We start from the raw sequence: 114,875 nt of genomic DNA, 5'->3' as shown, positions 1-114,875 counted from the left end.
CCAGCGCCGCTACGATCCGACCTTTGCCGCTGTCAAGCGCCGCATCGAGGCCGGCGAAATCGGCACGCCGGAAATGCTGGTCGTCACCAGCCGCGACCCGGGTCCACCGCCCGTCAGCTACATCAAGGTATCGGGCGGCATCTTCAAGGATATGCTGATACACGATTTCGATATCTTCCGCTGGATACTCGACGATGAAGCCGTCAGCGTGCACGCCACCGGCAGTTGCCTGGTGGACCCGGCGATTGCCGAAGCGGGCGACTTGGACAGCACGGTGGTGACCATCCGCACGGCCAAGGGCCGCTTGTGCCAGATCAATACCACCCGCCGCGCCGCCTATGGCTACGACCAGCGCTTCGAAGTGCTGGGCAGCAAAGGCATGCTGCAAGCGGGCAACCACAAGCCGACCGAAGTGACCGCCTACGGCGTCGAGAACGTCAGCGTGGACAAGCCGGAAGATTTTTTCCTGGAACGCTACCGTGTCGCCTACGCGCAGGAAATGGCGCACTTTTTCGATGCCCTGACGAATGGCACGCCACTGCGCACCACCGTGCACGATGGCTTGAAAGCGCTGGAACTGGCGGAAGCGGCCACGATTTCATGGCGTGAACAACGCGTAGTGAATCTGTAAAAACACAATAAAAAATACTGGAGACACACCATGTCATCACCGAAATTACGCGTGGGCATCGCCGGCCTGGGCCGGCTGGGCCAGCGCCATGCCATCAACCTGGTACAGCGCGTGCCGAACGCCGAAGTGGTCGCCGCCTGCAGCCCCGTACCCGCTGAACTGGACTGGGCCGCCAGCACCCTGGGCATCGCCAGTGGCTATGCCGATTACACCACCCTGCTGGCCCACCCGGGCCTGGACGCCGTCTTCCTCGTCACGCCCACTTCCCTGCATGCGGAGCAAATCATCGCCGCCTTGCGCGCCGGCAAGCATGTATTTTGCGAAAAGCCATTGTCACTGGACCTGGCCGACTGCCTGAAGGTGGAAGCGGAAGCGGCGCGCCACCCGCAGCTGGCCACCATGATCGGTTTCGTGCGCCGCTTTGACGCCAGCTACCACGATGCGCAGCAAAAAATTACCCAGGGGCTGATCGGCAAACCGTATCTGGTGCGTTCGCAAACCTGCGACCAGAACGACCCCAGCGGCGCCTTCATGCGTTTTGCGCCTACCAGCGGCGGCATTTTCCTCGATTGCAGCGTGCACGATATCGACCTGGCGCGCTGGCTGCTGGGCAATCCCGTGCCGAGCCGCATCTATGCCAGCGGCACGAATGCCATCCACACGGGCTTGCAAGCTTTTGGCGACGTGGACAATGGCCTGGCCACGGTGGAGTTTAGCGATGGCAGCATGGCCACCTTCATGGCCTCGCGCACCATGGCGCATGGCCATGAAACCTTGACGGAAGTATTCGGCACGGCAGGACGCTTGACAGTCGGCAGCAATCCACGCCTGAACCGGGTAGACATTTCAGATGCGCATGGCGTGCGTAATGAGTGCACGCCCGACTTCTACGCCCGCTTCGCCGACGCCTTTTTAATCGAGGCGCAGGAATTCACGGACGCGGCCCTGGGCAAGCGCCAGCTATCGCTGACCTTGCACGACGCCACGCAAGCGACACGCATCGGCCTGGCCATGACGCAGGCCATGCGCGAGCGGCGTGTCATTGAGTTTTGATCGAGTTTTAAGCCACTGAAGCCGCCTGGGTGTGCGCTGGCTGCACGGCCAGGCGCAGCCCCATGGCGCGCAGGACTGCCGTGATGGTGCTCAAGGAGGGATTGCCCTCGCTCGATAAGGTGCGGTAGAGCTGGGTGGAATTGAGCCCGGCTGCTTCCGCCACCGCTTGCACACCGCCAAAGGCGGTGGTGAGCTGGCGCAGCACGATCAGCAGTTCGGCGTGTTCGCCATCCATCAGGATGTTGTTGATCAGTTCGACGGCGAATGTAGGATCGTCGTGATACAGCTCAGCCATCGCCTCGTCATGCCCTCTGTCTCTCATGTTCTCTCTCCTTCCAGTCCCGCCAGTACAGGCAAGCCTGATCAATATCGTGTGATTGCGTACGCTTGTCGCCAGCGCACAGCAGTAAAATCAGGTGTGGACCGGACAAGGCGTAATACACGCGATAACCGGGCCCCACATCGATGCGCAATTCCCAGACGCCATCGCGGCAAAACTGATGATCCCCCAGGTTGCCCGTTGCCACCCGCAATACGCGGCGGATAACGGCCAGTCGGGCAGTGTTGTCGCGTTGCCGCCGCAGCCAGTCCGTGTACATGTCCTTGCCGCTGTGATTCAGATAATGACGGAGCTGATACACAATATTCGTCCATAAACGAGAAAACATCAAGGAAAAAATATAGAAATCAGATGCAGTCCCCATCTTGCAGCCAAATAGCTCGCCACGGCAGAGAAGACGGCGCACAGCTGATCCATATCAAGGTGCTTTGGCACAATATCTGCATGGCAAGCACAGTCCGGTTCCACAGTGTTCTATACTGTCTGCGCCAACAGCGCCAGCATGGCCCTGGCTACCTCAAAGGACACCGCATTGAACGCAATCGCTGATATAGCCGACGTAGCCGAACGCTACGTCAAACTGGTACTGGCCATGGGCCAGCATGACGCTTCCTATGTCGACGCCTATTACGGCCCGCCCGACTGGCAAGCCGAGGCCACAGCGCAGCAACTGACTCTGGCAGACCTCGCCACCAAGGCGCAGGCAGCGCTGGCATATCTACCATCACGTGACGGCTTGCCACAGGAACTGGCCCTGCGTGCCTTGAACCTTTCCAAGCAATTGCTTGCGCTGCTGGCCCGGGTAGAAATGCTTCAAGGTAATCAACTGGGTTTTGACGAGGAGAGCGCGCGCCTGTACGACGCCGTCTCTCCCCACCACGAGCGCGCCTACTATGCAGACCTGGTGACCGAGATCGACGCCCTGCTGCCGGGCGCAGGCACTGTCAGCGAGCGTGTCAACACTTTCCGCGCCCAGCTCATCATTCCTGCAGACAAGCTGCGCGCCGTGATGGACGCCGCCATCCGCGCCGGACGCGAACGCAGCTTGCAGCATATCGCCTTGCCGGAAGAAGAAGATTTTGTGCTGGAATTCGTCAGCGACAAGCCATGGAGCGGCTATAACTGGTACAAGGGCAACTATCAAAGCGTGATCCAGATCAACACGGATCTGCCCGTGTACATCGACCGTGCCGTCGACCTGGGCTGCCACGAAGCTTATCCCGGCCACCACGTCTACAATGTGCTGCTGGAACGCGATCTGGTGCGCGGCAAGGGCTGGGTAGAATATTGCATCTATCCTCTGTATTCGCCGCAATCGCTGATCGCCGAAGGCACGGCCAATTACGGTATCGAACTGAGTTTTACGGATGAGGAAAGACTGGCTTTCGAGCAGCAGGTGCTGTATCCGCTGGCCGGCCTGGAGCCGGCGCTGGCGCCCCGCTACGCGCAACTGAACCGCTTGCTGGCCAAACTCAGTTATGCGGACAACGATATCGCACGCCAGTATCTGCAAGGCACACTGACTCGTGAAGAGGCGCTGGAATGGCTGGTCAACGTGCGTTTGTATCCAGCCGAAAAATCGGCCCAGCGCTTGCAGTTCTACGATGCAATGGGCGCCTACGTCATCAATTACAATCTGGGGCAAGACATGGCAAAAGCCTATGTCGAGCGCCAGGGCAATACGCGTGCAGCACATTGGGCGGCCTTTCGCGACCTGATGTCCTCGCCGCGCGTACCCAGCGATCTCTTGACCTGATCACCTGATAAAGGGGCACCGCATGAGCATGTACCAGCGAGCAAGCCTTACCCTGCTGTTCACCCTGGCATGCCAGGCGGCCTTGCTGGCGCCGGCAGCCGCCCGCGACGATACGCCGCTGAGCGCGCGCCAGCAGGCGCTGATGGCCACCGTGGTCGGCAACGCGGCCCATCCGCGCATCCTGCAAGTGAGCCTGGCTGAACTGCACCCCACGCAGCCAGCCATCGGCTACGACCAGGTGTATTACAAGCTGGGCCGTTATGCGACCGAAGAAAAACACATCGCCGACATCGAAAAACCCAAGAAATTTTCCGACCTGTGCGTAGCCAATGGCCAGGGCGATGTGTTGCCCGGCACGGCCAACGTGGCGGGCGCCACCCTGAGCGCGCCACCGCCCGGCTACCGCTGCAAGGCAGCGGTCGGCAGCCGTCCCAAGGATATGAAAACCGTCGTCATCGGCCCGCAGGGCAAACTCTATCTGACCGATGGCCACCACACGCTGTCGACCTTCTGGGATGCGGACAATGGCCGCAACCACCAACTGAAGGTATGGGTCAAGGTCAGCGACAATTACAGCCAGCTCAGCGAGCCGGCCTTCTGGTCCCGCATGGAGCAGGAAAACAAGGTCTGGCTGAAAGATGGCAAGAACCGCCCCATCACGCCACAGCAATTACCAGCCAGCATAGGCCTGGGCTCACTGGGTGACGATCCCTACCGCGCCCTCGTGTATTTCACGCGCGAGATCGGCTACGAGCCGCCGTCGCAAGCGGCGGAATTCCTCGAATTTTACTGGGCCGACTGGCTGCGCAAGGTGGTGAGCCTGAGCGACTATCAGTTGAACGATGGCGCCAGCTATAGCGCGGCCATCCTTGCGGCCGCGCAGGCGATGGTAGCGCTCGACAAGAACGCCATCGTCAGCAATGGCAAGAGCGCCGCCACCCTGGGTGCCATGGACAAGGTCGACCACGAAGAACTCGATGAGCTGACGGGCAAGAAAGGCAAGTTGAACTACGCCATCGCCTGGCGCCGTGGACTGGCACGCTGAAGGCCGGCGCTGATTGCAGGCCTGACTGCCCCGTCAAACAATAGCGGCGGCGTCCAGCGCGCTGGCAATAAAGGCCACGCTGCTCTGTAGCGCCGCCTGCGATTCGGGCTGATGCGCGGCCAGGAAATGCCAGGCGTGGAACATGCCTGGCCAGGATTCCAGGGTCACCCGCACGCCGCTTTCGGCCAGGTGGGTCGCCAGGCGCAAGGCGTCGCTGAGCATGACTTCCGATTCGCCGATCTGTATCATGATGGGCGGCAGCCCTGTTACATCGGCAAACACGGGCGAGGCCAGCGGTGCATCGGCCGCCGCGCCAGCCAGGAAAAAGCCCGCCATGATAGCTAGCCCCGCTTTTGACACGGTTGGATCGACGCCATCGCGCGTCACCATCGATGCCCCCGTATGCTGCAAATTGGCCCACGGCGAAATCGCCACGCCAGCAGCCGGCAGCGGCAAGCCTTGCTGCCTGGCCGCCACCATGGCCGTCACCGTCAGCGCGCCACCGGCCGACTCGCCAATCAGCACGATTTTATGCGCAGCGATACCGGACTCCAGCAAGCCCGCATAAAACTGCAGCGTGTCATCTATCGCGGCAGGAAAAGGATGTTCGGGCGCCAGCCGGTACGCCGGCAAATACACCCTGGTCCCCAGCGCCTTGGCATAGTTGCCGCCTATGCCCAGATACGACGACGGGTCACCCACCAGGTACGCACCGCCATGAATGTAGACGGCCACCGCGTCGCTGGTGATGTGTTCCGGTACTATCAGCAGACCCGGCACGCCGCCGAGCGTGACCGCTTCCACCGTGACACCCTCTGGCGGCAGGTTTTGCGCCAGCACCGCGTTATACGCCGCGCGCACCGCCGCCATGGCGCCGGCATCCGCCGGGTTCACCAGGGCCATTCCCACCTGATTGGAAATGGCGTTCCATTGATCGATAAATTGCCGGGTTTGTATTGTCAACATACTGTATTCCATTCATTTCAAAGTGTCCGACGCCTGATTGGCGGCCAGGAACATCGTAGCGAAATGAATGGGGAATCGGCTTCTGCACTGAGGCGACGAGCTGTATCCGTATCGCGATGGGATGGCCCAAGAACCGAGCCTATCCCAGGTAGACATCGCTCTTGAAACGCCAGGCATGACTCTGGCTCACTTTCAGCTGCTCCGGGTGTCCGCGCAACTGGATCGTGAGATTACCCAGCTCGTCCCGCTGTGCGTCGGCGATGGCGCGCACGGCCACCAGCGTGCTGCGGTGGATTTTCCAGAACAGGGCCGGATCCAGGCCTTGCTGCAACTGTTTGAGCGTGGTGCGTACCAGGCCTTCATCGCTGGCGCTGACGACCCGCGTGTAGCGGCTGTCGCAATCAAAAAACAGCACTTCTTCAATCGGGAAAATCTTGATGGTGCTGCCGGCATTGGTGCTGATCCAGCGTATGCGCTCGGCTTGCGCACCCGCGCGCAAGTGCCGGTCCACCTCGCTCATCATGCGCAGCAAATCGGGCATCGAGGCGCCGCTCGCCAGTTGTCCGCGCAGGCGCTCCACGGTCTGGGCCAGGCGCTGTGGCGTGATGGGTTTGAGCAGATAGTCGAGCGCGCCCAAGTCGAAGGCTTCGATCGCATGCACGTCGTAGGCCGTGGTAAACACCACGCGGCAGCGCCCTGCACTGGCGCGCGCCACATCGAGACCGCTCAGTTCGGGCATGCGGATATCGAGAAAGGCAATATCCGGCCGGTGTTCGGCGATGGCGGCCAGCGCATCGCTGCCATCCTCACACTCGGCGATAACCGTCAGTTCGGGCCAGGCTTGCGCCAGCAGGCGGCGCAAGTCGCCACGCTGCAGGTCTTCATCGTCGGCGATGATAGCGGTCGGCATCTAATGATCCTTTCCTGGCAAGGCTTGCAGCGGCAAGACGATACCGGCTTGCAGTCCGCCACCGTCGCGGGTAGTCAAGCTAAGACTGGCCTGGCCGCCATACAAATGCTGTAGCCGCTCGCGGATATTACTGAGACCTATGCCACTGCCGCTGGTATTGCCGCCCGTGCTGCCACCAAAGCCGACACCATCGTCGGCCACCGTCAGCAGCAATTGCTGCTGCCCTTCGGACTGGCGCCGGGCCACGTTCACGACTATCTCCACCGCCCCCTTCTTCGGTTCGATGCCGTGGGTGACAGCGTTTTCCACCAGCGAGATCAGCATCAGCGGTGGTATCGCGCAGTGCCGCAAGTCGTCGGCGCAGTCGACGCGAAAAGCCAGGCGCGGCAAGCGGCTATGGATCACGCCCAGGTAGGCGCGCACGCCATACAGTGTATTGAACAGGAAGTGCGGCTCCACCTGGCTGGCCAGCAGCGACAGCCGCATCGCCACCTGGTTGCGCTCATATCACGCCGGCGATAATCAGCACAATTACCGTGAAGATGGCCATCGGCCACAGGAAGGAGCGTACCCGGCAGCTAAACCAGCTGCGGCTGAATACCGGGTATTGCTGCGCCTTCAGCGACCATCCCGCCAGTTGTCCGGCCAGGCTGGCTGGCAGTACCTGGTCTTTTGCCGCATGCTGCGGCGGCATCTTGTTCATGCGCATACTAATGAACCTGGCCGCTTATCCAGTCGCCGATCAAGGCCAGTGCCGATGGCGCCAGCGTTTCCTCGATCTGCGCGTATTCAAGCGCCGCGCCCGTGGTGGCGGTCTGGAACAAATGGTTCAGTTTCGGCAGTTCCTTGATCACCGCGTGCGGGTTGCTGGCCAATGCCGTGCGGATCGCGTCCAGATCAAGCCTGGACGGCACCTGGCGATCGAGCTCGCCATTAAGCACAAGCACCGGCTGGTCCAGGGCCCGCAAGGCCGCGCCAGGTTCGAGCGTGAAGAAAGTACGGAACCATGGACTGGTGAACTGTTTCACCATCGGCGCCGCCACGCCGGAGGGCATCACGGCATCGCGTTCTCCCTGTTCCAGGATAGCCGTCGCCTTGCGCCTGGCCTGCTCTGCATCAGGTTCGGCAACGATGGCGGCAAACAGCGCCTGGTACAGCTTGCGCTGCCTGGCGACCCTGTCTGCAGCGATGCCCGCCGATTCGGCACTCAGGGCCATCTGCTCGACCATCAATAATTCGCCGCGCACGCCAGGGCCGGCCATCATCACGACAAAGCCAAGCTGCGGATCGCGCGCCGCCACCATAGGCGCGATCAGGCCGCCTTCGGAATGGCCCACCATGCCGATACGGCGGGTCTTGATCTCGGGCCGGGTGCGCAGAAAAGCCACGGCCGCTTGCGCGTCGTCTGCAAAATCGAGCGTCGTGGCCGAGGCATAATCACCGGTGGAGGCCCCCACGCCGCGCTTGTCATAGCGCAGCACGGCGATGCCGCGCTTCGTCAAGTAATCGGCCAGTATCAGGAATATCTTGTGTCCAAAGACGTCCTGGTCGCGCGTATTGGGCCCGGAGCCATGCACCAGCACCACCGCCGGCCATGGGCCTGGCCCCTTTGGCAGCGTCAGGCTGCCTGCCAAGGTGGCGCCAGCGCTGACAAAGCGGACTTCCCGGCTGTCATACGGCGGCGCTGTTGCTGCTATCGACTCTTCCTGCGGCCGCCGCGGCTGCAGCCTGGCCACGCTAGCGGTGGTAGCACGCTGTAAATTGAGCGGTGCTGTGCGGCCCTGGGTCCAGCTGCCGGTCCAGGCCTTGGCCTGTTCATCCCAGGTCGCCTTGTAACTGGCATTTAGCCTGGCGATGGAAAAACTGAGATGCGCGGCGTCCGAGGCAAACTGCTCCACCTTGGTCGAGAAACCCTGGCTGGGACTGGCCAAAGTCGCTTGCCAACTACCGTTATCCACCTTGCTCACGTTCAGAACCACGTTCAATTCGCCGCCTATCGCGCCGCTCCACTGCCCTTGCGCATCCTCGGCGCAGACGGGTACGGCCGTACTGATTGCCATCATGGCTAGCAGGCCGCCTGCATGTTTTTTCAACTTCAATTTCATCGTCAAACACTTTCTGAAAGGAGGAAGGCTCAACGTTAGCCTGGCGCATCCCGACGCGCAGCAACAAGCAGCGAAAGGTGTTCCAGCTGTCATGAACGGCTTATTTGGGGTCATGAGTACTGGCCACGTGCTGCAGTTTTGCCAGGCATTGTAAACGCCAGTTGCAATCCAAACAATACAGCAGATGTCATCAAGCCGACATATTTCCCCGTTAGCATACCGGCACTTTTATGCCGACACCAACGGGAGAACCATGTTTCAGCCTCACAGCGCCTTGCGCCGCACGACCTTATCGATTTCTCTGGCCCTGGCGCTGGGTGCAGGACTGATGGCTTGCGGTGGCAACAATACGCCAGGCACCACAGCTGATCCCGTCGCATCGGCACGCATCGTCAGCATCGTGGCCGCCACCGGCAAGCCGCTGGCCGGCAGTGTCGTCAATGTGTACGACGCCACTCAGACCAAGGTCGGCTTCAGCGCAACCGACGTCAATGGCAAGATCAACGTGGCCATCAGCGCGACGGCGAAAGCGCCCTTCCTGATCACCGGCACCACGCCCGCCGGCGCCACCTTGTACTCGGTGTCGCTCACGGAAAAAAACATCAACCTGACACCGCTGACCTCCGTGATCGCCATGCAATTGCTGGGCGCCACGCCAACGAGCGCACCGGCCGCCACCCTGGCCGCCATCGATGCAGGCAAGCTGCAAACAGCGCAAACCCAGCTGGCCACGGCACTGGCTGCGCCGCTGCAAACCCTGGGCATGGCGGCCAACTATGACTTCGTCAACGGTCCTTTGACGCCAGGCAGCAAAGATCCGGCCGACGTTTTGCTCGACAATCTACAAGTCAAGCAAAATGGCAGCGACATCGACATCCTTAATGCCAGCGGCAGCATCGTGGCGCAGATCGTCGGCGGCGGCGCACCGATCGCCACCGGCAAGAGCGTGCTGGAAACGCCGCCCGTGCTCAACACGCGCCAGCAAACCCTGGCCGCCACGGCTGCCGGCACCGATGCCGCGCCCGTCTTCCTGCAAGTGTCGCTCGATGAATTGCACCCGACGCAGCCCGCCATCGGCTACGACCAGATTTACTACAAGCTGGGCCGCTACGGCGCGGAAGACCTGGTCATGGCCAAGACCAACAAGCCGAAAAAATTCGCCGACCTGTGCGAAGCGAACGGCCAGAGCGACGTGCTGACCAAAACGGCCAACGTGGCCGGCGCCACCCTGTCCAATCCACCGGCCAGCTTCCAGTGCAAATCGGCTGTGGGCAGCAGCCCCGCCGACATGAAGACGGTCGTCATCGGCCCGAACGGCACTCTTTACCTGACCGATGGCCACCACACCTTCACCAGCTTCTGGGATGCGGACAATGGCCAGAACCACCAGCTGAAAGTATGGGTCAAGGTGACGGATAACTTCAGCAAGCTCAATGAATACGATTTCTGGGCGCAGATGAAGAAGGCCAACAAGGTCTGGCTGAAAGATGGCAGTAACAAGGCCATCGCCACCAGCCAGCTGCCGGCCGCCATCGGTTTGAAATCGCTGGGCAACGATGCCTACCGTTCGCTGGTGTATTTCACGCGTGACGCCGGTTACATCGTGCCGACGCCATCGACGGAATTTTTGGAGTTCTACTGGGGCGGCTGGCTGCGCAACAAGCCCGTGGTCGATATGTCGAAAGTCGACACCAGCGACGTGAACAGCTATATGGCCGCCATTACGACGGCGTCGAAAGCCATGGTGGCGCTGCAAAGCACGGACATCGTCAGCGGCGGCATGACAGCGGCCAGCCTGGGCTGGAGCGGCGTGTTCAACCAGGCCGCGCTGGACGACCTGGTCACGCCGACAGGCAAGCTGACTTACGCGATCGCGTATAAAAAATCGCTGGCGAAGTAAAAACCAGGAACTTCAGTACAAACAAAAACGGCCCGCTTATCTTCTCGATAAGCGGGCCGTTCTCATTGCATCAAAAACATCAGGCGATACGTTCGCCAGTGGCCGGATCAAACATGGCCGCTTTCGACAGGTTGAACGACAGCTGCATGGACTGGCCAGGCTTGACGGCTTCGCGCGGGTGCGTGCGGCAGGTCACGGCAGCGCCGTTCAAGCGCGTCGTCAGCAAGGTATCCGGGCCGGTCGGCTCGACCAGGTCGACCAGGCAGTTCAGTTCCTGGCCCACGTCGCCATGCGCGCTGCTGGTGTCGGTGATCTGTTCCGGACGCACGCCCAGGACCACGTCGCGGCCCACATAGGCACGCAGCTTCTCGGCTTCGAACGGCAGTTTCAAGCGCAGGTTCTGGCCCGCGTTCTCGATGCCGACAAACACCTCGCTGCCTTCGATCACGGGCTTGACGGTGATGAAATTCATCGATGGCGAGCCAATGAAGCCTGCCACAAAGAGATTGGCCGGATTGTCGTAGATTTCCTGCGGCGTGCCCAGTTGCTGCACGATGCCATCCTTCATGACCGCAATCAGGTCGCCCATGGTCATCGCTTCGATCTGGTCATGCGTGACGTAGACGATGGTGGCCTTCAGGCGCTGATGCAGCCGCTTGATCTCGGCGCGCATTTCCACGCGCAGCTTGGCGTCCAGGTTCGACAGCGGTTCATCGAACAGGAACAGCGAAGGCTTGCGCGAAATGGCGCGGCCCATGGCCACGCGCTGACGCTGGCCGCCCGACAATTGCGCCGGACGGCGGTCCAGCAAATGCGTGATCTGCAGCGTTTCGGCGACGCGGGCGACGATCTCTTCCTGCTCGTGCTTGGGCACCTTTTTCACGTTCAGGCCGAAGGCGATATTCTCGCGCACCGTCATCGATGGATACAGGGCGTAGGACTGGAACACCATGGCGATGTCGCGGTCCTTCGGTGGCAAGTCATTGACGACTTTGCCGTCGATCAGGATCTCGCCCGAAGTGACGCTTTCCAGACCTGCCACCATATTGAGCAGGGTCGATTTGCCGGAGCCGGAGCCGCCGACGAGGATCAGAAACTGGCCATCCTTGATCTCGATGTCGATGCCTTTCAAGACTTCGACGCCATTGGTGTACACCTTGCGGATGCTGCGTATCGATAAACTGGACATGTAGTATTTCCTTAACCTTTGACTGCGCCCGCGGTCAGGCCGCGCACAAAATAACGGCCTGCGACCAGATAGACCAGCAGGGTAGGCAGCGCGGCAATCACCGCGGCCGCCATGTTGACGTTGTATTCCTTCACGCCCGTGGACGTGTTGACCAGGTTGTTCAAGCCCACCGTGATCGGCTGCGAATCGCCGCTGGCGAACACGATACCGAACAGGAAGTCATTCCAGATCTGCGTGAACTGCCAGATGATGCAGACGACGAAAATCGGGCCCGAGATCGGCAGCACGATCTTGCGGAAGATCAGGAAGAAGCCGGCGCCGTCGATGCGGGCCGCCTTGATCAGTTCTTCAGGCACGCCGATATAGTAGTTACGGAAAAACAGCGTGGTGAACGCCGTACCGTACACCACGTGCACGAATACCAGGCCGGTGGTGGTATTGGCCAGGCCGAACTCGCCCAGCAACTGGGCCATCGGCAGGATCACCACCTGGAAGGGAATGAAGCAGCCCACCAGCAAGCCGGCGAACAGCACTTCGGAGCCGCGAAAACGCCAGTGCGCAAACACATAGCCGTTGAAGGCGCCCAGGAAGGTCGAGATCAGCACGGCGGGGATCACCATCTTGATCGAGTTCCAGAAGAAGGGCTGCATGCCGTTGCAGGTCACGCCGGTGCAAGCCGAATCCCAGGCCTTGGCCCAGGAGTCAAATTGCCACACTTGCGGCAGGGCCAGCAGGTTGCCGCTGCGGATTTCGTCGAGCGACTTGAACGACGTCGATAACGTTACGTACAGGGGCACGATGTAGTACACAGCGAACAAAATCAGCAGCAGGTATAAAACCACCCGTCCCAGGGTGAGTCGGTTGTTGGTACGTGTAGGTGTCATCTCATTGCCTTTGCGCTGCGCGTTTCCAGATACATCAGCGGCACCAGCACGGCCACGATGGTGGCCAGCATCATCATTGCCGATGCCGAGCCCAGGCCCAGCTGGCCACGGGTGAAGGAAAACTGGTACATGAAAATGGCGGGGACGGAAGACGAGTTGCCAGGTCCGCCGGCCGTCAGTGCGATGACCAGGTCAAAACTCTTGATGGCGATATGCGCCAGGATCAGCAGCACGCTGAAGAACACGGGCCGCATGGCCGGGATCACGATGCGCCAGTAGATGGTCGGCAAAGATGCGCCATCGACTTGCGCCGCCTTGATGATTTCGTCATCGATACCGCGCAGGCCAGCCAGGAACAGCGCCATGACGAAGCCTGACGATTGCCATACGCCGGCGATCACCACCGTGTAGATGGCCATGTCGGAGTTGACCAGCCAGTCAAAGGTAAACGAAGTCCAGCCCCAGTCATGCATGACTTTTTCCAGCCCCAGGCTGGGGTTCAGCATCCACTTCCAGGCAGTACCGGTGACGATGAAGGAAAGCGCCATCGGATATAGATAGATGGCGCGCAGCGCGCCTTCGGCGCGGATTTTCTGGTCCAGCAAGATGGCCAGGAACAGGCCGATCACAATGCTGCAACCGATGAACAGGAAACCGAAGATGCCCAGGTTCTTGAGCGAGGTCCACCAGCGCTCATTGCCGAACAGTTCGTAGTATTGCACCAGGCCGGCGAACTCGTAGTTCGGCAACAGCCGCGATTCGGTCAGCGACAGCCAACCGGTCAAAATAATAAAACCATAGACGAATATCAGGCTGGCGATGAGCGTCGGGCCCAGCACCATCTGTGGTATCCATCGGTCAAAATGCTTGCGTAGGGACATAAGACAGCCGTAGAAGTAGAACTGCGTGTGGCTATCGCGCTGGCAGGCGCCGGGCGATAGCCTGCGGTGATGCAGAAAGCGCCGGCGGTCAGGCCGGCGCCGTCGTGATTACTTCACTTTTGCCGCTTTGGCCAGTTCGGCAACCGCGTCTTTCGAGCTCATGTTGGTATTCATGAACTTGGCGATCACGTCAAAGATCGCGCCCTGGGTAGCCGATGGCAGAGCCATGCCGTGGGCGAACGATGGCACCAGCGCGCCAGTCTTGTTGGTCGCGTCCATGTCGTCCATCGACTTGATGGCGCAAGCATCGAACTTGTCACGCGACACACCCGAACGCACAGGGATGGAACCCTTGTTCAAGTTGAAGATCGACTGGAACTTCGGATTCATGATGGCGTTGGCCAGGGCGATCTGCCCTTTCTTCGCATCCGCATCCTTTTGCGTGAACATGGCAAACGAATCGATGTTGAAGGTGTAGGCTTTATCGGTACCTGGCGCAGCGACGCACTGGTAATCCTTGCCTGGTACTTTGCCCGCGGCGGTGAACTCGCCCTTGGCCCAGTCACCCATGAACTGGAAGGCTGCCTTGTTGTTGATGACCATGGCGGTGGCCAGGTTCCAGTCGCGGCCTGGCGCATCCTTGTCGATGTAGGTCTTGACTTTGCCCAGGGTGTCGAACACCTTGATCATGGTCGGGCTGGTCAGCTCTTTCTGATCCAGCTTGAGAATGGCTTTTTTGTAGAATTCGGTGCCGCCCACGCCCAGCGCGACCGATTCAAACACGGTCGCGTCCTGCCAAGGCTGGCCGCCGTGGGCAATCGCGATGGCGCCCGACTTCTTGACCTTGTCAGCCGCTTCGAAGAAGGCTGGCCAGGTGGTCGGGATGGTGGTCACGCCAGCTTTTTTCAATACTTCCGGATTGACCCACATCCAGTTCACGCGGTGAACGTTGACCGGTGCAGCGACGTAATGGCCTTTGTATTTCATGATGTCGGCGACTACTTTCGGCAGCACGGCATCCCATTTGCCTGGAATGGCGGCGTCGTCGATATTGGCCAGCACGCCTTCAGCGCCCCATTCCTGGATCGACGGGCCCTTGATCTGGGCGGCGGTCGGAGGATTGCCGGAAATGACGCGGGTTTTCAGTGCGGTCGCGGCGTTTTCGCCAGCGCCGCCAGCCACGGCGAAGTCTTTCCAGCCGAAGCCGCTTTCCTTGACCATCTGTTGCAACTGGCCGACGGACTTGGCTTCGCCGCCCGAGGTCCAGTAGTGCAGCACTTCGACGTCGGTCGCGAACGCGTTACCGGCGAATGCCAGGGTGGTCAGTGCTGCCAGTTGGGTGATCTTGAATTTCAGTTTCATCTCCACATTCCTTTTTTGATCAAGCTTTTAGGGGCTTCGGCACAGCAGGCCGAACAAGGTGAAAAATGCGCCTGTATCGGCGCTCTTGCGCACCTGCCCGTACGCAAACGGGCAGGCGCATCAGTCGTAAGCTGGCACCGCAATCCATGACAGAGTTGCATAATAATTCATATCATGGGGCGACGCCAAAAAGCGCATCCATCAGGATGCGCCCAGGTACTTAGAACCAGGTTTCGACCTGGAAGCCGTACGAGGTACCGCTGGTATTGTTGTTGTACACCGGGCCCGAATTGTTGTTGGCGTTGACCGAGGCGGTCGCTGCATCGTTCCATTTGCCGTAGGTGACAAAGGCGCGCAATTCAGGACGCGACCACAGGCCAGGACCGGCCGAGATGGTCGGTGCAAAGGTGATTTTGGTCAGGCGTTTGGCCGGGCCATTCTCTTGCGTGACACGGTCCGTACCCAGTTCGGCAACCAGCTTGAAGTTGTTGGTCAGCGCGTACACTGGGCGCACACCGACCGTGGTCCAGACCGACGAACCAGTGGCGTTCGACTGGTCTTTTTGCCACAGGGCCACGAATTCCATGCCGAAATGGTCCAGCGGCTGGATCGCCATATCATTGAACACGCGGGTACGTTTCACGTCCGAACCGAACAAGGTGCTGCCCGATGCGCCAAACTGGCCGTTGCTGGCGCCACCGATGCCAGGACCGACGCCGTATTGCACGCCGAAGGTGTTGCCGCCGCCCCAGACTTTCGATTGACGGTGGAAGGCCGACAATTGCCAGCCATTGTGGCGCTCGCCCAGACCATCGTTGTTTTTACCCTGACCGCTGATGAAGGTGCCGGCGATGTCCAGCGTACCATTCACGTTGACAGGAATTTCACCGTAGATCAAGTTCTGGCGCACGGCGGACTGGGTACTGACGGTGGTCTTGCCCGTGACCGGGTCGGTGAAGGTATTGGTGACGTCGTTGTCCTTGAAGAAGGCGTACGACAGCTTGCCGGGACCGAAGTTGCCGATACGGTCCAGACCAGCACCGGTACCGTTCATGTTGATGTACTGCGTATCGAGCATATGGATGTCAGGACGGTAGTAGAAACGCTTGCCGACCCAGGCCGTGCCGCCAGCCAGGAAGTCCAGGCCTTGTGCTTCGACGTAAGCCTTGACGATGCCGACCTTGCGGTCGCCGAAGTCGGAAGTCGGCGCAAAAGCGTTGACCCACAGAGTGGCCATATAAGTGACGTCGCCGGACTTGGCGATGGCCTTGGTGTAACCGAATTCCGTGTAGGCATCGCACTCATTGCCGAGGCGATATTTCGTGGTGTTGCCGCCCAGGCCGTAGCAGCTTTGTGGGCCGCCGCCGTCAGCGGTCGTGCTGCCGGCGCCAGCGCGCAGGTAGCCGTGGAAACCTTCGGTGTCACTTGGGAACATAGGGTCGGCAGCAACGGTACCGCTGGCGATGGCTAAAACGATGGCAGCAGGCAGCGATTTCAACGCGGCCTTTAACATGGTGCGATGCAGCATGGTAAGTCTCCTCAGTAATTTATTTTTTATCTAGTAATTCGTGGCCGAATTGACTGGCCAGAATTCTTTCCAGCAGGGACATAGTAACTATACTACGAACAAATATCAACATATTATGTTGTAATCCTACGACTACTCTGCGACACTTTATTTGTGCCTTGATTTCTCCTTTTTTCAGCCCTGCCGTTCTTCGCAGACAAGCAGGCAGCACGTTTGAAACAGGGGGCAATTTTTGGCACGCCCGCCGTATTCGCATTAGAATCCTTGGTTTTCGCCGATAACGACAGTTGCGCCGCAACGACAGCGCACGCATACGAGACAAAAGCAACGCCATGAGAATTGATGAAAAAATAGAGGTAGGCGGCAGCGACCCGTCAGAACGCTTCAGTGATGGACCGCGCCTGCTGGCCGACATAGGCGGCACCAATGCCCGCTTCGTGCTTGAAACGCGGCAAGGCCACCTGGAAGCAGTCGCCGTGCTGCCCTGCGATGACTACGCTTCGCTGCGGGACGCCATCAACGCTTATATGATGAGCGCCGAAGCGCGCGCCGCCGGCTCGGCGCGCGTGCGCCACGCGGCCATCGCCATCGCCAATCCGATCGACGACGACACCATCCGCATGATGAACCACCACTGGTTCTTCTCGATCGAAGCGATGCGCTCCGCGCTGGGCCTCGACACGTTGCTGGTAGTGAACGACTTCACGGCGCTGGCCATGGCCCTGCCCTATCTGCGCGCCGACCAGCGCCTGCAGATCGGCGGCGGCATGGCCCGCGCCGACAGCGTGATCGGCTTGCTCGGTTCGGGCACGGGCCTGGGCGTGTCGGGCATGATCCCCGCCGAAGACCGCTGGATCGCACTGGGCAGCGAAGGCGGCCATGTCAGCTTCGCGCCTTGTGACCAGCGCGAGATGGATGTGCTGTCGTATGCCTGGCGCGAACTGCCGCACGTTTCGGCCGAACGCCTCGCATCGGGCCGGGGCCTGGAACTGATTTACCGCGCCCTGTCCGAACGGGCCGGCCTGCAAGACGTGCAGCCGCTGCCGGCCGCTGAAATCACCAGCCGCGCCCTGGGCAATGAGGACGATATCTGCCTCGAAGCGGTGGACTGTTTTTGCGCGATTCTCGGCTCCATCGCCGGCAACGTGGCCATGACTCTGGGTGCGCTGGGCGGCATCTATATCGGCGGCGGCATCGTGCCGCGCCTGGGCCCCTTGTTCGAGCAGTCGCAGTTCCGCGCGCGCTTCGAACAAAAAGGCCGGCTGAATGAATACCTGGCGCAGATCCCCACCTTTTTGATCACGGCCGAGCTGCCCACTTTCCTGGGCATTGCCGCCATCCTGGCGCAAAAACTCAAGCGCGCCAACTCCGGTTCGCCCGTGCTGGAATCGGTACGCCAGGCGCGCGGCCGCATGAGCCCATCGGAGTGCAAGGTGGCTGACTGGGTGCTGAAGGAACCGAACGCCATGCTGACCTTGCCGATCGCTGAAATCGCCCAGCGCGTGGGCGTGAGCCAGCCGACCGTGATGCGTTTTTGCCGCTCGATCGGCGTGCAGGGCCTAGCCGACTTCAAGCTCAAGCTGGCGTCAGGATTGACGGGCGGCGCCATCACGGTATCGCACTGCCACGTGGAAATCTCGGATTCCGACGCTGAACTGGCGCGCAAGGTGCTGGGCAATAACGCCTCGGCCGCGCTGGGCTTGCGCGACATGCTCGACGTGAAGGCGCTGACCACCGCCATCGACTTGCTGCGCAGCGCGCAGCGCGTGGAATTGCTGGCCGTGGGCAGTGCCCGCGTGGTGGCCGACGACATGCAGCAAAAGCTGCTCAACCTGGGCATCATCAGCAATTTCTTTGCCGATCAGCAGGCGCAGGAAATGAGCGCCGCCATGCTCAAGCCGGGCGACGTGGCGCTGGTCATTTCACGCTCGGGCGCCCTGCCCGACCTGCTGCGCACGGTGAAAGTGGCGCAAGGCTGCGGCGCCAGCGTGCTGGCGATCACGGCCAGCGGTTCGCCACTGGCCAAGCTGGCCGACGTGCTGCTGACCCTGAACCACCCCGAGGGAAATCTGAACTTCGTGCCGATGATCGTGCGCCTGCTGCAATTGATGGTGCTCGATATACTGTCGGTGGGCCTGGCGCGGCGCGATACGGCGCAACGCACCAGCGCCACCCAGCTGGAAGAAGGCCAGCTGCACGGCATGCGCATCAGCGGCAAGCTGAAATTCGGCGGCCACCTCGAATAAGATGAGCGCCACCACTCCCCCACGCCTCGATACCGCCAGTGACGCCACCGTGCATGACGTGGCGCGCATGGCTGGCGTGTCAGCCATGACGGTATCGCGCGTGATCAATGGGCGCGCCAGCGTCAGCGCCGTCACGCGCGACAAGGTCGAAGCGGCGATCACCGCACTGCGCTACCAGCCCAACCTGGCGGCTCGGGCGGCCCGCACGGGCACCTTGCGCATCGGCCTTTTATACAGCAATCCCAGCGCCGCCTTTCTCAGCGAATTTTTGGTCGGCGCCATGGACCAGTGCCGCCAGGGCGGCGGCCAGCTGCTGCTCGAGCGCTGCGACGACCTGGCCAGCCAGCGCAGCGCCATCGCCTGCCTGGTGGAAGCGGGCGTGGACGGCATCCTGGTGCCGCCGCCGCTGTGCGATTCAACCGAAGTACTGGCGCAATTGAACCAGATGGGCGTGCCGGCCATCGCCGTGGCCACCGCCCGCCCCGCTCCCGGCGTGTCGGCCGTGCGCATCGACGATTACCAGGGCGCGCTGGCCATGACACAGTATCTGATCGCCCAGGGCCACCGCGACATCGGCTTTATCGAAGGCGATCCGGCCCACACGCCGGCCCTGCTGCGCCGCCAGGCCTTCGAAGACGCCATGCGCGACGCCGGGCTGAAAGTAGACGCCCAGCGCGTGGCGCAAGGCTATTTCACCTACCGTTCAGGACTCGACGCGGCGCGAGAATTGCTCAGCGCGGACACCCTGCCGACTGCCATCTTCGCCAGCAATGACGACATGGCCGCCGCCACCCTGGCCGTTGCGCACGGCATGGGCTTGCAAGTTCCGCAACAGTTAAGCGTCTGCGGCTTCGACAACACGCCCGTGGCCACCACCGTCTGGCCCGAACTGACCACCATCCACCAGCCCATCGCCGACATGGCGCGCGCCGCCGTACAGCTGGTGATCGATGAAATACGCCAGCGCCGCGCTGGTGAAACAACCGCCGCCACGCATCAGCTGATGGAATTTACGCTGATGGTGCGGGCCTCGTCAGGCGTGGCACGCTAGCTTTGCTGCGCTTATCAAGGCCTGTGCGTGCGCTCGCGCACAGACCGCCATGGCCACAGGGCGCATGGTGATTTCTTCAGCCAGCTGCGGAGATACACGCCATGCAATTTGCAATGATAGGTCTGGGGCGCATGGGCGCCAATATGCTGCGCCGCCTGTGCGCTGGCGGCCACGAATGTGTGGCGTACGACACGCATGAACAAGCGCGGGCTGCCATCGCCGGGCCTGGCGTCAGCACGGCGGCCACACCGGAAGAATTGATCGGCATGCTGGTGCAGCCGCGCGTGCTATGGCTGATGGTGCCAGCAGGCGCGGTCGATGCGGCGCTGGCGTCCTTGACACCGCTGCTGGCACCCGGCGATATCATCATCGATGGCGGCAATTCCTACTACCGCGACGACATCCGCCGCGCCGCAGAATTACGCTCGCGCCAGCTGCGCCACGTCGACGTTGGCACCAGCGGCGGCGTGGCCGGCTTCGAGCGGGGCTATTGCTTGATGATCGGTGGCGAAGCGGAGGTAGTCGAGCACCTGAAGCCCCTGTTCGCCACCCTGGCGCCCGATAGCGCCTCGGCCCCGCGCACGCCGGGCCGGCGCGAAGCCAGTCCGGGAGGCGCCGAACAGGGCTTCCTGCATTGCGGCCCGCACGGGGCCGGCCACTTCGTCAAGATGGTCCATAACGGCATCGAATACGGCATCATGGGCGCCTTTGCCGAAGGCTTCAATATCCTGCGCCACGCCGACGCGGGCATACACCACGACAGTGCCCACGCCGATGCCGAGACGGCGCCGCTCGAACATCCCGAGTTTTACCAATACACGCTGGACTTGCCCGAGATCGCGGAACTGTGGCGGCGCGGCAGCGTCGTCAGCTCGTGGCTGCTGGACCTGGCCGCCGCCGCCCTGCTGCGCGATCCCGCGCTGGATGCTTATGCGGGGCGCGTGGCCGATTCCGGCGAAGGGCGCTGGACCCTCAACGCCGCCATCGATGAAGCAGTCCCTGCCCCGATCTTGAGCGCGGCGCTGTTTGCGCGCTTCGGCTCGCGCGGCCAGGCCGACTATGCCGACAAACTGCTGTCGGCCATGCGCCAGGGTTTCGGCGGCCACCTGGAACAGGGCGCCGCGCCGCCCAAAGCAAATACCTAAACAGCGGGGACGCGCACGCGGCCCCACCAACAGGAGTACATCACCATGAACGCAGCGATCAATTTGCATGAACTGGGCCAGAGCCTGTGGCTGGACAACATCACACGCGGCCTGCTCGACGACGGCACGCTGGCGCGCTACCGGCGCGAACTGGCCATCACCGGCCTGACCTCGAATCCCACGATTTACCAGCATGCGCTGGCCGATACGGCCTTCTACGATGCGGCCATCGCCAGCAACAAGGCCGAATCTGGCGAAGCGCTGTTCTTCGACCTGGCGCTGGATGACTTGCGCCGCGCCGCCGACCTGTTCCGGCCCGACTTCGATGCCAGCGATGGCGCCGATGGCTGGGTCTCGCTGGAAGTATCGCCACTGCTGGTGCACGACGCGCAAGCCACCATACGCATCGCCGCCGAACTCCATGCGCGGGCAGATCGCCCCAATCTGTTCATCAAGATTCCCGGCACGCCGGCCGGCCTGCTGGCGATTGAAGAATCGATCTTCGCCGGCGTGCCCGTCAATGTGACCCTGCTGTTTTCTTGCGCGCAATACCAGGCGGCCGCCGAAGCGTATCTGCGTGGGATCGAGCGCCGCCTCGAAGCGGGGCTCGATCCCGCCATCGCTTCCGTGGCCTCGCTATTCGTCAGCCGCTGGGATGCGGCGGTGGCCGAAAAAGTGCCGGCAGCGTTGCGCAACCATCTAGGCATCGCCGTTGCGCGGCAAACCTACCGCGCCTACCGCGAATTGCTGGCCTCACGGCGCTGGCGCCATCTGGCCGAAACCGGTGCGCGGCCACAGCGTTTGCTATGGGCCTCGACCGGCACCAAGGATAAAAACGCCTCCGACGTGCTTTACTTGCAGGCGCTGGCCGCCCCCAACACCATCACCACCATCCCGGAAAAAACCCTGCTGGCCTTTGCCGACCATGGCGTCGTCAGCGGCAGCATGCCGGCCGACGGCGGCGATGCCGAGCAGACCCTGGCAGCCTACAAAACCGCCGGCATCGACCTCGATGCACTGGCACAGCAACTGCAGCACGAGGGCGCCGAAGCGTTCGCCACTTCCTGGCGCGCCTTACTGCAAGTGCTAGACAGCAAACGCAGCAAGCCAGGCAAATAACTGCATCAGCCGCCCAGCAATGCCTGGGCGCGCTGGCAGACATTCTCCACCGTGTAGCCATAGTGCTGCATCAGCACATCACCAGGGGCCGAGGCGCCGAAGGTGTCGATAGCCATCACATCACCGTGGTCGCCGACATAGCGGTGCCAACCCTGCGAGACACCCGCCTCGATTGCCAGACGCGCCGTCAACGCTGGCGGCAGCACTGTGTCGCGATAGTCCTGCGACTGCGCATCGAACAATTCCCAGCTCGGCATCGACACCACGCTGGCGAACACCTTGCGCAGCGCCAGCGCCTCTTGCACGGCCAGCGCCAGGGTTACTTCAGAGCCGCTGGCGATCAACAGCAGCTGTGCCTCGCCGCCCGCCGCCGCAGACAGCAGATAAGCACCGCGCAGCAAGCCATCAGCTGGCGCATATTTGCTGCGGTCCAGGGTCGGCAAATGCTGGCGCGTCAGGGCCAGCGCCACCGGCTGCTCGCGTGACTGCAGCGCCACCCGCCAGGCATACGCCGTTTCATTGGCGTCGGCTGGCCGTAGCACGATCAGACGCGGAATCGCGCGCAAGCTGGCCAGTTGCTCCACCGGCTGGTGCGTCGGACCATCTTCGCCCAGGGCGATGCTGTCGTGCGTAAAGACGAACACCACGCGCAAATCCATCAGTGCGGCCAGCCGTATCGACGGGCGCATGTAATCGGAAAAAATCAAAAAGGTGGCGCAGAACGGGATCGCGCCACCATGCGCAGCGATGCCGTTCGAGATCGCCGCCATCGCATGTTCGCGCACGCCGAAGTGCAGGTTGCGGCCCGCATAACTCCAGTCGCCGCCGTTCGATCCCTGGCGGTCGGGTGCAAGCAGGGCCGGCGGCTGGAAGTCGCCCGTATCTTTCAGCGCCGTATAAGTGGACGGATCGAGGTCGGCCGAGCCGCCTATCAGCGCCGGCAAATGTGCGGCGATGGCATTCATCACCAGGCCGGAAGCGCTGCGCGTGGCCATGCCCTTGGCATCGGCGGGAAACGCGGGTATGCCGGCATCCCAGCCTTCGGGCAAGGCGCAGCCGCCAGGCTGCATCAGCTGCCGCAATTCCAGCGCCAGTGCGGGATAGGCACGCTCGTAATCGTCCAGTCGTTGTTGCCATGCAGCATGTTCACGCCGGCCACCCTGGCCCAGCGCAAGAAAATGCTCGCGCGCGGCGTCTGGCACATAAAACGGCGGCGCTTCCGGCCAGCCCAGCTTGCGCTTGGTAAGTCTCACGTTTTCCTCGCCCAGCGGCGAGCCGTGGGCCTCGAAACTGTCCTGCTTGGGCGATCCGTATCCCAGATGGGTACGCACCAGTATCAGCGATGGGCGCGAGGTTTCGGCGCGCGCGGCGCGCAGCGCCTGCTCCAGCGCTGCCAGGTCATTGCCATCGTCCACGGTCTGCGTGTGCCAGCCATAGGCAGCGAAACGGGCGGCGCGGTCTTCGCTGAAGGTCATGTCGGTGCCGGCCGACAAAGTGACATTGTTGTCGTCGTAGAGATAAATCAGCTTGCCGAGCTGCAAGTGACCGGCCAGCGACGCAGCTTCCGCCGCCACGCCCTCCATCAAGTCGCCATCGCTGACCAGGCCATAGGTGCAATGATCGATCACCGTGTGGCCATCGCGGTTGAAGCGTGCCGCCAGATGGGCTTCAACCATCGCCATGCCGACGCCGTTGGCGAAACCCTGGCCCAGCGGCCCGGTGGTGAGTTCAACGCCGGGCGTCAAGCCCCGTTCGGGGTGGCCGGGCGTGATGCTGCCCCATTGGCGAAACTGGCGCATCTGCGCCATGGGCAGCGCGTAGCCAGTCAGGTGCAGCAGGCTGTATAACAAGGCCGAGCCGTGGCCGGCCGACAGCACGAAGCGGTCACGGTCGAACCATTGCGGGTCGTCCGGATCATGCTTGAGCAAGCGGGTCCACAAAGTGTAGGCCATCGGTGCGGCATCGAGCGGCAAGCCCGGATGGCCGCTATTTGCTTGCTGGACGGTATCGATCGCCAGAAAACGCAGGGCGTCGACACAGAGTTGATCAAGCGCTGAAGCGGAAAGCGGTGCATTCATCTGGTACTCCCGGGTGGCGCCGCCATGCGTTGCCGACGACAAGGCATGGCTGGCAAGCTACCCAGTGTAGCCGCGGCCAGCGCCGAACTCCGTGCGCTGATCCACATAAGACCATTGCGTACAAGACTCAGGCCTGCATCTCCGGCAAGGTGATTTCTGCTTTGCGCGCCGCGATCTGCTGCCCCAGGGCAGGCAAATCGAGTTGTGCGGCCCGCGCTTTGGGGAACATGTCTTGCTCTTCTTCCTGCACGTGATGCTCAATCTGTTCGGAGAGCACCTTGACCTTGGCGTCATACAAGTCCTCGCCAGGCTGCATAGCGACGATTTGTGCGATCAACTCCTTGGCGGACGCGTGTTCGACGACGGCTTCATCGATCAGATCTTGATTATTTTTGTTCGCCTCGCGCACGGCAGGGTAAAAAATCTCTTCTTCCGCCGTTGCGTGCTTGCTCAATTCCAGGCAGATTTTCAGGGCCAGCTTGCGCTTGCTGGCGAGCGACCGGTCGCTCAGCGCCTCGTACTGTTCGAACAGCTCCTTGACGTTTTGATGGTCTTGCGTGAGCAGCTCGATTGCATCCATCTCGGGCATGCCGGTGATTTTTCGGGAAACGGGAGCTGCCTGATGTGATTGGGTGGCCATTTCGTGTCTCCATGTGGTGTGAAGGGACGATACCGCTGGCGGGTATCGGAACTCACATTGTAGACACGACGACGACAAGGCCATGTAGGACATTCACTTATGACAAGGTAGGCAAACTGAGCCTGCTCAGGTTCTTATTGCAGGGAAACCAATCCGCCCCATGATGGCGGCGGACTGGAATAATTTCTTATAAACAATCAAGCCAGCACGGTGCGGGCTACCAGCTTTTCTACCAGCTCCACCGATGGCGGCGAACCGCCGGCGGCCAGGCAGGCGCCTGCGCCAGCCGCGACGGCAAAGCGCAGATGCTGGCCGCCATCGACATCGGGGCGGTACATCAGGCTGTACAGCAAGCCGCCTATGCTGGCGTCGCCCGCCCCCACCGAATCGACCACCTCGATCACCGGGGGCGCGGCCCGCCATGATGCGTCGCCCTGGTACAGGGCTGCGCCTTGCGCGCCGCGCGTGTACAGATAGGTGGCGTGCGGATTCCAGCTGCGCAGGGTGGCAAACGCGGCGTCGATATCGGCGTGGCGGAACAAGCCTTCCAGGTCTTCATCGGACACTTTGACGACATCGGCCAGTTCGGTCATGCGGCGCAAGGTGGCGTCGTAGCGTTCATCCATCATCACGCGGAAATTCGGGTCATAGCTGATCTTCACGCCGGCCGCCTTCAATTCGGCCGCCAGCGCCACCAGCTTGCTGCCCAGCGGTTCGCGCGCCAGGCTGATGCCGCCGAAATGCACCCACTGGACCTGCTGCTGCCAGGTCGGCGGCAGCTGCGCCGCATCGAAATGCAGGTCGGCGCTGTCGTCGCCGATAAAGTAATAGGTGGGCGGGTGCAGTTCATGCACGATGGCCAGCAACGGTGATTTGGCATAACGCTGCAAAAAGCGCATGTCCAGGCCAGCGACTTCGGTCGCTTGCGCCAGCGCATCGCCAAACACGTCGCGGCTGACGGCACCCGCGAACGCGCTGGGCACGCCCAGGCGCGCCATCACGCGCGCCACGTTCCAGGTCGAGCCGCCGACCTGGCTGCTCCACTGGTCTGGGCCCGTGCGCAGCATGTCGGTCAGGGCCTCGCCAGCCGAAACAAAACGGGGAAACTGGGCGCTCATGCTGCACCGCCGATCACGTTCAGCACTTCATAGCAAGCGCCCATAGTGTGGTAATCGACCTTGCCGGCCGGGCTTTTTTCGGCGCTGATTTTTTGATTATCGGGCGTCAGGATGCGGTACCAGGCGCCGTGGTCATGGTCGACAAAATGCTGCCAGCTGTAGTCCCAGATCTTGTCGTAGCTTTTCCAGTAGCCTTCTTCACCGGTGCGCACGGCCAGCACGGCGGCGGCGGCAAAACTCTCGGCCTGCACCCAGAAGTATTTGTCGCCATCGCAGATTTCATCTTGCGGACCGAAGCCGTAATGGATGCCGCCATGCTGGCCATCCCAGGCCTTGGTCAGCGCCGTATCGAACAACGCGCGCGCGCGCGGCAGCAGCCAGTCGGACGGGCCGGCCATGAATTTGGCGTGGCGCTCCATGATCAGCAGCAGCTTGGCCCATTCGGTAAAATGGCCGGGCTGGTAGCCCCAGGGGCGGAAGATATTGCTCTTGTCATGCAAGTTGTAGTCCCAGTCGATGGACCAGTCAGGGCGGTAGTGTTCCCAGATCATGCCATCGGCCAGCGCCGCCTGGCGTACGGTGACATTGTGCGCCAGCGTTTCGGCGCGATGCAGATAGCGCGCCTCGCCGGTCGCTTCAAACGCGGCCAGCATCGCTTCGCAGGCATGCATATTGGCGTTCTGGCCACGATAGCCATCGAGGGTGGCCCAGTCGGCGCTGGCCACGTCTGCATACAGGCCGTGTTCAGGCAGCCAGAAACGCTGCTCCATCAATTCAAAGGTTTCGTCCAGGTAGGCGCGTGCTTCCTGCATGCCGGCGGCAAGCGCATGCGCATAGGCCAGCAGCACGAAGGCCAGGCCGTAGCAGTGGTTGGCGCCATCTTCCACCGTCTTGACGCCATCTTTCCAGTTCAGTTGCCAGGCATAGCCGCCCGTGGCGGGATCGCGGTGCACCTCGCGCAAAAAGGCCACGCCATGGCGCAGCGCGGCCTGGTAATCGTCGTCGCCAAACTGGCGATAGGCCATGGCGTAATTGAAGATAAAGCGCGTGCTGCTGACCAGGTGGCGCGTCTGGCTATCGTAGATGCTGCCGTCGTCGAGGAAGAAATGATAGAAGCCACCGGTCGGGTCGATGGCGCGCGGGTGATAAAAACGCATGGTGTGGGCGATATGCTCGACGAGCATGCGCTTGGAGCGAAAATCTGGGGTCATGGTGGCGACTGTCTCATTAATTTGTTATCGATAACAAATATCATAGCATGCCGCATAAAGGCCGTCTCGCCAAATAAAGGCGCAGGAGTCTGGGCCAGCAGCGCACGGGCACACTGCACAGCAGGCATTTGACAGCCCAAGGGGCGCAGCTTACATTGCACTTTTCTACATAGCCCCGGGACTACCATGAAGCACTTATCGAAAACTGCCCTGATCCTGTTGCTCGCCGTCGGCGCCAGCAGCAGCGCTTACGCCGACGCACCGCTCGCGGGCTGCGCCGCCAAGCGCGACAGCATCAGCACCGAACTGCGGCTGGCCAGGGAAAAAGGCTATGCCGACAAGGTCACGGGCTTGCAGCGTGCGCTCGATGAAGTCAACGCCCACTGCCGCGACGATGCGCTGAGCGAGCGACGCAAGCAAAAGCTGATCCAGGCGCAGGCCAAAGTAAGCCAGACGGAGCGTTCGCTGCGCCTGGCCCAGGAAGCCAACAAGGAACCGAAGAAAATCGCCAAGCTGCAAGGCCGGCTGCAAAAAGCCCAGTCCGACTTGGCCGCACTGCAAGCCAAGCAGCCTTGATCACGCGACGTTAGCTATTACAGGCTGCGCGCTTCCTCCAGGCGCGCCAGCCACAGCGCTGCCTGCTGTGCATCGGGCGCCTGTCCCAGGCCGCCATCCATATAGATGGTCCGCATGCGCTCCAATGCTGACAGTTCATACTGTTGCGCGGCCAGGCGATACCAGTTCAGCGCGGCCGCAGCATCGACGGTTTGCCCTACGCCATGTTCAGCCATGCCTGCCAGGGCAGCCATCGCTGTAGCGTCGTTTTCCGACGCCGCCAGTTCGTACCACAGGCGCGCGCGCTGTATATCCTGCACCCAGCCCTTGCCCACCATGAAGCAGTGCGCCAGCCTGGCCTGCGCTGGCGCATACCCGCGTTCAGCCGCCCGGCGATACAAGCTGCACGCATCGCCAATTTCTGTCGCGGCGCTGGCGGATGACATGCGCTGATCACCACGCATCATGGCCGCACGCGGGTCCCTGGCCTTGAAGGCTTCCTCCAACCACTTTTCCGATAACTCCAGATTAGCAACCACGCCCACGCCACCAGTATACAAGGCTGACAAAGCCGACATGGCGCGTGGGTCGCCATCATCCGCCGCTACCTTGTACAACGCCGCCGCCTGCTCAGGGTCACGCTGCGCCTTGGGCAAGTCCAACAGCATACGGGCCAAGGCTATCCGGGCATCGGGGTCCTTGCCTTCCTGCGCCTGGCGATACAGGCTACGCGCCTGGATCAGGTCGCGCTCGGGATTATCCGAGCGCTCATACCAGCGGGCCAATTGATTGCGCGCGCCAGGATTACCCTTGTCGGCCGCCAGCCGCAGCCAGCGCAGACCCTCTACCTTATCCAGCGGCAGAGTGATACCAAACAGATAGTGATAAGCAAGCCAGGCCTGTGCACGCGCATCGCCTGCTTCTGCAGCCTTGAAATACAAGGCCTTCGCAACATCGACATCCGAGTTCTTCCCCGTACCCTGGCCTCTCTCCGTCATTTCCGCCACGCGGAACATGGCTCCGGCATTGCCCTTGGCCGCCTGTCGTTTGAAATTCCAATAGGCGCTGACATAACGTTCAGCAAACATATAGCGCTCATCAAGCCAGACCTGACTGATCATCCTCCATCCCTCACCTGCAACGAGCTGAGCTGCTGGAAACTTGCAAGTCTTCCTCCAGGCGAGTGTTGCGTCTTCCACTACCGCATGGTTGGCCGAATTGACGATGGCAATATCCTGGACCAGGCCTTGTTGATTCAGGTGTATCAACATCACCACCTTGCCACTGCTCTGCGCAGGAGTTAATCTTTCCGGATAAAACGGTTTATCACAAACGACACCATCAGCCCCTCCCTGATCTTCGGAAAAATTGGCGTGGCTGCTGCCACTCGCGCAGCTAGCTGCAAAGAAAAACACCATCGCACACACATCCAGAGTTCGCATTATTCATCCCATAAAAATATGCACAAATACTAACATGGTGAATTTTACAATGCAAAATAAGACATGTTTTAATGAAAATTTCATGGCGTGTGCGCTGGCGAATGCCACTGCAGACCAGCGTGGTAATCATCCTCGCCCTCGTCTACTTCATGGCGATAGTCGTGTTCACGCCGCTGCCGCCATCGTCCGGCGCGAACCAGCGGGCCGTAACGGTCTTGGTCTGCGTCCAGAAGTACAGCGCCTGCTTGCCGTTCGGGCCCAGGTCGCCCAGTTTTGAAGCGCGCGAACCCGTAAAACTGAAATAGGCGACGGGCACGGGGATGGCCACGTTGATGCCGACCTGGCCCACATCGATCTCGTTCTGGAATTTGCGCCCTGCCCAGCCCGACGAAGTAAAAATCGAGGTGCCATTGCCGTTCGGGTTGGCGTTGATGAAGGCAATCGCTTCATCGAGCGTGTCGGCTTCCACCACGCACATGGCGGGGCCGAAGATCTCTTGTGTGTAGATCGAATGCGTGGCCTCGACGCCGGAAAAGATCGTCGGCCCCATGAAGTTGCCGCCTTCGTAGCCAGCCACCTGGTGGCCACGGCCATCGAGCAGCAATTGCGCGCCTTCGTCGACACCAGCCTGTATCAGCTTTTCTGCGCGCTGCAAGGCGGCTTTCGAGACCATCGGCCCCAGGTCCGCATCGCGGTCGCTGCCCGGCCCCACCTTCAGTTTTTTGGAACGGGCGACGATTTCCGGCAGCCAGGCACGCGCAGCACCCACCAGCACCACCACGGAATTGGCCATGCAGCGCTGACCGGCCGCGCCAAACGCGGCGCCGATCAGGTTATTGATGGCTTGTTCCTTGTTCGCATCGGCCAGCACCACGCAATGGTTTTTTGCGCCCATCATGGCTTGCGCGCGCTTGCCGGCTTCACTGGCGCGGCGGTACACATGCGTGCCCACATGGGTCGAACCAATGAAGGAGACAGCCTTGATGTCGGGATGGTCGCACAGCAGGTTGACGACATCGGCGCCGCCATGCACCACATTGAGCACACCGGCCGGCAAGCCCGCCTGGTATAGCAGTTCGACCAGGTACATCGACGACGATGGGTCTTGCTCGGACGGTTTCAGCACGAAGGTATTACCGCAAGCAATCGCGATCGGGAACATGAAACACGGCAGCATGACGGGAAAATTAAACGCCGTGATGCCGGCGCCCACGCCCAGCGGCTGGTAGATATTGTAGACATCGACGCCAGTGGCTGCGTTTTCCGCAATCTCGCCCAGCTGCAGGGTGGCGATCGAGCACGCGTGTTCCACCACTTCCAGGCCCCGCATCACTTCCCCTTCCGCGTCGGGCAAGGTCTTGCCATGTTCACGCGTGATCAGTTCGGCCAGCGCGCCGATATTGTCGCGCATCAGTTGCTGGTACTTGAGCATGATGCGCATGCGCGCCGCCAGCGGCGTATTGCGCCAGGTCTTGAACGCTTCTTTGGCGGTGGCGACGGCCAGTTCGACTTCCTCGCGCGTGGAAAACGGCACCCTGGCGACGATCTCCTGCGTGGCCGGATTGATCACCTCGCGCCAGTCGGTGCTGGAGGATGCATGCGGCTTGCCGCCGATATGCAGGGGGATGGCGGGGACTGGTTTCATGGTCTGCTCCTTATTTTTTCACCAGATTGCAGGCCGCCGCATCCATGGGCTTGAATGCCTGCTCGGCCGGGATGGTGGACAGCACTTTCAGGTAGTCCCACGGGCCTTTCGATTCGGCCGGGGTTTTGACCTGCACCAGATACATATCGTGGATCACCCGGCCGTCGGGGCGTATCGAGGCGTTGTGCATGACGGCGTCCTGGATAGGCAGCTGGCGCATTTTTTCGGCGACGATTTTCGAGTCGTCGCTCTTCGCAGCCGCCACCGATTTCAGGTAGTGGTAAACGCTGGAATACACGCCAGCCTGCACCATGGTCGGCTTGGCGCCCTTGTTCAGCGCCTCGAAGCGCTTGGCAAACGCGCGGCTGCGGTCGTCATAATCCCAGTAAAAGCCATCGGCATACACCAGGCCCTGGGCCGTTTCCAGTCCCAGCGCGTGCACGTCGGACAGGAATACCAGCAAGGCGGCCAGGCGCTGGTCCTTGCCGCTGCCGATACGGAATTCGCGCGCCTGCTTGATGGCCGATACCGTGTCGGCGCCGCCATTGGCCAGGCCGATTACCTGCGCCTTGGACGCTTGCGCCTGTACCAGGAATGATGAAAAGTCGGAGGCGTTGAGCGGATGGCGCACGGCGCCCAGCACCGTGCCGCCATTGCGCTTGACGACGTCGCTGGCGTCTTTTTCCAGCGAATGGCCGAAGGCATAATCGACGGTGACGAAGTACCACGATTTCTGTCCCAGTCTGGTCAATGCCGCCGCCGTGCCGGCCGCCTGCGAATAGGTGTCGAACATCCAGTGGAAGCCGTTCGGCGAGCAGTCTTCATTGGTCAGCCGTCCCGTGGCCGGGCCGCTGAACATGGCGATGCCGCCCTTCTCTTTCATCAGCTTTTGCACGGCCAGCGCCACCGAAGAATTGGTCAGGTCGACGATGGCGTCCACCTTGTCGCGGTCCAGCCATTCGCGCGCCTTGGAGGCGGCGACATCGGCCTTGTTCAAATGGTCGGCCGAGACGATCTCGATCTTCATGCCCTTGCATTCGGCCTTCAGGCAATCCTCGACCGCCATCTGGCTGGCGACGACCGAGCCGCGCCCGCCCATGGCCGAATACGGCCCGGACATATCGGTCAGCACGCCGATCTTGACGATACCGTCAGAAATCTGCGCCTGCGCGCCATTGAAAGATACAGCCAGCGCCAGCGCGCCCATGGCCAGGATGGTTTTTTTCATGCAGGTCTCCTTATGTCATTCTCTTATAGGTATGAACGTATTTTGCATGTGTAAAAATATCTGTTCAATCAGAATTAGCGCATAAGTCCTTTGCAAAAATGCACAAGAAAGCCATTTCCCCCCTTCAGCGCCATTGCCTTAAAAAAAATAGTTTCTTATGTCGCATATTGTGCGCCGGACGCTGTAAATTCTGGTTATGATTCCATTCGCAACATTTCCGTACGGCAATATGAAAACAGTGACGCAGGGCAGCGCTGAACAGCTGCGTGGTAGCCGTCGCCACCACAAATCAATCTGAAAACATGACCATGAATCTACAGACATCAAGTTACAGGCCAGGCCTGGCCGCTGTGGCCAGTTCGGCCATACTCGCTACCCTGTTGGGCGGCTGCGGCAGCGGCGGCGGCGCCGATACGCCAGCGCAAAGCACCAGCTTGAGGGCCGACGTCACGGCCAGCACCGTGACGCCGGGCCACTATACGGTGAAGAGCGTATCCAGCGGCCTGTGCCTGGCCCTTGCCGGCGATAGCACGGCGGACGGTGCGGCGCTGCAGCAAGCCACTTGCAACGGCGCGAAGGCGCAGCAGTTCGACGTGCAGCTGACGGACAACGGCAGCTACAGCATCATTAACCTGAACAGCGGCAAGAGCCTGGACGTGGCCGGCATTTCCCTGCTGAACGGTGCGCTGCTCCAGCAATGGAGTTACGGCGGCGGCCCCAACCAGCGTTTTAACATCGTCCCGAAAAACCAGGCCTACACCATCAGCGCTCAAAACAGCGGCAAGTGCCTGGACGTGCAAAACTTCAGCACTGCGCCGGGCGGCGTCATCCAGCAATGGGAATGCGGCAACAACAGCAACCAGCAATGGACGTTCACCTCGACCGACCCGGTGCTGCCCGCCGACCCCACGCCAAGCGGCCCGGTGGTCGATTCCAGCACGCTCGATAACAAGCTGATCTTCGGCTACCAGGGCTGGTTTGCCTGCGCAGGCGACGGTTCGCCTATCGACGTGGCCGGCAATGGCTGGCGTCACTGGGCGCCAGGCGCCACGCCCGTGGCCAGCAATGTCACGGTCGACATGTGGCCGGACATGCGCGACGTGCCCGCCGCCGAACAATGCAAGACGGGCTTCACCATGCCGGACGGCTCGCCTGCCGTGGTCTACAGCTCGTGGAACCGCGCCACCGTCAACCGCCATTTCGAATGGATGCAAAACTATGGCATCGATGGCGTGCTGCTGCAGGAATTCGTCACCGAGCTCGCGCCAGGTTCCGTCAACCGCCGTTTCCGCGATGGCGTGACGGCCAACGTGCGCGCGGGCGCGTCGGCTAATGGCCGTACCTGGGCCGTCGAATATGACACCAGCAACGCGCAGGACGCCGATATCGTCAAGAACGTCAAGGATCACTGGGCCGCGCTGGCCGCCAACGGTTCACTGTCGGCGCCATCGTATCTGCACCAGAATGGCTTGCCGGTGGTGGAACTGTGGGGACTGGGTTTTAACGGCCAGCCCGCCACGCCTGCTGCGGCCAACGCCTTGCTGGACTGGTTCTTGCGCGATGCGCCTGCCAACCAGCGCGCTTATGTGATCGGCGGCGTGCCGTCGCAATGGCGTACCCAGGGCTCCGATTCGTCGCAAGACCCGGCCTGGGCGGCCGTGTACCGCCGTTTCGATGCGCTCAATCCATGGCTGGTGGGCCGTTTCGGCGACCAGCAGGGCGTGCGCAACTTCCGCCAGAACGTGATGGCGGCCGATATCGCCGAAACCACGCGCCTGGGCAAGCGCTATATGCCGATGCTGTTCCCTGGCGGCCATAACGAACACCGCATCGGCGGGCGTTTCTGGTGGACCCAGTTCTACGAAGCCCGCTCGGCTGGCGCGACTACCTTCTTTGGCGCCATGTTCGATGAAGTCGATGAAGCGACCGCGATGTACAAGGTGGCGCCTAGCAAAGCCTTCCTGCCGGTGGAAATTCCCACCAGCCCCAGCCCGTATGAACCGGGCAAGCCGCGCGGCCCCTTCGTCACCCTGGACGCCGATGGCGAAAACCTGAGCAGCGACTTTTATCTGCGCCTGGCAGGCGAAGCGAGCAAGGTATTGCAAGGCAAGAGCACCCTGGGGCCGGATCGTCCGATCAGCCAGTGATGTCCTAGCAAGCAGTGTAAACATACCCGTGCCGTCAAAAGCCATGCATAATCCTTGGCAAAAATGCACAAGGATACAAGCATGCTCGATTGGGACAATGTACGGGTATTTCTGGAACTGACGCGTAGCCAGGGCCTGGTCGATGCCGCAAAGAAGCTGGGCATCGACCATTCCACCGTCTCGCGGCGCATGCGCAAGTTTGAAGAGCAGGTGGGCACGCAGCTGTTCGACCGCAATTACGTGGGTTACCAGCTGACACCGGAAGGCCATCGCCTGATGGAATACGCGGAAACCATGGAAAGCACGGTGTACGCGGCCACCGAGGAACTGGGCGAACATAACCGGCTGCTGTCCGGCCAGGTACGCCTGGGCGCCACGGAAGGTTTTGGCGCCGTGGTGCTGGCGCCCCACCTGGCGCACTTTTGCGGCCGCAACCCGCACATCAGCGTGGACCTGATCGCCGTGCCGCGCTTTGTCAGCCTGTCCAAGCGCGAAGCGGACGTGGCGATTTCCATCGAACGGCCCCAGTCCGGCCCCTACGTCGTCACCAAGCTATCCGACTACCGTTTGAAACTCTATGCTACGCCCGCCTACCTGGCGCGCCATGCGACTATCAGCAGCGTGGCCGAACTGGCCCGCCACCCCATCATCGGCTACGTGGACGACCTGGTGTTCAGCGCCGAGCTGCGCTATATGGACCACGTGGCGCCCGATTCCCTGCGCGCCTTTCGCAGCACCAGCGTGCTGGCCCAGTACCATGCAGCACGCGCGGGCCAGGCACTGGCCATCCTGCCCTGCTTCGTGGCTCAGCAATCAAACGAACTGGTGCCCGTGCTCGACGATCAGATCGATTTGCTGCGCGCCTTCTGGATGGTCTCGCCCAGCGAACGGCGCAATATCGCCCGCGTCAGCGCGCTGTGGAATTATTTGCGTGTAGTGATCGATCTCAACCATGGCTACCTGATGGGCGAAGAGAGCACGCCCCGCTGGCTGCCTTGACACGCTAACGGAGACAAACATGCTGATGGATGCCAAACAAGCAGTACTCGTGATCGTCGATTTGCAGGGCCGTTTGATGCCGGCCATCCACGATGCCGACAACGTACTGGTCCAGAACCTGCGCCTGGCGCGCATCGCGCAGCTGCTGGAGATTCCCGTGCTGGGCACGGAACAGAACCGCCAGGGCCTGGGGCCGAACCTGGAAGAAATCGCCGCCCTATGCCAGCAGACTTTGCACAAGACGCATTTCGGCGCCTGCTTTGACGGCTTGCAAGCGATCTTGCCGCCAGGACGCAAGCAGATCGTCGTCACTGGCTGCGAAGCCCATGTGTGCATGCTGCAGACAGCGATCGGTTTGCTGGAACTCGGTTACGACGTCATCATCGCCATCGACGCGGTCGGCTCGCGCCAGCCGGCCAGCCGCGAGGCAGCCTTGCAGCGGCTGGACAAGCTGGGCGCACAATTGCTGACGGTGGAAATGCTGGCCTTCGAATGGTTGCGCGATTGCAAGCACCCGCGCTTCCGCGAAGTACTGGCATTGATTAAATAGCTAAATTAAATAGACTGCAGCGTTTAATCCAGATCAAGTCCATCGCCGTCCCATTTGCTAGCTTGATAACAGCGCCGCCATCCGAGCGGCGCACATTCACAACAGCAAGGGGACTATCATGGCCTACATCTTACGCGGCAAGCTGTGCGGCTTGATCTGTGCCGAATGTCCCGAACCGCTGTCGCACCTCATCGTGCGCCTGTACCGCACGCGCGACACGCAAAACGTGACCGCCCTGGCCGTGGCCAGCGCCAAGGAAACCTTCGCCATCCTCGGCAATGAAGAGCTACAAGCCAAGGGGCCGTTCCTGCTGGCCGAGGCACGCACGGATGCCGACGGCAACTACAGTTTTAGCCTGGGCGAAAACGACGACTACCAGGGCGAGGCGGTCGAAGTGGACGTGTTCTGCCCCAGCGTGCCCCATTTGAAGCCGGGCGGCAAGGAGCCGGTGCCGCTGCAGTTTTCCATCACCACCATCCAGCCCCGCTGGCGCCAGGCCGGCGACGATTTCCTCGCCGTCTGGGATTATTGCCTGCCGCAGCGTTTCTGGTGCCTGGTGCGCGCCCGCTTCGGCGCCTGGACTATCTGCGGCCGTTTGCGCACCTGCGTGGCGCCACAAACGCCTATCGCCGGCGCCACCGTGCACGCCTTCGATGCCGACTGGCTGCAGGACGATGCACTGGGCGACGCCGTGACCGATGCGACGGGCCGCTTCCGCATCGATTATCTGACCTCCGACTTCACGCTCACACCCTTTTCTCCCTTCATCAACGTGGAATTTGCCAGCGGACCCGACGTGTATTTCACGGCGCAGCTGGGCAGCGCAAGCATCCTGTCGGAAACCCAGGCGAATGGCCGCCAGCCGGGCCGCGAAAACGTGGGCCATTGCTTTTGCGTGGAACTGTGTTCAAGCGCCGTCCTGCCGCCCGACGTGGAAGGTGTGCCGCACTGGCAGCAGGTGGAAATCTTCGATATCCACCCCTTCCCTTCCGCAGCTGGCTTTTCACCAGAAGGGTATGCAGGTGGCCCGGCCGCGTCCTGCGTCTTCGCGGGCGGCGTCACGCTGAAAGGCAATTGCCCCTTGCGCAATAGCGCAATTCCCGCCAACTCGCTCGAATACCGCTTTTTGATCGGTGAATGGCGCTGGAGCGGCGCCGCCGACGATCCCAGCACACTGCCCACGGTGGCGCCCGCCAGCCTGGCGCCGCTCACGCAAATCCTCGGCACCCTGGTCGGTTATGTGTTTTATACGAATGGACTGGGTTTGCCCGACTCGGCCCAAGTCATCATCGACACGGGCGATGTGTTGGCGGGCGGCTGGATACGGATCGACAACAAGGCCCTCACCGTCGACATGCGCAATGGCGGCATGGCCGTCGTCAACGTCAGCAGCAGCAATTTCCTGCGCACTTTCGACTTGTTCACCGTCAATACGCCAGCCATCACCAGCCTGCATCCGGCCAAGCTGCCGGGCGGCTTGCCGATACTCGATGCCGGCCGCAGCCTGACGACAGCGGAAAGCGAACCGGTGCGCCGCTACCGCCTGGGTTTCGAGGTGCGCGACGGCACAACCTTGGCCCTGGTAGCCACCGACGGCCTCGATTCCATCGTCTTCGACAACTCGCCCGTCATCGTCGCGCTGGACCTGGAAGAATTGCGCAGCAATGCCTGCAACCCCATCGCGGGCGGCGTGGTGCACATCCTGTACACGCTAGACCATCCGCATCTGCGCTTTTTCAATCTGACGATATCGAACAACAATGGCATCACCCACCCGCCGCCGCCGCTGCCGGCAGCCAGCTTCACGCCACCGCCGCCGCCCGCCAACTATTTGTTCCGCGGCGGCGCAGGTGGGCCTCATTTATCAAGCAACAATGGCGGTTTTCCCGTCAATGTAGCGCTCGACCCGCCCTGCGCCTACCGGGTGGCCATCAGTTGGCAAACGCGGCATTACCTGGCCTCGTCGCATAGCATCGACCGGCTGTATTGCAAGTGAATCCGCTCAACCCTGTTCCTGGAACAGCTGCGCCAGGAAGTCCACGAACACTTGCACCTTGGCCGCGCGCAGCTGGCGCGGGTGGAACAGGGCCCATACGTCGGGGCCGGCCGTACGGTAGGGTTGCAGCAGCGGCAGCAGGCTGCCTTCACGCAAGGGTTGCATGACGGACACTGACAGCGCCTGCACGATGCCGCAGCCGGCTTGCGCGGCGGCGATCATCGATTCGATATGGTCGAACGATAACTTGCTTGCCGGCGTGTGCGCATACGGCTCGGTGCCTTGCCCATCCTGGAATAGCCAGGGCCGCACCTGGCGCGATTTCGGGTACAGGAAATTGAGGCAGGCAAACTGCTCGAGTTCTTGCGGTGTTTGCGGCTGGCCGTGCCGGGCCAGAAACTCGGGCGAGGCACAGCACAGATACTCCATCTTGAACAGGCTGCGCGCCACGAGAAAGCAATCCTGCGGCTCGCCTATGCGCAGCATCACGTCGATACCTTCTTCCACCATGTCGACCAAACGGTCGCTGACGGTCATGCGCAAGTCGATCTCGGGATAGGCGGCGATAAAACGCGGCAAGGCCGGCGCCACTATGTTACGGCTGATGCTGCTCGGCATGTCGGCGCGCAAGCTGCCCGACGGACGCTGACCGGCCTGCTGCAAGCTCGCTTCCAGTACGGCCATGTCAGCCAGCAACTGGCGCGCCTGCGCATGGCAGTGCAAACCTTCGGCCGTCAGCGACATGCTGCGCGTGGTGCGCTGCAAGAGCCGCACGCCGAAATGCTTTTCCAGCGCCGCCACCTGGTTCGTCACGGACGAGGTAGAAATGCCCAGGCGCTGCGCGGCCTTGCTGAAGCCGCCCGCCTCGACCACCGCGCAAAACACTTGCATCGATTCCAGCCTGTCCATGGATACTCCTTTTTTGGGCGATTATCCACGATTCTGAAATAGTGCATCGTGCCGCGCCCTGTTTTTCTTTCCGCCCTGCCCGCCTAGACTGGCCATATCAACTTTCTGGAGCACACCATGCAAGCCCTCCTACTGAATACCTTTGCCGTTCCCATGACCCTGACCGAGCTGCCCGTGCCGCAAGCAGGGCCGGGACAAGTCCTCGTGCGTATCGCCGCCAGCGGCGTCAATCCGCTCGATACCAAAATCGCCGCCGGCCAGGCGCCACATGCACAGCCGCGCCTGCCCGCCATCCTCGGCATTGACATGGCCGGCACGGTGGCCGCCGTGGGTGATGGTGTGACCACCTTTGCCGTCGGCGACCGGGTGTATGGCATGGCGGGCGGCATTGCCGGCATCCCCGGTTCGCTGGCTGAATATGGGGTATTCGAGACCGCCCTGCTGGCGCCCGTACCGGAAAAGCTGAGCCTGCGCGAAGCTGCCGCCCTGCCCCTGGTCTTCATCACGGCCTGGGAAGGCCTGGTCGACCGCGCCCAGATCAAGGCGGGCGATAGCGTACTGGTGCATGGCGGCGCAGGCGGCGTGGGCCATATGGTCGTGCAGATCGCCGTGTCCATGGGCGCCACCGTCTACGCGACCGGCAGCGCGGCCAGCCGCGAGACCATCGAAGCGCTGGGCGCGCGCTTTATCGATTACCGGACCAGCACGGTGGATGACTATGTGGCCGAACACACGGCGGGAGCGGGGTTTGATATCGTCTATGACACGGTGGGCGGGTCCACCCTGGACGCCAGTTTCAAGGCAGCAAGAATCTATGGCGGCCATGTCGTCAGCTGCCTGGGCTGGGGCACGTTTGCGCTGACGCCCTTGACGGCGCGCGCAGCCAGCTATTCAGGCGTGTTCACCCTGCTGCCCTTATTGAGCGGCAAGGATCATGCGCGCCACGGCGCCATTTTGCGCCAGGCCAACCGTTTGATCGCGGCGGGGCAATTGCGCGTGCGCGTCGACCCACGCGGTTTCACCCTGGAAACGGTGCAGCAGGCACACGCGGCGCAAGCCGATGGCAGCGCGCGCGGCAAGCTGGTGGTCACGATCAGGGAATAATAGCTATTTTTTCGGCGCCGTGTTGAAAGCCACTGCGGCGCGTATCAGCGCCGTCAAGGCCGCCTCGTCAACGATGTCGCCTTCATGGAAATCGATGGCGCGCCGGGTATTGCCGTCCAGGCTGGCATTGAACAGGCCGGCCGGATCGGCCAGCGCAGCACCCTTGGCGAAGGTCATCTTCACGGCACGCTGATAAGTTTCACCCGTGCAAATGATGCCCGCATGCGACCACACGGGCACGCCGCGCCACTTGATTTCTTCCAGCACCTCGGGATCCGCCTGCAAGATGACTTGCCGGATGGCCGCCAGGGTCTGTCCACGCCAATCGTCCAGTTCACGGATCTTGGCATCGATCAGCCGCGACGGCGTCTCGCCGCCGTTCTGCGTGCTTGTCATGACAGCCCCTTTCGGTCACAGTGTCTGGCGATTGTACCGCGACTGCACGACGTTTCAAGGATGTTGCGCAGCCATGCGCCAGGTGCACACCACAAAAATCAGAAAGCAGACTTGCGCCAGAAACGCGGCCAGGTCGATGCCGTAGGTCAACCCCACCCAGGCATTGATAGCGACATCGACGACAATAATAGCCAGCGTCACGATCACGCCAGCCTTCGGCCGCAAAAACAGCAGCACGATGGCCAGCGGGTCGATCAGGGTCAGCGCCGTCCAGAAGGTGGTGACAAGGACCGGCAGCCCGCCGTAATTCCAGCCCCAGTCATACTCGGCAACAATCAGCAGATGGTTGTAGGTGGCGCCCAGCAGGCACAGGGCATAAATCATCCGCAGCCAGAGCGAGCGGCGGGATACGCTCATCATTGCGCGGTTTTCGTGGCGGTATCATGGCCTAGCGATTTCCATTGTTCAGGCGTATGCGCGTAGTTCGTGATATTCCAGCGTGAAGCGATACCAATGTTATAGCCTGACCTCAGACTGACGATAATCCATGGCTGGCGGCTCGCCCCGGGATAACTGTCCAGTACCGTCTGCACCAGACCTTGCGCAAATGCCCCGGTATCTGGCAATGATGCATCGACGATGGCATTGATCGACAAGTGCTCGCTGGTCTGATTTCCCGTGTGCATGGTCATCAGGAAAATACTGGCCCCCTGCACGCCCGGAGTCGCCTGAAGTTGCGTGAGCGCAGCATTCAAAGCGCCGAGTTCAGCCTTGATGGCAGACTGCCTCAATACCAGCGCCACTCCAGCAAACACGATGATGACCGCAGCGATGAAAGCAGCATGGCCACGCCAGATCGCTTTCGAGGGCAAACTCAGCTTGCCGGGACCGGCCCTGACGACAAAAGCGCCAACGGCCAGGTCATGCGTGGCTTGCCGCGTCCGGCGGTTAAATACCAGCAGATAAAAAATGCTGAAAACCAGTCCGAAAAGCAATAGCAGCAAGCCCATGCTCAGCAATTCCCTGTCCGCGCCCAAGTCGATAACGACGCCATTGAGGAAGAACACCAGGCAAAAAAGAGCGGCGCGGACACACGCAGCGGGAAAGCCCAGCATCTCGCCAGTACGCGACACCACTTTCAATCCCAGCAGCCGCATGCCTGCCGACTGTCCACCGCCCAGGCGGCTTTGTGTCACGCCAAAATAGAGCAGCGTAATGAACGCGCCAACTAACACTCCCCAGCCGCCCAGCGAGGAAAATTGCTGGTACAAAACAAGGCCCGCAGCCTGGCCGATCAGAAACAGGAGCATGCCATCGATCAGGCAGGCGACTATCCTGCGCCACACGCCCGCCATCACTACATCGGGGGCGTCAGCTGCGACTGCTTCGGTTTTGACCGGCGCAGGCGCTAAAGCCAGGCTGGCCAGGCGCGCTTCGATTTCCTGCACGCGTTCAGGGAAACGGGCCGCGTCGATGCGGCCCAATATCTGCCGCAATTGCTGTTCTGTATGCTGGCTATAGTCCGGTGTGTCCATTCTTTTCCCTATGCTATGCGAGTCGGAAACGCACAAGTCAGTATTGCTCTATGTGCAACTCCATAGTATATGAGGAAACATGTATAAATGTCTATTGGCAACTTCCCTTGATTTAAGCCACTGTCGCCGCCTTGCCTCTGCTATGCGCCGTGGTGTTCTGACCAGCCAGCCACCAGAAGAACGAGGCCAGCAGCACCGCCGACATCTGGCCCAGCGCCAGCTTGATGCTGCTGTCGAACAGCAAGGGCGCGATGAAACCGGACACCAGCGCGAACAGCAGCATTTGCACGAAGTTTTGCAAGGATGCGGCCAGGCCGCGCATATGCGGGAAGATATCCAGGGTGGAGAGGGTCATGCCCGGCAAGGCCAGCGACATGCCAAACGCATACAGCATGATGGGGATGATGGCCCAGGGTATGCTGGGCACAAACCAGTGGTTGTACGCAATATTGCAGACACCCGTGGCCGCCATGATCAGCAAGCCCCGCTGCACCAGTTGCGGCATCGGCACCGTATGCGCCAGCTTGCCATTCAAGGCCGAGCCTGCCACCAGGCCACCCACCATGGGCACGAACATCCAGCCAAACGCCGTCTCGGGCAAATGCAGCAATTCCATGACGAAATGCGGCGCCGAAGCGATATACAGGGCGAAACCGCCATACGCGCAAGCCACGGCCAGCGAGCGCAGCTGAAAGCCCCGGTGGCGCAGCGCCTGCCAGTAGTTGGCCGCGATGGTCGCCGGATGAAAGGGTTGGCGTTGGGCGACCGGCAAACTTTCCGGCAAGCCGCGCCAGCTGATCAGCAACAGCAGCACGGTCGCCATAAAGGTGAACACAAACGTCGATTGCCAGCCGTAGGCCACATGCAGCCAGCCGCCGATAATCGGCGCGATGGCGGGCGCGATGCCGAACACCATCATGATATTGGCCAGCATCTTTTGCGCGGCAGCGCCCGTCAAGGTATCGCGCACGATGGCTTGCCCGATGACCCGGCCTGCCCCTACTGACGCACCTTGCACGCCGCGGAAAAACAGCAGCCAGCCAAAGCTGGGCGCGAAGGCGGCGCCGATGGAGCCTGCGGCAAACACAAACATGGAATACAGGATCACGGGACGGCGGCCGAAAGAATCGGACAAAGTGCCATAAAACAGGGTCATGAAAGCGTACGCCGCCAGATATACGCTCAGGGTCTGCTGCACCAGCAGGTAGCTGACATTGAAATGGGTGGAAATGGCGTGAAACGAGGGTAAAAAGGTGTCGGTGGCGAAAGGCCCCAGCATGGCCAGGCCGGCCAGCATGATGGTCAGGGTCCAGGATTTCATACTGGCTCTCCTGCACACATATTCGCCAGCGCCGCCAAAGTAAAGCGGGAAATATGTGCGGCGATGGCGGCGATGCCCGCCTCGTCATAGCTGATTTCCGGCGCCACCAGCTCGTGCACGGAGCGCGAACGCGCATAAAACACCACCTGGCCGATGACGCTGAAGACGCATTTCTGCACCACATCGTCGGGCCAGCACGGGCCAACGACGCCGCGTATCAGCCGCGTAAATTGTGCGTGCTGCGGCAACACATGGCGCTCGGCCAGGCGATGAATCGCAGCCGTCGGCTCGATCAATTCGCGCGCCACCAGGCGCACAAACAGGGACGACGGCCCCGAACGCAACATGGTGCAGACCAGCTCTTCGATAGCCAGGCGCAATTGCTCGGCCGGCGGCAAAGCTGTGGCAGCAGCAGCGTTATCGGCTACATGGGCCAATTCCCTGGCGTAGTCAAAAGCAGCCAGGTGCAGCTCTTCCTTGCTATGGAAGTAATAATTGACCATCGCCACATTCACTTGCGCAGCCTCGCATATCTTGCGCACCGACGTCGCCTTGTAGCCATGCTCGACAAACATCTCCACGGCCGTCTGCAAGATGCGCAGCCGGGCTGGTTCCTGCGTATTTTCCTCAGTCATTCCAGTGCCATTATTTAAACAGATGTTTAATTATATCAAACAGCCGTTTAATTTTCTTTCAGACATAAAAAATCCCGACGAACCAAAATTAAAAGATCACCATGTGAGAATTCACTATTTTTCCTTTTAAGCAACATGCTATGCTTTTATATTGCAGGATACCGGATGAAATCTCAGTGACTACCAAAACTGCAGTGATCGACCATGTGGTCGATTCACGCCTAGACCGCCAAGATGTACAGGAGCAGGAAAGTAATGACAGAAATTAAGAATCAGGCTTTGGCCGTTGTACGGCTGGTCACCTTGCAGAAAAAGGGGAGTGTGGACAAGCTGCTATTTACCACGATAACCGAACTGGCACACGGTAGACCAGCACCAAGAGCGCTTACGCGCCCGGAGCACTTCAAGCTTAAAGGAACTGAGAATCGTTTGTGCTTTCACCGGATCGTCATTCCAAAGGAGGTGGCAATCGATTGGTACACCTCACTTAGTGAAAGCGAAACATGTTTTCCCTTCCCAGCAACTAACGAACAAGGTGATTCCTCGAGACCGCGCATTCAGGTGCCTCGACTGGAGGATCCTCAACCCTGGCCGGTATTCGGTCTGCCTGTTCCAGAGGAACTGTTTTCCCACCAGCGCACGCCGACGATTAATCCGGCTCCCTTCATTGGTAGCGTGCCGGCTAGGCTGCACCGCCGTTTCGGTAATCCCGTAGGCCTAAATGCCTTCCTTGACGATGCCGACGCCCATACGTTCGTGGCCCGGCGCATGCACATAAATCTATTTAACTATAAAGAATATCTTGGCAGCGCGGTGTATATCTCGCCGGACCCAATCGTCCGCCAGATCGACCATTTCATGGTACCGGCCAGTAATGGACAAGGGGAACGAATCGTCTACCGTATGGTCCCGCGTCCGGGTCAGAGTCTGGATGAGTTACGCGTCACCACATTTGACAAGGAGGCCAATCTACTGACTCACTTTGAAACGTACCAGATACCCTCCGATGGCATCCTTGAGGTGGATAAAGGACGCTGCATGGGACAGTACGGCTTCGTGGTGAGTCACAACAAGCTCGGTGTGCTGGCCTACAGTCCACCGACAAGTTTTCTGCGGCAGATAAATCTCAACGTGCGAGTCAACTCCGGTAACACCTTGAATATCAAAGTACCCACGGGCAGCGCTCCGGACGCGCCGATAACAGAGTACAAGGCGGCGAGCTCCACCGAGTGGGATACCACGTCGGTCTTGGGAGCTGTGGTCGACGCCGAGCCTAGTGTGCGTATGGCGGCAGAGGTCAGGAAACGGGAAATGCAGGCCCATGCCAAGCATTATGGGCAACGATGGTTTCCCGCTGGCTCCCGCGAGGACGCGATGCATTTTGTTCGGGAACTGCTACGCGCGGCACGTTTCAGGGTAATGATAGCGGACCCTTACCTAGGCACCTTGCAACTGGGGCAGTTTCTCTATGCGATACACGGCGAGCAGGTTAACACTACCCTGTTGACCACTAAGCTCGCCTTCAATCCACCGTCCCATTCGCATGAAACCCGACTGGCCTTGCTGGAGTCGTTCAAAAACAGTCTTGACGAACTCAACAAACACCAACAGTTGCAACCCCAAGTGGCCATCATTTCGGCGGCCGAGTTGCATGACCGTTTTCTTGTAGTGGATGATGATGTGTGGTTTGTCGGCAACTCGCTTAGCGGCTTTGGAGAGAAAGCCTCAATGATCGTGCGACTGCCCGACCCCACCCAAGTCATCAAGCAGCTGCAATCCCTAGCCTGCACGGCGCCGGATCTGGATCGCTACATCAAACTAGTGAAAAAAGCGTACGTGAAATCAAGCAAGCAATGAAAGACTTCGGCCTTGCCCCAAAGCGTCCCCCTTTGCACTCATCCCCAACCTTAAAAGCTGAAATTATGTGGGGCTGTGAGCGCGGCGGGAGCACGCACTTCCCACGCGATATAGATACCATCGGTGCACGCAAACGTGCACCTGCGCCGCAACCCTTGTATGCATTCCGCTATGCCGTGATGAACGCAGTGAAGCGAATATGGGTCATGGATAAATATTTTCTGGCGCCAGAGGAAAAGCGTAAACCAGACGAGCGCATCATTACAGTTCTGGATTGGTTGCATGCCAAACTTGTAGCCAGTGATATCAGAATTCTCACCGCACAACACGATGAAATAACGGCGGAATTCTTACAGCTGTTCAAGGATAAGGAAAACTATATCAATACCATGCAAGCTCGGCGCGACACACGCTGCCTGATTGAGATTAACACCTGCCTCACGCGAGGCCCGATTGATGTGCATGACCGATTTGCCATTGTCGATGACGAACTTTGGCATTTCGGTGCGACAGTGGGCGGTTTCCACGCCAGCGTCAGTGCAGCCAGCCGTGGCTGGAGCGCAGAGGATGTGGGGGCGGTCAATTTTTTTGAGCTGGTATGGGAAAAGTGCAAGGAAACACGATGATGCAATGGATTGACGAACGGAAGACGAAACCTGAACCCTTTCAGGATAACGGCAATTTCAGAAGCCGAGAAGAGTTTCTCACATTCCTCGCCAGAACCGCACCAAATGTCATCGAAACTCTGGTTAAGCATCTGATGGTGTCAGATATCTCGCCAGAAATTAATGCGTTGCGCGAACATGCCCAGCAACAGGCCGATGCCACGAGTGATCCCGATATGCTATTAACAGTGGCCTGTGCCACGGCGCTTGCCAAATATCCGCAGTTGGAGACCTGGAAAAAAGTTAGGAAGATCGCTTATCATTCATGGCAAATCGAACATTGGTTGGCAAACGCGATGTCGGCTCAGGCACATCGCGACACTCATGCAAGCCAAGCTTATGTGGATTTGGCTATCCTCCTGTTCAAGCAGCTTGAAAACAACACACTAAATTCAGAATCAGAGCGTCGAAATAAGCAACGAGAAGGGGCTTGCTCCTACTGGAAGACCTCCATACGACAGCTCGAGGAGTTGTGGTGGGGACTCAGGGGCTCGGACTTCATGAACTATGAAGAGGAGATGCGCTTCTTTGGTCTACTCCATGAAATTGCGCCAGAAAAGTTCCATCAATTGATTGCGCAGTCACACAATCCCTTCCTGCTGGATGCTGCGCTAATGGATGCGCAAGTGACTGGCTTTCAGTCGCGCTATGTGCATTGGGAAGCAGCTGTCAAAGCAGCACCGCTTGCATTTGAGCAAGATGGCCGATGGACGGGCGCGGTCTTGTTGCCCTTACTGCTAGTGCACGCCAGAGCCGAGCTGTTGGTTCCCGGCAGGCAGATTCCGCGTTTCGGTGCCGACCTGGATGAAGTTGTCGCGCTATCCTCCCAAGTCAGCGAATTGGTCGATGCCGTGGTAGCTACTCTTGCAACGCGAAGCGATGCCATTCCGATGTTACTGCGTTGGGCAAACTGGTTGATGCGCGCGCGACTGGGGCAAAGTGACGACGAATTTGACGATATCAGGTCCCCTTATTTCGTCGACATTGCACTGATCAAAGCCATCGGTAAAGCCTTGCTCGGCCAAGCACTTATCTCGCACATTCCAGGCGATGCCGCAGCTTGGGAAGACTGGTGCTATCGTTGCGTACGATCCTTTTTTGCACACAACGAAAACACCCCCCAGCCATCCTTCGAAGAGTTCGCCAGTCAATGGCGTATCACGCCTGAAACCTGGTTTCAGGCAGAGGGCCGTAATTTGATTGAGCGCGCCAGCCCGCATCTTTCAAGCAATAATAACGCACCGGACTTGTTGTCGCATTTGCTCGCGCTGCCCCTGACATCGGAGAACGACTATGCACTTCGATGGCAGCAACTATGGGATAGCGCCTGTTACTTGCGTGAAGTACTGGAATTTGGCGCCGAGGACGCGGGGCCTGAACGCTACGCCGACCAAACGAACGCGAGTCGTTTGTTACTAGCACTAGCTTATCTGGGCCTGGCCTGCTTCGACCAGGTGGCAGGTCATCTTGCGACTACCCTCGACAGCCCGACCAGCGAGATTGTTCGATTACATGAATCACTATCCTTAGCGGCGATGGAAGTATTGCACATTGATGATACGATTAACCGAGATCGGTGGAAAGCATACCTGCATCACTTGGCATTGCGGCGCGCATTTTGGGACACAAAATATCGGGATGACTTGCGTCACCCAATATTTTCTGATGAACAGCAACCCACCATCACGGATTTCATGGCTTACATCAAGGCGGAGCCCAATGACCTACTGGAGTTTCTGCACGCCTGCATACTGAATCAATTGAATCCGTCTATATTAGGTGAGGAACTAAAGCGCGCAAATATCGACGTGGATGCTGTAATAGATGAGCTAAAACGATTGCATACATTCCACGCTCACCGCTATCCCATGAACAACAAGGCCATCGAAGTTATCAAGCCTCTGCTGCAAGGAGGTGGACGTCAATCGGGGATAAGTGCCTGAAAAAAACGCGAAATAGCCAAGGGAGTGGGGTTGCCGCGGAAGATTATTTTCGACTTTATTTACGTAGATTAACTGCAGAAAACGTGCAGCGGGCTGGCAGCAGTATCCTGCCATCAGCCCACAATCACTTTTAGACAAGCATCAGCCTTCGATCAGTGCGACATCGCCGCGCCACCCAGCGGACGGGCCACGGCCGTCACTTCGATGGTTTCACGGTGCTTGTCCTCGCCTTCCACCACCAGGGTCAGCGGGATCTTGTCGCCTACCTTGACCTGGTTTTTCAATTGCAGCAGCATCACGTGGTAGCCGCCAGGTTGCAATTCCACCGCCTTGCCGGCCGGCAGCGGCACTTCCTTGACCTGGCGCATGCGCATCATATTGTCGACGGTGCTCATTTCATGGATTTCCGCCACGCCAGCGACAGTGGAACGCACTTCCAGCAAGCGCATGTTTTTCGGCGCGGTAATTTGCATGAAGGCGCCCGTGGCCTTTTGCTGCGGCACGGTGGCGCGTACCCAGGCGTCCGTCACTTTCACGGTGTTTTGCGCGATGGCGGAAAAGGACAATACGGTCAGGGCGGTTGCCAGCAGGGTTTTCAGATGGGTCATGATCAATCCTTTGAGTGTGTTTATAAAGTGTATTTCGATTTCATCAGGGTCTTGATGTCCTGCACGCACTCGTCGCCCGTCAGTGTGTGCTTCAGGCCCAAACGCATGCGGCCCTCCGGGTCGAGCACATAGCTGATGGCCGTGTGATCCATGGTGTAGGAACTGCCGCTAGGCACGCGGCGGTAAAACACCTTGTAATTAAATGCGGTCTGGGCCGTGTTTTGCGGGTCCGTGCGTAAACCCAGGAAGCTGGGGTCGAAGGCGCGCATGTATTCACCGAGCAAGGCCGGCGTGTCGCGCTCAGGGTCGATGCTGATGAAGATGACTTGCAGTTTGTCGCCGTCGGCGCCCAGCTTCTGGCGAATTTCCACGGCGCGCGACAAGGCCGTCGGGCACACGTCCGGGCATTGCGTAAAGCCAAAGAAGACCATCACGTACTTGCCCTTGAAGTCGGCCAGGGTGTAGACGCGGCCGTCCGGGCCGCTGAGCTTGAAGTCGGGCTTGTAATCGCCACCGGTCAGGTCGAGGCCGTTGTAATGGGGTTTAGGTTCTTGCTCGCAGGCGGCGAGCGTCAGCAATCCCGCCGTACCGGCGAGAAGGAAAAGACGACGTTTCATGGTATGCAGGCCCAATGGGCGTAGTAAAACACGTAAGGAAGCCACCGTAGCGGCAGAGGAAACAGTATGCTCAGGAAAGCTGTGGCGGTCCGCGCGGCTGGGCGCCCATCCAGACAAACTGGGGCTGGGGCGCCTGGTAGAACAGCGGCGGATACTGGTCGTGCCCCGTGATCAGGGCCAACGGCGATGATGAGGGCGGCGGCAAGCCAAAACTGCCCGCATGACTCATGCAGAATGGGCAATGCTGGATATGGTGCAGCACGGAATCCGTGGTGGATTTGCTCTTGGGCGCCAGGTCCGCCTGCGTGTAGACGACGCCGCTGGCCGAGCAGATTTCGATGGCGGCTGCGTTCATATTCGCGTGCTGCGCAGCAACGGCATACGATAGTGACGGCGACAGCACATTGAGCAGTATCGCCAGGCAGGCGAACCACCATTGCCAGCGCTTGCGCGCCGCTGTGTGTGTCATGAAATATCCCATGGCCCGATTATAACGCGGACTCCGGCCCGGCGCCGCCCTGCCCGCGCAGGAACAGGGCCGGGCGCACGCCCGCCACATCGACACAGGCATCGCAAAAAGCGGGCACCGAAGCAAAACCGGAACCGGCCGCCACTTCGGCCAGGCCCCGTTCATCATCGCCATCGGCTTGCGCGGCAGTATGCAAGGCATGCGCCAGACGCTGCTCGCGCACCAGGCTCAGCAAGGCTTCGCCTTCGGCAAACAGCCGCGCCCGCGCCTTGTGCGGCGTCACTTGCCATAGCGCCGCCAGGCGGGCTGCCGTCCACTGGCCTTGCGGCGAATGAAAGATGTGCTGCGCCAGCGCGCGGCTCCAGCGCTTGCCGCCGCCCGCCGCCTCCGTGTCGTCGTGCTCCAGCGCCAGGGTGAACACGGCCGGCTTGCCCCGGCCCGGCATCACGTCGCAGGCAAAACGCAAAAAGGCCGGCACGACAAAACTGTCGCCACTGCCCAGTTTTTTGGTGGCGATTTCATTGTGCAAGGTCACGTAGCCCTGGCGCACGCTCACGCGCAGCTTCAAGGGAAAACGCAGACCCAGCAGATACAGAGGATGATCGGAAACGAGGGCCATCGTGGTCAGTATGAAAAGCGCCAGGCATCAGCATGCCATGGCTGGCGTGGGCAGTCTGTCATCACAGCGACGCCACGCCATACCGGCGCAAGCCGTCCAGGTCCACCACGCGGATGGCCTGATAGGCAATGCTGATCAAATTCAATTCGGCCAGGCGGCCCAGCGCCAGGTTGACGCGCTGGCGCGAAATGCCGCTCAGCATGCCGATTTCTTCCTGCGACAGCGCAAGCACGTGCGAGGTGCGCGGATATAGCATCGGGTGGAATAACTGCGCGATCGCCTGCGCCACTTGCGCATCGACGGCCAGCAGGCGCTGGTTCTGGATGGTGGCGATGAATTGCCCCATGCGCTCGTTGAGCTGGCGTATCACGAAAGCATTGAAAGACAGGCTTTCAGCCAGCAAACGGTGGAACAGCTCGACGGGTACGAGGATCAGGCTGGACGCGCGCACGGCCACCACGTCGTAGCGGCGCAATTCGCGCTTGATGACGCTGCCTTCGCCGAACCAGCCGCCGGCCGGCACGCCTGAAAAAGTAGCGCCACGGCCCTCGGCGTCATACACGGCCAGCTTGATCAAGCCGGTATGCACGCCAAACCAGTGCAGGCTGGGTTCGCCGCGCGGGGCAATGCAGGCGCCTGCTTCGTAAGCGCACACGCTGGCGCCTGCACGCAGCAGGGCCTGGTGCGCAGGATCCAGCGCCAGGAACCAAGCGTGTTCCAGCAATGCCATACCAATATCGCAGGGCAGGTCGCGGGGTAAATCCCTAAGGTTCATTCCATCCTTGCATTGTTGCACTCAGTTGTCACCAGGATGACAGTGAAATATCACCACCGATGCTATGCTAACTTAAAAACATCACCCGACAGGGCGCCACGCATCTTCAGGAGACAACCATGAGCACCGATTTCAATACCGGCCTGGGCAAAAACAGCGCCAATTACGCCGCCCTCACCCCGCTCGACTATATTGCCAGGGCAGCCGAAGTATATGGCAAGCGCCTGGCGATTGCCCATGGCGAGTTGCGCCAGAACTGGGCCGTCACCTATGAACGCACGCGCCGCCTGGCCTCAAGCCTGATCAAGCTGGGTCTGGGCAAAGGCGATGTGGTGGCCGCCATGCTGCCGAACACGCCAGCCATGGTGGAGGCCAGCTTTGGCGTGCCGATGGCGGGCGCCGTGCTCAATGCCTTGAATATCCGCCTGGACCTGGCCTCGCTGGTATTCATGCTGCGCCATGGCGAGGCGAAAGTCTTGCTGGCCGATACTGAATTTGCGGAGCTGGCGCGCCAGATGGCGGCGCAGATTCCCGGCTTGCGCGTGATCCAGGTCAATGATCTGCTGGGGCCGCAAGTCGATGCCTTTGCCGAAATCGACTACGAAAGCCTGCTGGCCAGCGGCGACCCGGACTACGCCTGGCAGCCGCCTGCCGATGAATGGGATGCGATTGCCCTCAACTACACCTCGGGCACCACCGGCGACCCGAAAGGCGTGGTATATCACCACCGGGGCGCGGCCCTGAACGCGCTGTCGAATCTGCTGGAATGGGATATGCCCAAGCACGCCGTCTACCTGTGGACCTTGCCCATGTTCCACTGCAACGGCTGGTGCTTTCCGTGGAGCATAGCCGCGCGCGCCGGCGTGAACGTGTGCCTGCGCAAGTTCGAACCGAAACTGGTGTTCGACCTGATGCGCGAGCTGCACATCACCCATTATTGCGCGGCGCCCATCGTGCATGCGGCACTGGCCAACGCGCCCGCCAACTGGCGCGCAGGCATCACCTGGACCGTGCGCGGCATGGTCGCGGGCGCCCCGCCACCGGCCGCCATGCTGGCCAAGATCGACGCCATGGGTTTTGATCTGATCCATTCCTATGGCTTGACGGAAGTGTATGGCCCGGCCGCCATCTGCGCCGAGCAAGATGAGTGGGCCGCGCTGTCGCAGGAAGAACGGGCCGTGCTGAAATCGCGCCAGGGCGTGCGCTACCATTTGCAAAGCGCCGTCGCCGTACTGGACCCGGACACCATGCAGCCGGTGGCGGCCAACGGCGAGCAGATCGGCGAGATCATGTTCCGTGGCAATATCTGCATGAAAGGTTATCTGAAGAATGAAAAGGCGACGCAGGAAGCGTTTGCCGGCGGCTGGTTCCACACGGGCGACCTGGGCGTGATGTATCCGGACGGCTATCTGAAACTGAAAGACCGCAGCAAGGACATCATCATCTCGGGCGGCGAAAACATTTCAAGCGTGGAAGTGGAAGACGCGCTCTACCACCACCCGCAAGTGCTGGCCGCCGCCGTGATCGCCCAGCCCGACGAAAAATGGGGTGAAACGCCGTGCGCCTTCGTGGAACTACGCGAAGACGCCACCGTCACGGAAGCCGAACTGATCGCCTTTTGCAAGACCAATCTGGCCAGCTTCAAGGTGCCGAAAGCGATTTATTTCGGCCCCCTGCCCCGCACCTCGACTGGCAAGATTCAGAAATTCGAACTGCGCAAACGCATGCAGTCGGACAAGGCCATCGACGTCTGAAGCACGCTACAAATCAGCCGTGCTTGCCATTGAGCCCGCTAGCCTGCGTTACCACCAGGCGTGAAAAACTGGCGATGCTGGCCATGGCGGCAAAACCGGCCGCCAGGCACAGCGCATACGTCGTGCCACGGGTGGCGGAAACCGTGAAGCAATACGCTACCAGCGCCGCGCCGCTGGCCTGGCCGATCAGGCGCGAGGTGGCGACCACGCCGCTGGCGCCGCCGCTGCGTTCCGGCGGCGCGCTGCCCATGATGGCTTTCAGGTTAGGCGCCTGGAAGAAACCGAAGCCGACGCCGCACAGCGCCATGCGCCAGCCGATATCGAACGCGCTCGGGTGCGCCGGTATCCAGATCAAGGTCAGCAAACCGGAAGCGAGGGCCGCCAGGCCGATGCCGCCCAGCACGCCCGGCGAATAACGGTCACTGAGGCGGCCGGCAACCGGCGCCATGACGGCCACCAGCAACGCCCACGGCGTCATCAAAAAGCCCGTCTCGACCGGCGAGCGGCCCAGGGTGACTTCAAAATAAAACGGCAGCGACACAAACGCCAGGCCTTGCGCGGCAAAGGTACAGATCGCTGTCAGGGATGACAGTAAAAACAGCGGGCGGCGAAACAGGTCGATAGGAAACATCGGTGCCTGATGCCCGGCCTGGCGGCGCAGCAGCAAGACAAAGAAAATCACCACCGCCACCACTTCCGGCAGCAAGGTGGAAAGCGCTTCATGATGGGCGGCGTCGCCAAACAGCAAAATCAGCAAGCCAAACGCACCCACGTTGTACAGCGCCGTGCGGGTATCCAGGGTATGTCCGGACAACTTGGTAGCTGGCAAGAAACGGCGCGCCAGGAAAAAGCCGATCACGCCCAGCGGCACATTGATGGCGAACAGCCATGGCCAGGAAGACGTGGCCAGGATCAGCGAGGCCGCCGTGGGGCCGACGGCGAACGCTACCGCCACCACCAGGGAATTATTGCCGAATGCCCGGCCCAGCAAATGCTTGGGATAGATGGCGCGCAATAGCGCCGTATTGACGCCCATCACGGCGCTGGCGCCTACGCCCTGGAAAAATCGCGCAACCACCAGCGAGGGCAAGGACCAGGCCATGGCGCAAGCGAGTGAGGCGATGGTAAACAGGCACAGGCCGGCAATCGACACGCGGCGATAGCCGACGATTTCACCGAGCGCCGACAGCGGCAGCAAGGTGGCGACCATGGCCAGCTGATAGACATTGACGATCCAGACGGAGGCCGCTGGCGTGGTGTGCAGCTCGCTGGCGATAGCCGGCAAGGCGGTATTGGCGATGGCGGTATCGAGCGAGGCCATACCGACGCCGAGGGCCAGTGCGAACATGGCCCAGATGCGTGCATTGGGCGGCAAGCCCTCTTCCCCTACCAGGATGGGCTGCGTTTGCTGCTTGAACATTCTTCTATCCGATACGAAAGACCATGCCGCATCGCCAAAAAGCCGCCGTTGACGGTGAGCATCTTATTGTTTTACTGCAGGCGCTAGAGTATCACGGATAGCACTGGCCTGCCGAGCAGGCAACCAAATAATGCATGGCCAATTACCTGATCAACAAGACTAAATATCAACAAATAGGCGTATTCATAACATTACTGCTTGCAGTCGATGACCTTGTAGTCTTTCGAGTAGCAGATGCGCAATTCGCCCGAGTGCTTTTCATAACCGAGCCAGCGGCCTTTCAGTTGCGGATTATGCTGTTTCATCCACTGGAACAACTGATTCTTGGGCAGGCTGGTGGCCGGCAATTTCAAGGCCTGGTACAGCTCGCGCTCTTTTTCAAAATATTCCTTGGCCGTATCGAAATCGCAAGCGCCATGCTTTTCCCATTCGCCTTGCAGCAAGGCTTCGCCCGGTTGCATGCACATATAGGGCAGAATTTCCGCTGGCGACAATTTTGGCAAATCGCCCTTGCAATAGCGCGGATGCAGATCCGTCTTGCGTGGCGGCGTCACGGAAATATCTTCGCAACTAGCGGGATTATCGGACTGGGCCCACAAGCCATGCACAATCCAGCCGAAATGATTGCTTTCCGAACACTGAAAGGCAGCCTTTTTCGAGATTTCGCCACGCCGGCGCTGGCTGTCGCAAAAGCCGGGCGACCAGGACAGCGCCAGCACAAAGGAATCGGTGGGCACATTCGTGCTTTTCTTGTAGCAAGTGTTTTTCTCGTCCGACGGTTTTACGTCGTAATCGTAATAACTGACATTGCGCGGCACGCTGCAGGTGGCGCCTTGCACGGCAGCATCGGGCGCGGCGGCAAAGGCGGTGGCGGGCAAACTCAGCAAAGGTAAGCTCACTACAGCAGCGGACAGCAGGGACAGGAGCAGGCGCATGGGTTTTCCTCTCTCAAAGTAAAAACGCCGGCAAGACAGTGCCGGCGCGGTGGCTCACATCATTTCACTTCAGCAAACCTTGTGCATCCAGCCGTGCTTGTCTTCGGCCGTGCCGTGTTGCAGACCCAGCAAAGCTTCGCGCAGCGCCAGGGTAACGGCGCCGTTTTCGTTGTTGTTGATGGTCATTTCAAAACCATTGGCCTTGGCCAGACCCACCGGCGTGATCACGGCAGCCGTGCCGCAGGCAAACACTTCGATCATGCGGCCCGAAGCGATATCGTCGCGCCATTGCTGGACCGACAATTTCAGTTCTTGCGTTGCATAACCGAGTTCACGCGCCATTTCCAGCAAGCTACGGCGGGTGATGCCTGGCAACAAGGTGCCCGTCAGTTCCGGCGTGGCCACGGTGATCTTGTCGCCATCCTTGTAGACGAAGAACAAGTTCATGCCGCCCATTTCTTCGATGAATTCGCGGTGCACGGCATCGAGCCATACCACCTGGTCGCAGCCTTTTTCCTGCGCTTGCGCTTGCGCCATCAGGCTGGCCGCATAGTTGCCCGCGCACTTGGCTTCACCGGTGCCGCCAGGTGCGGCGCGCACGAAATCTTCGCTGATCCACACGGTAACCGGCTTCACGCCTTTCGGGAAATACGCGCCCGCTGGCGAAGCAAACAGCACGAACAGGTATTCATCCGATGGACGCACGCCCAGGTAAGGGTCGGTAGCGATCATCAGCGGACGCATGTACAGGCTCTCGCCGGTGTTTTTCGGTACCCAGTTGCGGTCTTGCGAAATCAGCGCGTCGCCTGCTTCCAGGAACAGTTCCACGGGAATCGCCGGCATGGCCAGGCGCGCGGCGCTGCGGTTGAAACGCTCGGCATTTTGTTCTGGACGGAAAGTCTTGATGCTGCCATCAGGCTGGGCAAAGGCCTTGTAGCCTTCAAAGATGGCCTGGCCGTAGTGCAGCGAGGAAGCCGATGGGTCCAGGCTCAGCGGGCCGTAGGCCTTCAGTTCGCCTTGCTGCCACTTGCCGTCGCGGTAAGGTATCACCACCATGTGGTCGGTAAATATGCGGCCGAAAGCCGGGCTGGTCATGCGCTCGGCGCGCTGGGCGTCGGACAAGGGATGAGCGGACGGGGTAACAACGATATTCGGTGTGGAAGTGGTCATGTCGGCTTGGTAACAAGTAAAGAGTGTCCCCTATTGTAGCGCCTAAACTACGCTGCGAGCCAGCCTGTCGGTCCGGCGGATTCCCGACGCCACATCACTGCAATGGCTGCAGCGCATTTGCATGGACACCAGGTTGCCGCCCGCCTGCATGCCATGGACCTGCGCCACCTGGCGCAACTGTTGCATCAGCGCCTCGTCCTGCACCAGCACCTTGCGCTCGCAGACGCGGCAAACAAAATAGCAACTGCCCTCTTCCGCATGCTCGGGCTTGATCCAGTAACGCGCCTTGTTGCCGCTCGCACTATCTTCCCGCTCACGCAACAGCAAACCCACCGCCTCCAGTTCCCTCAGTACGCGGTAGATCGTGCCCAGGCTGACGGCAATGCCGCTATCTTGCAGCTGCTGGTAAACATCTTCTGCGTTCAGGCTGGCCTGCCCACCGCCAGTCAATAATTGTAAAATGCCGATGCGGGCGCTGGTGGGCCGCAGCTGCACGGCGCGCAAGCGTTCAACGATGCGGACTTCGCCCTGGACTACGGTATTCGGTATGGCCATGTGCATGTCATTCTCCCTATGCCGTTCGGCGCATGTTTCTCTTATCTACCTTGCCAATCGAAAAGACAAAAAGGGAACCGCCCATAAAAAACACCGCCCTTTTTGAAGGGGCGGTGTTGTCAGGCTACATGATTAAAACTTCATGTTGGCCGTCAAGGTTGCCGTGCGGCCTGGCGCCACGCCGGCGTAATGCGGCGAGGAAACCTTGTCAAAGTACAGCTTGTCCGTCAGGTTCTGGATATTCAGCTGCAGGGTGACATTGCGGCTGAGCACATAGCTGGCCATGGCGTCGAAACGCGTGTAGGCCGGCGCGAACTTGTTATTGGCGACCGAAGCGTAGACCTTGTCGACATAGTTGATGCCGCCGCCGATGGTGATCGCTGGCGTCACCGTGTAAGCCGTCCACAAGGAAGCGCTGTTTTTCGGGGTGGTCGGGAACTGGTTGCCGTTGTACGGCGATGGACCATATTGCGTCACGCCATTGACCACGCCGGTGCTGACAAAGCCATTGTTTTCCACCACAGCGTTCAAATGCGTATAGCCGCCGAAGACGGACCATTCCTTGGTAAAGTTGCCGCTGATACCCAGTTCGACACCTTTGACTTGCTTGCTGCCCACGTTTTGCGTGGTGCCATCCGGCGCCGTGACCCTGGCATTGTTCATGTCGCTCTGGAAGTACGCACCACTGAGCGACAAGCGGCCGCCCGGCAAGACTTCCCATTTCGTGCCCAGCTCAAAACTCTTGCTGTCTTGTGGCTGCAAGTTTTGCACGGCGCCCGACAAGCCATCGAGGCCATCGCCGCCGTCATTGCCCGGTGGCGTGGACGATGTGCCATAGGAAATATACACGCTGCTATTGCTTGATGGCTTGTAGACCAGTCCCGCCTGGTAGCTGGCGAAGGTGGAATGCACATTCAGGCTGCTGGCGGCGGTGGTGGTGTTATTCAGCGTGTATTGCGGCACGTTCAAGGAACTCTTGTAGTCATCCCAGCGCACGCCCACGTTCAACAGCCATTGCGGCGTGAATTCGATGGTATCGAAGCCGTACACGGAACGCGTGTTGGTGACTACCGTGGTGCGCGCCGGCGACACCGTGCGCGTGTAGACCCACGGGTCGTTGGCGTTCGGGTTGAGCAAGGGCGCGCAGTTGTACAGGGTGGTGGCGCCCGAGGTCGGACAGGTAAAAGTCTTGGTCAGCGGATTATTCGTGCCTGGCGTAAAGATGTACGAGCTGCGGTTGGTTTCTTCGCGGCTCAGTTCCAGCCCCAGCGTGTAGGTGTTTTTCAGACCACCGGCCAGGAATTCGCCGCCCAGGCTGGTCGCATTGGCCACGGCCGAGGTGTCCGTCACGCGCGTGTTGGCGCGGCGCCAGACGGTGCCGTACAACATGGTGTTGCCTTTGGAATCGTCGGGCTGGGTCCAGACGTAATCGTTGCCCGACTTGCCGTAGCGCGTCACATTGCGCAAGACCAAGTTATTGCCGAAGTCGTGGCGCACATCGATGGTGCCGATATCGGTCTTGGTGTCGCGGAAATCGCGGTTCACCAGGCCATAAAAAGTGCTGCGCGGCACATCGACCGGCGTGCCATTGCCATTCTTGGCCACGTTGGCGCCGGACGAGAATGGGTTATTGAACGGCAAGCCCGTATCGGGCAATTCGCTCGATTGCATGTGGTAGTAGCTGAGCGTGGCCTGCGTGGCCGACTTCAGGCCAAAGGTGATCGACGGCGCGATGCCCCAGCGGTCGCCATGGATGAAGTCGCGGCCCGCCACGTGGGCGTCGTGAAACATCAGGTTCAGGCGCACGGCCACGTCGTCGCTGATGACACGGTTCACGTCAGCCGTGGCGCGGCGGTACTTGGCATTGCCCAGGCCCACCGTGGCGTTGGTGAAATCTTCCGCTTTCGGGCTTTTGCTGATCAGATTGATGCCGCCGCCCGCCGAGGAACGTCCACCGTAGGCCGAGTTCGGGCCCTTGATCACTTCGATCTGTTCCAGATCAAAGATTTCACGCGATTGCGAACCGGTGTCGCGGATGCCGTCGATATAGGTATCGGTTTGCGCGTTGTAGCCACGGATAAACAGATTGTCGCCCACAGGATTGCCGCCTTCGCCGGCGCCGATGGTGATGCCTGGCACGGTGCGCAGCGCATCGGTCAGCGACACCGCGCCCGTTTGCGCAATGATTTCCGCAGGAATCACCGTCACCGATTTCGGCGTATCGAGCAAGGGCGCGGTCAGCTTGTCATTGGCCGAGCGCACGGGCGCTTGCACCAGACGTTCGGTGCTGGTGGTGGCCGTGACCTTGACTTCAGGCAATTGCGGCGCCTTGTCGGCCGTTTGCGCGTGCAGCGCCAACGGCATGGCCAGGGTGGCAAAAGCGGCCAGGGCCGTGCCGCCATGCAGGCGCGGTGCGGACGATGGCGTATGTTTGCGGCTCTGGATGGCGCCGGCCGGCGCACTGTTCTTCTGTTTCATCTCTTCTCTTTCAGTCGTTTGGATGGAGGCAATCGGCTGGCTTGCTGCTCCTAGTCGAGAGGAGCGGCTGGCTGGCTAAGTTGAGGTCAAAAAATTAAAAATGCCACCCGGCCGATACGCGCAAAAAACGCGGCGTGCCGGGAGCAATGTTGTCGTTGCTATGTGCCGAGGCGTAATACTGTTGGTTGAGCAGGTTGTCCAGATTCAGCTGCAGCGCAAAGCGCGGGCTGGGGCGGTAATACAGGGCGCCATCGAGCCGGCCGTAACCGGGCAGGCTGACCGTGTTCGACACGGCCGCAAACACGGGACTGCGCAAGATCAATCCCAGCGCCGCGCCCCATTCTGGCGTGAAGTCGTAGCGGTTCCACAGCGACAGGCTGTGACGCGGCACATGGGCCACGCTGGCGCCCGCCGACTGGGTGGCCGTCAACACCGCTTGCTGCCAGGCATAGCCACCGGCGATCTGCCAGGACGGCGTCAACTTGCCGTTCAATTCCAGCTCCATGCCCCGGCTGCGCTGGCCATCGACCAGCAGCGAGCGCTGGCTATCGGCCGGGTCGATCACGGCGACATTGCTGCGTTCCAGCTGATACAGGGCAGCACTGGCAGACAAGGCAGGTGTCGCTTCCCATTTCGCGCCCAGTTCCACGTTGCGGAAACGCTCGGGCTCGAATGCCTGGTTGTCGGGCGTGAGCGAAGCGAGCTGTTCACCGGCGCGCGGCAGGAAAGCCTGGCTGAGACTGGCGTATAGCGACACGGCCTCGATCGGCTTGTAGACCAGCGCGGCGCGCGGCGACCAAGGTTGATCGCTGCGTTTGAGACGCTCGCCCGTGCGGCGATTCAAAAAATCCACGCTGAAACGTTCGTGGCGCAGGCCCACGATGGCTTGCCAGTGCGGCGAGAAAATGATCTGGTCTTGCAGGTAGACGGCAGCCGTGTCCGCCACGCCATGGTTGTTCGCATCGGTGGCGCTGGGACGAAACGTGATCGGCAAGTCGGTGACCGGGCGCGACGTGGGCAGGCTGATGCGGGTGACGCTATCTCCCAAACTCGCAAAATAACCGGTGTTGCGCAGATTATCCGTGCGCTGGCGCCCCAGTTCCAGGCCCGCGCCCAGCTGGTGGCGCAGGCCGGCGCCCTGCACTGCCCAAGTCAAATCCGTCTGGTTGAACAAATTGCGCCGCAGGGTAGCGCTGTTGTAGGCCAGCACCGTCACGCTACTCCCATCGGCGCTGACGGCCGAGGGAAAGGCATTCTGGTAAAACTTGTCGTAATCGGCGTAGCGCGTGCGGTTGCGCACGGTTGCGCCGCTACCCAGATCGTGTTCGACCAGGGCGCTGAACGCGTCGATGCGTACCCAGGACGGGCTGGCGCCCGCGTTGCCAAAAAAAGTAGACGCGGCGGTGGCGAAGGGCCGGCCCCGGTACGAAGGCACGCCCCGGTCCGTCGTCCGGTCATCGCGAAAATGTTCGTAGCCGATCGCCACGCGGGTGGCCGGCCCGGCTTTCCAGGCGAAGGTAGGATTGATACCAGCCCGGCGCAGCTGCACGCCCTGACGAAACGAGGCAGAGTCTTCCAGCATGGCATTGAGCCGCACGGCCGCATTCTCGCCGACTGTGTTTTGTACATCCACCGTCGCGCGGCGTGCCTGCCAGGCGCCCAGGCTGACGGTGGCGGACGCTGCATCGGTCCATAAAGGTTGTCTGGTCACGCGGTTGATGACGCCGCCCGCCCCGCCCCGGCCAAAGATCATGGCGTTCGGTCCCTTGACGGCTTCGACGCTGTCGACGTTGTAAAAGTCGCGGTAGTACTGCACGTCGTCGCGCATGCCATCGATATAAAAGTCGGAGGTGCTGCTATTGCCGCGAAAGATGGCCGTGTCGCGGTTGCCTTCACCGGCCGCCGTGCCCACGCCCGGCATATAGCGCATGGCGTCGGCCATGCTGGCCATGGCCTGGTCGCGTATCAGCTGGCCGGTGACGATGCTGACCGCTTGCGGCGTGTTGTGCAAAGCCAGCTCGCTGCGGGTGGCCGTACTGGAACTTGCGCGGCGATAGCCATCGTCGGCCACGCCCGCCACCAGCACGGGGGCCAGGGTTTGCCACTGGCCTTCCACGGTCGCGACTGTGGGCGCCAGGCGCACGATATAACTGCCATCGGCCAGTTGCACGGCGATCAAGCCGGTTCCAGCCAGCAGTTGCTGCAAACCGGCGCTGATCGAGACGCTGGCGCGCAAGCCGCTGCTGGTCTTGCCTTGCGTCAAACGCCCTTCTGCCGACAACAGTATTCCCGCCTGCCCCGCGAACTGGCGCAGCGCCTGGCCCAGCGGCGCGGCGGCGACCTGGAAACTGCGCGCAGTCTCGGCAGACTGCGCCGTCACCGGCACGGCCAGCAGCACAGACGCCGCCAGGCACAGGGCCAGCGGGCGCAAACATGGCGGCAAAACAAGGTTAAAAGGCACGGCGGTCATCTGTCCTGTTCGAATAAGCAGCAAGGTGTATCTCTCCTTGCCAAGCGAGATGTCAAAAAGGGAACCGCAAACTGAAAATAAGTTAAAAATGAGTTGACTTATTTTTCCAGAGGCGCCGCTTCCACCGTCACCCACCAGTCGTGGAGACGGCGCACGCGCACCGGCAAAGTGGCTGCCAAAGCGGCCAGGATGCGGTCGGTGTCAGCCAGCGGATAACTGCCAACCAGGCGCAGATGAGCAACTTCGGGTGCGCAGCCCAGGTGGCCGCGCCGGTAGCGTGATAGTTCAGCGAGGAAATCATCGAGCCGCATCTGGTCCGGCATCAAGCGGTGTTCGGTCCAGGCCGTGGCATTGTCGTCAAGCGGATAGGGCTGGCCGATGGAAGCGGCATCGAAACGCAGTTGCGCGCCGGCCGCCACGATGCGCGTGCCGCCGCCTTCACGCGGCTCGACTTGCACCTTGCCCTCGTAGACGGAAAGCAAGGTGGCGTCTGCACTGGTGCGCACGGTAAAGCGCGTACCCAGTGCGCGCAAGCGGCCATGCAGCACGTCGACCACCAGCGGACGGGCTGGCTGCTGGCTGTCTTGCGCCGTCGTGATCAGGATTTCGCCCGAGTACAGGGCGATGCGGCGCAGGGCCGGCGTGTAATCGATGTCGAGGGAAGTGTTCGTGTTGAGCCACAAGGCGCCGCCATCGGCCAGGACCAACTGGCGGATATCGCCCACCCTGGTGCCCTGCTGCGCGTTCAGGCCGGCGAGCCAGTTGCGTGTATCGCGCCGTCCAAATACCGCGCCGCCCAGGCCGGCCGTCAAACACAGCAGCATCACGCCCTTGATGGCAGCGCGTCGGCCATCATTGCGTGCGCGCGGCCCCACTTCATCGAGCGCGATACGGGCCGGTTCGCCGGGCAGCAATTGAAATTCGGCGCTGACGGCTTCTACCCGGCGCCAGGCGGCGCGGTGGCTGGGCGAGGCGTCGTGCCAGCGCTGCCATTCCAGCTGGTCGGCCAACGCCGCATCGTCTGCGCGCAACACGGCAAACCACTCCGCCGCTTCCTGCAAGACCAGATACTCGCTCTCTGCGTCGGCCCGGCGCGCGCTGTTCACCCGGCGTCATCCATGCTCAGCATGCATTGCAACATCGCTTGCGCCATGTATTTCTTGACCATCCGCTCCGACACGTCCAGCTGCGTGGCGATCTGGGCGTAGGTCAGGCCATCGATCTGCGCCAGCAAAAAAGCCTGGCGCGCGCGCGGCGACAAGGTGTGGAGCATAGCGTCGATGCGGGTCAAGGTTTCCACCACCAGCGCCCGCTCTTCGGGCGACGGCGCCGTCAGCTCGGGACGGCTGGCCAGCGCGGCCAGAAAGCTGCGTTCCAGGCTGAGCCGGCGCCAGTGATTGACCAGCAAGCCATTGGCTACCGTGCTCAGATAGGCGCGCGGTTCGCGCAAGCTGTCGGCCGACTGCGTGGCCAGCATGCGCACGAAGGTGTCTTGCGCCAGGTCGGCCGCGCCATCGCGGCAACCGAGTTTACGCCACAGCCATTGATACAGCCAGCCATGGTGGCTGCTATACAAATTGGCAAACGCGGCGTTGGGAGACAGGGCGATGGACACGGACAGGGCAGATAAAAAAAGTGTACGGATGAGAATGATTTTCATTTTCACACATAATTGGCGGATTGTAAATTGTCCCTGATTGAGAATGAGAGATTGTTTGCGAATGGTTCTCATTTGCGATACTATGCGCGACTCAGCCTGGCCTGCGCCGTGGCAGCTTCAAATAGAACTCTTGAAAGCCGATCGATGAACACCGCCTCCACCGCCGCCAGCCTGCGCTCCGCCCGCGCCAGCGATACCGTCCCCTTGGCCGCCGTCCAGACAGAAACGCGCCAGTTGAAAGCGCGCTGGGGCGGAAACTGGAGCTGGAAGCAGCTGTGGTTTCAGCTGCACTGGTTTATCGGCATCACGGCCGGCACGGTGCTGGTCATCATCGGCCTGAGCGGCGCCACCCTGGCGTTCAAGGATGAAATCCTCGATGCATTGAATCCTGGCGTACGCCATGTCGCGGTGGAAAACCATGCCGTGTTGACACCAGCCCAACTGAGCCAGATTGCCGAGCGCGAGCATGGCCAGAAAGTGGCCTCCATCACCATGTATGCGCAAGCGGGCGCCGCGCCGCGCCTGTTCTTTGCCCCCAAAGAGGGCCAGCGCCGCGGCGAGTCGATTTATATCCACCCTTACACGGGAGCAACCCAGCCAGATTTGCAGGGCGCAGGCTTCTTTGAATGGACCGAGTCCTTGCACCGCTGGCTGCTGCTGCCGCGCGAACCGGGCCGCAAGGTGGCTGGCGCGCTGGCCCTGTGCCTGCTGGGCCTGGCGTTGTCGGGACTGTATCTGCGCTGGCCGCGCCGTCCGCTGGACTGGCGCACCTGGCTCACTTTCGATCCGGCATTGAAAGGCCGCTCCTTTTTGTGGAATCTGCACGCCGTGGCCGGCACCTGGTGCTTGCTGGTGTATCTGGCGCTGACCACCACCGGCATTTACTGGAGCTACGACGTGGTGCGCGACAATATCGACGCCTGGGCCGGCAAGCCGCCACGCGAAGCGCCGGCGCAAACGAAAAAAGGCCCGCCCAAAGTGAAGAAAGCGGCGGAAGCGGTCGATGTCAGCGTGGCCTGGAACGCCTTCCAGCACCAGGCCGGCGCCTGGACTTTGGCCACCGTGCGCATGCCGGCCCGTGCCGGCGACGCCGTGCAAATGAGCTGGCTGGCCGCCGACGCACCGCATGAGCGCGCCCGCAATACCATGGCGCTCATGGCGCAGGATGGCCGCATCACGAAAGACGAACGCTACGGGCAGCAGGCGCTCGGCTCCCGCCTGGTCAGCATTATTTATCCGCTGCACATGGGCACGTATTTTGGCTTGCCGGGCCGCATCATTATGATGCTGGCCGCCCTGGGCCTGCCCCTGTTCGCCATCACCGGCTGGCTGTTATACCTGGGCCGCCGCAAGGCCAAACGGGCTGTTCAGTCGCAGCGCGCCATGCTGGGCGCCGCCGCACCAGGCTGCGCGGGAGCGGGCTTGCCGACCCTGGTGGCCTACGCCAGCCAGTCGGGCCAGGCCGAACGCCTGGCGCTGGAAAGCGCGCGCGCCCTGCAGCAAGCTGGCGTGCCGGTGGACGTGCGTGCCCTCGATCAATTGACCCCGGCGCAACTGCGCCAGTATGAACGGGCGCTGATCGTCGCCAGCACCTTTGGCGAAGGCGAAGCACCGGACGGCACGCGCCGTTTCGCGCGCCTGCTGCAAACAGGCAAGGACACGCTGGCTGGCCTGGAGTTTGGCTTGCTGGCCCTGGGCGACCGCCATTACAGCCAGTTCTGCGGTTTTGGCCACGCGCTCAATGCGCAGTTGATTCATTTGGGCGCCAGGCCGCTGTTCCCGCTGATCGAAGTGGACAAGCACGACCCGGCCGCACTGGCGCAGTGGTCGCAAGCGCTGGCGCAATGCAGCGGCAGCCCCATCGACGCCATAGGCGTGCAGGAAGTAGCCTCGTATGCGAACTGGCGTTTGACTCGCCGCGTGCTGCTCAATCCGGGCAGCCAGGGCGGCCAGCTGTATGAAATCGCCTTGCAAGGCCCTGCCGATGCCACCTGGGAAGCCGGTGCGCTGGCCGAAATCGTGCCGCCTGGCGACAAGGAAACACCGCATGCGCCGCGCAGCTACTCGCTGGCCTCGCTGCCCGGCGATGGTGAAATCCAGTTGCTGGTGCGCCAGCAGCGCCATGACGGTCTTGAAAACGGCGGTTATGGCATCGCCTCGGGCTGGCTCACGCATTACGCCACTATCGGCAGCGAGCTGGCATTGCGCCTGCAAGCCAATCCCGCCTTCGCCCCTGCGCTGGACGATGTACCGTGCATTTATCTGGGCAACGGCTCCGGCCTGGCCGGCCTGCGTTCGCACTTGCGCGCCCGCAAGGAAGCGGGTTTGGCCCGCAACTGGCTGATCTTCGGCGAGCGCCAGCAAGCGGTGGACAGCATCTGTGCGGCGGAACTGGAAGGCTGGCTGGCAGAGGGCCACCTGGCGCGCCTGGACCGCGTCTTTTCACGCGACGGCGCAGCACAAAAATACGTGCAGGATTGCCTGCGCGCCAACGCCGGCGAACTGCACGCCTGGCTGGCGGACGGCGCCATCGTGTATGTCTGTGGCAGCCTGCAAGGCATGGCGGCCGGCGTCGATGGCGTCCTGCTGGAACTGCTGGGTCAGGTAGGCCTGGACACTCTGATGGCGGAGGGGCGCTATCGCCGCGACGTCTATTAAGCTGCAGCATCACAGATGCATGTATCTTGCGGCAGCGCAACACAGCATTTTGTTGACGTTTACATCAGGCGCACTACACTGAAGACGTGATAAGTAGTTGGAATGACCGGCAAGCGCCGCACCCCGCGCCGCCGCCGGCAAACCAGGAGACGATCATGTTGACGCTCAAAGTGCTGGCCTGCCTTGCCCTGTCTGCGCTGATGCTGTTGCCCGTGATAGTGCGCGCCCCCCTGCAAGGCCAGATCGTTCAAAACATCCATATCCCGAATGTCGATGCCCAAGCCATGTGGAGCCGCTGGCCACAGCGCTAGCATCGTCAGGCGTGGAAATGGACGCAGGCTGAATACACATCAGCCTGCACAGAATCGTCCACACTTTTGATATAGATCATCGTTTTATGTGTACGCGAGACGCACACTGGCGTGGCTCAGTCAGCATCATGATGAACCCAAGCAGGAGCCTGTCATGGACACATGGAACGAAGAGATGGCGCTGGGAATTCCAGCGATTGATGAAGCGCACGCGGCGCTGTTTTCTGCCATTGCACGCCTGGCGCCACTGGAAGACCCGCAATTTTCCGCAGCGTTTCGCGAGCTGATCGCCGCCGTCGAGCGTGATTTCCGCGAGGAAGAAGACTTGATGGAGGAAATCGGTTTTCCTTCCTTGCCCCATCACCGCGAGCAGCATGCACGCGTGCTGTGCGGCTTGCATCATGCCTGGGCCGCTGTCGATGAAGGGGATCTGGCGCAAGGCCGCCATGCGCTGAGCCTGCTGCCGCAATGGCTGCTGTTTCATCAGGGCACGATGGACATGGCCCTGGCCGCCGCGCTGGAACTGGCACAGCAGCATAGCAACTGATCTGACTATAGCAGCAAGACCGTGGTGTGCTCCGGCAATACCATGCGGTAATGGCCAGGATACTTATCCTCGCCATCGAATATCTTGCAAAACACGGGCATATTGATATCGTTGACGGCTGGCTCGTTCATCGGCAAGGTGGCGATCAGCTGTTCGCCCTCCACCAGTTGCAGGGCACTGCCCTGCTCGGCCGCGCAAAACGCCAGCGATTCCACATCCTTGGCGAACGGCTTTTTGTACCACGGGGTGATGGCCCGCACGGCGCGCTTGGCGTCATGCAAGACTTGCGCAATCCGCGTGACGTTCCACGCATCTTGCGCGACGGCCGGCTGGATCACCATGCTTGCCGTCAATTCACCCTTTTCCTTGTTCACCAGAAAGATTCCATCTTGCGCCGCAACATCGGCGTTCAGCGGCACGACAAACACGCCACCTTCAGACACCTTGACCGGGATAGCCGCGCCATTGCCCTTCAAGGCCACGCGCACATCGGCTATGGTGGCGTTCAATTTGGCAGGAATCAGGCGCAAGGCCATCACCACGCTGCCCTTCGACACTTCCCATACTTTCTTGGCCGTCTGGTAACTTTCCTCATACGCCGTGAAACGCACGCGCGGCGGCCTGGCGTCGCTGGTCGCCGTGACCGTCACGGTTTGCGGCGCCGCTTCCGTCAGCTCTTGCTGCGGCGCTTGCACTGCGGCAGGCGGCACGGGCAGCGGCGCCGCGTGCTCCTGGGCATGGCCCAGCAACACGACACAGCACAAACCGGCACCCGCTATCCATGTACGCATGCATTTCTTTCTCTGTAAGAATATTTTTACTTGCCAGCATTATGGCAGAAGCACAAAAAACCCGTTCAGCGATACCTCTGCCAGCAGTCATCCCAGAGGCAGGCACGCTTGCTTAATGAAAAAATAAGAAGTATATTGATAATGATTCTTATTCGCATAATTTAAACATCACCATAGCCCACGTCATTCCAAGCCAGACTTCAGGGCGGCACAGCCCTCCAGCAAACGAGACAGGAAATCACCATAGAAAACAGCCAGGAAAATAATGCCTTCAACGTCAACATCCACCCCGCATTTCAACACTCCCGCGTTTCGCCTCCACCTGCGTCCCCTGCCCCGTTTGCTGCATCTGGCCTTGCTGGCCATCGCCGCCAGCAGCCTGTCCGTGCACGCCGCCGACACCGATAGCGACGTGACCATGCCAGCCATCACTGTCACCGGCCAGGGGCCATCGACCACCGAAGGCACGGGCTCCTACACGGCCGGCGAAATGCGCAGCGCCACGCGCATGGACTTGTCGCTGCGCGAAACGCCGCAATCGGTCAGCATCATCACGCGCCAGCTGCTCGACGACCTGGGCGCCATACGCCTGGATCAGGCGCTGGCGCAAACGACCGGCATCCAGGTGGGCCAGAATGACACGGAACGCACGACTTTTTATGCACGCGGTTTCGGCATCAATAACATCCAGATCGATGGCATGCCGCGCGGCGGCAATGCGCCGCTGCAAGACACTATTCTGTATGACCGCATCGAAGTGATACGCGGCGCAAGCGGCTTGATGGGTGGCAAGGGCGACCCGTCTGCCACCATCAATATGGTGCGCAAGCGCCCCACCAAAACCTTCCAGGCCAGCGCCGGCCTCATCATAAGCCGCTGGGACGACCAGCGCGTGGAAGCCGACATTTCCACGCCTTTGAACCAGGATGGCAGCGTGCGCGGCCGTGCCGCCCTGGCCAAGCAGCGGCGCGATTCCTATCTGGACATGTACCATGAGCGCAAGACCGTCGGCATGGCCATCGTCGAAGCGGACTTGCGCCCAGGCACCTTGCTGACGTTTGGCTTTGACTTCCAGGACAACACGCCGACCGGCGCCACCTGGGGCGCCGTACCCTACTGGAATGCCGATGGCAGCCTGGCCCATATGCCGCGCAACACCAGTTTCACGACACCCTGGAGCACCTGGGCCAACAAACAGCACACGGTGTTCACTTCGCTTGACCAGCGCCTGCCCGGCAACTGGACGCTGCACCTCGGCTATGCGCGCACGGAAAGCAGCAACCGCACCACCGTCGCCTATGCGGGCGCAGGCTATCCCAACCCTGCCACCGGGGCCGGCATGCGCTTGTGGACGGGCGCCTGGGGCGAGGGTAAAACGACGGCAGACAATTTCGACGCCTATGCCAGTGGGCCATTCACCTTGCTGGGGCGCAAACATACGGCCATCATCGGCTGGAACGGCGGCAAGCAGCGCGCGCGCTCGCTCGGCGGCGAGGCCGAGATCAATTACCCGGTACAGATCCCCGACTACCGCAGCTGGACCGGCAATATCCCGCGCCCCATCTTCCATCCAGACGGCTCCCACAGCGAAACGGTAACGCGCCTGGCGGGCGGCTATGTGGCCACCCGCCTGAGCCTGGCAGACCCCTTGCACGTCATCGTCGGCGCGCGCAGCAGCACCTACCGCACGGACACGCGCAACTACGACACGCAAGGCAGATTCATCGATACCAGCGACTTTGCCGAGACGCGCAATGAAATCACGCCCTATGCGGGCGTGGTATTCGATATCAACAAACAGTATTCCATCTATGCCAGCTTCACCCAGCTGTTCAATCCGCAAACCAGCAAGGACCGCAACAACAAGTTCTTGCCGCCGGAAACGGGCGACAATGCCGAGCTGGGCATCAAGGGCGAATTCTATGAAGGCAAGCTGAACGCATCAGCCGCCCTGTTCCACACGAAGAAAAAGAACCTGGCTGAACTGGACCGCACGGTGCCGCCCGGCTTTCTCTTGCCCGATGGCGGCCAGGCCATGGTGGCCAATGGCGACGGCATCACGGCCAAGGGCGTCGAGCTCGACCTGTCCGGCCAGATCACGCCCGCCTGGGAAGCGAACGGCGGCTACACCTATCTGCACGCGGCCGAAGCCGATGGGCAGCGCGCCGCCACCAACCAGCCACGCCATTTGCTGCGCCTGGCCACCAGCTACCGTTTTGATGGCGCATTGAATGGCTTGCGGGCGGGCGCCAGCATGACGGCACAAAGCGCCACCTACAGCGTAGCGTGGTATGGCCGGCCACCGGCAGGTGCGACGACGAATATTCCGCAAGGCGCGTATGCATTGTTCAACCTGATGGGCAGCTACGCCATCGGCAAGCACGCCAGCGTGCAACTGAACGTCAATAACCTGCTGGACAAGAAGTATTACCGCAACGTGGGCTTCTTTGACGGCGTGTTCTGGGGCGAACCGCGCAACATCAGTCTGGCGGTACGCAGCGCATTCTAATCATTCCACCTCGCTGCGCCAGTGCGCCGGCGCCGGCAGGCTGTGTCCATGAAGCAAGGGACCACCGACCGGCGCCAGCACGCTGGCAACCAGTTGCACATACGCCTGCTGGCCGGCAGCAAGATCACTCGCTAGCAGGCGCAGCGCAGCATCGAGCTGTTCAGCAACAACCGCATCAAACGCGTGCAACCGGCGGTACAAATGCTTGCCGCCGCCACTCCACTGGTCCGCCGCCCGCAAATGCAGGTCGGCCAGCAATTCATACAGACGGCAGGCCACGGCCAGCGCCTCGCCCGGGTGGCGGCTATCGACCAGGTCTTCCAGCAAAGTGGTGATTTCATAGCGGCGCATCTGCAAGTTCACTGCCGTCAAGGCGGGCGGACCCGCCGCATGGATGGACTGGGCCAGCGCCTGCAGCCTGGCGTAGTGTGCGCCCGAGGCAACGATGTTTTCACCTTCGACCACCATCATGGCCAGCGGCACCTTGCCGCCGGGCGCATCGAGTTCACGGCAAAAGTAGGCATAGGTCGCCAGGTCATGCGCGAACAGTTCGACCGTGCGTCCTTCGGCAACGATGGTGGAGCGCCAGGCGTGCTCTACGTAATCGAACAACAGCAGCAAGTCGATATCGGAGCTGGCCGTTTGCCGGCCAGTGGCGAACGAGCCGCCGATAATGGCCGCCACGGCGCCCGGGTAATGTTCGTGCACCAGCCGCGCGGCTATGCTGCGGATCTCGTCATAGGTAGCAAGCGTCGTCATCGATACATCCCGCACGGTAAAGTAGTATGGAGCGCTCAAGTATTACACGATAGCCAACTGAGCAGCAAATCCCAGCGCCCATTGCCTCGCGATCTCTGCCAGCCTGATAAACTAGCTGTCATTGCGGTCCAATCAATGGCAGAGTCCACGAGGTGCGACATGGAATACCGGTATATGGTGGTGCCCTCGCCCGTCGGCGAATTGACGCTGGTGGCGCGCGTGGCGGCGCACAAGGCGGGCCTGGCAGCGATCCTGTGGCATAACGACAAGCCCAACCGCGTGCGCCTGGGCGAAATGCTGGAAGACAAAACTCATCCCTTGCTGCTGGAAACGGCGCGCCAATTAAGCGAGTATTTTGCCGGCATGCGCCAGCAATTCGACGTGGCGCTGGATTTTGCCGGCACACCATTCCAGCAGCAAGTGTGGCAGGCGCTGCTGACCATTCCGTTTGGCCAGACGCGCAGCTATGGCGAGATCGCGCGCCAGATCGGCCGCCCTGCCGCCGTGCGCGCCGTTGGCGCCGCGAATGGCAAGAATCCCATTTCCATCATCGCCCCCTGCCACAGGGTAATTGGCGCCACAGGCGAACTGACGGGTTTTGCGGGCGGCTTGCAGGCCAAGGAAACCTTGCTGGCGCTGGAAGGCATTTCCCTGTCGAGCGACAGGGAAGCTCAAAAGACGGGCCATGCCCGGCGCCGCGCCGTGCATGTGGACACTGCGCAGGGCTGTTTGTTTTAGGTCGCTTGATACAGACTCCCGATACGCTATGATGCTGTTCGTCTCCGTCAAACCAAGCAAGCACATCGAATCAATCATGGCCTATCTTTCCATCCTGTTTTTTATCCTGCTATATCTGGCAGCAACCTTCTTTTTTCATATTCCGCCCTTTGTCGCCCTCATCTATGGCGCCTTGAGCCTGGGCTGTTTCGCCGCCTACGCGCTCGACAAGCGCGCCGCCAAGGCAGGCAACTGGCGTACCTCGGAACGCACCTTGCTGCTGTTGGGCTTGCTGTGCGGCTGGCCCGGCGCGCTGCTGGCGCAACAATGGCTGCGCCACAAGTCCAGCAAGCGCTCATTCCGCATCCTGTTCTGGATCACCGTCGCCATCAACATCGCCGCCTTCATCTATTTCTGCCTGCACTACTCGGCCCCCGATATCGGCACCGACGTGGCCCCGATCGAGATATAAACCGAGCAACTTGCCAGAACGACAGAAGCTGCCTATAATAGCGGCCTTTCCCTGATAGCTCAGTTGGTAGAGCGACGGACTGTTAATCCGCAGGTCCCTGGTTCGAGTCCAGGTCGGGGAGCCAGAATTCTTCAAGCAAAAAGCCCAGCCTTACGGTTGGGCTTTTTGCGTTCCAGGGCGGAGTGACTCACGATAGCAGCCGGACATTAATGGACATTCACGACTGATGGCTTCAAGAGTGTTTCTTAAAGAGAAATATGAAAAATCTCACTAACCGACTGTCATGCTGTTCAGTTAGCGTTTTACCCCAAAAGCAAACTCTGGGGTCGGACCCTGCAGGGTCCGACCCCGGCACTTTTCGATTTCTATTCGGTGCCTGATGACGAAAGGCCTGACTTGCTTCAGGTTTTAGCTGCCCTGATTTCAATACCTGTCATTCAGTTTGGGGGGCAGGTCGATGCCTCAGGATTGCAGGGATTATGCGCTGCAAACTTGTTGCAAATAGTCAATTTGCTGTGAATGTATTTCTCGAAGCCGCGCTCTGCCAGAACCTGCCAAAACAAATACCTGACAGATCAAAGGAAAATTGCCGTACGGCACTTTTCTAGGCAGCATCCCAAACAAGCATGTTATAGTCAAGCCGCTGCGTCTCGCACCCTGTGCGACAACGCGGCACGTTCTCAGGGCGGGGTGCAATTCCCCACCGGCGGTAATGGCTTCAATGCCTAGCCCGCGAGCGCTTGTTGCTGATGTCGCAGACATGGGTGGCAAGGTCAGCAGACCTGGTGAGATTCCGGGGCCGACGGTATAGTCCGGATAAAGAGAGAGCGGGATGGAATCGACGTTTGATGCATGTTTCATGCAGATGATGTCGTGCGCGTATCGACCGCGTCCTGGATCAGCCTATGCCAGGCCAGGATCGGTGTGCTCGCACCCTGTGGCTAGTCACGCCTGTCACGGCAGATTGCATCCTTATCTATCCACGCCCTGTTTTTTGTTATTTCTAAAAACAGGAGTCATACCATGTCACAACAAGCTTTTCTCACCTCCCCATCCGATCAGGCAGGCGGGCGTATCGCCTTTATTCAAGCCAGCTGGCACCGCACTATCGTCGAGCAGTGCCGTCTGTCTTTCATCGCCGAAATCCGTGAGCTGGGCTATCTTGAGTCAGACATCGATTTCTTCGACGTCGCTGGCGCCTTTGAAATTCCCCTGCAAGCACAACGATTGGCCCAGACCGGCCAGTATGCGGCCGTGGTGGCAGCGGCGCTGGTGGTCGATGGCGGCATTTACCGGATGGAATTCGTCGCCGAGGCTGTCATTTCAGGCTTGATGCAGGTGCAGCTTGCTACGGGCGTGCCCGTGCTGTCGGCGGTGCTGACACCGCACCACTTCCACTCGGGAGAAGAACATCAGCAATTCTTCTTCCAGCATTTCCAGGTCAAGGGAGCGGAAGTGGCGCGAGCGTGCGCTTCGACCATACGTGCATTACGCCAGATCCCGGCGCTACCGGGCGTGGGCGTTAGCAAACAGGTAGAAATGCTCACCACTAGCTAAGCTTGGCAACATCGTCAAGTTGCACGTAACATCGCAGCTTGCCGATGTTTCCTACACACACTTTGAACGAGTACAGCATGCAAGATTCCCCCTCCTTCCAGTCCCGCGTACAACCATGGATGACTGCCTGTTTTGGCGCAAAACTGGCCGCTGACCACGCAGAGCGTAATCACCGTTTCATGGAAGAATCGCTGGAACTGGTGCAAGCCTGCGGCGCCACGGCCGGGGAAGCCCATCAACTGGTTGATTATGTGTTTGGCCGCGCAGCGGGCGACAAGAAACAGGAAGTGGGCGGCGTGATGGTAACCCTGGCCGCACTGTGCCTGGCACATGAGCTCGACATGCATGGCGCCGGCGAGGAAGAACTAGCCCTGATCTGGGAAAAAATCGATGCTATCCGGACCAAGCGGGCGGCAAAACCCGCTTTTGGTAGCGGCAAGTAATATTACTCGCCCAGCAAGGCCAGCGATTCCAGCCAGTCCGCCTTCCAGTCGCGCAGCAGCGGCTGGGTGGCAAACGCTTTTTTCAGGTGCGCCATCGGCACGCGGTGTACATCGTGCAAACCGAAGGCCAGGGTGACGGGATGCCACAAATGGCTGTTCTTGCCGCCGCGCGAATTCTTGCGCACGCGGGCGCCATCGTCGCCAAAGATGCCTACGCCGCCTGCCATGCCCTGGTCCAGGTCAACCTTGCCCACGCCGGCAAAGGCGATCAATATCTGCTCGCGGCTCAAACCTTTCAAGGCGCTGGGCAGGACCACGGGCACAGCTTCTGTTTCGGCTGGCGGCGGCTGCAGAAAATCTTGCAGCAGGCGCTGCAGGTCGCGCTCCTGGAAATGCAAGGTTTCCTTGGACACAAGCATGCCCTCGCCCGGCAACTGGATAGGCAAATTGCCCGCATCGCGCGTCAGGCGCAGGCGCACGTCGGCGCCACCGGCAGCCAGGTGCTGTCTATCTTCGATAAACACGATGGGGGCCGCATAACGTTTCACGCCGTCGGCAAACAAATGCGCCCATTCTGCCGAATAATCGAGCCACACGTACGCCTGCCCGCCCTGCTCCAGCAAACGCGCCAGGGTCCAGGGCGTACCCGTATGAAAAGTCAGCCAGGCACAGGCTTCGTCGGCGGTGGCGCGGTAGGGCAAGGAAATGGTGGTCATGGAGCGTTTCTGACAATAAGAATGGGCGCAGTGTAGCAGAGAGCCGGATGCCAACTGCGGCGCGCGCCTTTTCTGCGCCGTGTGCTAAGCTGAAATCATCATCAGAGCGAGGAGTGCCAGCAATGAACTCAGCCATGAATTCGGCAACCAATGCCGCCGCCACACCATCGCCACCACCGGAACGCGATTCCCCCACCCCGGCGCGGGAAAGCCATGCGGAAGAAGCGCTGGACGAGGCATTGAAAGAAAGCTTTCCTGCCAGCGACCCGATTGCCGTGTCCACGCCCAAGCTGCCCGGCAAGTCCAAAGGTTAGCTTTGTCACTGGCAATCCCATAGCCACCCATGCGGTGGCTTTTTTTGCGCCCGCTGAATCCGAACTCAGCTGCCTTGCGTACATGGCTGTAGCGCCATGCACACCGCGGGCCGCAGCAGGGACAGAAAGGATAGCCATGCGCCACTACAGCAAACAAGCCGATCCCATCGATCAGCGCCTGTATCTTGCCTCTCGAATTGACCTGGCCTGCGAACGCATGCGCCAGCGCGGCGATGCCCTGGCCCGTGCACGCTGCGCCTTGTGGGTGACAGCCTGGTCGGTCGCGGCCGGCGCCGATATGCCACGCGGCATGAAGTTACGCATCCGCGGCGAATTCATCTTGCTCTGATAAAGAAAAAGCCTCGCCAAAGGCGGACGCAAACGCGTACGCCGGGCGAGGCCAGAGCGCCATGCCGGGATCGGCATGGCGTGCAGCTTGTTACTATTCCTTGCGGTACTTTTCAGGCGTCGTGTCGCCGTCGACCATTTCGTACCACATCGCATTGAGCACGGCGAAAGTCGCCGCCAGCGGAAGGCCCAGTATCCAGGCGAAATACCACATAGTTAATTCCTTTCGTTAAATAATTCGGGCGCCATCAATAGGCGTGGCCGTTACCGTCTTCGATGGCCTTGCCATCAACCTTGCCCCACAGCACTTTATAGACCCAGCTCGTGTACGCCACGATCAGGGGAATAAAGATGGCCGTGACCACCAGCATGATGAACAAGGTCATGTGGCTGGACGAGGAATCCCACACCGTCAGGCTGGCGCGCGGGTCGATAGACGATGGCAAAATGAAGGGGAACATGGTCGCGCCCACGCTGAGGATGATGCCGGCGATACTGACCGCGCTGGCCAGCAGGGCCGGCACTTCGCGGCGTGCGCGCTGGAAGGCAAACGCCAGCAGCGGCGCTGCCAGGCCCAGCACGGGTGCGGTCCAGATCCACGGATGGGCAGCGAAATTGAGGAACCAGGCGCCGGCATGCAGCTCGGCCGTTTTCAGCATGGGGTTCGACGGGCCATCGACCACCACCGTGCTGGTGATGCGGTAGCCATCGACCCAGAACCACAGGGCCACGCCGGCCAGCGCATACAGCACGATGGTGGCAATCGCGGCCACGCTGCCGTAGCGGCGCGCGCGCTCAGCCACCACGCCATCGGTCTTCAATTGCAGCCAGGTGGCGCCATGCATGACCAGCATGGCAACCGAAACCAGGCCGCACAGCACGGCAAACGGATTCAGCAGGGCAAAGAAGCTGCCGTCATAAAAGATGTGCATGTCGGACGAGAAACGGAACGGCACGCCTTGCAGCACGTTGCCGATTGCCACGCCGCAGATCAGGGCCGGTACGAAGCCGCCGATGAACAGTACCGCATCCCAGCGGGTGCGCCAGCGCGGATCTTCACGCTTGCTGCGGAACTTGAAGGCTACCGGGCGCAAGATCAGCGCCACCAGAATGACGAACATGGCCAGGTAAAAGCCCGAGAACGACACCGCGTACAGCTGCGGCCAGGCGGCGAAGATGGCGCCGCCGCCCAGTATCAGCCACACCTGGTTGCCTTCCCACACGGGGCCGATGCTGTTGATGATGACGCGGCGTTCCAGGTCGGTCTTGCCGGCGAACGGCAGCAAAATGCCTGTGCCCAGGTCGAAGCCGTCCGTGATGGCAAAGCCGACCAGCAGCACGCCGATCAGCAGCCACCAGATCAGGCGCAGGGTTTCGTAAGAAATCATTTCATGCAGGATCATGGTATGGTCCTCCTTAAGCGAGTTGAGTGCGGGTGACGGAAGGCGCGGCGGCGGGCACCGTTTCGTCGGGACCCTTGCGGATCGCCTTCAGCATCAGCTTCATCTCGATAATCAGCAGCACGGTGTAGATTGCGGCAAAGCCGGCAATCGTGATCAACAGGGTCGTGATGCCCAGGTTCGATACCGCCACGGCCGTCGGCAACACGCCTTCGATCACCCACGGCTGGCGACCTACTTCGGCCACGATCCAGCCCGCTTCGGCGGCAATCCACGGCAGTGGAATGGCGAACACGGCCACTTTCAAGAGCCAGCGGTGGGCGTCCAGGGTGCGGCGCACCGACAAAATAAAGAAGGTGGCGGTCAGCGCAATGAAGAACATGCCCAGGCCCACCATCACGCGGAAGGACCAGAACAGCGGCGCCACGGCAGGCACGGTGTCTTGCGCCGCCTTGCTGATCTGCTCGGGCGTGGCCAGGCGCGGATCGTCGACATAACGTTTCAGCAGCAGCGCATACCCCAGCGAATTGCCTTTCGATTCAAAGATATCCTTGGCCTCTTGCGGCACCGCGCCACCGGGCGGCACGCTGCGGATGGTTTGCAGCGCATCATAGGCCTTGATGCCATCCTGTATCAGCAACTCGCCGCGTTCGACCAGTTCATTGATGCCGGGAATCTCGGTCGACAGCGAACGCGTGCCGATCAGGCCCATCACCATCGGCACATGAATCGCGTAATGCGTTTCGCGCGCCTTCTGGTCGGGGAAACCGAAGGCCGTGAAGGCGGCAGGCGCCGGCTCCGTGTGCCACATGGCTTCAATCGCGGCCAGCTTCATCTTTTGATGTTCCGACGACAGATAACCGCTTTCATCGCCGAGCACCACCACCGACAGCGAGGCGGCCAGGCCGAACGAGGCCGCCACCGTCATCGAGCGCTTGGCCAGCTGCACGTGGCGCCCCTTGAGCAGATACCAGGCCGACACGCCCAGCACGAAAATGGCGGCCACCGTGTAGCCGGCAGAGACCGTATGCACGAATTTGGCCTGCGCCACCGGATTGGTCAGCACGGCGCCAAAGTCAGTCACTTCCATGCGCATGGTTTGCGGATTGAAGGCGGCGCCGACCGGGTTTTGCATCCAGCCGTTGGCGATCAAAATCCACAGGGCCGAGAAGTTCGAGCCGATGGCCACCAGCCAGGTCGTGGCCAGATGGCCGCGCGCCGACAATTTATCCCAGCCAAAGAAGAAGATGCCGACAAAGGTCGCTTCCAGGAAGAAGGCCATCAAGCCCTCGATGGCCAGCGGCGCGCCGAAAATATCGCCCACATAATGGCTGTAATAGCTCCAGTTCATGCCGAACTGAAATTCCATGACGATGCCGGTGGCTACGCCCATGGCAAAGTTAATGCCGAACAGCACGCCCCAGAACTTGGTCATGTCGCGCCAGATGGTGCGCCCCGTCATCACGTAGACCGTCTCCATGATGGCCAGCATCACGGACAGGCCAATGGTCAGCGGAACGAAAATAAAGTGGTACAGGGCGGTCAGCCCAAATTGCAGTCTTGATAATGCAACAATGTCGAGGTCCATTTGCTTTTCCTTGGTATTTCTATTTCTTAAGTGTAAACTTTTTATTAAGACAAGGCCGTACGTTTATTTCTTTAGTGCACCATCTTTAGCGCACCACTTCATTCAATCGGCCCGCAAGCTCTGCAAAGCCGCTTCAAACCCCACCGTACCGCGCCGCACATCAGCGACTATGCGGCCATGGCGGATGCTGATCAGGCGATCCGCCAGCGCAGCTTCGCGCCGCAAGTGCGTTGCGATCAGCAAGGTACGCCCTTCGCAACGGGCGGCGAGGCGCAGCAGCACGTCATGCGCGATAAGCGCATTGAGCGCCTCGGTGGCTTCATCGAGCAGCCACAGCGGCGACTCGTGCAAAAACAGCCGCGCCAGCGCCAAGCGGCGCGACTGCCCGCCCGACAGGCCCAGCCCGCCCTCGCCCAAGCGCGTGTCCAGGCCGCCCGTCATGGCCTGCACTTCCGCCTCCAGGCCCGCCGCCCGCAGCGCTTCCCACAGCCGACCGTCGTCGGCCTGCGGGTCTGCCAGGCGCAGGTTGTCGCGCACGCTGTCCTGGAACAGCTCGGTACGCTGTGTGAACAGGCAGGCGCGCGGCCCAGTGTAACTACCGGCCAGCGCAGCGATTTCACGCGCCGCCACCGCCAGCAAGGTGGATTTACCTGCGCCGCTGGGGCCGATCAAGGCCACCCGCTCGCCAGCGGCTACCGTCAGCGACACGCCATGCACGATGGCAATATCACTGCCGGCGTGGGCGGCGCTCACTTGCTCGAAGCGCACGTCCTCTGTCACCCCTGTATCAGGCGCCGCAGAACCAGCTGGGGCCACGCGCGGCCCCAGGCGGCGGATCGCCAGCAACATGCGCCCTGCTTCCAGCGCGCCACGGCGCAAGCCGGCAAACGGTTCGACGGCGGTGAGGGCAATGAGCACGCCCAGCGCCGCCACCGGCACCGTGATGGCCTGGTTGTCTACCAGCGCAGCCACGGCCAGCAGCACAGCCGCCAGGGTGATCGCGCCGGCCACGCTGTAGGCCGCGCCAGCGCCCGTTTCCAGCCGGTTCAGTTCCAAATCAGCCTGGGCCAGCGCGCCATCGATGCCGGCCAACACATCGCGTTGAGCATCGATGCGGCCCGCCATCACCAGGTCGGTCTGGCCTGCTACCAGGTCGATGGTGGCTGAACGCAATTGCTCGGTGGCGCGTGAACGCACGATGGCGTGGCGCTGCGCGCGGCGCATCAGCAGAACGCTGATGCCACCGCCGCTCAGCAGCAACCAGGCGGCAAACACGATGCCCATGCCGGCATGCATGAAACCGAGGGCCACACCGGCCAGCAAGGCGGCGCACAGGGCCGTAAAGGCAGGCACGATCAGGCGCAGATACAGCGATTCCAGCGCATCGATATCGGCAGTCAGGCGAAACAGCAGCCTGGCAGGCTGGCGCAGCAAACGATTGCCCGCTTCCGGCAGCGACCAGCCACGGAACAGGTCCACGCGGATATTCGCCAACGCGGCAAAAGTGGCGTCGTGCGTCACCAGCCGCTCGGCGTAGCGCGAGCCGGTGCGGCCGATGGCCAGCAAACGGATGCCGGCCGAAGGACCGAATACATCAAACATCAGGGCGGTGGAAGTGTGCAGGCCGGCAATCGAAGTGGCCGTGATGAACCAGCCCGACAAGCCCAGCAAGGCCATGCCGGCGATCACCGTCAAGGCCGCCAGCACGGCGCCGGCAACCAGCTTGCCGGGCTGGGCAAGCAGCAACTGGCGCAGCACGGGATTGAGAGGAAAGAACAAGGATTTCATGCGCGCAAGGCCTCCAGCATTGCCAGCTCCGGGCCGATGGCGATGCTGCGCTGCAAGCGGCTGGCCAATACGGGATCATGCGTGGCAACAATCATGGTCTTGCCCTTGGCCAGGGCCAGCAAGGCGTCGGTGACGCGGCTAGCCGTTTCGCTGTCGAGGTGGGCGGTCGGCTCATCGACCAACAGCAAGTCGGCATGCGCCGTCTGCACGGCAACGGCAACGCGGGCCAAGGCCAGCCGCACCGCTTCGCCACCCGATAGTCCCTGGCCGCCATCGCTGAGCATCACGCCTGGCCGTGCCTGGGTTACGGCAGACAAGTCGGCCAGGTGCAGCGCGGCAGCCACGCTTGCCGGGTCGGCATCGGCGCGGCCCAGGGTCACGTTCTGGCTGACGGAAGCGGCAAATACGTGCGGACGCTGGCCCATCCACGCCATGCGCTGGCGCAAGGTCGCCACGCTGGCATCGCTCATCAGCACGCCGCCGATGCGGATTTCTCCGCCGTTCGCTGGCAGCAAGCCAGCCAGCAAGGAAAGCAAGCTGGTCTTGCCAGCGCCGCTGGCGCCCAGCAAGGCCACGTGTTCGCCGCCACGCACATGCAGGTCAAACTGGCTAAACAACGGCGCTTCGTCCAACTGGGCAAACTGCAGCTGGCGAATCTCGATGGAGGGTGGCGCTGAAAAAACAGCCGGTGCAACAGAACGAGTTGCGCCGCCAGGCAAGGCCAGGCCTTCGGCGGCCAGGTCGTGCAAACCGGCCAGGGCCGCCTCGCCGGCCGCCTTGTCATGCCAGACGGCGGCCAGTTCACGCAGCGGTTCAAAAAAGGCAGGCGCCAGCAAGAGGATGAACATGCCCTCGCCCAGGGTCAAGACATGGCCCCAGCTGCCGAAGTGGAATGTGCCCAGCAGTGAAAAACCGATATAGGCCGCCACCATGGCTACGCCCAGCGCGGAAAACAGTTCCAGCACGGCGGAAGACAAAAAGGCGATGCGCAGCACCATCATCGTGCGCTGGCGCAAGGATTGCGCCGTTTCATCGAGGCGGCTGGCCGTGGCGTCGACGGCGTCGAGCGCACGCAAGGTGGCCAGGCCACGCAGGCGGTCCAGCAAGAAGGCATTCATGCCGCCCATTTCCACCATCTGCGCACGGCTGGCCGCCTGCGCACCCATGCCGACCAGGGCCATGAAAACAGGAATCAAGGGCGCGGCAATCAGCAGAATCAGCGCGGCGACCCAGGAGAATGACAGAACTACCGCCAGTATCACTAACGGCACCAGCAAAACTTTCCAGCGCGTGGGTTTGTAGCGCACCAGATAAGGCACGATGGCTTCGGCCTGTTCGGCCATCACGCTGGCAGCCTGGCCCGACTGCGCACGCTGGCGGTCCAGCGGCGAACGCTGCGCCAGGGAAAGCGCCACTTGCGCACGCAAGCTGGACAGGTGGACACGGGCCGCCGCATACATGGTGCGCGCACCCCAGGCTTCCGCCCAGGCGCGCAGCAGGCCCAGCAGCAATACGCCTGCGGCCGGCGCCAGCGCGGCTTGCCAAGGGGAACCCGTCAACATGGCGTCGATGGCCCAGGCCAGCAAGGCCGCCTGCGGCAACCACAGCAAGGCGGCGCCGCCCTGCACCAGGCTGGCAAAACGGGGAAGGTCGAACTGCGGTAAAGAAAGTGGCGTCTTGGACATTAGATACTTCTTGAGTTTTCAGAAATCTCTGTAAATTCGATATTTTGTATAATACTGCGAAACGTGCCAGATATCAATTGACCCAGCCTCCACTGCATGCAAAAATTTCAGTTAATTATGAAAACTCACCATATCAACATGACTCCGCTGATCCTGACCTTCGTCAGCCACTTCGGCGAGATGGGCAGCCGCTGGGGTTTTAACCGGACGGTTGGGCAAGTGTACGCCTTATTGTTTGTATCTGAGCAACCTTTGCATGCAGACGAAATCGCAGAACAGCTGAGTTTTTCGCGCTCGAACGTGAGCATCGGCCTGAAGGAATTGCAGAGCTGGGGATTGATACGGTTGACGCGCATTCCGGGTGACCGGCGCGAGTATTTTTCATCGCTGGGCGATGTATGGCAAATCTTCCGCGTAGTGGCCGCCGAGCGCCGCCGCCGCGAAGTGGCGCCCACCCTCACGGTGCTGCGCGAATCGCTGATGACGCCGGCCACGGAACCCGTGGACCAGTATGCGCAGGAGCGCATGCGTGAAATGTATGAACTGGTCGACCTGGCCAATACCTGGTTCGACGATTTGCAGCGTCTGTCGCCTGAATCGATGGCGCAGCTGATGAAGATGGGCGCCAAGGTGCACAAGCTGCTCAATGCCAAGGATCGCCTGTTTGGCAATAACAAGAATGGGGACAGCAAGGACGACTAGCGCCGGCGCTTTTACACCTTCACTACAGGCCAGGGCACGCTATTTACACGGTTTTTAGGCCTCTCTCGCTATGCTGGACAGCATCAGTATTGTCCACGCGAGGAGCCTTCCATGCACTATCAACATTTGTCCCAATCAAGCACACACCGCACAGCCCGCCATGACTTGCCCACGCGCGAACGGCTGCGCCTGGCGCATGTATTTACGCGCAAGACGTATTCGCTGGTGGCAACTCTTTTGTGTGCGGTGCCGCTGGTCTATCTGCTCGCTGCCGTGCTGTACACACAGCCATAAACAAGGGGGAAAAACGGGAAAGAGAAAACGCCTGCAGATGGCGTCCGAGACCGGCATATGGAAGCATATACTGGTCCGCCCAGAGGGAATCGAACCCCCATTCACGGTTTAGAAGACCGTTGTCCTATCCGTTGAACGATGGGCGGAAAGGTGCAGCATTGTAACTAATGCTCGATGACAGCGGAATTGCTCCTTGCCAAACAGCGTCACAATGAAAAGCGGGCTGTCATTTCTGACAGCCCGCTTATATTTTGGTCGGAGTACAAGGATTCGAACCTTGGACCCCCTGGTCCCAAACCAGGTGCGCTACCGGGCTGCGCCACACTCCGAAGACAAGATAATAGCGCTTCCCCACAATTTCGTCAATTGCCATAGACAAAATAAGGGGAAATAAAATCGATTCCTGCCTTAAACCCCGGCTTTAAACAGGGACGTGCGCTGCAATTCTACGGGCCATGCTTTCCGCCTTGTCCTTGTCCTTCGCTTCCACCATCACGCGTATCAGCGGCTCGGTGCCGGAAGCGCGTATCAGCACGCGGCCGCTATCGCCCAACTCCTCTTCCACCCTGGCTTTTTCGGCCACCATCGCGGCGTTTTGCTGCCAGTCGAAACCGGGCGCCACGCGCAGGTTGATCAGGGTTTGCGGGAACAGCACCAGGTCGGCCAGGCATTCCTGCAGGCTCAGGCCGCTGCGCTTGAGCGCCGACAGCACTTGCAGCGACGAGACGATGCCATCGCCCGTCGTATGCTTGTCCAGGCACAGCAAGTGGCCGGAGCCTTCGCCGCCCAGCAGCCAGCCGCGCTCTTTCATGATTTCCAGCACGTAGCGGTCACCCACCTTGGCACGCGCGAAACCGATGCCTTTTTCCTTGAGCAACACTTCCAGCGCCATATTCGTCATCAAGGTGCCGACTGCACCGTCCACGGGGCCGCTGGCCAGGCGGTCCTTTACCATCAGATACAGCAACTCGTCGCCGTTATACAAACGGCCGGTGGCGTCGCACATGATCAAGCGGTCCGCATCACCATCGAGCGCAATGCCCAGGTCGGCGCCATGTTCGACCACCGCCGCCGCCATGGCCTTGGGCGCCGTGGCGCCAAAACCCGCATTGATGTTCAAGCCATCGGGCTTGTTGCCGATGGCGATCACTTCCGCGCCCAGTTCGTGGAAGACATGCGGCGCGATATGGTAGGCGGCGCCATGCGCGCAATCGACGACGATCTTCAAGCCATGCAAGTCCAGCTCGTTAGGGAAAGTGCTTTTGCAAAACTCGATATAACGGCCTTGCGCATCATCAAGTCGCTTGGCACGGCCCAGCTTGTCCGATGCCACGCATTCCATGGCTACGTCCAGCGCCAGTTCGATCTCGCTCTCCACGCTGTCGGGCAGCTTGGTGCCCTGGCCCGAGAAAAACTTGATGCCATTGTCGTGGAAAGGATTGTGCGACGCGGAAATCACCACGCCAGCCGTCAGGCGCAGCGCGCGCGTCAGGTAGGCAATCGCCGGCGTCGGCATGGGGCCGGCCAGCATCACATCGACACCGGCAGCCGAAAATCCCGCCTCCAGCGCCGCTTCCAGCATATAGCCGGAAATGCGCGTGTCCTTGCCGATCAACACGGTAGGACGCACCTTGGCGCCATGCGACTTGGCCAACACCTTGCCGGCTGCATAGCCGAGGCGCATGACAAAGTCGGGGGTGATCGGTGCCGTGCCCACCAGGCCACGGATGCCATCGGTACCAAAATATTTGCGGCTCATAGATACTCTCTTCTTTTTATAGCTAATAGTAATTTTCAGACCGGTGCATGCGCCATGCGCCAGACCTTCAGTGCATCGACTGTCTCCGCAACATCATGCACACGTACAATTTCCGCGCCTTGCGCTACAGCAACAAGTGCCCCAGCCAGACTGCCCGCCAGGCGCTGCTCGACGGGCCGGCCCGTGACGGCACCTATCATGGACTTGCGCGACAGGCCGGCCAATACAGGCAAGCCCAGTTCGCTGCGCAAATGGCGCGTGGCGCGCAGCAAGGCGTAATTCTGTTCCACCGTCTTGCCGAAGCCAAAGCCGGGATCGATACACAGGCGTTCACGGTCGATGCCGGCCGCCGTCATGGTCTCCACGCGCTCGCGTAAAAAGTCGATGACTTCGCGCACCACGTCTTCGTATTCGGGCTGGTCCTGCATGGTGGCAGGCACGCTCTGCATATGCATGATACACAGCGCACAATCGCTGTCGCGCACGGCAGCGATGGCGCCTGGCGCGCGAAAAGCGTTGATATCGTTGATCATGTCGGCGCCAGCCAGGATGGCTTCGCGCATGACTTGCGGCTTATATGTGTCGACGGACAAGGGCTTGCCGCAATCGCGCAAGGCATACAGCACCGGCATCACCCTTTGCAATTCCTCTTGCAAGGGCAATGGCGGCGCGCCGGGCCGGCTCGATTCACCGCCGATATCGATGATGTCGACGCCGTCGGCGATCATCTGTTCGGCCCGCGACAGGGCAAACTCCAGGCTGTGAAACTGGCCCGCATCGGAAAACGAATCAGGGGTGATATTCAGGATGCCCATCACCAGCGCCTGCGCGCCCTGCCCGTGCAGCTGAAAGCCGAAACGGCCAACTTGAAAATAATGTCGCATGTGCATCTAATAACTCGGTAAAAAAGCGTATGCAGATTGTAGCGGCAAAGAAAAAGGGCAAGGATCACTCCTTACCCTTTGTTACTTTAACCAGAGACTGGCAGCGCTGGAATCAGGCTGGCGCCGTCACGTTCGGCGAAATGCCACCGGTGCCGCTGTCGCCCGCATTGCGGCGTGGCGGAATGACTTTAGGTGGACGTGGCTCCAGGCCAGCCATGATGTCATTGATCTGCTCTGCATCGATGGTTTCCCATTCCAGCAAGGCGCGGGTCATCACTTCCACCTTGTCACGGTTTTCTTCCAGCAGCTTGCGCGACAACGCATATTGCGTGTCGAGGATGCTGCGGATTTCAGCGTCCACCTTTTGCTGGGTCGCTTCCGAAATCGTTTTGGTCGCGCCGCCGAAGAAGCCTTCGTTTTCGCTGTCTTCGTAGACCATCACGCCCATGCTGTCGGACATGCCGAAGCGCGTGACCATGGAACGGGCCAGCTTGGTGGCGCGCGAGAAGTCATTCGAAGCGCCGGTGGACATCTGGCCGACGAAAATTTCTTCAGCGATACGGCCACCGAACAGGATGGAAATTTCTTCCAGCATCTTGTCCTTGTAAGCGGACAAGTTATCGTGTTCCGGCAACTGCCAGGTCAGGCCCAGGGCCCAGCCGCGCGGCATGATCGTCACTTTATGCACAGGATCAGCTTTCGGCAGCAATTTCGCCACCACCGCGTGACCGGACTCATGGTAAGCCGTATTGCGACGTTCTTCCTCGCGGATGATCATCGATTTACGTTCAGGACCCATGTAGATCTTGTCTTTCGCATCTTCGAAGTCCGCCATTTCCACCAGGCGCTTGCTGCGGCGCGCGGCGAACAGGGCAGCTTCGTTGACCAGGTTGGCCAGGTCGGCGCCCGAGAAGCCAGGCGTGCCACGGGCCAGGATATCGGCCTTGACATCGGTGGCGATAGGCACTTTGCGCATGTGCACGTTCAAGATCTGTTCGCGGCCGCGGATATCCGGCAAGCCAACCGATACCTGGCGGTCGAAACGGCCTGGACGCAACAGCGCCTTGTCGAGCACGTCGGCGCGGTTGGTGGCGGCCACGACGATCACGCCGGAGTTCGCTTCAAAACCGTCCATCTCGACCAGCAACTGGTTCAAGGTTTGTTCGCGCTCATCATTACCACCGCCCGTGCCGGCGCCACGATGACGGCCGACAGCGTCGATCTCATCGATGAAGATGATGCAAGGCGAGTGTTTCTTGGCGTTTTCAAACATGTCGCGCACGCGGGACGCACCCACGCCGACGAACATTTCAACGAAGTCCGAACCGGAGATCGAGAAGAATGGCACTTTGGCTTCACCGGCGATGGCGCGCGCCAGCAGGGTTTTACCCGTGCCTGGAGGACCTACCATCAGCACGCCGCGTGGAATGCGGCCGCCCAGTTTCTGGAATTTGCTCGGATCCTTGAGGAAGTCGACCACTTCGTTGACTTCTTCTTTCGCCTCGTCGCAACCGGCGACGTCAGCGAAGGTCACTGTGTTGCTGGCTTCATCCATCATGCGGGCTTTCGACTTGCCGAACGAGAATGCCCCGCCCTTGCCGCCGCCCTGCATCTGACGCATGAAGAAAATCCAGACGCCGATCAACAGCAGCATCGGGAACCAGTTCATGAAAATTTGTTGCAGGAAACCTACTTCCTCTGGTGGACGCACATCGAAGTGCACGCCATTGTCACGCAGATCGCCGATCAGGCCCTTGTCGAGCATGGTCGCGGTAGTGCGGACCTTGGTATCGTCCATCATCTTGGCGGTAATCGCCGAACCCTCGATCACCACATCCTTGACACGCTTGGCTTTGACTTCATCCAGCAAATCGGAATAAGCGATGGATTTGCTGCCGCCCGAGCTGCCGTGGCTGTCGAACTGTTTGAACAGCATGAACAACAGCAGCAAGACGACTACCCAGATGGCAGATTTGGAAAACATGTTATTCACGAAGACTCCTTGGATGCAGTGCGCATCTTTTACTTATAGCAGAAACACGATTTTACTCGCAATAAGCGGGCCGTGCCAAAGCCCGCCGATCCGTGCGCGCGTAACGAAACCAACCGAAACGCGCCCACGTCAACAAATGCAGTATAAACAATTTAGGTGCTTGCACCATTATTCACTACGGCACTTCTCGTTCCCATGTGCGGATTCTGCCTTAAATATCAAGAGTGGAATCATCTTCTTCAATGGTATTTTTTACAGGATTCTTGATCCCGCGCCCCATCAGGAAGATTTCCGACGACTTGTCGCGGCTGGCCTTGGGCTTTTTCTGCACCACGACCTTGAATTCTGCCCGGAATTTTTCCACGATCTGGCTGAAACCCATGTCTTTAAAACATTTCACCAGCAATACGCCAGATGGTTTCAGATGCAACTGCGAAAATTCCATCGCCAGGTCGATCAAATGCTCCATGCGCGCAGCGTCCGCCGTGGCGATGCCCGACAGATTGGGCGCCATATCCGACAGCACCAGGTCCACTTTGCGTCCTTGCAACACCACTTCCAGCTGGCGCAGCACGCGCGCTTCGCGGAAATCGCCCTGGATGAAGTGGAAATCGGCAATCGGCTCCATTTCGAGCATGTCCAGCCCGATCAGGGTACCATTGACGCCACCGCCGTCCTTGCCGGCCAGCTTGCGCCGCGTGTACTGGGCCCAGCTGCCAGGTGTGCAACCGAGGTCGACAATCACCTGCCCTGGCTTGATCAGTTTCTCGTCTTCGTCGATTTCTTTGAGCTTGTAAGCGGCCCGGGCGCGGTAGCCCTCTTTCTGTGCCAACTTCACATAAGGATCATTTATGTGGTCGTGCAACCAGTTTTTGTTTAATTTCTTCTTTGCCATTCGCGTAGAATACTGCTTTTAAGGGAATTACTAAAAATTATTATGCTAAAACTTACACCCGTAGAGCGCAGCGCACTGCGCGCTGAAGCACACGCGCTGAAGCCTATCGTCATCATTGGCGAAGCGGGCTTGACACCTGCTGTCCTCAAAGAGATCGATCTGGGCCTCGATTCACATGGTCTGATTAAAGTCCGCGTGTTCGGCGATGACCGTGAAGCCCGCGTTGGAATGTACGATACGATTTGCGGCAATCTCGGCGCCGCCCCGGTACAACATATTGGCAAGCTGCTGGTACTTTACCGTCCGAAAAAAGAAGTGGTTAAGGAAAAGATCAGCTCCGGCAAAGGTATGCGCGAAGTCACGATCGTCAAAGCCAGCGCCAGCGGCACCAAGCGCCCGAGCGTGACCAAGGTCATGATCAAAGGCAATGAACGCGTCACCGAAGGCGGCTCCATCAAACGCGCAAAACCGCGTCAAAAGAGTGCCAAGAAAAGCGCACTGGGCAGCAAATAAGCTTGCACAGCGACAGCGTCCAGGCTGTTGAAACAAGAAGCGGAGCAAGGATTCATCCCTGCTCCGCTTTTTTTGTTCAGTCAATTACTGTTGTTTCCAGATCAGCATACCCGCCAGCAGGCTCTGCACGGCGAAGATCAGGGTCGACACGCCATGCAACATGCCAAAACGGCTACGCATGGCTTCATCCATGACACCGGACGGCGCTTGTGCGCGCAGCTCGGCCATCAAGGGCGTGATGCCGACATAGCTGACCAGCGTACACACCAGCATAGCCAGCACCAGCGCACCCAGCAGGCGGCGGCGCTTCGCTTCCAGGCCAGCAGCGCCCCATTGCAGCAGCGCCAGCAATATCAGCGCGCACGCGATCGACAGCCACGCTTCGACGCGGAACAGGCTGCCGGCTATCGTGCCGGCCAGCATGCGGTCGCTCAGGGTGGCAAACAGGGTCGGTGCGACCACAAAGCCGACCGTCCACAGACTGCCCGCCCATAGCGTGGCGACGAGGAAACGTACGCGGCTCAGCATCAGATGTACAGTACTTCCAGGATTTCGTATTCGCGCGGGCCGGACGGCGCCTGCACTTCCACCACGTCGCCGGCGTACTTGCCGATCAGTGCGCGGGCGATCGGCGACGTTACGGAAACCTTGTTCAGTTTCAAGTCCGCTTCATCGAGGCCGACGATCTGGTAAGTGACTTTCTGGCCCGATTCCAGGTCTTCCAGGTTCACGGTAGCGGCAAACACGACGCGGCCTTCCGCGTCCAGCGTGGTCGGGTCGATAATTTGCGCTGCACCCAGTTTGCCTTCCAGCTCGGCGATACGGCCTTCCACGAACGCCTGGCGCTCCTTGGCGGCGTCATATTCGGCGTTTTCCGACAGGTCGCCGTGCGAACGCGCTTCGGCGATCGCATCGATGACGATGCGGCGTTCCTTGGTCTTCAGGTGATGCAACTCTTCTTTCAGGAGTTCGGCGCCGTATTTGGTCAGTGGGACTGTGGTCATGTTATCTCTACTATCTGCTAAATGTGATCGGTGATCGCTGCAACCGATCTAACAAGTGAAAACCACAGAGGCCGCGCATTATTTTGCGCGAAACTCTGTGGTTCGTGTTCCTACAGTGTACTGCATTAACAGCAGCAACTGCAATCAGCTTAGCCTAGTGTGCGATGCAAACCTTGCAAATCGTACACGCGCAGTTCATCGAGGTGACGGATGCCTTCAACCGCCGCTTCCGCGCCGGCGATGGTGGTGTAGGTCGTCACGCGCGACGCCAGGGCCGAGGTGCGGATGGCCCGCGAATCGACGATGGCGCTGCGTTTTTCTTCCACGGTGTTGATCACCAGTACGATTTCGTGGTTCTTGATCATGTCGACCACGTGCGGACGGCCTTCGATCACCTTGTTCACTGGCGTGACGGCAATGCCGGCGGCAGCGATGACGGCAGCCGTGCCCTTGGTGGCGCACACGCTGAAACCGGACTCGACCAGGTCGCGCGCCACTTGCACGGCGCGCGGCTTGTCCGACGCTTTCACGCTGATGAAGACCTTGCCCGACTTCGGCAGGTTCACGCCGGCGCCCAGCTGCGACTTGACGAAGGCTTCGCCGAAAGTCTGGCCCACGCCCATCACTTCGCCGGTCGACTTCATTTCAGGGCCCAGGATGGTATCCACGCCAGGGAACTTGACGAACGGGAACACGGCTTCCTTGACGCTAAAGTAAGGCGGCACGACTTCCCTGGTGATGCCTTGCGACGCCAGCGATTGGCCGACCATGCAGCGGGCAGCAATCTTCGCCAGTTGCAGACCGGTGGCTTTCGAGACGAAAGGCACGGTACGCGAAGCGCGCGGGTTCACTTCCAGCACGTAGACGACATCTTTGCCGTCTTGTTTCTGGATCGCGAACTGCACGTTCATCAGGCCGACCACATTCAAGCCCTTGGCCATCAGTGCGGTCTGGCGCTTCAGTTCTTCGATGGTTTCAGCGGCCAGCGAGTATGGCGGCAGCGAGCAAGCCGAGTCGCCCGAGTGCACGCCTGCCTGTTCGATATGTTCCATCACGCCACCGATGAAGGTGGTTTCGCCGTCGGAGATGCAATCGACGTCGCACTCGATGGCGTCGTTCAGGAAGCGGTCCAGCAGCACTGGCGAATCGTGCGATACCTTGACCGCTTCGCGCATATAGCGTTCCAGGTCGCGCTGTTCGTGGACGATTTCCATCGCGCGCCCGCCCAGCACGTAGGAAGGACGCACCACCAGCGGGTAGCCGATTTCCTGCGCCAGCGCCAGGGCGTCGGCTTCGGTGCGCGCGGTGCGGTTAGGTGGCTGGCGCAATGCCAGCTTGTGCAGCATTTGCTGGAAACGCTCGCGGTCTTCAGCGGCGTCGATCATGTCCGGAGAGGTGCCGATGATGGGCACGCCGTTCGCTTCCAGGTCCAGCGCCAGTTTTAATGGGGTCTGGCCGCCGTACTGCACGATCACGCCCACCGGTTTTTCGATGGCGACGATTTCCAGCACGTCTTCCAGCGTCAAGGACTCGAAATACAAACGGTCCGAGGTATCGTAGTCGGTCGATACGGTTTCCGGGTTGCAATTGACCATGATGGTTTCGTAGCCGTCTTCGCGCATGGCGAGGGCCGCGTGCACGCAGCAATAGTCGAATTCGATACCCTGGCCGATACGGTTCGGGCCACCGCCCAGCACCATGATCTTTTTCTTGTCGGTCGGATTCGATTCGCACTCTTCGTCATACGTGGAATACATGTATGCCGTGTCGGTCGAGAATTCAGCCGCGCAAGTATCGACGCGTTTGTAGACAGGACGAATGTTCAGGGCATGGCGTTGCTGGCGCACGGCGGTATCCGTGGTTTGCAGCAGGAAGCCCAGACGGCGGTCCGAGAAACCTTTTTGCTTCAACTTGTACAGGGTGTTCTTGTCCAGGTTTTCCAGCTTTTGCGTATCGAGCCACAGTTCCAGGTCGACGATTTCCTTGATCTGTATCAAGAACCATGGATCGATCTTGGTCAGGTTGTGCACTTCTTCCAAAGTAAAACCTTGGGCAAACGCATCGCCCACGTACCAGATGCGCTCAGGACCAGGCTCGCCCAGTTCTTCTTCGATCTTTTCGCGGTCCTTGGTTTTCTCGTTCATGCCATCCACGCCCACTTCCAGGCCGCGCAAGGCTTTCTGGAACGATTCCTGGAAAGTACGGCCGATTGCCATCACTTCACCAACCGATTTCATCTGCGTCGTCAGGTGGTGGTCGGCGGTCGGGAATTTCTCGAACGTGAAACGCGGGATCTTGGTGACGACGTAATCGATCGATGGCTCGAACGATGCCGGCGTGGCGCCGCCCGTGATTTCATTGCGCAGCTCGTCCAGGGTGAAACCCACGGCCAGCTTGGCGGCGATCTTGGCGATCGGGAAGCCGGTGGCTTTCGATGCCAGCGCCGACGAACGCGAGACGCGCGGATTCATTTCGATCACGATCATGCGGCCATCAGCCGGGTTGATCGAGAATTGCACGTTCGAACCACCGGTGTCGACACCGATCTCGCGCAGCACTGCCAGGGAGGCATTGCGCATGATCTGGTATTCCTTGTCGGTCAGGGTTTGCGCTGGCGCAACCGTGATCGAGTCGCCCGTGTGCACGCCCATCGGGTCCAGGTTTTCAATCGAGCAGATGATGATGCAGTTGTCCGCCTTGTCGCGCACCACTTCCATCTCGTACTCTTTCCAGCCGAGCAAGGATTCTTCGATCAGCAATTCTTTGGTCGGCGATGCTTCCAGGCCACGTTTGCATATCGTTTCGAATTCTTCTTCGTTGTAGGCAATACCGCCGCCGCTGCCGCCCATGGTGAACGATGGGCGGATGATGGTCGGGAAACCTACCGTGCGCTGGACAGCCCACGATTCTTCCATCGAGTGCGCTACGCCGGAACGGGCCGAACCGAGGCCGATCTTGGTCATCGCGTCCTTGAACTTGGAACGGTCTTCGGCCTTGTCGATGGCTTCCGGCGATGCGCCGATCAGCTCGACGTTGTATTTTGCCAGCACGCCATGGTTGAACAGGTCCAGCGCGCAGTTCAGCGCGGTCTGGCCGCCCATCGTCGGCAGGATCGCGTCAGGACGCTCCTTGGCGATGATGCGCTCGACTACCGACCAGGTGATCGGTTCGATGTAGGTGACGTCGGCCATTTCCGGGTCGGTCATGATGGTCGCAGGGTTGCTGTTGACCAGGATGACTTTATAGCCCTCTTCGCGCAGGGCCTTGCACGCTTGCGCGCCGGAATAATCGAATTCGCAGGCCTGGCCGATCACGATCGGGCCAGCGCCAATAATCAGAATACTTTTAATATCTAAACGTTTAGGCATTTTTCTTTTTCTCCTCCGCAGCCATCAGGTTGATGAAGCGGTCAAACAGGTAAGCAACATCCATCGGGCCCGGCGATGCTTCAGGGTGGCCCTGGAAGCAGAAGGCCGGCTTGTCCGTGCGGGCAAAGCCCTGCAGGGAACCGTCGAACAGCGATTCATGGGTAACGCGGCAGTTGGCAGGCAAGGTGGCTGCATCAACGGCGAAACCGTGGTTTTGCGAGGTAATCAAAACCTGTTTCGTTTCCAGGTCTTGCACCGGGTGGTTGGCGCCATGGTGGCCAAACTTCATTTTCAGCGTTTTTGCGCCGGAAGCGAGCGCCATGATCTGGTGGCCGAGGCAGATACCGAAAGTCGGAATGCCTTTTTCGATCAGTTCTTTGGTCGCGGCGATGGCGTAATCACATGGTTCCGGATCGCCAGGACCGTTCGACAGGAAGATGCCGTCCGGATTCAAGGCCAGCGCATCGGCAGCCGTCGCTTGCGCCGGCAGCACGGTGACTTTGCAGCCGCGCGCCGTCAGCATGCGCAAGATATTGCGCTTGACGCCATAGTCGAAGGCCACCACGTGATATTTCGCGTCGGCGTCAGCCAGCTGGCCGTAGCCTTCACCGAGAGTCCACTCGGTTTCGCGGTATTCGTACGCGTCCTTGCTCGACACCACCTTGGCCAGGTCCATGCCGGCCAGGCCAGGGAAGGAACGGGCCAGTTCCAGCGCTTGCGCGCTAGATGGCTCATTGCCTTGCGTGCCGACCAGGATGGCGCCGCCCTGCGCACCTTTTTCACGCAGGATACGCGTGAGCTTGCGTGTATCGATACCGGCGATGGCAACGATATTTTCAGCTTTGAGGTAGTCGGACAGGGAAAGGGTGGAGCGGAAATTGGATGCCAGCAATGGCAGATCGCGGATGATAAGGCCGGCGGCGTGTACTTTGGAAGATTCGACGTCTTCCGGATTGACACCCGTATTGCCGATATGCGGATAGGTCAGGGTGACCATCTGGCGGCAATAACTAGGGTCGGTAAGGATTTCCTGATACCCGGTCATGGAGGTGTTGAAAACAACCTCACCCGTGGTATGACCGGCGGCACCGATCGAAAAACCTTTGAAAATCGTTCCATCAGCAAGCGCTAATATGGCTGGAACGGCAGGGCCAGAAAAAAATGGCGGCAAGGGCAACTCCTGATAAAGTTACCGTAGCTGCGCCACGTCAGACCGACCGCCAGGAAACCCGAACGCATGTGTTCATGGGCTTTTGACGATCATTTTGAATGAGGGGATGGGTAGTCGCTACGGTATATGTGTGATTGGCTAAACCTTTGAATTATAACCAAAAGGAAGCTTTTCCACAAGGAAGAAAATTCAAAGGTGCGGCGATTTTTTTGCAACGCAACATCCGCTGCTGCCGCCATAAAAAAAAGCCGCCCGGCATGCGCGGAGCGGCTTTCAAATCAATATCGCTTAGTACTTACACCAACTCCTCACACTACTGCAGCAATACCGGCTTTGGCAATTTGTGCATCTTCGGTCGATTTCACGCCCGACACACCAACCGCGCCCACGCAATGGCCTTCGACGATGATGGGTACGCCGCCTTCCAGCATGCCTTCGATTTCCGGCGCGCTCAGGAAGGATACGCGGCCGCCGTTGATCAGTTCTTCGTAGATGCGCGATTCGCGGCGGCCCAGGGCAGCCGTCTTGGCTTTCGCCGGAGCAATATGCGAGGAAATCGGCGCCACGCCGTCCAGGCGCTGCAGCCACAGCAGGTGGCCGCCGTCATCGACGATGGCGATCGTCACCGCCCAGTTATGCTTGAGCGCTTCCGCTTCGGCGGCGGCAGCGATTTTCTTTACGTCATCCAGGGTCAAAACCGGTTTCGATTGCATGAGACATCCTTATTATGTTGAAGCAAAATTGTAGCTGAAACGGGAGCATTGCTCATACTGCCCGGCAACTAGCGACTATTTACTGCTCGCGCTTGGCCTTCAGCTTTTGTTTTAACTGCGCCATCACCGCAAACGTCGCCTGCTCGCCCGCCAGAATGGCCTGGTTGCGGCTATTGAAATCATTGCCCTTCATCGTGCCCAGGCTGGGCTGTATCACCACATCCGCATCTTTCAGTTCAAACTGGTTGATGCGCTGGCCCATGATGGCGAAGGTTTGCATGATCACCTCCATCGAACTGATGGCTTTTTGCGTATCGGTTTGCGAGGAAATATTGACGGCAATAATAAAGTCGGCGCCCATGTCGCGCGCAGCTTTCACGGGCACCGGCGCCACCAGGCCGCCATCGACATAGGTGCGGCCCGAGATCACCACCGGCTGGAACACGCCAGGCACGGCCGAGGAAGCGCGCACGGCCATGCCGGTATTGCCGCGCTGGAAGAGAATCGGCTGGCCATTTTTCAAGTCGGTCGCCACCACACCAAACGGAATCTTGAGTTTTTCCAGCGGCAAGCCACCCACCGCCTTGTTGACATAGGCTTGCAGCGCCTCGCCTTTCAGCACGCCCGAGGACTTGCCGAACAGCGGCAAAGCCCAGTCGGAAATGGCCGCCTCATCCATATCGAACGCCATCTTTTGCAAGGCGAAACCGGAATTGCCCGCCGCATACAAGGCGCCCACCACGCTGCCCGCGCTGGTGCCCGTGACAATATCGGCATCGATGCCCTGCGATTCGAGCGCCTTGATCACACCGATATGCGCAAAACCACGCGCCGCACCACCACCGAGCGCCAGGCCGATCTTGATCTTGCGTGGGACCACTACCACCGGCTCAGGCGGCGTCAATACGGGGGCGGGTTTCGGCGCGGAAGTTTCGCAGCCAGCCAGGGCAAAGGCGGCCAGGGCAAGCAGGGTCAGGCGTTTAGGGTGCATAGTGAAAAGAAAGGCGCCGCAATCGGCAGTGGCAAGGAAGCGCCGATTGTAGCGCAAGCGCAGCGGCCAGGACTGAAGGCAATCTTAAAAGTTTCCAAATAACAAATCGTGCGCATGGGCGGGCTGCCAGACTATGACCGCACCCATCTCCTGCGTTTATATGCCAGAACAATACCGCTACGCAGACCGCCGCGAGCTGAGCGCCTGCCATAGACCACAGCTTAAACCATCGTCTCCGTTTCGGGATCCACTTTAGCCAGCCTGTAGCACCCATGATGTGTAGCAACACCCGCTCTCATCGAGCATCGACTGTCAACGCAACCAGCCTGGGCAGACCAAGCAAGATACCGCCAGGAAACGCTTGACAGTCCGACACAAACTCCCGTACATTAAACACATGTCCTCCTTCAAACTTCCATCTCCTTCCCTGCTGTCGCTATCGCGACTACTACTAGCACGCGCTTAAGTTTGCCGCTTTGCTACGCCTGGCCACACGCCGGCGTGTTTTAAAAACCCTGGAAGGTTTGATGATGTTTGCACCAATCCCCGCACCAACTGCAATGTCCGACGCGAACGCCGATGTGGGCTTCGCTGCCTGCCTGCTAAACCTAGCGATCGCTTGCCTGGCCTAGTGTCCCGTGGCCGCCCGGCAAGCTTGCGCCGCAACCATTGATTTCCCCTATTTTCAGGAGTACCCGATCATGATGTTGAAAAACCCCGCTTCCAAATACCGCGCCTTTCCTCCAGTCAAATTGACCGACCGTCAATGGCCTAACCAGATCATCAGCAAACCGCCTATCTGGATGAGCACCGACTTGCGCGACGGCAATCAGTCCCTGATCGAGCCCATGAGCGCGGAAAAGAAGCTGCGGTTTTTCGAAATGCTGATCGCCATCGGCCTGAAGGAAATCGAAGTCGGTTTCCCATCGGCGTCGCAAACGGACTTCGATTTCGTGCGCAAGCTGGTCGATGAGAACCGCATCCCGGACGACGTCACCATCATCGTACTGACGCAGTCGCGTGAAGAGCTGATACGCCGCACGGTGGAATCGGTGGTTGGCGCCAAGCGCGCCATCGTCCACCTGTACAATTCGGTGGCGCCCGTATTCCGCAAGGTGGTGTTCGGCATGTCGCGCGAAGAAATCACGCAGATCGCCACCACCGGCACCACCCTGGTCAAACAACTGGTGGCCCAGCACCCGGAAACGGAATGGGGTTTTGAATACACGCCGGAATCGTTCTCGACCACCGAACTCGATTTCTCCAAGCATATCTGCGACGCAGTCAGCGCCATCTGGAAGCCGACCCCGGCCAACAAGATGATCATCAACCTGCCGTCGACCGTGGAATGCAGCACGCCTAACGTGTATGCCGACCAGATCGAATGGATGTCGCGCAAGCTGGCGCGCCGCGATTCCATCATCATCAGCGTGCACCCGCATAATGACCGCGGCACCGCCGTCGCTTCGGCAGAACTGGCCGTGATGGCCGGTGCCGACCGCGTGGAAGGCTGCCTGTTCGGCAATGGCGAACGCACCGGCAACGTCGATCTGGTCACCCTGGCGATGAATCTGTACACGCAAGGCGTGCATCCTGGCCTCGATTTCTCGGACATCGATACGGTGCGCAAGTGCGTGGAAGAGTGCAACCAGTTGCCCGTCCACCCACGCCACCCGTATGCGGGCGACTTGGTGTTTACGGCGTTTTCCGGTTCGCACCAGGATGCGATCAAAAAAGGTTTTGCCAAACAGCAACCTGACAGTATCTGGGAAGTGCCTTATTTGCCTATCGATCCGGCCGACCTGGGCCGCAGCTACGACGCCGTGATCCGCGTCAACAGCCAGTCCGGCAAGGGCGGCATGGCTTATTTGCTGGAACAGGAATATGGCCTGGTCTTGCCGCGCCGTTTGCAGATCGAGTTTTCGCGCGCCGTGCAAGCGGTAGCCGACGCCACGGGCCGCGAAATTGCCGCCCAGGATATCCATGAAATCTTCCAGCGCGAATACCTGGAGCAAACCACGCCTTACGCCTACGCTGCGCACCGCATGGTGGAAGACAGCAACAACGAAGAATCGGTGCAAATCGATATCAGCCTGCACCATCGCCAGGCGCCGCTGGCCCTGCAAGGCGGCGGCAACGGCCCCATCGATGCCTTCGTCAATGCGCTGGGCCTCGATATCAAGCTGATGGATTACCATGAGCACTCGATCGGCTCGGGCGCCAATGCACAGGCCGCTTGCTATGTGGAACTGCGCCTGGACAACGGCCCTACCCTGTTCGGCGCCGGCATCGACAGCAATATCGTCACCGCCTCGTTCAAGGCCGTATTGTCGGCCGTGAACCGCCGTATCAAGCAGACGGAAGTGGAAAGCGCTGCCAAGGCGGCTGTAACGGCCTGAAAATAGCAGTACCGCAATCATCAAAGGGCAGCCACACGGCTGCCCTTTTTCTTTGCGGCTATATGGCAATGTCGCCGCGCCTTCAGAAACCGTAGCGAGCAAGCCCAATATCGGGTTGAGTAGCGGAGCCATACATTCGGTATGGCGAGCAACGGATACCCGAGAGTGGGCTGCGCAGTAGGTTTATGAAGGTGTGCTCAACGAGCGAGTCGTATGCCGGCAAACTGCCAGCGTGCACCGGCAGGAAAGAAATTGCGGTAGCTGGCACGCGCGTGGCCAGCCGGCGTGGCGCAGGAAGAACCGCGCAGCACATACTGGTTCAGCATGAATTTGCCATTGTATTCGCCGAGGGCGCCTGCCGCCGGGCGATAGCCGGGATACGGCGCGTAGCTGCTGCTGGTCCATTGCCAGCAGTGTCCAAACATTTGCTGCAAGCCATTACCTGGGGTTGCCATGGCTGGGTGCAAGCTTCCGGTCTGCACGGGCAAGCCTTGTGCGGCGACTTCCCATTCGGCTTCCGTCGGCAGGCGCGCGCCCGCCCAGTGCGCGTAGGCGTCCGCTTCGAACAGCGACAAATGGGTGGCCGGTTGTCGCAGATCAAGTGCTTGCAAGCCATATAAAGTGAATTCCAGCCAGCGTCCATCGTCGTCCTGCTGCCAGTACAGCGGACAGCTGAGTTTCTGGTTGCGCACCCAGTCCCAGCCCTCGGACAGCCACAGACTGGCCGTGCGGTAGCCGCCCGCCTCGATGAAGGCCAGATAATCGCCATTCGTCACCAGGCAGGAAGCGAGCTCAAATGGGGCCACATATTGCCGGTGGCGCGGTAATTCATTGTCGAAGCAAAAGCCATCGCTGACATGGCCGATTTCCGTCAGGCCGCCGTCAAACGCTACCCAGCCTGCGTTGACGCTGCCAGACTGGAGCTCGGCATCAACAGAAGCAGCTGCGTCCAGATAGGCCGGAAACAAGGGACTTTGCGCCAGCAGATGCTTGACGTCGGTCAACAGCAATTCCTGGTGCTGCTGCTCGTGCTGCAGGCCCAGCGCCAGCAGCATGCTCAAACGTTCGCGCTCGCTGCGCGGCAGCTCACTGGCCAGCAGACGGACGATGCGCGCATCGACATCGTGGCGGTAAGCACGCACCTGCGCCATGTCGGGACGGGTCAGCAAGCCCCGCTGCGCGCGCGGGTGCTTGTCGCCCACGCCGTTGTAATAGGAATTGAACAGCACCCGAAAGGCCGGGTGGAATGGCGCAAAGCCAGGCTCCAGCGCTTCCAGGATAAAGGTTTCGAAAAACCAGGTGGTATGCGCCAGATGCCACTTCACGGGGCTGGCGTCCGGCATGGACTGGGCGCCGCAATCCTCGTCGGACAGGGGCTCGGCCAGGCGCAAGGAATGCTGGCGTACTTGTTTGAAATGGTCGATCAAGATCATTTTCCCGTTGAATTTTTCATGTCAATCCGGCATCGCGCGTGCATGGATGACGGCAAACCATTCCCGCTCATCCATCCAGACGCGGGCCGTGCGATAACCGGCCTGTTCCAGCAAGCCCACGAAACCGGCCCGCGTGTATTTATAACTGTCTTCCGTGTGGATGCGTTCGCCTTTGGCAAAGCGCCGCTGGCCACCCTGCCAGTGCACCACTTGCTCGCAGCGCGCTTCCAGATGCATTTCTACCCGGCCCAGGTCGGCATTGAAGAAACCGTGATGGCGCCACTGACGCACATCAAAGTCGGCGCCCAGCAACAGATTCAGGTGGCGCAGCAGGTTCAGATTGAAGGCGGCCGTGACGCCCAGCGCATCGTCGTAGGCAGCATCGAGCACGGCACTGTCCTTGATCAGGTCCACGCCGATCAGCAAGCCGCCATCGCTGTCTGAATTGGCGCGCAAGCGGCGCAGGAAAGCAATCGCCTGCTCCGGCGCAAAGTTGCCGATCGAGGAACCGGGATAAAAGAACAGGCGCTGCGCATCGCGCACGCTGGCCGGCAAGGTCAGGCCGCTGGAAAAATCCAGGCCCAGGCCCGTCATCTCGATATGCGGGAAACGCTGGCGCAAGCTGGCCAGAGATTCGCTGAGGAAATCATAGGAAATATCCACCGCCACGTATTGCGCCGGATGCAGCAGCGGGAACAGGCTGGCGGCCTTGGCGCAATTGCCCGCGCCCAGGTCGATCAGGGTGCTGCCCGGCCCTACCGCATGGGCGATATCGGCACCGTGGCGGGCAAAGATGGCTGCCTCGGTGCGTGTCGGATAGTACTCATCGAGGCCACAGATGGCTTCAAAGAGTTTGGAACCGAGTGCATCGTACAGGTATTTGGGCGAGGTCCAGGCTTGCGGCGCCAGCAAGCCTTTTGCGACCTCGGCTATCGTGGCGGGAGTCGCACTGGTCTTGCCGCCAGCCTTGTCAGTGACTGCAGGAACGTCGCTTGAACGGATGGCCTGGTGAGGGCTGGATGACTGCTGCTGGGTAGTTGACATGGTCATGTATTCGCATCATGGTGAGGACTTGCACGGGCATACGCAGGAAAAAACCAAACGGTAACGATTTTTTATCATAGCGGAATCTATAAAACCCAGCTGTACGGCAGTTCACTTAAAGGCGATGGCAATTGTATGCCAGCAGGGCCGCGCACGCTAAATTGGTATTGCCAAGCAAAAAGCATAAGCCTGTCGTATACTCCACATTGTCGGCCAAACAATCCGCGCGCCATTGCATTCCCAGGCCCCCCTCTCCCCCGCGTGCCTTCCCTTACGAAACTCATACTCGACATGCTTGAATTGCGCCATCTGTCCAAGTCTTATGCCAACGCGCGTCCCGTGCTGGCCAATCTCTCATGCCGCTTCGAGGCGGGCGAGTTCATTGCCATCATGGGCGATTCCGGCGTCGGCAAGTCGACCCTGCTCAATCTGATCGCCGGCCTCGACACGCCCGATGCGGGCGAAAGCCAGCCCATCCTGGTCGACGGCATTGCCATGTCCAGCCTGGACGACGCGGCAGCTACCCGGCTGCGGCGCTCGCGCATGGGCTTTATCTTCCAGGCTTTCCACGTCTTGCCGCACCTGACCCTGCTGCAAAACGTGGCCCTGCCGCTGCTGCTCAACGGCCTGCCGCAGGAGCGCGCCGCCAGCATGCTGGAAGCGGTTGGACTAGGCGGGCGCGGCGGCGATTTTCCGCAGCAATTGTCGGGCGGCGAAATGCAGCGCGTGGCGATCGCCCGCGCGCTGGTGCACAAGCCGGCCCTGGTGCTGGCCGATGAACCCACCGGCAACCTGGATCCGGACACGGCGCACAGCATCCTGCAATTGCTGCGCGCTGAAATCAAGGCCAACGGCAGTTGCGCCATCATGGTGACGCACTCGCTGGCCGCTGCGGAAATGGCGGACCGGACCATGATACTGACGAAGAGCGGCTTACAAAATGCAACAAATTTCGCGCAAAACACCGCGACATTCAGTTAATTTTAATAACCATGTGTCACCGTATTTGTTATCGTAGTATTATTTAAATCACTTGCTTGCTTATCAATGTTGTATCCGTACCGTCAATGTTGCACTACGTCATACGCAGATAGCCGCGCTGCAGTGACGAACACCCGCCAGTACCAGCCATGGTCCTGGCCCTTGCCAAGCTAAAGGAGAAGTATATGAACGTCCGGCAAAAAAAACTGGAATTGATAGAAGCGATGAACCGGGCCCGCGCGCTCGAACCATCGACCTTCGTGCCCAACAAGCTGCTCGATACCCTGATCGAAAAGCTGAACCTGAAAAATGATGCGGAACTGTGCCGTGTACTGGAAGTGCAGCCACCCATCATCAGCAAGATACGGCACGGAAAGTTATCAGTCGGTGCGACAATTTTATTGCGCATGCATGAAAAATCGGAAATCGCCATCCGTGACTTGAAGGAATTATCGGCCTCGCCCGTGCATTAAAACGTTTTACCGTAGGTCTATCCTGCCAGGCACCCAGGTCCCCGGCGCCATGAACTTTTGCCCTACATTTCGCGCAGTTCGTCCAGCATAAAAGCACGAACACCCTGCCGAAGAAGCCCAGCCCAAAACATGCTGTCCGTTTCTCCCGCACACCTCTCGCGCTCTACTTCCTTTAGACAGCCAGACGCAGCCGCCAACCACACGGCCGCAGCCCGATTACGATAGATATCAGCCCGGCGTCACGCCATAATGGCGCGCATAGCGCTCGTCCAGATTCGCCAGTGGCATCATCATGAACATGTCCGCGCTTTCAAAATCAGGATCCCAGGCCGGTTCGCCGCAGATCCAGGCGCCAGAACGCAGATAACCCTTGATCAGTGGCGGCACTTGCGGCTTTTGCGCCGCTTCCACCTGGTGGATGGGGAAAGGCAGGTGCGGCGTGACGCGGTATTCCGACGGCGCCAGGTGTTTTTCCGCCAGCGCCTGATACACGGCAACGGCGTTGTGGCCGCCATCGGCCAGGCTGATGCTGGCGCAGCCGACCAGATAATCGCAGCGTTCACGGCGCATGTATTCGGCCAGGCCCGACCACAGCAGCATGATCACGCTGCCGCCGCGGTATTTGGGATGGATGCAGGCGCGCCCCGCTTCGACCATGCGGCCGCGCAGATTGTTGAGGCGGCTCAGGTCGAACTCGTTTTCCGAGTACAGGCGGCCTATCTTGGCGGACCTGGCCGCGCTCAGCACGCGGTAAGTGCCCACCACTTTCAGGGTATCGGCGTCGCGCACGATCAAATGATCGCAATGGGCGTCGAACTCATCGCGGTCCAGACCATCGGCATTGGCCAGCGACGCCAGGCCCATGCCTTCAATAAACACCTTGTAACGCAGACGCTGCACTTCGCGCAACTCCTTGGCCGTGCTGGCCACGCTCAGTACCAGTTGAACCGGCCGGGCCTTGGCTTCGTTGGCCGCGATTATGTTTTGCATGGTTTCATCCTTTGTGATCAAGACCACTCCAGCGTACTTGTCTAATATGTCAGGAAAATGACCGTCTAATGTCATTTCCATGACGCATGTCAAAGCAGCGAGCTGATCAGGCATAATCACCACACTCCCTCCCTTACCTGACAGGCAGGCACGCCATGGATGAAAAAGACAGCAGCCACATCAAGCCCTACACCCGGCCAGCCGCGGGCTGGGGCGCCCTGAAACATGTGGCCATTACGCTGCACCAGGAAAGGGTGGCGCCCGCCAATCTGAAGGCCTTGCTGGCGCAAAACCAGCCCGACGGTTTCGATTGCCCCGGCTGCGCCTGGCCCGACAGCAACCACCAGTCCACCTTTGCCTTTTGCGAAAACGGCGCCAAGGCGGTGGCCGCCGAAGCGACCAGCCGCCGCGCCGGCCCCGAACTGTTTGCCAGCCAGACTGTCACAGAGCTGATGGCGCAATCGGACTACACGCTGGAGCAATATGGGCGCCTGACCGAACCGATGGTCTACGACGCGGCCAGCGACCGCTATGTGCCGATCAGTTGGAGTGACGCCTACGCCCTCGTCGGCCGCCATCTGCGCGCCCTGCCCGCCCCTGATCAGGCGGCCTTTTATACCTCGGGCCGCGCCAGCAATGAGGCGGCTTTTTTGTACCAGCTGATGGCCCGCCTGTACGGCACCAACAATTTTCCGGACTGCTCGAACATGTGCCACGAAGCGACCAGCCGCGGCTTGCCGGCCACCGTCGGCATCGGCAAGGGCACGGTCACGCTGGACGATTTCGCACTGGCCGACACCATCATCATCTTTGGCCAGAATCCCGCCACCAACCACCCGCGCATGCTGGGCGAACTGCGTGCGTGTTCACGCCGTGGCGGCAGCATCGTGTCCGTCAATCCGCTGCGCGAACGGGGACTACAACGCTTCATGGACCCGCAAAGTGCGCTGGAAATGGCGACATTGGGCAGTACGCGCATCGCCGGCCTGTTCGTGCAGCCCACCCTGGGCGGCGACCTGGCCCTGATCAAGGCGGTCGCCAAGCGCGTACTGGAACGCGACGACGAAACCGCTGGCATCATCGACCACGCTTTCGTGCAAGAGCATTGCAGCGGTTTCGAGGCTTTTTGCGCCGACCTGCGCGCCGAAAGCTGGCAACTGCTGGTGGCCGAATCGGGCGTGGCCCGCGAGCAGGTCGAGGCCCTGAGCGATGTGTTTATCGCCGGCCAGCGCATCATCGCCACCTGGGGCATGGGTTTGACGCAGCACAAGCAGAGCGTGGCCGCCATCCGCATGCTGTCGAACCTGATGATGTTGCGCGGCCAGATAGGCAAGCCGGGCGCCGGCCTGTGCCCCGTGCGCGGCCACTCGAATGTGCAGGGCGACCGCACCATGGGCATCGAAGAGCAGCCGACCGGCGCCTTTCTCGACCGCCTGGGCCAGGTGTATGGCTTCACGCCGCCGCGCGAGCACGGCCACGACGTGGTGGCAACCATAGCGGCCATGCAGCGCGGCGAGGTCAAGGTGTTCATCGCCCTGGGCGGCAACTTCGCCGCCGCCACGCCCGATACACCACTCACCTATGTGGCGTTACGCAAATGCGGCCTGACAGTGCAGATCGCCACCAAACTCAATCGCAGCCATCTGGTGATCGGCAAGGAAGCGCTGCTGCTACCCACCCTGGGACGCACGGAAATCGATCTGCAGCAAGGCGTGCCCCAGGGCGTGACGGTGGAAGATTCGATGAGCATGGTGCATATCTCGTTCGGCCGCAATGCACCCGCCTCGCCGCAGCTGCGCTCGGAAATCGCCATCGTGGCCGGCATGGCGGCCGCCACGGTGGGTTCTAAGCTGGTCGACTGGGCTGCCTATGCGGCAGACTATGCACGCATCCGCGACGATATCGAAAAAGTCTTTGACGATTTTTACGATTACAACGCCAGGGTGGCCAAGCCGGGCGGCTTTCATTTGCGCGTAGCCTCGCGTGAGCGCGACTGGAAAACCGCCAGCGGCAAGGCCAGCTTCATTGTCGCACCGATTTCCCTGGACACGCCGCTGCACCGCGCCAGAAAGCAGCATGGCAAGCGATTGATGGTGCTCATGTCCACCCGCTCGCATGACCAGTACAACACCACTATCTATGGCATGGACGACCGCTACCGGGGCGTGTACGGCACGCGCCGCGTGGTGTTCGCCAACCAGGCGGATATCGACATGCTGGGACTGGAAGATGGCGCCAAGGTCAACCTGATCGGCGCCTGGGACGATGGCGTGGCACGGCGTGCCGATGACTTTTTACTGGTCGCCTACGACATTCCGCGTGGCTGCCTGGGCGCCTATTATCCGGAAACGAATGCGCTGGTGCCCTTGGCCAGCACGGCCGATGGCGCCGGCACGCCGACTTCAAAATCAGTGCCGGTGCTGCTGGAGCGGACAGTTATTTAAAGCGTAATGCCGGGCGTGTAGTCGACAAAGGCGTCCTGGCGGCAAAAGCCCACCAGCTTCATGCCAGCCTGCGTGGCGATGCTGATCGCCAGCGAACTGGGGGCGGAAATCGTTGCCAGCAGGGGTATCTGCATGCGGGCGGCCTTGCGCGCCAGCTCGTAACTGCCACGACTGGACAGGAACACGAAACCGCGCCGCATGTCGATGCCGTTCAGTGCCAGGTGGCCGATCAGTTTATCGAGCCCGTTATGGCGGCCGATATCTTCGAAGGCGTACAGAATCGCGCCATCGGGCGCGCACCATGCGGCGGCGTGCACGCCGCCGGTTGCCTGCATCAGCACCTGGTGCTCGCGCAAGCCGTTCGAAGCGCGCGCCAGGGCGGCTGGCAGGTCGATGTGTATGGAAGATGGCGGCATGGGCGCAGGCTGCAGGTCCAGCATTTCCAGGCTGTCGATGCCGCACACGCCGCAGCCGCTGCGGCCCGTCAGCGCACGCCGACGGTCTTTCAGGCGCACGAAATCCTCTTGTGCGATGGTCATCGCCACTTCGGCAGAATCAAGGCGTAAAAAGACGTCACAATCGAAAATGGCGGCGGCTGAAGCTACGATGCCTTCCGTCAGCGCGAAACCATAGGCAAACGCTTCCAGGTCGCGCGGCGTGGCCATCATCACGGCATGGGAAATACCGTTGAATACCAGGGCGACGGGGATTTCTTCGGCCACATGGTCGATGGCGTGCGCAGTCGACTCGCCGCGATGGCGGACGATGGCGCGCTCGACGAAGCCGGCACGTTCAATTTCTGCTTCTTCAGACATGGCAGGCACGGTGGGAGCTATCACAAGCCCCCATGGTAAACCAGAATCGGAAAAAACGTGGCGGGGAGACGCACAGCCTCCCCTGCCCCGGACATCAATCCTTCTTCGGACGGCCCGTTTTCAGTTGTGGCAAACCGGCCAGCACATTTTGCAGGGTCGCCAGGTCGATCTGGCTGATCAGCGCCACGCCGATGCGCAGCAACTCGCTTTTCTTGATCTCGAAGCCAGCCTTCAGGCAAGCCTTCTTGACCTGGCCCAGCACCTCATACTCGGCTTCCGGCATGGTGAAGCTGTCGCGCACCAGTTTCGGCTTGCGGGCTTTTTCCTTGGCGACGGCGACAGGTTTGGCTACGGCCTTGGCCACAGGTTTTGCCACAGCTTTGGCGGCCGGTTTGGCCGCTGCCTTGACAGCCGGTTTGGCGGCAGCCGCTTTTGCAGCTGGCTTGGCCACTACCTTGGCAGCTGGCTTTGCAGCTACTTTGGCGACCGGCTTTGCCGCTGGTTTGGCTGCAACCTTGGCAACTGCCTTCACTGGCGCCTTGGCAGCCGGCTTGACCGCAGCCTTGGCGACCGGCTTGGCGGCGGCTGGCTTGGCCGCGTTGATCGATGCGCTGGTTGGGAAGATCGAGACGGGAGCCGACGCAGCAGCCGCCGTAGGGCTCGATGCAGGCTTGGCAGCGGCTTTTTTCACTGGCACAGTTTTAGTCATGGTTTCTCCAATTTAAAGAATATAAACAATATATACCGTTTCTAGAAAATTTGCTTGCAAAACATGAATTGTTACACAAGCCGCTACACCTTACGCACTGGCGCGTATGGTGAAATCGACGCCTACTTCATCCCAGAATTCCTGCTCTTTCTCGATCCAGAATGACACTGTCGGGTGATGCGCCACCCAGCTGCGCTTGATATCGAGTTCGATGCGGCTCTTCATGCGCAAGCGCAGTTCACTGAAGTCGGCCTCAATACGTGCGTGCATCAGCAAAATCGACAGGCGCAGCGCCAGCACCGCTTTGGCGAAATCAGGGTCGGCCAGCACCTCGCCGATCTTGCGCAGATTGCCCTTCTGCGCCAGGATCAAGCGACTCATGGTTTTTTGCTCACGCGTGGTAAAACCGGGCAAGTCCGCATTCTCGACGATATACGCCGCATGCTTATGGTAACCCGTCTGCGACACGGCCAGCCCCACTTCATGCAGCAGGCTGCCCCAGCGCAGGCATTTGACCAGCGCATCGGAACTGGGCTTGAGCTGCGCATACATGGCCAGCGCCTGTTCGGCCACCCGGCCCGCGCGGCGCTGGTCGATATGAAATTTCTCCATGCAGCCCTGCACCGACTGTTCGCGGCGGTCGCGCTTGGTCGAACGCAGGTACAAATCCCACATCACGCCCATGCGCAAGCCGGCCTCGATCGGCGTCATGACGGGAATCGCCAGTTCGCGGAACAGGCCGATCAAAATCGCCAGGCCGCCGACGATGGTGCTGGCGCGGTCCGGGCGCAGGCCCGGCATGTCGATCTTGCTGGTGTGGCCGATTTCAATGAAGCGGCGCGCCAGCGCGTCGAGGCTGGGGCCGGTCAGCAATCCATCGCCCAGCTTGTTGCGGGCGATGATGTCGGCAATCGTGCGCATGGTGCCCGACGAGCCGTAGGCCGTCTTCCAGTGCTGCGGGCGATATGGTGGCGCGGCATCCTCGAAATGACTGCGCGCCGAGAGGATCGCCGCTTCGAACGACGGCGCGTCGATGCGCCCGCCGATAAAGAAAGACAGGCTTTGCTTGACGGTGCCCAGGCTGAACGACTCGACCCGTTCCGTATCCTGGCCACGGCCCAGTATCAATTCGGTGGAGCCACCGCCGATGTCCATCACCAGGCGCCGCTCGGCAGGAATCGCCAGCGCATTGGCCACGCCCATATAGATCAGGCGCGCCTCTTCTTCACCGGAGATGATTTCAATCGGATAGCCGATGGCCTGTTCGGCCAGCGGTAAAAAGACGGCGCCATTGTGCGCCACGCGCATGGCCGAGGTGGCCACCACGCGCACGGCGTCGAGCTCATAATCGGCCAGCACGGCGCGAAAACGCCGCAAACAGGCCAGCGCTGCCTGCATCGCCGCCTCGGTCAGGTCGCCGTCGGCGTCCAGGCCGGCGGCCAGGCGGATCGGATCGCGTACGCTTTTGAGCACGCGTATCGCCTCGCCATCATGTTTGCCTATGTGTAAACGAAAACTGTTGGACCCCAGGTCCACCGCTGCATACATTCTAGCCTCTTGTGTTGTCGGTGCATTGCCATTGCGATAAGCATGCGAGTCAGTGACCGGCATGCAAACCATATAAATCATTTAAACGATTTAAAAATGCTACCACACTACCCCCATCGTATGACAGCAGCATGACAGGAGCGTGACAAAAACAAGGGCCGGCAACAAACAACTAGGGCACGATGGTCGTGAACAGGTAGACGGCAAAAATCACCAGGTGAATCGTACCCTGCATCACCGTGGTGCGGCCCGTCCCCAGCGACAGGGTGGCCACCATCAGCGACAGCAGCAACAGCACCGTGGACTTGATGTCCAGGCCCAGCGTGATCGTCAGGCCGGTTGCCAATGACACCACTACCACGGCAGGAATCGTCAGGCCGATACTGGCCAGGGCCGAGCCGAGCGCCAGGTTCAGACTTGTTTGAAGACGATTTGCGCGCGCCGCGCGCACCGCGGCCAGGCCTTCAGGCAGCAGCACGATGGCGGCGATCACGATGCCGACCAGAGTTTTGGGCGCACCCATGCTGGCAATCGCCGTTTCCAGCGCAGGCGCCAGCGATTTGGCCAGCAGCACCACGGCGCCCAGGCATACCAGCAAGGCGCCGGCGCTGATCCAGGCCACCGCCGGCGTGGGCGGTTCGGCGTGCACTTCTTCGTCGCCGACGGCTTCCTTGGGCAGGAAGTAATCGCGGTGGCGCACTGTTTGCACCAGCACGAAAGTGCCGTACAAGACCAGTGAAATGACGGCGATGAAAATCAGCTGGCTGGAATTGTAGAATGGGCCGGCCGCGCTCGAGGTGTAATTCGGCAGCACCAGGGTCAGGATGGCGATTGCCGCCAGCGTGGCCAGCGAAGCGCTCACGCCCAGCAGGCCGAAGCTCTGCTCCTTGTGGCGGCCGGCGCCCAGCAGCAGGCAGATGCCGACGATGCCGTTCAAAATAATCATGATGGCGGCAAACACGGTGTCGCGCGCCAGGCCCGTCGTTTCCGGCCCGCCGGCCAGCATCAGCGAGACAATCAGCGCCACCTCGATCAGGGTCACGGCCAGCGCCAGCACCAGGGTGCCGTACGGCTCACCGATACGGTGAGCCACCACTTCTGCGTGATACACGGCGGCCAGCACGCTGCCGATCAAGCCGATCACCAGCAGGATCTGGTAGGCGCCGCCGAAGCCGAGACCGGCTCCCAGCAAAAACAGCCAGCCGGCAATCGGTGCGGCCAGCGGCCATATAGGTAGGGATCTGATACTTTTCATGAGTAAGCCTGACAAGAGTGAACGGAGGACGCATGCAAGCAGCGGCGGCGGGCGCAAACGCCTGCAGCGCATCTTAGCTTACTTAGCTTAAATGAAAGTTAGGAGATTCACACGTCCAGTGTGCTGGCCGGCCGGGCCTCGGCCACGCGATTGCGGCCAGCCTGCTTTGCCGCCTGCAGCGCTTCGTCGGCGCGCTTGAACAGGCTGACCGTGCTGTCTTCGGCCCGCACGGTCGTCACGCCCAGGCTGGCTGTCAGGCTCAAGACGGCGCGCTCGGTCTTGACGGGCAGGCCGGCCACGGCGGCGCGGATGCGCTCGGCCACCATCAGCGCGTCGGGCAAGGTGGTGCGCGGCAGCTGGATGGCGAATTCGGCGCCGCCCAGGCGGCCCATCAAGTCGCTGTCGCGCAATTGCTGGCGGCAGATATCGACCACGGTCTTGAGCACGGCGTCGCCGACCGGATGGCCGTAACTGTCATTGACACGCTTGAAGTGATCGATCTTGAGCACCACCAGCGCCGTCGGCAGGCCGGGCCGGCGCGCCAGCGCCATCCACGGCGCCAGCGCCTGGTAAAAGCCGCGCCGGTTCGGCACGCCGGTAGCCGCATCCAGCACCTCCAGCCGCGCCAGCGCCAGGCCCAGTTTTTCGCGCGACAGCAGCAAATAGCCAAACGCGTTCGTCAGCATCATCAGATAAAGGGTGCTTAAATACAGGGCGCCGAAACCGGCCAGCTGCAGCCATTGCCCGTCAAGGCCAGGCGCCAGTACCGACAGCAAGCCGCGCGCCGCGATCAGCAACGACAACAGCCCCATGCTGACGGCCAGAAAGCGGCGCAGCATGCTCGCCTCAGACCACTTCAGGCACAGCGCGGCCACACCGGCCAGGAAAAAGCCGGCGACGATCAGCGCCGCGCCGGCACTGCGCAGCACAGGCGCTACATCGAACAGATAGCAGAGCGCAAACAGCGCAACGGCCAAAGCCAGCGCCGGCAGCACAATGCGGCGCCAGCGGCTACGTCCGGCGGCTTGCCACAAGGCGCCCGCATCGAGCGCCATGCCGGCAAACAGCAAGCTGTTAGCCAGTAAAATGGAGAGGAAATCGGGCAGCACGCCACGGAAATACAGCAAACACCAGGCGAGCGCCTGGCACTGCTTGGCCAGCGCCCAGGTAGACATGCTGAGCGACTTCTTGCGTTCATACTCGAAAAAAAACAGCGCCGCGCACAGGCTCAGGTTGCCGAGCGCCAGGGCCAGTACCAGGGTCTGGATATCCATGGGGAGGATGCTAGCCGAGTCCAGGCGCAGGCATGGACATCAGATCTCGTGTTCGACATTGGTGCTGCCGTCGCCTATCTTGCTGGCCCAGGCTTGCACGAAATACTGCTTTTCCAGCTCGCCGGGCGCCTCATGCCAGAAAATGATCAAGGTGCCCTTGTGGTCGTGTATCTGCGCCACCTTTTCGATAAACACCGGATTGCCCGCCTGATCGGCCAGCGCCGCCGCATAACCATACACGCGGGTCAGCCGCTCGATGCGGTCGGGTTCCGTAAAACTATTCGTGGCCGTAATGATGGGGTGATCCAAAAACATGTCTTCTCCATGGCGCCTGTTACGGCACTGCGTTGCAGCAGGTGGCCAGCCCGCCACCCCTCTGTGCGGAGGATGAATCGGGTATCAACTGAGTATCAAGTGAGGCGTATCGGGTACGCATCCAATACGCAGCAACTACGTGTCAATTGACTATCAATCGGCTATGCTCACGGGAGCTTATCAGATTTCTCCCAATGCAACAAAACATCGCTCAGAAAGCAGCGGCGAGCCTGCGTCAGGCAGCTGGACGCTGGCGGCAGTCGGCGATGATTTATTGTATATTTGCATATGCTTGGCGCAAAATCTGCATGGAGGCCAAGGTTTATGACAAACTACCGCCTTCGCGCCGCCCGCAGGCGCCGCTGCACGATGCTGCCCACGATATTGCCCCTGAAGTGAGATAGGAAAACCCATGTTGCGTGGCCGCCTGCCATTGTCCATTTCCACCGCGGCCGCGCTGACCCTGGCCTGTGGCCTGTGCGTGACGGGCGTGCTGTTCGCCGCCATCAGCCAGCTTGAATACGACAAGATGACCCTGAGCCTGCAACAGCGGGCCGGCGCACGCGTGGCCGTGATTGAACGCGGCATCGATGATGCGGTCGAAGTGCTGACCACCACCAACCAGCTGTTTGCCGCCATCATGCCCGTCACGCGCGAGCAGTTCGGCGACTTCACCGCGCCGCTGCTGCAGCGCCACCCCTACATCCAGGCCTTCAATTTCCATCGTTACGTGCCGCAGTCGCAGCGGGCAGCGTTCGAAGCCGATTTGCGGCGCATCGTACCCGGCTACGCCATGACGGAAATGCGCGACGGCCAGGTGGTGCCAGCCACGACGCACGCCATCTATCTGGTGGTCGATTACCTGGAACCGCTGCAAGGCAATCTTGCCGCCTTCGGCCTGAATGTGCGTCCGGACGGCTTGCTGGCGGACGCCCTGGAACAAGCGCTGCATAGTGGCCAGGCCACCGCCACCGGCCTGCTCGCCCTGGCCCAGGGACCGCAGCAGGGCTTCGTCATCCTGCGTCCCGTGTACCGCCCAGGCATGCCGCGCCACACGCTGGAACAGCGGCGCGCAGCGCTGGTCGGCGATACGGCCGCCGTCATCCGCGGCAAGGAACTGGTCTGGAAGATACTCGCGCGCGCCGATCTGCTGAGCGACCCGCAACTGGAAGTGAGCGTCTACGCCAGCGCCAGTGCAGACCCGCAGGCATTGATCTTCCAGCATGGCCAGCTGGCCGCCGGCAGCGCGGAGAAAAGCTGGCTAACGCTGCCGCGCTGGCTGCGCTTTGCCTACCATGACAATTATGACCGCGCCTTCGCGTCGGCTGGCCGGCCCTGGCATGTGCGCGTGGTGGCCCATCCGCGCCCCTTCCTGGAAGACCATCTGGGTTCGCTGCTGGCGCTCGTCACGGGCTTGCTGTTCAGCGTGCTGACGGCGGCTTTCGTGCAGTCGCTGACGCAGCGCTCGCGCCGCGTGCAAAAGCTGGTCGAACAGCGCACGGCCGACCTCAAACGCAGCAATGAGCTACTCAGCGCCGACGTGCGTGCGCGCCAGAGCACGGAACGGGCGCTGCAGGAAAGTGAAAAACGCTTTCGCCGGCTGCTGGCCCTGTCTTCGGACTGGTACTGGGAGCAGGACGTCAACCTCTGCTTTACCCACATCACCAGCGGTTTCAGCGACAAATCCAATATGCCGCCGGAACGCTTCATCGGCATGACGCGCTGGCACCACAATACCGAGATGCGCAATGCGCGCTGGGGCAAACAGCATATCGCCAACCTGGAAGCGCGCCTGCCGTTCTCGAACCTGGAATACGCCATGCATGACCGCGCGGGCCAGCTGCGCTGGTTCAGCATCAATGGCGAACCGCTGTTCAATGCGCTGGGCGAATTTTGCGGCTACCGGGGCACGGGCTCGGACATCACCGAGCGCAAAATGGCGGAACAGCAGATCCAGCATATCGCCCACCATGATGTGCTCACTGGGCTGCCCAACCGCGCCCTGCTGCGCGACCGCCTGACGCAGGCGATGGCGCTGTCGCGCCGCAAGGGGCGCGCGCTGTGGGTACTGCTGATCGACCTGGACCGATTCAAGTTCGTCAACGACAGCCTGGGCCACAAGGCCGGCGACCAGCTGTTGAAAACCATCGCCACAAGGCTGCAAACGAGCTTGCGCGACAGCGACACCGTGGCCCGCCTGTCCGGCGATGAATTCGTCGCCATCCTGTCGGAACACGACGACGAGGCGCTCAGCGGCGCCATCGTGCAGCGCGTGATGGACGCCGTGGCGCAGCCCGTTCTGCTCGATGGCAAGGAGTTTTTTGTCACCTGCAGCATCGGCGTGGCCGTCTACGACGGCTCGCAACACGATGCCCCCGGCGACGTCACGCTCAACGGCGAAACGCAAAACCTGATCGAACAGGCCGACATCGCCATGTACTGCGCCAAGAAGCAGGGACGCAACAACATCAAGTTCTACACGTCGGCCATGAACCAGGCCACGCTGGAAAGGCTGCGCATCGAAACGGCATTGCGCAATGCGCTGGAACGGGGACAATTCGTGCTGCATTACCAGCCGCAGCTGGACCTGGCCAGTGGCCGCATCGTCGGCGTGGAAGCGCTGCTGCGCTGGCGCCATCCCGATCTGGGCATGGTGGCGCCGCACCGCTTCATCGCGCTGGCCGAAGATA

At 60.6% G+C, this 114,875-nt stretch carries 102 protein-coding genes, 3 tRNA genes and 1 riboswitch (2 of these 106 running past the window's edge); of the genes, 38 read left to right on the top strand and 67 right to left on the bottom strand.

Annotated elements, in window-relative coordinates; translation table 11 throughout:
* Together iolG and HDE72_RS08715 are read left to right on the top strand one after the other, a co-directional pair.
* On the top strand, positions 1-631 hold the 3' portion of the coding sequence (gene iolG / locus HDE72_RS08720) for an inositol 2-dehydrogenase (protein ID WP_183739286.1). Its footprint begins 356 nt before the window's first position; only the last 631 of its 987 coding nucleotides appear in the window; the start codon falls outside the window, past its left edge; the stop codon is at positions 629-631.
* A 30-nt stretch (positions 632-661) separates the two neighbouring features.
* Entirely contained in the window at positions 662-1,684 is a 1,023-nt protein-coding gene (locus HDE72_RS08715) for a Gfo/Idh/MocA family oxidoreductase (RefSeq protein ID WP_183738997.1), read from the top strand.
* 7 nt (positions 1,685-1,691) lie between these two features.
* Here the strand turns inward: HDE72_RS08715 and HDE72_RS08710 are convergent, their stop codons facing one another.
* On the bottom strand, positions 1,692-2,006 hold the full coding sequence (locus HDE72_RS08710) for a helix-turn-helix domain-containing transcriptional regulator (protein ID WP_183738994.1): 315 nt from the start codon (positions 2,004-2,006) through the stop codon (positions 1,692-1,694).
* Entirely contained in the window at positions 1,987-2,430 is a 444-nt protein-coding gene (locus HDE72_RS08705) for a type II toxin-antitoxin system RelE/ParE family toxin (RefSeq protein WP_311735277.1), read from the bottom strand. Before HDE72_RS08705 ends, HDE72_RS08710 begins: the two co-directional genes overlap by 20 nt.
* Positions 2,431-2,556: 126 nt before the next feature.
* Here HDE72_RS08705 and HDE72_RS08700 point away from each other — a divergent pair, with 126 nt between their 5' ends.
* Together HDE72_RS08700 and HDE72_RS08695 are read left to right on the top strand one after the other, a co-directional pair.
* A complete protein-coding gene (locus tag HDE72_RS08700) occupies positions 2,557-3,780 on the top strand; it encodes a hypothetical protein (protein WP_221291202.1) in 1,224 nt (407 codons plus the stop codon).
* Positions 3,781-3,802: 22 nt separating this feature from the next.
* Entirely contained in the window at positions 3,803-4,825 is a 1,023-nt protein-coding gene (locus HDE72_RS08695) for a ParB/Srx family N-terminal domain-containing protein (RefSeq protein WP_183738987.1), read from the top strand.
* 33 nt (positions 4,826-4,858) lie between these two features.
* Here HDE72_RS08695 and HDE72_RS08690 read toward each other — a convergent pair whose 3' ends face one another.
* From HDE72_RS08690 to HDE72_RS08670, 5 genes are all read right to left on the bottom strand, one after another.
* Positions 4,859-5,791: an alpha/beta hydrolase gene (locus HDE72_RS08690; RefSeq protein ID WP_183738984.1), complete on the bottom strand. Its 933-nt coding sequence runs from the start codon at positions 5,789-5,791 to the stop codon at positions 4,859-4,861.
* Positions 5,792-5,930: 139 nt separating this feature from the next.
* Positions 5,931-6,701 (bottom strand): LytR/AlgR family response regulator transcription factor, encoded by a 771-nt coding sequence (locus tag HDE72_RS08685; RefSeq protein WP_183738981.1) that lies wholly within the window; start codon positions 6,699-6,701, stop codon positions 5,931-5,933.
* Positions 6,702-7,187: a sensor histidine kinase gene (locus HDE72_RS08680; RefSeq protein WP_183738978.1), complete on the bottom strand. Its 486-nt coding sequence runs from the start codon at positions 7,185-7,187 to the stop codon at positions 6,702-6,704.
* A 16-nt stretch (positions 7,188-7,203) separates the two neighbouring features.
* Positions 7,204-7,404, bottom strand: coding sequence for a hypothetical protein (locus HDE72_RS08675; RefSeq protein ID WP_183738975.1), 201 nt, complete (start codon positions 7,402-7,404; stop codon positions 7,204-7,206).
* Between the two features lie 7 nt (positions 7,405-7,411).
* Positions 7,412-8,764, bottom strand: a complete 1,353-nt coding sequence (locus HDE72_RS08670; protein ID WP_183738972.1) for an alpha/beta hydrolase family protein — start codon at positions 8,762-8,764, stop codon at positions 7,412-7,414.
* A 295-nt stretch (positions 8,765-9,059) separates the two neighbouring features.
* On the opposite strand from HDE72_RS08670, the gene HDE72_RS08665 reads away from it, so the two are divergent.
* Complete coding sequence (locus HDE72_RS08665) at positions 9,060-10,706, top strand: ParB/Srx family N-terminal domain-containing protein (protein ID WP_183738969.1); 1,647 nt, start codon at positions 9,060-9,062, stop codon at positions 10,704-10,706.
* A 79-nt stretch (positions 10,707-10,785) separates the two neighbouring features.
* Here HDE72_RS08665 and HDE72_RS08660 read toward each other — a convergent pair whose 3' ends face one another.
* From HDE72_RS08660 to HDE72_RS08640, 5 genes are all read right to left on the bottom strand, one after another.
* Positions 10,786-11,895, bottom strand: coding sequence for an ABC transporter ATP-binding protein (locus HDE72_RS08660; RefSeq protein ID WP_183738966.1), 1,110 nt, complete (start codon positions 11,893-11,895; stop codon positions 10,786-10,788).
* An 11-nt stretch (positions 11,896-11,906) separates the two neighbouring features.
* Complete coding sequence (locus HDE72_RS08655) at positions 11,907-12,779, bottom strand: carbohydrate ABC transporter permease (protein WP_183738964.1); 873 nt, start codon at positions 12,777-12,779, stop codon at positions 11,907-11,909.
* The gene (locus tag HDE72_RS08650; protein ID WP_183676374.1) at positions 12,776-13,660 is read right to left on the bottom strand and encodes a carbohydrate ABC transporter permease; all 885 of its coding nucleotides are present in this window, start codon (positions 13,658-13,660) and stop codon (positions 12,776-12,778) included. The genes HDE72_RS08655 and HDE72_RS08650 overlap by 4 nt, the downstream gene beginning before the upstream one ends.
* Positions 13,661-13,768: 108 nt before the next feature.
* On the bottom strand, positions 13,769-15,022 hold the full coding sequence (locus HDE72_RS08645; protein WP_183738961.1) for an ABC transporter substrate-binding protein: 1,254 nt from the start codon (positions 15,020-15,022) through the stop codon (positions 13,769-13,771).
* A 220-nt stretch (positions 15,023-15,242) separates the two neighbouring features.
* Positions 15,243-16,550, bottom strand: coding sequence for a maltoporin (locus HDE72_RS08640; protein ID WP_183738958.1), 1,308 nt, complete (start codon positions 16,548-16,550; stop codon positions 15,243-15,245).
* Between the two features lie 332 nt (positions 16,551-16,882).
* Between HDE72_RS08640 and HDE72_RS08635 the strand changes: the two genes are divergently transcribed.
* The 4 genes from HDE72_RS08635 (at position 16,883) to tal (ending at position 22,111) form a co-directional block, all read left to right on the top strand.
* Positions 16,883-18,796, top strand: a complete 1,914-nt coding sequence (locus HDE72_RS08635; RefSeq protein ID WP_183738956.1) for a glucokinase — start codon at positions 16,883-16,885, stop codon at positions 18,794-18,796.
* 1 nt (position 18,797) lies between these two features.
* Complete coding sequence (locus tag HDE72_RS08630) at positions 18,798-19,847, top strand: LacI family DNA-binding transcriptional regulator (RefSeq protein ID WP_183738953.1); 1,050 nt, start codon at positions 18,798-18,800, stop codon at positions 19,845-19,847.
* A 101-nt stretch (positions 19,848-19,948) separates the two neighbouring features.
* Positions 19,949-20,992 carry a phosphogluconate dehydrogenase (NAD(+)-dependent, decarboxylating) gene (gnd, locus tag HDE72_RS08625; RefSeq protein ID WP_183738950.1) on the top strand — a complete coding sequence of 348 codons (1,044 nt, stop codon included), beginning with the start codon at positions 19,949-19,951 and terminating at the stop codon, positions 20,990-20,992.
* Positions 20,993-21,037: 45 nt separating this feature from the next.
* Positions 21,038-22,111: a transaldolase gene (gene tal, locus HDE72_RS08620; protein WP_183738947.1), complete on the top strand. Its 1,074-nt coding sequence runs from the start codon at positions 21,038-21,040 to the stop codon at positions 22,109-22,111.
* 5 nt (positions 22,112-22,116) lie between these two features.
* Here tal and tkt read toward each other — a convergent pair whose 3' ends face one another.
* The 4 genes from tkt to HDE72_RS08600 form a co-directional block, all read right to left on the bottom strand.
* Entirely contained in the window at positions 22,117-24,189 is a 2,073-nt protein-coding gene (gene tkt / locus HDE72_RS08615; RefSeq protein WP_183738945.1) for a transketolase, read from the bottom strand.
* A 127-nt stretch (positions 24,190-24,316) separates the two neighbouring features.
* Complete coding sequence (locus tag HDE72_RS08610) at positions 24,317-24,829, bottom strand: hemerythrin domain-containing protein (protein WP_183738942.1); 513 nt, start codon at positions 24,827-24,829, stop codon at positions 24,317-24,319.
* A 197-nt stretch (positions 24,830-25,026) separates the two neighbouring features.
* The gene (locus HDE72_RS08605) at positions 25,027-25,947 is read right to left on the bottom strand and encodes a carbohydrate kinase family protein (protein ID WP_183738939.1); all 921 of its coding nucleotides are present in this window, start codon (positions 25,945-25,947) and stop codon (positions 25,027-25,029) included.
* Positions 25,944-27,158, bottom strand: coding sequence for an AGE family epimerase/isomerase (locus HDE72_RS08600; RefSeq protein ID WP_183738936.1), 1,215 nt, complete (start codon positions 27,156-27,158; stop codon positions 25,944-25,946). Before HDE72_RS08600 ends, HDE72_RS08605 begins: the two co-directional genes overlap by 4 nt.
* Before the next feature lie 186 nt (positions 27,159-27,344).
* On the opposite strand from HDE72_RS08600, the gene HDE72_RS08595 reads away from it, so the two are divergent.
* Positions 27,345-27,734 (top strand): DUF1090 domain-containing protein, encoded by a 390-nt coding sequence (locus HDE72_RS08595; RefSeq protein WP_183738933.1) that lies wholly within the window; start codon positions 27,345-27,347, stop codon positions 27,732-27,734.
* A gap of 17 nt (positions 27,735-27,751) precedes the next feature.
* Here HDE72_RS08595 and HDE72_RS08590 read toward each other — a convergent pair whose 3' ends face one another.
* From HDE72_RS08590 to HDE72_RS08580, 3 genes are all read right to left on the bottom strand, one after another.
* Entirely contained in the window at positions 27,752-28,834 is a 1,083-nt protein-coding gene (locus HDE72_RS08590) for a tetratricopeptide repeat protein (RefSeq protein ID WP_183738930.1), read from the bottom strand.
* Between the two features lie 463 nt (positions 28,835-29,297).
* Positions 29,298-30,800, bottom strand: a complete 1,503-nt coding sequence (locus tag HDE72_RS08585) for a CoA-acylating methylmalonate-semialdehyde dehydrogenase (RefSeq protein ID WP_183738927.1) — start codon at positions 30,798-30,800, stop codon at positions 29,298-29,300.
* Positions 30,801-30,810: 10 nt separating this feature from the next.
* Positions 30,811-32,028: an ABC transporter substrate-binding protein gene (locus HDE72_RS08580; protein ID WP_183738924.1), complete on the bottom strand. Its 1,218-nt coding sequence runs from the start codon at positions 32,026-32,028 to the stop codon at positions 30,811-30,813.
* A gap of 308 nt (positions 32,029-32,336) precedes the next feature.
* Here HDE72_RS08580 and HDE72_RS08575 point away from each other — a divergent pair, with 308 nt between their 5' ends.
* The 4 genes from HDE72_RS08575 to HDE72_RS08560 all read left to right on the top strand — a co-directional run bounded on the left by HDE72_RS08575 (position 32,337) and on the right by HDE72_RS08560 (position 37,720).
* Positions 32,337-34,175: an RICIN domain-containing protein gene (locus HDE72_RS08575; protein ID WP_183738922.1), complete on the top strand. Its 1,839-nt coding sequence runs from the start codon at positions 32,337-32,339 to the stop codon at positions 34,173-34,175.
* An 81-nt stretch (positions 34,176-34,256) separates the two neighbouring features.
* On the top strand, positions 34,257-35,174 hold the full coding sequence (locus tag HDE72_RS08570; RefSeq protein WP_183738920.1) for a LysR family transcriptional regulator: 918 nt from the start codon (positions 34,257-34,259) through the stop codon (positions 35,172-35,174).
* Between the two features lie 19 nt (positions 35,175-35,193).
* Entirely contained in the window at positions 35,194-35,724 is a 531-nt protein-coding gene (locus HDE72_RS08565) for an isochorismatase family protein (protein WP_183738919.1), read from the top strand.
* Between the two features lie 118 nt (positions 35,725-35,842).
* Entirely contained in the window at positions 35,843-37,720 is a 1,878-nt protein-coding gene (locus HDE72_RS08560; RefSeq protein WP_183738916.1) for a transthyretin-like family protein, read from the top strand.
* Positions 37,721-37,726: 6 nt separating this feature from the next.
* On the opposite strand, the gene HDE72_RS08555 is transcribed toward HDE72_RS08560, so the two are convergent.
* The gene (locus tag HDE72_RS08555; RefSeq protein ID WP_183738912.1) at positions 37,727-38,629 is read right to left on the bottom strand and encodes a LysR family transcriptional regulator; all 903 of its coding nucleotides are present in this window, start codon (positions 38,627-38,629) and stop codon (positions 37,727-37,729) included.
* A gap of 117 nt (positions 38,630-38,746) precedes the next feature.
* Between HDE72_RS08555 and HDE72_RS08550 the strand changes: the two genes are divergently transcribed.
* Positions 38,747-39,733 carry a zinc-dependent alcohol dehydrogenase family protein gene (locus tag HDE72_RS08550; protein ID WP_183738909.1) on the top strand — a complete coding sequence of 329 codons (987 nt, stop codon included), beginning with the start codon at positions 38,747-38,749 and terminating at the stop codon, positions 39,731-39,733.
* A 3-nt stretch (positions 39,734-39,736) separates the two neighbouring features.
* On the opposite strand, the gene HDE72_RS08545 is transcribed toward HDE72_RS08550, so the two are convergent.
* From HDE72_RS08545 to HDE72_RS08525, 5 genes are all read right to left on the bottom strand, one after another.
* A complete protein-coding gene (locus HDE72_RS08545; protein ID WP_183738906.1) occupies positions 39,737-40,129 on the bottom strand; it encodes a DUF1801 domain-containing protein in 393 nt (130 codons plus the stop codon).
* Between the two features lie 54 nt (positions 40,130-40,183).
* Complete coding sequence (locus HDE72_RS08540) at positions 40,184-40,549, bottom strand: hypothetical protein (protein ID WP_183738903.1); 366 nt, start codon at positions 40,547-40,549, stop codon at positions 40,184-40,186.
* Positions 40,546-41,664, bottom strand: coding sequence for an RDD family protein (locus tag HDE72_RS08535; protein WP_183738900.1), 1,119 nt, complete (start codon positions 41,662-41,664; stop codon positions 40,546-40,548). Before HDE72_RS08535 ends, HDE72_RS08540 begins: the two co-directional genes overlap by 4 nt.
* A gap of 112 nt (positions 41,665-41,776) precedes the next feature.
* The gene (locus HDE72_RS08530) at positions 41,777-42,985 is read right to left on the bottom strand and encodes a multidrug effflux MFS transporter (RefSeq protein ID WP_260176573.1); all 1,209 of its coding nucleotides are present in this window, start codon (positions 42,983-42,985) and stop codon (positions 41,777-41,779) included.
* Positions 42,982-43,620 carry a CerR family C-terminal domain-containing protein gene (locus HDE72_RS08525; RefSeq protein ID WP_183738897.1) on the bottom strand — a complete coding sequence of 213 codons (639 nt, stop codon included), beginning with the start codon at positions 43,618-43,620 and terminating at the stop codon, positions 42,982-42,984. The genes HDE72_RS08530 and HDE72_RS08525 overlap by 4 nt, the downstream gene beginning before the upstream one ends.
* 255 nt (positions 43,621-43,875) lie before the next feature.
* Here HDE72_RS08525 and HDE72_RS08520 point away from each other — a divergent pair, with 255 nt between their 5' ends.
* From HDE72_RS08520 to HDE72_RS08510, 3 genes are read left to right on the top strand one after another with little or no spacing between them, the layout of a single operon-like run.
* The gene (locus HDE72_RS08520) at positions 43,876-45,477 is read left to right on the top strand and encodes a VPA1262 family N-terminal domain-containing protein (protein WP_183738894.1); all 1,602 of its coding nucleotides are present in this window, start codon (positions 43,876-43,878) and stop codon (positions 45,475-45,477) included.
* Positions 45,474-46,103 (top strand): hypothetical protein, encoded by a 630-nt coding sequence (locus HDE72_RS08515; protein WP_183738891.1) that lies wholly within the window; start codon positions 45,474-45,476, stop codon positions 46,101-46,103. The genes HDE72_RS08520 and HDE72_RS08515 overlap by 4 nt, the downstream gene beginning before the upstream one ends.
* Positions 46,100-48,085, top strand: coding sequence for a hypothetical protein (locus HDE72_RS08510; RefSeq protein WP_183738888.1), 1,986 nt, complete (start codon positions 46,100-46,102; stop codon positions 48,083-48,085). The genes HDE72_RS08515 and HDE72_RS08510 overlap by 4 nt, the downstream gene beginning before the upstream one ends.
* Before the next feature lie 152 nt (positions 48,086-48,237).
* Here the strand turns inward: HDE72_RS08510 and HDE72_RS08505 are convergent, their stop codons facing one another.
* The 5 genes from HDE72_RS08505 to HDE72_RS08485 form a co-directional block, all read right to left on the bottom strand.
* Positions 48,238-48,693 (bottom strand): copper chaperone PCu(A)C, encoded by a 456-nt coding sequence (locus tag HDE72_RS08505; protein WP_183738885.1) that lies wholly within the window; start codon positions 48,691-48,693, stop codon positions 48,238-48,240.
* Between the two features lie 20 nt (positions 48,694-48,713).
* Positions 48,714-49,310 (bottom strand): SCO family protein, encoded by a 597-nt coding sequence (locus tag HDE72_RS08500; protein ID WP_260176572.1) that lies wholly within the window; start codon positions 49,308-49,310, stop codon positions 48,714-48,716.
* Positions 49,311-49,380: 70 nt separating this feature from the next.
* Positions 49,381-49,779 carry a DUF2946 domain-containing protein gene (locus tag HDE72_RS08495; protein ID WP_183738882.1) on the bottom strand — a complete coding sequence of 133 codons (399 nt, stop codon included), beginning with the start codon at positions 49,777-49,779 and terminating at the stop codon, positions 49,381-49,383.
* A 19-nt stretch (positions 49,780-49,798) separates the two neighbouring features.
* Complete coding sequence (locus HDE72_RS08490) at positions 49,799-50,398, bottom strand: AraC family transcriptional regulator (RefSeq protein WP_183738879.1); 600 nt, start codon at positions 50,396-50,398, stop codon at positions 49,799-49,801.
* Positions 50,399-50,459: 61 nt separating this feature from the next.
* Positions 50,460-51,128 (bottom strand): Crp/Fnr family transcriptional regulator, encoded by a 669-nt coding sequence (locus HDE72_RS08485; protein ID WP_183739275.1) that lies wholly within the window; start codon positions 51,126-51,128, stop codon positions 50,460-50,462.
* 164 nt (positions 51,129-51,292) lie between these two features.
* Here HDE72_RS08485 and HDE72_RS08480 point away from each other — a divergent pair, with 164 nt between their 5' ends.
* Positions 51,293-52,927 (top strand): acyl-CoA synthetase, encoded by a 1,635-nt coding sequence (locus HDE72_RS08480; RefSeq protein ID WP_183738877.1) that lies wholly within the window; start codon positions 51,293-51,295, stop codon positions 52,925-52,927.
* 13 nt (positions 52,928-52,940) lie between these two features.
* Here HDE72_RS08480 and HDE72_RS08475 read toward each other — a convergent pair whose 3' ends face one another.
* From HDE72_RS08475 to HDE72_RS08440, 8 genes are all read right to left on the bottom strand, one after another.
* On the bottom strand, positions 52,941-54,347 hold the full coding sequence (locus HDE72_RS08475; RefSeq protein WP_183738874.1) for an MFS transporter: 1,407 nt from the start codon (positions 54,345-54,347) through the stop codon (positions 52,941-52,943).
* Positions 54,348-54,538: 191 nt separating this feature from the next.
* A complete protein-coding gene (locus HDE72_RS08470) occupies positions 54,539-55,282 on the bottom strand; it encodes a ribonuclease T2 family protein (RefSeq protein WP_183738871.1) in 744 nt (247 codons plus the stop codon).
* Between the two features lie 69 nt (positions 55,283-55,351).
* On the bottom strand, positions 55,352-56,452 hold the full coding sequence (locus tag HDE72_RS08465; RefSeq protein WP_183738868.1) for a branched-chain amino acid aminotransferase: 1,101 nt from the start codon (positions 56,450-56,452) through the stop codon (positions 55,352-55,354).
* A 42-nt stretch (positions 56,453-56,494) separates the two neighbouring features.
* Positions 56,495-57,013, bottom strand: a complete 519-nt coding sequence (locus HDE72_RS08460; protein ID WP_183738866.1) for a Fur family transcriptional regulator — start codon at positions 57,011-57,013, stop codon at positions 56,495-56,497.
* A 126-nt stretch (positions 57,014-57,139) separates the two neighbouring features.
* Complete coding sequence (locus tag HDE72_RS08455; protein ID WP_183738863.1) at positions 57,140-59,485, bottom strand: TonB-dependent receptor; 2,346 nt, start codon at positions 59,483-59,485, stop codon at positions 57,140-57,142.
* Between the two features lie 94 nt (positions 59,486-59,579).
* On the bottom strand, positions 59,580-61,946 hold the full coding sequence (locus tag HDE72_RS08450) for a TonB-dependent siderophore receptor (protein ID WP_183738860.1): 2,367 nt from the start codon (positions 61,944-61,946) through the stop codon (positions 59,580-59,582).
* A gap of 107 nt (positions 61,947-62,053) precedes the next feature.
* A complete protein-coding gene (locus HDE72_RS08445) occupies positions 62,054-63,061 on the bottom strand; it encodes a FecR domain-containing protein (RefSeq protein WP_183738857.1) in 1,008 nt (335 codons plus the stop codon).
* Complete coding sequence (locus tag HDE72_RS08440; protein ID WP_183738854.1) at positions 63,058-63,615, bottom strand: sigma-70 family RNA polymerase sigma factor; 558 nt, start codon at positions 63,613-63,615, stop codon at positions 63,058-63,060. The genes HDE72_RS08445 and HDE72_RS08440 overlap by 4 nt, the downstream gene beginning before the upstream one ends.
* 144 nt (positions 63,616-63,759) lie before the next feature.
* Between HDE72_RS08440 and HDE72_RS08435 the strand changes: the two genes are divergently transcribed.
* The 3 genes from HDE72_RS08435 to HDE72_RS08425 all read left to right on the top strand — a co-directional run bounded on the left by HDE72_RS08435 (position 63,760) and on the right by HDE72_RS08425 (position 67,131).
* On the top strand, positions 63,760-66,273 hold the full coding sequence (locus HDE72_RS08435) for a PepSY domain-containing protein (RefSeq protein WP_183738850.1): 2,514 nt from the start codon (positions 63,760-63,762) through the stop codon (positions 66,271-66,273).
* A gap of 155 nt (positions 66,274-66,428) precedes the next feature.
* Positions 66,429-66,584: a hypothetical protein gene (locus HDE72_RS08430; RefSeq protein ID WP_183738847.1), complete on the top strand. Its 156-nt coding sequence runs from the start codon at positions 66,429-66,431 to the stop codon at positions 66,582-66,584.
* Positions 66,585-66,738: 154 nt separating this feature from the next.
* Positions 66,739-67,131 (top strand): bacteriohemerythrin, encoded by a 393-nt coding sequence (locus HDE72_RS08425; RefSeq protein ID WP_183738843.1) that lies wholly within the window; start codon positions 66,739-66,741, stop codon positions 67,129-67,131.
* Between the two features lie 5 nt (positions 67,132-67,136).
* On the opposite strand, the gene HDE72_RS08420 is transcribed toward HDE72_RS08425, so the two are convergent.
* The gene (locus HDE72_RS08420; protein ID WP_183738840.1) at positions 67,137-67,922 is read right to left on the bottom strand and encodes a hypothetical protein; all 786 of its coding nucleotides are present in this window, start codon (positions 67,920-67,922) and stop codon (positions 67,137-67,139) included.
* A gap of 265 nt (positions 67,923-68,187) precedes the next feature.
* On the opposite strand from HDE72_RS08420, the gene HDE72_RS08415 reads away from it, so the two are divergent.
* Positions 68,188-70,431 (top strand): TonB-dependent siderophore receptor, encoded by a 2,244-nt coding sequence (locus HDE72_RS08415; RefSeq protein ID WP_183738837.1) that lies wholly within the window; start codon positions 68,188-68,190, stop codon positions 70,429-70,431.
* Here HDE72_RS08415 and HDE72_RS08410 read toward each other — a convergent pair whose 3' ends face one another.
* A complete protein-coding gene (locus tag HDE72_RS08410; protein ID WP_183738835.1) occupies positions 70,432-71,190 on the bottom strand; it encodes a nucleotidyltransferase domain-containing protein in 759 nt (252 codons plus the stop codon).
* Between the two features lie 159 nt (positions 71,191-71,349).
* On the opposite strand from HDE72_RS08410, the gene HDE72_RS08405 reads away from it, so the two are divergent.
* The 5 genes from HDE72_RS08405 (at position 71,350) to HDE72_RS08385 (ending at position 74,379) form a co-directional block, all read left to right on the top strand.
* Entirely contained in the window at positions 71,350-71,928 is a 579-nt protein-coding gene (locus HDE72_RS08405; RefSeq protein ID WP_183738832.1) for a methylated-DNA--[protein]-cysteine S-methyltransferase, read from the top strand.
* Between the two features lie 76 nt (positions 71,929-72,004).
* Positions 72,005-72,379 carry a DUF1294 domain-containing protein gene (locus HDE72_RS08400; protein WP_183738829.1) on the top strand — a complete coding sequence of 125 codons (375 nt, stop codon included), beginning with the start codon at positions 72,005-72,007 and terminating at the stop codon, positions 72,377-72,379.
* A gap of 48 nt (positions 72,380-72,427) precedes the next feature.
* A tRNA-Asn gene (locus HDE72_RS08395) sits at positions 72,428-72,503 on the top strand.
* A 548-nt stretch (positions 72,504-73,051) separates the two neighbouring features.
* Positions 73,052-73,212, top strand: a riboswitch (FMN riboswitch).
* 190 nt (positions 73,213-73,402) lie between these two features.
* On the top strand, positions 73,403-73,936 hold the full coding sequence (locus HDE72_RS08390; protein ID WP_183738826.1) for a 6,7-dimethyl-8-ribityllumazine synthase: 534 nt from the start codon (positions 73,403-73,405) through the stop codon (positions 73,934-73,936).
* Between the two features lie 77 nt (positions 73,937-74,013).
* Entirely contained in the window at positions 74,014-74,379 is a 366-nt protein-coding gene (locus tag HDE72_RS08385) for a hypothetical protein (protein WP_183738823.1), read from the top strand.
* Positions 74,380-74,381: 2 nt separating this feature from the next.
* On the opposite strand, the gene HDE72_RS08380 is transcribed toward HDE72_RS08385, so the two are convergent.
* A complete protein-coding gene (locus HDE72_RS08380) occupies positions 74,382-75,095 on the bottom strand; it encodes a hypothetical protein (protein WP_183738820.1) in 714 nt (237 codons plus the stop codon).
* Between the two features lie 134 nt (positions 75,096-75,229).
* On the opposite strand from HDE72_RS08380, the gene HDE72_RS08375 reads away from it, so the two are divergent.
* Together HDE72_RS08375 and HDE72_RS08370 are read left to right on the top strand one after the other, a co-directional pair.
* Positions 75,230-75,409, top strand: coding sequence for a hypothetical protein (locus tag HDE72_RS08375; protein WP_183738817.1), 180 nt, complete (start codon positions 75,230-75,232; stop codon positions 75,407-75,409).
* A gap of 136 nt (positions 75,410-75,545) precedes the next feature.
* Complete coding sequence (locus tag HDE72_RS08370; RefSeq protein WP_183738814.1) at positions 75,546-75,758, top strand: hypothetical protein; 213 nt, start codon at positions 75,546-75,548, stop codon at positions 75,756-75,758.
* A gap of 93 nt (positions 75,759-75,851) precedes the next feature.
* On the opposite strand, the gene cydX is transcribed toward HDE72_RS08370, so the two are convergent.
* From cydX to cydD, 5 genes are all read right to left on the bottom strand, one after another.
* Positions 75,852-75,971 carry a cytochrome bd-I oxidase subunit CydX gene (gene cydX, locus HDE72_RS08365; RefSeq protein WP_183738812.1) on the bottom strand — a complete coding sequence of 40 codons (120 nt, stop codon included), beginning with the start codon at positions 75,969-75,971 and terminating at the stop codon, positions 75,852-75,854.
* 34 nt (positions 75,972-76,005) lie between these two features.
* The gene (gene cydB, locus HDE72_RS08360) at positions 76,006-77,160 is read right to left on the bottom strand and encodes a cytochrome d ubiquinol oxidase subunit II (RefSeq protein ID WP_183738810.1); all 1,155 of its coding nucleotides are present in this window, start codon (positions 77,158-77,160) and stop codon (positions 76,006-76,008) included.
* Positions 77,161-77,173: 13 nt separating this feature from the next.
* On the bottom strand, positions 77,174-78,745 hold the full coding sequence (locus tag HDE72_RS08355; RefSeq protein WP_183738807.1) for a cytochrome ubiquinol oxidase subunit I: 1,572 nt from the start codon (positions 78,743-78,745) through the stop codon (positions 77,174-77,176).
* Positions 78,746-78,847: 102 nt separating this feature from the next.
* Positions 78,848-80,533, bottom strand: coding sequence for an amino acid ABC transporter ATP-binding/permease protein (locus HDE72_RS08350; protein ID WP_183738804.1), 1,686 nt, complete (start codon positions 80,531-80,533; stop codon positions 78,848-78,850).
* Complete coding sequence (gene cydD, locus HDE72_RS08345) at positions 80,530-82,218, bottom strand: thiol reductant ABC exporter subunit CydD (RefSeq protein WP_183738801.1); 1,689 nt, start codon at positions 82,216-82,218, stop codon at positions 80,530-80,532. The genes HDE72_RS08350 and cydD overlap by 4 nt, the downstream gene beginning before the upstream one ends.
* 138 nt (positions 82,219-82,356) lie before the next feature.
* On the opposite strand from cydD, the gene HDE72_RS08340 reads away from it, so the two are divergent.
* Both HDE72_RS08340 and HDE72_RS08335 read left to right on the top strand, forming a co-directional pair.
* The gene (locus HDE72_RS08340; protein ID WP_183738798.1) at positions 82,357-82,920 is read left to right on the top strand and encodes a GbsR/MarR family transcriptional regulator; all 564 of its coding nucleotides are present in this window, start codon (positions 82,357-82,359) and stop codon (positions 82,918-82,920) included.
* A gap of 111 nt (positions 82,921-83,031) precedes the next feature.
* Positions 83,032-83,214, top strand: a complete 183-nt coding sequence (locus HDE72_RS08335) for a hypothetical protein (protein ID WP_183738795.1) — start codon at positions 83,032-83,034, stop codon at positions 83,212-83,214.
* A gap of 71 nt (positions 83,215-83,285) precedes the next feature.
* On the opposite strand, the gene HDE72_RS08330 is transcribed toward HDE72_RS08335, so the two are convergent.
* The 6 genes from HDE72_RS08330 to HDE72_RS08305 all read right to left on the bottom strand — a co-directional run bounded on the left by HDE72_RS08330 (position 83,286) and on the right by HDE72_RS08305 (position 88,745).
* Positions 83,286-83,360: transfer RNA gene (locus tag HDE72_RS08330), tRNA-Arg, on the bottom strand.
* 106 nt (positions 83,361-83,466) lie between these two features.
* Positions 83,467-83,543: transfer RNA gene (locus HDE72_RS08325), tRNA-Pro, on the bottom strand.
* A 92-nt stretch (positions 83,544-83,635) separates the two neighbouring features.
* A complete protein-coding gene (gene glmM, locus HDE72_RS08320; RefSeq protein ID WP_183738792.1) occupies positions 83,636-84,973 on the bottom strand; it encodes a phosphoglucosamine mutase in 1,338 nt (445 codons plus the stop codon).
* A gap of 35 nt (positions 84,974-85,008) precedes the next feature.
* The gene (folP, locus tag HDE72_RS08315; protein WP_183738789.1) at positions 85,009-85,857 is read right to left on the bottom strand and encodes a dihydropteroate synthase; all 849 of its coding nucleotides are present in this window, start codon (positions 85,855-85,857) and stop codon (positions 85,009-85,011) included.
* 112 nt (positions 85,858-85,969) lie between these two features.
* Positions 85,970-87,850 (bottom strand): ATP-dependent zinc metalloprotease FtsH, encoded by a 1,881-nt coding sequence (gene ftsH / locus HDE72_RS08310; RefSeq protein WP_311735223.1) that lies wholly within the window; start codon positions 87,848-87,850, stop codon positions 85,970-85,972.
* A 211-nt stretch (positions 87,851-88,061) separates the two neighbouring features.
* The gene (locus HDE72_RS08305; protein ID WP_183738783.1) at positions 88,062-88,745 is read right to left on the bottom strand and encodes an RlmE family RNA methyltransferase; all 684 of its coding nucleotides are present in this window, start codon (positions 88,743-88,745) and stop codon (positions 88,062-88,064) included.
* Positions 88,746-88,787: 42 nt separating this feature from the next.
* Here HDE72_RS08305 and HDE72_RS08300 point away from each other — a divergent pair, with 42 nt between their 5' ends.
* Positions 88,788-89,258, top strand: coding sequence for a YhbY family RNA-binding protein (locus HDE72_RS08300; RefSeq protein WP_183738781.1), 471 nt, complete (start codon positions 88,788-88,790; stop codon positions 89,256-89,258).
* Positions 89,259-89,342: 84 nt separating this feature from the next.
* Here HDE72_RS08300 and HDE72_RS08295 read toward each other — a convergent pair whose 3' ends face one another.
* The 6 genes from HDE72_RS08295 to HDE72_RS08270 form a co-directional block, all read right to left on the bottom strand.
* Positions 89,343-89,786: a DUF4149 domain-containing protein gene (locus tag HDE72_RS08295; protein ID WP_183738778.1), complete on the bottom strand. Its 444-nt coding sequence runs from the start codon at positions 89,784-89,786 to the stop codon at positions 89,343-89,345.
* Positions 89,786-90,262, bottom strand: a complete 477-nt coding sequence (gene greA / locus HDE72_RS08290) for a transcription elongation factor GreA (RefSeq protein WP_183738775.1) — start codon at positions 90,260-90,262, stop codon at positions 89,786-89,788. The genes HDE72_RS08295 and greA overlap by 1 nt, the downstream gene beginning before the upstream one ends.
* A 149-nt stretch (positions 90,263-90,411) precedes the next feature.
* A complete protein-coding gene (gene carB, locus HDE72_RS08285) occupies positions 90,412-93,630 on the bottom strand; it encodes a carbamoyl-phosphate synthase large subunit (protein WP_183738772.1) in 3,219 nt (1,072 codons plus the stop codon).
* Positions 93,623-94,801 (bottom strand): glutamine-hydrolyzing carbamoyl-phosphate synthase small subunit, encoded by a 1,179-nt coding sequence (carA, locus tag HDE72_RS08280; RefSeq protein ID WP_183738770.1) that lies wholly within the window; start codon positions 94,799-94,801, stop codon positions 93,623-93,625. Before carA ends, carB begins: the two co-directional genes overlap by 8 nt.
* 308 nt (positions 94,802-95,109) lie before the next feature.
* Positions 95,110-95,514 (bottom strand): GlcG/HbpS family heme-binding protein, encoded by a 405-nt coding sequence (locus HDE72_RS08275; RefSeq protein WP_183738767.1) that lies wholly within the window; start codon positions 95,512-95,514, stop codon positions 95,110-95,112.
* A gap of 79 nt (positions 95,515-95,593) precedes the next feature.
* Positions 95,594-96,505 (bottom strand): patatin-like phospholipase family protein, encoded by a 912-nt coding sequence (locus tag HDE72_RS08270; RefSeq protein ID WP_183738765.1) that lies wholly within the window; start codon positions 96,503-96,505, stop codon positions 95,594-95,596.
* Between the two features lie 701 nt (positions 96,506-97,206).
* Here HDE72_RS08270 and leuA point away from each other — a divergent pair.
* Positions 97,207-98,904 carry a 2-isopropylmalate synthase gene (gene leuA, locus HDE72_RS08265; RefSeq protein ID WP_183738763.1) on the top strand — a complete coding sequence of 566 codons (1,698 nt, stop codon included), beginning with the start codon at positions 97,207-97,209 and terminating at the stop codon, positions 98,902-98,904.
* Between the two features lie 197 nt (positions 98,905-99,101).
* On the opposite strand, the gene egtB is transcribed toward leuA, so the two are convergent.
* On the bottom strand, positions 99,102-100,337 hold the full coding sequence (gene egtB / locus HDE72_RS08260) for an ergothioneine biosynthesis protein EgtB (RefSeq protein WP_183738761.1): 1,236 nt from the start codon (positions 100,335-100,337) through the stop codon (positions 99,102-99,104).
* A gap of 21 nt (positions 100,338-100,358) precedes the next feature.
* Positions 100,359-101,387, bottom strand: a complete 1,029-nt coding sequence (egtD, locus tag HDE72_RS08255) for an L-histidine N(alpha)-methyltransferase (RefSeq protein ID WP_260176569.1) — start codon at positions 101,385-101,387, stop codon at positions 100,359-100,361.
* A 285-nt stretch (positions 101,388-101,672) separates the two neighbouring features.
* Between egtD and HDE72_RS08250 the strand changes: the two genes are divergently transcribed.
* Positions 101,673-102,362 (top strand): ABC transporter ATP-binding protein, encoded by a 690-nt coding sequence (locus tag HDE72_RS08250; RefSeq protein ID WP_183739269.1) that lies wholly within the window; start codon positions 101,673-101,675, stop codon positions 102,360-102,362.
* 185 nt (positions 102,363-102,547) lie between these two features.
* Complete coding sequence (locus HDE72_RS08245; protein ID WP_183738760.1) at positions 102,548-102,835, top strand: hypothetical protein; 288 nt, start codon at positions 102,548-102,550, stop codon at positions 102,833-102,835.
* 228 nt (positions 102,836-103,063) lie between these two features.
* Here HDE72_RS08245 and HDE72_RS08240 read toward each other — a convergent pair whose 3' ends face one another.
* The gene (locus HDE72_RS08240) at positions 103,064-103,825 is read right to left on the bottom strand and encodes a GNAT family N-acetyltransferase (protein WP_183738758.1); all 762 of its coding nucleotides are present in this window, start codon (positions 103,823-103,825) and stop codon (positions 103,064-103,066) included.
* A 155-nt stretch (positions 103,826-103,980) separates the two neighbouring features.
* On the opposite strand from HDE72_RS08240, the gene HDE72_RS08235 reads away from it, so the two are divergent.
* Complete coding sequence (locus HDE72_RS08235) at positions 103,981-106,269, top strand: FdhF/YdeP family oxidoreductase (RefSeq protein ID WP_183738751.1); 2,289 nt, start codon at positions 103,981-103,983, stop codon at positions 106,267-106,269.
* On the opposite strand, the gene fdhD is transcribed toward HDE72_RS08235, so the two are convergent.
* The 6 genes from fdhD to HDE72_RS08205 form a co-directional block, all read right to left on the bottom strand.
* On the bottom strand, positions 106,266-107,084 hold the full coding sequence (fdhD, locus tag HDE72_RS08230; protein WP_183738749.1) for a formate dehydrogenase accessory sulfurtransferase FdhD: 819 nt from the start codon (positions 107,082-107,084) through the stop codon (positions 106,266-106,268). The genes HDE72_RS08235 and fdhD overlap by 4 nt on opposite strands.
* A gap of 94 nt (positions 107,085-107,178) precedes the next feature.
* Positions 107,179-107,793: a hypothetical protein gene (locus HDE72_RS08225; RefSeq protein ID WP_221291201.1), complete on the bottom strand. Its 615-nt coding sequence runs from the start codon at positions 107,791-107,793 to the stop codon at positions 107,179-107,181.
* A 90-nt stretch (positions 107,794-107,883) separates the two neighbouring features.
* Positions 107,884-109,341 carry a Ppx/GppA phosphatase family protein gene (locus HDE72_RS08220; protein WP_183739263.1) on the bottom strand — a complete coding sequence of 486 codons (1,458 nt, stop codon included), beginning with the start codon at positions 109,339-109,341 and terminating at the stop codon, positions 107,884-107,886.
* A gap of 172 nt (positions 109,342-109,513) precedes the next feature.
* The gene (locus tag HDE72_RS08215) at positions 109,514-110,596 is read right to left on the bottom strand and encodes a calcium:cation antiporter (protein ID WP_183738747.1); all 1,083 of its coding nucleotides are present in this window, start codon (positions 110,594-110,596) and stop codon (positions 109,514-109,516) included.
* 107 nt (positions 110,597-110,703) lie between these two features.
* Entirely contained in the window at positions 110,704-111,870 is a 1,167-nt protein-coding gene (locus tag HDE72_RS08210) for a GGDEF domain-containing protein (protein ID WP_183738745.1), read from the bottom strand.
* A gap of 39 nt (positions 111,871-111,909) precedes the next feature.
* Entirely contained in the window at positions 111,910-112,185 is a 276-nt protein-coding gene (locus HDE72_RS08205; protein WP_183738743.1) for a hypothetical protein, read from the bottom strand.
* A gap of 412 nt (positions 112,186-112,597) precedes the next feature.
* On the opposite strand from HDE72_RS08205, the gene HDE72_RS08200 reads away from it, so the two are divergent.
* Positions 112,598-114,875, top strand: the 5' portion of a protein-coding gene (locus tag HDE72_RS08200; RefSeq protein WP_183738741.1) for a bifunctional diguanylate cyclase/phosphodiesterase. The gene runs 599 nt beyond the window's last position; 2,278 of the gene's 2,877 nt are visible here — the first part of the coding sequence; its start codon is at positions 112,598-112,600; the stop codon falls past the right edge of the window.

Source organism: Janthinobacterium saanense, from assembly GCF_014200675.1.
GTDB lineage: Bacteria > Pseudomonadota > Gammaproteobacteria > Burkholderiales > Burkholderiaceae_D > Janthinobacterium.
The sequence above is the reverse complement of the archived record's forward strand: the minus strand, read 5'-3'. Positions and strand labels throughout refer to the sequence as shown.

Coding starts and splice junctions, on each gene's coding strand:
- egtD (WP_260176569.1), bottom strand. CDS start 101,387: ATGACCATGTCAACTACCCAGCAGCAGTCATCCAGCCCTCACCAGGCC.
- HDE72_RS08300 (WP_183738781.1), top strand. CDS start 88,788: ATGCTAAAACTTACACCCGTAGAGCGCAGCGCACTGCGCGCTGAAGCA.
- HDE72_RS08410 (WP_183738835.1), bottom strand. CDS start 71,190: ATGACGACGCTTGCTACCTATGACGAGATCCGCAGCATAGCCGCGCGG.
- HDE72_RS08435 (WP_183738850.1), top strand. CDS start 63,760: ATGAACACCGCCTCCACCGCCGCCAGCCTGCGCTCCGCCCGCGCCAGC.
- carB (WP_183738772.1), bottom strand. CDS start 93,630: ATGCCTAAACGTTTAGATATTAAAAGTATTCTGATTATTGGCGCTGGC.
- HDE72_RS08400 (WP_183738829.1), top strand. CDS start 72,005: ATGGCCTATCTTTCCATCCTGTTTTTTATCCTGCTATATCTGGCAGCA.
- cydX (WP_183738812.1), bottom strand. CDS start 75,971: ATGTGGTATTTCGCCTGGATACTGGGCCTTCCGCTGGCGGCGACTTTC.
- HDE72_RS08550 (WP_183738909.1), top strand. CDS start 38,747: ATGCAAGCCCTCCTACTGAATACCTTTGCCGTTCCCATGACCCTGACC.
- HDE72_RS08420 (WP_183738840.1), bottom strand. CDS start 67,922: ATGCGTACATGGATAGCGGGTGCCGGTTTGTGCTGTGTCGTGTTGCTG.
- HDE72_RS08220 (WP_183739263.1), bottom strand. CDS start 109,341: ATGTATGCAGCGGTGGACCTGGGGTCCAACAGTTTTCGTTTACACATA.
- greA (WP_183738775.1), bottom strand. CDS start 90,262: ATGACCACAGTCCCACTGACCAAATACGGCGCCGAACTCCTGAAAGAA.
- glmM (WP_183738792.1), bottom strand. CDS start 84,973: ATGAGCCGCAAATATTTTGGTACCGATGGCATCCGTGGCCTGGTGGGC.
- HDE72_RS08525 (WP_183738897.1), bottom strand. CDS start 43,620: ATGACTGAGGAAAATACGCAGGAACCAGCCCGGCTGCGCATCTTGCAG.
- HDE72_RS08675 (WP_183738975.1), bottom strand. CDS start 7,404: ATGAACAAGATGCCGCCGCAGCATGCGGCAAAAGACCAGGTACTGCCA.
- HDE72_RS08355 (WP_183738807.1), bottom strand. CDS start 78,745: ATGGACCTCGACATTGTTGCATTATCAAGACTGCAATTTGGGCTGACC.
- HDE72_RS08470 (WP_183738871.1), bottom strand. CDS start 55,282: ATGCGCCTGCTCCTGTCCCTGCTGTCCGCTGCTGTAGTGAGCTTACCT.
- HDE72_RS08335 (WP_183738795.1), top strand. CDS start 83,032: ATGCACTATCAACATTTGTCCCAATCAAGCACACACCGCACAGCCCGC.
- HDE72_RS08515 (WP_183738891.1), top strand. CDS start 45,474: ATGAAAGACTTCGGCCTTGCCCCAAAGCGTCCCCCTTTGCACTCATCC.
- HDE72_RS08475 (WP_183738874.1), bottom strand. CDS start 54,347: ATGTTCAAGCAGCAAACGCAGCCCATCCTGGTAGGGGAAGAGGGCTTG.
- HDE72_RS08405 (WP_183738832.1), top strand. CDS start 71,350: ATGGAATACCGGTATATGGTGGTGCCCTCGCCCGTCGGCGAATTGACG.
- HDE72_RS08665 (WP_183738969.1), top strand. CDS start 9,060: ATGTTTCAGCCTCACAGCGCCTTGCGCCGCACGACCTTATCGATTTCT.
- HDE72_RS08245 (WP_183738760.1), top strand. CDS start 102,548: ATGAACGTCCGGCAAAAAAAACTGGAATTGATAGAAGCGATGAACCGG.
- HDE72_RS08520 (WP_183738894.1), top strand. CDS start 43,876: ATGACAGAAATTAAGAATCAGGCTTTGGCCGTTGTACGGCTGGTCACC.
- HDE72_RS08240 (WP_183738758.1), bottom strand. CDS start 103,825: ATGCAAAACATAATCGCGGCCAACGAAGCCAAGGCCCGGCCGGTTCAA.
- HDE72_RS08630 (WP_183738953.1), top strand. CDS start 18,798: ATGAGCGCCACCACTCCCCCACGCCTCGATACCGCCAGTGACGCCACC.
- HDE72_RS08390 (WP_183738826.1), top strand. CDS start 73,403: ATGTCACAACAAGCTTTTCTCACCTCCCCATCCGATCAGGCAGGCGGG.
- HDE72_RS08370 (WP_183738814.1), top strand. CDS start 75,546: ATGCGCCACTACAGCAAACAAGCCGATCCCATCGATCAGCGCCTGTAT.
- leuA (WP_183738763.1), top strand. CDS start 97,207: ATGATGTTGAAAAACCCCGCTTCCAAATACCGCGCCTTTCCTCCAGTC.
- HDE72_RS08540 (WP_183738903.1), bottom strand. CDS start 40,549: ATGATGAGCGTATCCCGCCGCTCGCTCTGGCTGCGGATGATTTATGCC.
- HDE72_RS08465 (WP_183738868.1), bottom strand. CDS start 56,452: ATGACCACTTCCACACCGAATATCGTTGTTACCCCGTCCGCTCATCCC.
- HDE72_RS08530 (WP_260176573.1), bottom strand. CDS start 42,985: ATGAAATCCTGGACCCTGACCATCATGCTGGCCGGCCTGGCCATGCTG.
- HDE72_RS08485 (WP_183739275.1), bottom strand. CDS start 51,128: ATGGCATTGCTGGAACACGCTTGGTTCCTGGCGCTGGATCCTGCGCAC.
- HDE72_RS08565 (WP_183738919.1), top strand. CDS start 35,194: ATGCTGATGGATGCCAAACAAGCAGTACTCGTGATCGTCGATTTGCAG.
- HDE72_RS08210 (WP_183738745.1), bottom strand. CDS start 111,870: ATGGATATCCAGACCCTGGTACTGGCCCTGGCGCTCGGCAACCTGAGC.
- HDE72_RS08375 (WP_183738817.1), top strand. CDS start 75,230: ATGAATTCGGCAACCAATGCCGCCGCCACACCATCGCCACCACCGGAA.
- HDE72_RS08715 (WP_183738997.1), top strand. CDS start 662: ATGTCATCACCGAAATTACGCGTGGGCATCGCCGGCCTGGGCCGGCTG.
- HDE72_RS08490 (WP_183738879.1), bottom strand. CDS start 50,398: ATGGCCCTCGTTTCCGATCATCCTCTGTATCTGCTGGGTCTGCGTTTT.
- HDE72_RS08500 (WP_260176572.1), bottom strand. CDS start 49,310: ATGAAACGTCGTCTTTTCCTTCTCGCCGGTACGGCGGGATTGCTGACG.
- HDE72_RS08455 (WP_183738863.1), bottom strand. CDS start 59,485: ATGAAACAGAAGAACAGTGCGCCGGCCGGCGCCATCCAGAGCCGCAAA.
- HDE72_RS08205 (WP_183738743.1), bottom strand. CDS start 112,185: ATGTTTTTGGATCACCCCATCATTACGGCCACGAATAGTTTTACGGAA.
- HDE72_RS08385 (WP_183738823.1), top strand. CDS start 74,014: ATGCAAGATTCCCCCTCCTTCCAGTCCCGCGTACAACCATGGATGACT.
- HDE72_RS08680 (WP_183738978.1), bottom strand. CDS start 7,187: ATGCGGCTGTCGCTGCTGGCCAGCCAGGTGGAGCCGCACTTCCTGTTC.
- HDE72_RS08510 (WP_183738888.1), top strand. CDS start 46,100: ATGATGCAATGGATTGACGAACGGAAGACGAAACCTGAACCCTTTCAG.
- HDE72_RS08250 (WP_183739269.1), top strand. CDS start 101,673: ATGCTTGAATTGCGCCATCTGTCCAAGTCTTATGCCAACGCGCGTCCC.
- HDE72_RS08270 (WP_183738765.1), bottom strand. CDS start 96,505: ATGCACCCTAAACGCCTGACCCTGCTTGCCCTGGCCGCCTTTGCCCTG.
- HDE72_RS08635 (WP_183738956.1), top strand. CDS start 16,883: ATGAGAATTGATGAAAAAATAGAGGTAGGCGGCAGCGACCCGTCAGAA.
- HDE72_RS08690 (WP_183738984.1), bottom strand. CDS start 5,791: ATGTTGACAATACAAACCCGGCAATTTATCGATCAATGGAACGCCATT.
- HDE72_RS08695 (WP_183738987.1), top strand. CDS start 3,803: ATGAGCATGTACCAGCGAGCAAGCCTTACCCTGCTGTTCACCCTGGCA.
- HDE72_RS08650 (WP_183676374.1), bottom strand. CDS start 13,660: ATGTCCCTACGCAAGCATTTTGACCGATGGATACCACAGATGGTGCTG.
- HDE72_RS08440 (WP_183738854.1), bottom strand. CDS start 63,615: ATGAAAATCATTCTCATCCGTACACTTTTTTTATCTGCCCTGTCCGTG.
- HDE72_RS08460 (WP_183738866.1), bottom strand. CDS start 57,013: ATGCACATGGCCATACCGAATACCGTAGTCCAGGGCGAAGTCCGCATC.
- cydD (WP_183738801.1), bottom strand. CDS start 82,218: ATGTCCAAGACGCCACTTTCTTTACCGCAGTTCGACCTTCCCCGTTTT.
- HDE72_RS08480 (WP_183738877.1), top strand. CDS start 51,293: ATGAGCACCGATTTCAATACCGGCCTGGGCAAAAACAGCGCCAATTAC.
- HDE72_RS08640 (WP_183738958.1), bottom strand. CDS start 16,550: ATGCTGCATCGCACCATGTTAAAGGCCGCGTTGAAATCGCTGCCTGCT.
- HDE72_RS08535 (WP_183738900.1), bottom strand. CDS start 41,664: ATGGACACACCGGACTATAGCCAGCATACAGAACAGCAATTGCGGCAG.
- HDE72_RS08710 (WP_183738994.1), bottom strand. CDS start 2,006: ATGAGAGACAGAGGGCATGACGAGGCGATGGCTGAGCTGTATCACGAC.
- HDE72_RS08340 (WP_183738798.1), top strand. CDS start 82,357: ATGACTCCGCTGATCCTGACCTTCGTCAGCCACTTCGGCGAGATGGGC.
- HDE72_RS08610 (WP_183738942.1), bottom strand. CDS start 24,829: ATGGCCACCCAATCACATCAGGCAGCTCCCGTTTCCCGAAAAATCACC.
- HDE72_RS08585 (WP_183738927.1), bottom strand. CDS start 30,800: ATGAAACCAGTCCCCGCCATCCCCCTGCATATCGGCGGCAAGCCGCAT.
- HDE72_RS08235 (WP_183738751.1), top strand. CDS start 103,981: ATGGATGAAAAAGACAGCAGCCACATCAAGCCCTACACCCGGCCAGCC.
- HDE72_RS08645 (WP_183738961.1), bottom strand. CDS start 15,022: ATGAAACTGAAATTCAAGATCACCCAACTGGCAGCACTGACCACCCTG.
- HDE72_RS08670 (WP_183738972.1), bottom strand. CDS start 8,764: ATGATGGCAATCAGTACGGCCGTACCCGTCTGCGCCGAGGATGCGCAA.
- folP (WP_183738789.1), bottom strand. CDS start 85,857: ATGCGACATTATTTTCAAGTTGGCCGTTTCGGCTTTCAGCTGCACGGG.
- HDE72_RS08295 (WP_183738778.1), bottom strand. CDS start 89,786: ATGCTGAGCCGCGTACGTTTCCTCGTCGCCACGCTATGGGCGGGCAGT.
- HDE72_RS08600 (WP_183738936.1), bottom strand. CDS start 27,158: ATGACCCCAGATTTTCGCTCCAAGCGCATGCTCGTCGAGCATATCGCC.
- HDE72_RS08580 (WP_183738924.1), bottom strand. CDS start 32,028: ATGAAAAAAACCATCCTGGCCATGGGCGCGCTGGCGCTGGCTGTATCT.
- egtB (WP_183738761.1), bottom strand. CDS start 100,337: ATGATCTTGATCGACCATTTCAAACAAGTACGCCAGCATTCCTTGCGC.
- HDE72_RS08305 (WP_183738783.1), bottom strand. CDS start 88,745: ATGGCAAAGAAGAAATTAAACAAAAACTGGTTGCACGACCACATAAAT.
- HDE72_RS08380 (WP_183738820.1), bottom strand. CDS start 75,095: ATGACCACCATTTCCTTGCCCTACCGCGCCACCGCCGACGAAGCCTGT.
- HDE72_RS08275 (WP_183738767.1), bottom strand. CDS start 95,514: ATGCAATCGAAACCGGTTTTGACCCTGGATGACGTAAAGAAAATCGCT.
- HDE72_RS08660 (WP_183738966.1), bottom strand. CDS start 11,895: ATGTCCAGTTTATCGATACGCAGCATCCGCAAGGTGTACACCAATGGC.
- HDE72_RS08605 (WP_183738939.1), bottom strand. CDS start 25,947: ATGAGCGCCCAGTTTCCCCGTTTTGTTTCGGCTGGCGAGGCCCTGACC.
- HDE72_RS08495 (WP_183738882.1), bottom strand. CDS start 49,779: ATGACACACACAGCGGCGCGCAAGCGCTGGCAATGGTGGTTCGCCTGC.
- HDE72_RS08570 (WP_183738920.1), top strand. CDS start 34,257: ATGCTCGATTGGGACAATGTACGGGTATTTCTGGAACTGACGCGTAGC.
- HDE72_RS08685 (WP_183738981.1), bottom strand. CDS start 6,701: ATGCCGACCGCTATCATCGCCGACGATGAAGACCTGCAGCGTGGCGAC.
- HDE72_RS08560 (WP_183738916.1), top strand. CDS start 35,843: ATGGCCTACATCTTACGCGGCAAGCTGTGCGGCTTGATCTGTGCCGAA.
- HDE72_RS08505 (WP_183738885.1), bottom strand. CDS start 48,693: ATGACCCATCTGAAAACCCTGCTGGCAACCGCCCTGACCGTATTGTCC.
- HDE72_RS08545 (WP_183738906.1), bottom strand. CDS start 40,129: ATGACAAGCACGCAGAACGGCGGCGAGACGCCGTCGCGGCTGATCGAT.
- HDE72_RS08430 (WP_183738847.1), top strand. CDS start 66,429: ATGTTGACGCTCAAAGTGCTGGCCTGCCTTGCCCTGTCTGCGCTGATG.
- HDE72_RS08655 (WP_183738964.1), bottom strand. CDS start 12,779: ATGACACCTACACGTACCAACAACCGACTCACCCTGGGACGGGTGGTT.
- HDE72_RS08215 (WP_183738747.1), bottom strand. CDS start 110,596: ATGAAAAGTATCAGATCCCTACCTATATGGCCGCTGGCCGCACCGATT.
- fdhD (WP_183738749.1), bottom strand. CDS start 107,084: ATGTCTGAAGAAGCAGAAATTGAACGTGCCGGCTTCGTCGAGCGCGCC.
- HDE72_RS08425 (WP_183738843.1), top strand. CDS start 66,739: ATGGACACATGGAACGAAGAGATGGCGCTGGGAATTCCAGCGATTGAT.
- HDE72_RS08555 (WP_183738912.1), bottom strand. CDS start 38,629: ATGGACAGGCTGGAATCGATGCAAGTGTTTTGCGCGGTGGTCGAGGCG.
- tal (WP_183738947.1), top strand. CDS start 21,038: ATGAACGCAGCGATCAATTTGCATGAACTGGGCCAGAGCCTGTGGCTG.
- HDE72_RS08415 (WP_183738837.1), top strand. CDS start 68,188: ATGCCTTCAACGTCAACATCCACCCCGCATTTCAACACTCCCGCGTTT.
- HDE72_RS08590 (WP_183738930.1), bottom strand. CDS start 28,834: ATGATCAGTCAGGTCTGGCTTGATGAGCGCTATATGTTTGCTGAACGT.
- gnd (WP_183738950.1), top strand. CDS start 19,949: ATGCAATTTGCAATGATAGGTCTGGGGCGCATGGGCGCCAATATGCTG.
- cydB (WP_183738810.1), bottom strand. CDS start 77,160: ATGATCCTGCATGAAATGATTTCTTACGAAACCCTGCGCCTGATCTGG.
- HDE72_RS08350 (WP_183738804.1), bottom strand. CDS start 80,533: ATGAAATCCTTGTTCTTTCCTCTCAATCCCGTGCTGCGCCAGTTGCTG.
- HDE72_RS08595 (WP_183738933.1), top strand. CDS start 27,345: ATGAAGCACTTATCGAAAACTGCCCTGATCCTGTTGCTCGCCGTCGGC.
- tkt (WP_183738945.1), bottom strand. CDS start 24,189: ATGAATGCACCGCTTTCCGCTTCAGCGCTTGATCAACTCTGTGTCGAC.
- HDE72_RS08575 (WP_183738922.1), top strand. CDS start 32,337: ATGAATCTACAGACATCAAGTTACAGGCCAGGCCTGGCCGCTGTGGCC.
- HDE72_RS08225 (WP_221291201.1), bottom strand. CDS start 107,793: ATGACTAAAACTGTGCCAGTGAAAAAAGCCGCTGCCAAGCCTGCATCG.